Genomic DNA, 114,843 nt, shown 5'->3' on the forward strand with positions numbered 1-114,843 from the left:
CCCCCCCCCCCCCCCCCCCCCCCCCCCCCCCCCCCCCCCCCCCCCCCCCCCCCCCCCCCCCCCCCCCGCTCCCACAGTTTTTATCCGTTTGACGCTTACTCCATCGTGGTCTTGACCATCGCCAGTTCCGGGTGGCTGACCAGCTTGTCGATGTGCAAATCCGGGTCGTCAAACCAGACTTCGGTCAACACCCGGTAATGTTCCATATCACGGCAGCGCATGCGCAGGCTGTAGTCGAACGCACCGCTGATCAGACGACATTCCAGCACCTGCGGACAGGCGCGGACCTTGGCCTCGAAGGCCTTTTGCGCCGCGCGTCCGCTCTGGTTCGACAACGCCACCAGCACCAGCAACGACAAGCCCGGCGTCAGCTTCTTCTCATCGAGAATCGCACCATAACCGCGAATGACCCCGAGCTGTTCCAGCTTGCGCACCCGTTCCAGACACGGCCTGGGGGTCAGGTGTACGCGCTCGGACAGCTTTTGATAGGTGATGCGCCCTTCGTGGCGCAACACTTCAATGATTGCCTGATCGATACGATCAAGCACGATCGACAGATCGCGGATATCCGCCATGTACGCCTTGCCTCACTTCAAACGACCCGATAGAAATTGCTGCAAACGTTCGCTGGTTGGCCGGTCGAGTATCGTAGCATCACCCTGCTCTTCGACCCGCCCCTGATGCAGGAACAACACCTGGCTGGAGACCTGCCGGGCAAAGCCCATTTCGTGGGTCACCATCAACATGGTCCGGCCCTCTTCGGCCAGTGCCTGAATGACCTTCAGGACTTCACCCACCAGTTCCGGGTCGAGCGCCGAGGTTGGCTCGTCGAACAACAGGATTTCCGGTTCCACCGCCAGGGCACGGGCAATCGCCACCCGCTGTTGCTGCCCGCCGGAAAGAAACGCCGGGTACTGATCGGCCACCCGTTGCGGCAGGCCGACTTTGTCCAGATACGCCCGAGCGCTCTCTTCGGCGGCCTTGCGATTCATGCCCAGGACTCGACACGGCGCCAGCACGATGTTCTCCAGTACGGTCAGGTGGCTCCACAGATTGAAATGCTGGAACACCATCGCCAGTCGCGTGCGCAAACGCTGCAACTGCTTCGGATTGGCAACGCGCATGCCGCCAACGCCCTGACGGGTGAGGACTCGCTCGCCATCCAGAGCAATGGCGCCTTCGTCCGCCCGCTCCAGAAAGTTGATGCAGCGCAGCATGGTGCTTTTGCCCGAACCGCTGGCGCCGATCATGCTCACCACGTCCCCTGCCCTCGCGTTTAACGAGACGCCCTTGAGTACTTCGTTGTCACCAAATCGTTTATACAGATTTTCAACGGTGAGTTTGTACATGCGAATACTCCTGAAGCGGCACACTTATCGGCGCCGCTCTGGATAAAGAATGGAAGTCAGTGAGCCGGGCCCAGAAAGCTCAGCCAGCGTTTCTCAGCCAGGCGGAACGCACCGACCAGCCCGAACGACAGCACGAGGTACAGCAGGCCGGCGATACCGAAAGCCTGAAACGTCATGAAAGTCGCGGCGTTGGCGTCCCGGGCTATTTTCAGGATGTCCGGGATGGTTGCGGTGAACGCCACCGAAGTCGCGTGCAACATCAGGATCACTTCGTTGCTGTAGTACGGCAGCGCGCGGCGCAGCGCCGAAGGCAGGATCAATTGCAGATACAGGCGCCAGCCACTCAGGCCATAGGCATGGGCCGCTTCGATTTCACCGTAGGGAATGCTGCGGATCGCTCCGGCGAAAATTTCCACAGTGTAGGCGCAGGTGTTGAGCGTGAACGCCAGCAAGGTGCAATTCATGGCGTCGCGGAAAAACGCTTCGAGCAATGGCTGCGAACGAACCACCGCAATGCCGTAGATCCCGCTGTAGCAAATCAGCAACTGGATATACAACGGCGTGCCGCGAAAGATGTAGGTAAACAACTGAACCGGCCAACGCAAGACACCCCAGCGCGAGACGCGCAAGATCGCCAGGGGCAATGACAGGAAAAAGCCCATGGCAATACTCGCCACCAGCAGCCACAGGGTCATCGCCAGACCGGTGAGGGTCTCGCCATCGCTGAACAGAAAGGGTTTCCAGTATTCGGCAATCAACTCGATCATCGCGCCATCCCCCGTACACCCTGGTTGTAGCGCCGTTCCAGCACACGCAAAACGTAGTTCGAAGCGCTGGTGATCAGCAGGTAAAGCGCGGCGGCCAGCAGCAGGAAATCAAGCATATTGAACGTACTTTTACCGGCCTCCTGCGCGACTTTGACCAAGTCCGACAAACCGATGATCGATACCAGAGCCGTGGCCTTGAGCAGCACCAGCCAGTTGTTGCCAAGACTCGGCAAGGCAAAACGCATCATTTGCGGGAACACCACGAAACGAAAGCGCTGCCAACGGCTCAGGCCAAAGCACGCCGCGGCTTCCTGTTGGCCGCGTGGCACACTCAGAATCGCCCCGCGAAAGGTCTCGGTGAAATACGCCCCATAGATAAAACCAAGGGTGATGATGCCGGCCACGAATGGGTCGATTTCCATGTAGGGCCAGCCCATGGCCTCGGTCAAGGCGCTGAGCCAGCCTTGCAGGCTGTAGAAAATCAACAGCATCAACACCAGGTCGGGCACGCCACGGATCAGTGTTGTGTAAAAGGTCGCCGGGAGATTCAACAGCTTCAGCGGTGACAGTTTGGCCGCCGCGCCGAGCAGCCCCAGCGCCATGCTCACCAGAAGCGCGAGTGCCGACAATTTGAGGGTGACCCAGGTGCCGTGCAGCAACAAAGGGCCATAGCCTTGCAGGGCCGAAAGATCGAGCCCCAGAATATTCAGGAAGGAGTTCACGCCAGTCACCTGTCTTGATGCGCCCCAGTCGCTGCGATACAACGACCGGGGCACGAGGATCAGTTGTTGTAGAGGTCCAGATCACCGAAGTGTTTCTGCTGGATCTGCGCGTAGATGCCCTTGTCGTGCAGGGCCTTGATGGCGGCGTTGAGCATGCCTTTGAGTTCTTCGTTGTCCTTGCGCACACCAATGGCGATTTCCGACGGCACCAACGGGTCGCTGATGCCTTCGCTGTTTTGGAAGTCCGCCCCTTGTGGCGAGGTCAGGAAACTCATCTGCGCTTGCAGCTTGTCCTGGATCGACGCATCGAGACGGCCAAATACCAGGTCGGCATAGACCTGATCCTGATTCTGATAGGCCCGCAGCTTCACCCCACCCGGCCCCAGTTTGGCCTTGGCGTAGGTTTCCTGAATCGTGCCCTGCATGTAACCGATGGTTTTTCCGCGCAGCGATTCGGCGGTAGGCAGCAGTCCGGAGTCTTTGCGGGTGACGATGGCGGTCGGTCCTGCGTACAGGCGATCGGTAAAGTCGATCTGTTTTTTGCGCGCGTCGGTAACGGTCATCGAAGATTCGATGGCATCGAACTTACCGGCCTTGAGCCCCGGAATCAGCCCGTCGAAATCATTGCTGACCCACACGCAGGTCAGCTTCAGCTCGGCACATATCGCATTGCCCAGGTCCACGCCGAAGCCCTGAACCCCGCCATCGGCCGTGGTGGATTCAAAGGGTGGGTAGCTTGGGTTGACGCCAAATCGCAGCTCCTTCCATTCCTTGGCACTGGCGCCCGTGGTGCAGCAAAGCAACGCGAGTGCCGGCAAAGTCAGCCATTTGATGTTCATTTTCTAGAGTCCCGGATTATTTGGATTTATAGCGATCCGGCGCTTGCGTCGGACCACACTTTTTTGACAGGGGCAGAGGGTCGATGCGGTCTTCACCGCAGCCGTTTTTGTTGTTGTTTTCGACTGGAAGGTGCCAGTCGTCGGAGTTGCACTCCATCTCGGACAGCGATCAACAAGCGCTTGAAATGGACCGTCAGAATGCCAATTGCCGGGAGGGTGCTGGTGTCGTAACCCCACGTTCAAACAGCGTGCCTGTGCTGAACGAAGGGCTTTCACAGCCGATTCTGTCGTCCGCTGTCAGTCACTGTGTATCCACATAAAAGGGAGCGGCACAGGACATGTGCTTGTCTTTGAGGCCTTCTTTACCTGCATGACGATGCTTCGTGAAGCACATCGCGCTTGAGCCGTGCGAGCGAGATGCGAGTGGTCACTGTCACCCGGCCGATTCCGCTGTGCACTCTGTGTTTTTCGACTTCTCTCGCTGTGTCCAGGGTCAGTATTGGCCGAAATCTTCTCTCCATTGCCTCGACAATAGATCCGTTGCAAACACATGGACCGCCTCCTGAGTCTCAGCCGCCAAAGCGAAAGGCAGTCCAGACCGGCACACCATAAAACGCCCAAAGGAACCCAATATGACCCGTTACATTGACGTCAATGATCTGAGCCGTCTCGTCCAGGAAAAAGGCTTGCCTCGTTGCCTGATCGAAATGGCCGAGTACATCCGTCAAGACTACGTACGCTGGCCGGATTTCGAAAAGTGCGCGCGCCTGGCGAACCACTCACCCGAGGGCGTCATCGAGCTTATGCCGGTGTCTGATGCCTCGCTCTATGCCTTCAAGTATGTCAACGGGCATCCGAAGAACACGCACAATGGCATGCTGACGGTCATGGCGTTTGGTGCGCTGGGAGACGTCGATACCGGCAAGCCTGTCTTGCTGAGTGAAATGACGCTGACTACCGCCATTCGCACCGCTGCCACTTCTGCACTCGCCGCCCGTTACCTCGCCCGACCGGACAGTCGCCGAATGGCACTTATCGGCAACGGCTCACAGAGCGAATTCCAGGCCCTGGCATTTCATACATTGCTCGGCATTACTGAAATCAGTCTCTACGACATCGATCCTGCCGCGACGGCGAAGCTGGTAGCCAACCTGCGGGCCTACCCCGCCATACAGGTGACCGTTGCCAAAACCGTCGCGGAAGCCGTACGTGGGGCCGATATCGTGACCACGGTCACGGCCGACAAGGCCTACGCAACGATTCTAACCCCTGAGATGATCGAGCCCGGGATGCACCTCAACGCAGTGGGCGGCGACTGCCCCGGCAAGACCGAACTGCACCGAGACATCGTGGAGCGTGCGCGAGTCATGGTTGAGTACGAACCACAAAGCCGCATTGAAGGCGAAATTCAGCAGATGCCCGCCGACTCACCGGTGATCGAATTCTGGAAAGTCATCAATGGTCAGACCCAAGGTCGCCAGCATGCCGAGGAAGTCACCTTGTTCGACTCGGTCGGCTTCGCCATCGAAGACTACTCCGCCTTGCGCTATGTGCTGGATGTTGCAAGAACGCTCAACATTGGCAGCGACATCCAACTGGTGCCGGAGCTGCAAGATCCCAAGAACCTGTTCTCGTTGCTGCAGCCTTCAGCAGCTGACGATGTAAGGCTTCGGGCCTGACTCCACTCGACTCTCCAAAGCGTTTACCTGGCGGCCCCTTCGGCTGCCAGGCGGAACCCTATACAAGGTCTCGGTCTTTTAAGCTTTTTTTCAGCGCCATCCGCTGCGCGAGCCACCCGGTCCACTGCGGACTCGCTACCTGAGCGGTCGTCAACAAACCGTTATTTCTCCAAAACATCTCATAACCGCTAATCAGCTTTATCTGTTTTTTGACGCTTCCCCGATATGCGGTCACAACTTTTGCGCTCCGGTGGGTCATAACACGGTAGCTGCCGATGGAATATTGGCATCTGCCGAGGTTTTCGCCTGATACGGAGATAAACTCATGATTTTTAATGTACAAAATTTTGGCGCCAAGGGAGATGGCATCACTGACGATACGGCGGCGATACAAAATGCAATTGACGCGGCGGCCGCTGCAGGCGGGGGGCAGGTGTACATGCCGACCGGAACTTACATCGTTTCGGGAGGTGAGGAACCCTCCGACGGCTGCCTGATGCTCAAGAGCAACGTCTACCTGTACGGCGACGGCATGGGCGCAACCACCGTCAAGGTGGCTGACGGCTCCGACACCAAGATCACCGGAGTCATCCGCTCCGCCTATGGCGAGCAAACCCACGACTTTGGCGTCAGCAACCTCACCATCGACGGCAACCGTGACAACACCACGGGCAAGATCGACGGTTGGTTCAACGGCTACATTCCAGGCGAAGCGGGCTACGACTCCAACGTCACCCTCGACAGCGTCGAGATCAAGGATTGCTCCGGGTACGGTTTCGACCCCCACGAGCAGACCGTGAACATGGTCATCAGCAACAGCGTGTCCCACGGCAACGGCCTGGACGGTTTCGTTGCCGACTTCCTCAGCGACAGCACCTTCGAAAACAACGTCGCCTACGACAACGACCGGCACGGTTTCAACATCGTTACCAGCACCCACGACTTCACACTCACCAATAACGTTGCCTACAACAACGGCGGCACTGGCATCGTCGTACAGCGCGGCAGCGAGGATATCCCCTCCCCCAGCAACATCACCATCACCGGTGGCGAGGTGTACGGCAACGGCGCCGAAGGGGTGCTGATCAAACTGTCCAGCGAGGTGACCGTCAGTGGCGTCGACATCCACGACAACGCCAGCGCCGGGGTCCGCATCTACGGCAGCAACCACGTCGAGATCATCGACAACACGCTCAACAACAATTCCCTGGGCAGCCCCGTACCGGAGATCATCATCCAGTCCTACGACGACACCCTGGGCGTATCCGGCAAGTACTTCAACGGCAGCGATAACACCATCCAGGGCAACCTCATCACCGGCAGCGACCTGTCGACCTATGGCGTTGCAGAGCGCAATGAAGACGGCACTGATCGCAACGCCATCATCGGCAACACCATCAGCCACACCAGCAACGGTGCCACGCTGGTCTATGGCGACGGCAGCTACGTCAGCGCCACGGTGCCGATGACCACCGTGCAAGGTACGGCTGGCAATGACACCCTGCTGGGCAGCGCCGCCAGCGAGATTTTCTACGGTGTTGCCGGCAACGACACCCTCAATGGCGGGGCCGGTGGCGACATTCTGGTGGGTGGTGCAGGCATCGACAAACTCACCGGCGGTACCGGCGCCGATACGTTCCGTTTCGCCGCTCAGTCCGACAGTTACCGCAACGCGACCACAAGCTTTGATGACACCATCACCGACTTCGACGTCACCCAGGACAAGATCGACCTCGCCGGCCTCGGCTTCACAGGCCTGGGCAATGGCCGTGGTGGCACCCTGCAGGTCAGCTACAGCGCCAGCAGCGACCGCACCTACATCAAGGACTACGACGCCGACGCCAGTGGCAATCGTTTCGAGCTGATCCTCTCGGGTAACCTGACCAGCACCCTGACGGCCAATAACTTCATCTTTAATCGGGTGATCACCGGCACCAGCGGCAGCGACTCGCTGTTGGGCAGCGATTCGGCCGACACCCTGCTCGGTCTGGCGGGCAACGACAGCCTCAGTGGCGGCGCGGGCGACGACAAACTCGACGGCGGCGCCGGCATGGACACCCTCACCGGCGGTGCCGGGGCGGACACGTTCGTGTTTTCCAGTCGCCTGGACAGTTACCGTAACTACAACACCGGCGGTGCCAACCTTGGTGACCTGATCACCGATTTCGATGTCACCGCCGACAAGATCGACCTCTCGGCCATGGGTTTCACCGGCCTGGGGGATGGCAAGAACAACACCGTGTACGTGGTGCTCAACAGTGCCGGCACCAAGACTTACATCAAGTCCCTGACCGCCGACGCCAATGGCAACCGCTTCGAAGTGGCACTGGACGGCAACTACCTCAACAAGCTGACCAACGCCAATTTCATCTTCGCCACATCGTCACCGACCAACCAGGCGCCGGTGCTGACCACGCCGCTGCTGGATCAGAACGCCACCGAAAACACCGTGTTCAGCTACGTGGTGCCGGCCACCAGCTTCACCGATCCGGACAATGACAGCCTCAGCTACACCGCCACCCTGGCCGATGGCAGCGCCCTGCCCGCGTGGCTGAGCTTCAATGCCAGCAACCTGACCTTCACCGGCACGCCGACCAGCACCGCGTCCGGTAATTACAATGTGCTGGTCAGAGCCACGGACCCGGCCGGTGCATCGGTCAGCGATAGCTTCGCCCTGGCGGTGGCCGATGCGCCCGCCAACACCGTCACCGGCACCAACAATGCCGAAACCCTCAACGGCACGGCGGGTGCCGACCTGATCCTTGGCCTCGGTGGCAACGACACGATCAAGGCCGGCACTGGCGCCGACACCGTCGACGGCGGCGCCGGACGCGACTCACTGTACGGCGGCGACGGTGTCGACACCTTCCGCTACAGCAACGTGCTCGACAGCTACCGCGACTACGACACCGGCGGTGTCACGGCCACCGACACGATTTATGACTTCACCGCCGGCGTCGACAAGATCGATGTTTCGGGTCTGGGCTTTCTAGGCCTCGGCGATGGCAGCAATGCCACGTTGTACATCACCCTCAACGCGGCCGGCGACAAGACCTACATCAAGTCCGCCGAAACGGATGCCGATGGCAATCGTTTTGAAATCGCGCTCATCGGCAACTACCTCAACACCCTGACCGCCAGCGACTTCGTGTTCGGCGAGAGCACCCGGCAGGACATCCTCTATCTGCCCACCCTCGGCCAATCCAATGCGCGCCTGCTGCGCATGACGGAGGACGACGGTCAGTCCGGCACCTCGATGCTGGTCAACGACCTGGACCGCTACTCCCCCTATGACGTGCGTAGCCAGTTCACCGATGCCGATGGCAACGGTATCGACATCGCGGTGGGCGGCAGCACGGTCACCGGCCTGTCGACGCTGAGCGCCGGGGAACTCGAGTTGTGCTGGTGGCTGACCGACACCAACCAGCCCGGGGCCGCGTTGTTGCGCGCCGTGACGCTGCTGCGGGGTCAGCTCAGTGAACTGCAATCGATCAGTAACGTCACCATGGGCATCATTTGGGGCCAGGGCGAGGAAGCAGCCCAGGAGATCGCCCGAGCCACGGACAAAGCAGCGGCAGCAGCGGCGTACAAGGCCGCGACCCTGAAGGTGTTTGATTACCTGCATGCCCAGTTCGGCAACTTCAGCGTGTACATGATGGAAACCGGTCACTACGAACAGGACGCAGCGCGTGCCCGTGGTTATTCGGAGGAGAAAATTGCCTCCATCGTCGAGGGGGGTGGTTATGTACGCGCAGCCCAGGAAGCCATCGCCGCCGAGCGCGCCGACGTCAAGCTGGCGGTGGACTACACCGACCTCCCCTTGCGTCACGAAGTCGATCCGCTGGCGTATCCCGACGACGTCTGGCACCTGCACGAGGAGTCGGCGGAGATCGTCGGCCAGCGCCTGGCCGACTACATTGCCAATGACCTTGGCTTCCAGGGCAACCCCAACGACAACAACAGCGTGCAGGACATTTTCGACAACGCCCGGAACATGATTTCCGGTACCGACCAGGCGGATACCCTGGCGGGCAGCTCGGGCAACGACACGCTGGATGGCAAACTGGGCGCCGACACCATGACCGGTGGCAATGGCAACGACGTCTATGTGGTCGATAACGCGTTCGACCGCGTGATGGAAACCAACACCTCGACCTCGCAGATCGATACGGTGCAGACCTCGGTCAGTTGGACCCTGGGCGCCAATCTCGAGAACCTGGTGCTCACCGGCGTGTCGGACATCAACGGCACCGGCAATGAGCGGCACAATTTCATCACCGGCAATGCCGCCAATAACGTACTCGACGGTGCCGCAGGGGCCGACAGCATGAGCGGCGGCGATGGCAACGACACCTATCATGTCGACAACGCCGATGACACCGTGATCGAGACCAACAGCAGTGCGGCGCCTGGAGGAGTCGACAGTGTGCACAGCAGCCTGGCGGCCTTTACCCTCAGCAATAACGTTGAACATCTGTATGTCGATAGCACTGGCGCCGCCAATGGCACGGGCAACGCGCTGGACAACACGCTGTTCGCCGGAGCCGGCAACAACGTGCTGGACGGACGCGATGGCAATGACACGGTGTCTTTTGAGCGCGCCCTGTCCGGCGTTACCGTAAACCTCTCGACGTCAGCGCAACAAAACACCACGGGTTCCGGGCTCGATACCTTGAAATTCTGCGAAAACCTGACGGGAAGCGCCTACGCCGACAGTCTCTCGGGCAACAGCGCCGCGAACGTTCTGAACGGTGGTGCGGGCAACGATTCGCTGGTGGGTGGTTCGGGCGATGACCGGCTGATCGGCGGTACAGGCACCGACAACCTCATCGGTGGCACTGGCGCGGATACCTTCGCGTTCAGTGCGCTGTCGGACATGGGCGTCGGGGCTTTGCGCGATGTGATCAACGGTTTCAAGAGCACCGAGGGCGATCTTCTGGATTTCACCGGCCTGGACGCCAACCCGCTGACCACCGCTGTCGACACCTTCACCTTCATCGGCAGCAATGCCTTTGACCCTGCCAACGCCACCGGTCAACTGCGCTTTGCCAATGGCATTCTCCAGGGCAGTGTCAACGCCGACGCCACCCCCGAGTTCGAAATCCAACTGGTGGGCGTCCAGGAGCTGCACGCCAGCGATTTCACAGCCTTGGGTTAAGCCCACACCCTGCGGGAGCGGGTTCGCCCTGATGCCGGTCAGACGAGGGTGATACTGAACCTGCAGGCGTAAACGATCAGGTGCGCAAGTGCGCACTCATGCAGTCAATGAACACGCGCAACTTGGGCGAGGCATAACGGCTGGCTGGCCACAGCATCCAGAAGACGACCTGGCGGTCAATGTAATCGTCTGGCACGGTGACCAACTGGCCGCTTTCCAGAGTCGACATGGTATTTAGAGAGTCTTTAAATCTGTTGGCTATGTCGGCAAGGAACAACTGTTCTTTTGCGACAAGCGAAAACAACTAGCCTGATTCGATGGAGGAGTATTTTCAACTTTCATCAGGGCGTACCTATGAACACATCCACCATGGCAACGGATTATCTGGTCATCGGCGCGGGGGCAACAGCCATGGCCTTCGTCGATACATTGCTCGATCAGTCGGATGCGAGTGTGCTGATGGTGGATCGACACGCTCAACCTGGTGGACACTGGAACGATGCCTACTCGTTCGTCCGCTTGCACCAGCCGTCTGCCTTCTATGGCGTTAACTCCTGCGAGTTGGGCTCCGGCCAGAAGGACGAATCCGAATGGGGCGGTGGCTTGTATGAATTGGCCTCAGGCGCCGAGATTGTCAGTTACTTCGATCAGCTTATGCATCATCGATTCTTGCCGTCAGGTCGGGTGCGATATTTTCCGATGCACAACTACGAAGGTGATCGCACCGATAGTCATTGCATCACTTCCCTGCTCACCGGCGAACGTAATGCTGTCCAGGTCCGAAGGAAGCTGGTGGATGCGACTATTGCACAGGCAGCCGTTCCTTCGACCCATCCTCCGCATTACCGGATAGAGCCCGGTATACGGTGCGTACCGCTCAACGACTTGCCAAAGATCGGACAGCCTTACTTGCGTTACGTGGTGGTGGGGGGAGGAAAGACCGGCATCGATGCCTGTCTGTGGCTGCTGCAGAATGGCGTGGTACCAGGCAGGATTCAATGGATCGTTCCAAACGCCCCCTGGTTGTTGGATCGCGCCAACTTTCAACCCGGCCAGGAGAATGTTGTACGAACGATCGGTAGCCTCGCGAACCAGTTCGAAGCAATAGGTGCTGCAGATTCGATCCCGGACCTGTTCCTCAGGCTCGAAAGTGTCGGCGAACTGCTGCGCATCGATCAAGCCGTCGAACCCACCGCCTTCCGTGCTGCGACCATTTCACAGGCTGAGTTGCGTGCGCTACGGCGCATAACCAATGTAGTGCGCCTGGGGCGGGTGTGCGCGATAGAAGCCAGCCGTATCTCCCTCGAAAGGGGCAGCATCGCTGGAGATCCCGACGCCCTTTATATCGACTGCAGCGCAAGCGCTGTCCCGATTATTCCTGAGGGAAGCGTGAAAGCGTTTGATGGCAATCGCATCAACCTGGTGACAGTCAGCAGTTATCAGATTCTGTTCAGCGCCGCAGTCATCGCATACGTGGAAAGCCACCTCGACGATCAGATGCAGATGAATCAACTATGTGGGTTTGTCCCGCTGCCACGCTCACCGGTGGACTGGGTCAGGATGTGGGCCGCTTATCTGGGCAATCAGCGGCAATGGAAGAACCACGCGGGGTTGTCCAACTGGCTTGCGCAGTGCCATCTGCACCTTTTGCCGACAGTGCTGAGAAGCCTGCAGGAGGGGGATCCTGAAAAGCTTGCCGTGTTGAACCGATTTACTGAAGCCAGGAAAAAGGCCCTGGAAAATATGCCCAGGCTCCTGCAGGCCGTAGCAGGTTTGGCGCAAGAGTCCTGAGCGACTGGAGTCAACCAGAACACCTGCCGCCTTTTGCGTGAGCATGGGCGGATCAGTGGCCATCCTGGTCGTGCGCTGGCGCTGGCGCGCTTTCTCGACCTCAAAAGCCTTGCACAGCCAGACAAGCGCATGAACCGGACTTTTTCGTCTAACGTCATTGGATGCGTTTGCATGACCCACTTCCTCTGAAAATGGAGTTTGACGATGAAAACAATCTTTTCCTGGCTGACGATTTCGCTTTTTGGTCTGGTGCTTGGCGGCTGTGCCGCGGTGGGTGCCGGGAGCGGAGGCGCTGGCGAGATGGAGATTCGCTCGGGGAAAATCGAGCAGATCACACAGACCCAGATGCAGACCAATCACGATAGCGGCGTCGGTGCCATCTTGGGCGGTATTGGCGGTCTGGGCCTGGGTAGCCTGATCGGCCAGGGTACCGGCCGGGATGTGGCGATGGTCGCTGGAGCCCTCGCGGGGGCGGCAGGCGGCAACTACGTCGAAAAGAAAAAATATGATCAGCCCGTGGACGCACAGCAGATCATCGTTCGCACCCAGAGCGGCGTACTGGTTTCGGTAACGCAGCCGATCAACCCGACGCTGAGAAAAGGCATGAACGTGTACGTCGAGGGTGCCGGAAACGAAGCTCGGGTGGTACCACAAAGCTAGGATGGCTACCGGACGTTGCGCAGCGGACAAATGAGCCGTCATCACTTGCTGCGCAACATTCTCATGGCGAGCGAGTTCGGTTGACACTCAATGACTCATGCACGACCTCAGGCCAATTGCTGGCAACCCATGGATCTATACCTCTTGCGCACTTAAACTTCGAGCCTCTCGCCCTCCTCGCCGATTGTTGAACGGGTTTCATGACTGAGCAAGCCAAGTACCATCACGTGTCCGAAGTACCAGGCCTGGTGCTGGGGTCCGCACGTTTTGCGGATGTCGGCTTCGATCGCCATTACCACCTCGATTTCCACATTGGTTTTGTCACCGAAGGCATCCAGCGTCATCGAGCGAAAGGCGAGTCGTTTCTTTTGGGGCCGGGAAGTGTTGCCCTGATGCCGCCGGGTGAAATCCACGACGGTGTATCCGAAGACGGCGGCGCTTATACGCTCAAGACATTCCGTCTATCCCAGGCGCTGGTCGCGAGCCTGGCCGAGGAGATCAGCGGTCAACCGAAAGAGCTTGAATTGGCCGGTGTGTTGCTCGAAGACACGGGGCTTGCCGGCAACCTGCGCGGTTTGCACGAAGCGATGCAGCAGGCCGTTGGCCCCGGCAGCCTCGCGGTGCAGACGCAATGGTTCACCCTCCTTGAACAGCTGTTGAGCCAGTCACGGGCAATCAAGCCCGAAACGATTACCGGCTCGCTATCACCCCTGCAATGGTCTCGCGTCAGCGACTATTGTTTCAGCCACATCGATGAGCGAATCACCCTCGATGATCTCGCCGGACTATGTGGGCTGGGGCGTTTCCCGTTTCTCAAGCAGTTCAAGCGGACCATCGGCATGACGCCCCACGCATGGCTGCTTCGCCTGCGTCTCGAACGGGCGTGTGGCCTGCTGTCTGGCAGCGCGCAACCGATCATCGATGTCGCCCACGCCGTCGGCTTCTACGATCAAAGCCATTTCAACCGCGCCTTTCGACAGGCATTCGGCGTCGCGCCATCGCGCTACAGGACTTAGGCCGTCGACCATCGGCGAGCGTCAATTTTTTACAAGCGCAACAACCGTCCCCCTCCATAGGATGCGCCAATCCGGGCGAAACACCTTCGCCTGCGCAGCCGAGAACTGGATGATGAACGGTGAAACAAGCAGACCGCCCGCGCTGGGTTTTTCAAGTGACAACATCGCCGGTGCATCGCCGGAGGTGGCACAAGCCCTCGTCAAACACAGCTCGGGCCAGGCGGGTCCCTATGGCACCGACGAGTTGACGGCACAGGTCAAGCGCAAGTTCTGCGAGATCTTCGAGCGCGACGTGGAGGTCTTTCTCGTGCCCACCGGCACCGCCGCCAACGCCCTGTGCCTGAGTGCGATGACACCCCCCTGGGGCAACATCTACTGCCACCCGGCCAGCCATATCAACAACGATGAATGCGGCGCGCCCGAGTTCTTTTCCAACGGCGCGAAGCTGATGACCGTCGACGGCCCGGCGGCCAAGCTGGATATCGTCCGATTGCGCGAGCGCACTCGCGAAAAAGTCGGCGACGTACACACGACCCAGCCCGCCTGCGTCAGCATCACTCAGGCCACTGAAGTCGGCAGCATCTACACCCTGGATGAAATCGCAGCCATTGGTGACATCTGCAAGTCCTCTTCCCTGGGATTGCATATGGATGGATCGCGTTTTGCCAACGCCCTGGTGTCGCTTGGCTGCTCCCCGGCCGAGATGACGTGGAAGGCCGGCGTGGATGCCCTGTCGTTCGGTGCCACCAAGAACGGCGTGTTGGCGGCGGAAGCGATCGTCCTGTTCAACACCTCCCTTGCCACCGAGATGAGTTACCGCCGCAAACGTGCAGGCCATCTCTCTTCCAAGATGCGTTTTCTGTCGGCGCAGATCGATGCGTACCTGACCGACGATCTCTGGCTGCGCAATGCACGCAAGGCCAACGCTGCCGCCCAGCGCCTGGCGCAAGGGCTTGAGGGCCTGGGTGGCGTCGAGGTGCTCGGCGGCACCGAGGCGAACATCCTGTTCTGCCGGCTGGACTCGGCAATGATCGATGCGCTGCTGAAGGCCGGCTTCGGGTTCTACCATGATCGCTGGGGACCGAATGTCGTTCGCTTTGTCACCTCGTTCGCGACCACCGCCGAGGATGTCGATCACCTGTTGAACCAGGTAAGGCGAGCTGCTGACCAGCCACAAGAACGTTAGTTGATCGCAAGTGGCGGCTGTGCTCGCTCTGGTTTCAATGAGCAGCCGCCAAAGCGGAGTTTACGCCTTCGATGTCATTTACCGCCCGGGCCCGGCTTCGATGTGGTTGAATTGACTGCTTCGCTCAACAATGCTCAGCACAGGAGACATCCGCTTGAGCCTGGAAGCAGAATGCATCTCGAGCCGCCCGCGATGAAAATCGGCGTCATCTCCGACACCCACGGTTTGCTCCGCCCCGAAGCCATTGCCGCCCTGCAAGGCTGTGATCGCATCCTTCACGCGGGTGACATCGGTAGCGAGGCGATCCTCGACCAATTGGCCGCGATCGCGCCGGTGGATGCGGTGCGGGGCAACAATGACCTGGACGCATCCTGGGCGCGGGGGTTGCCCGATTGTCTGCACCTGGAGTTCAACGGCTGGACGGTGCTGCTCTTGCATGACATCGCCGACGTGGCGGCCGATCTTGATAGCCGCATCAAGCTGGTGATCACCGGTCATTCGCACAAACCGTGCATCGACTGGCGCGGTGAACGGCTATTCCTGAATCCCGGCAGTGCCGGGCGCCGACGCTTCAAGTTGCCTGTCACCCTGGCGTTGCTTGAAGTGGTTGACCAGTCAATCGAACCGCGACTGGTATCGCTGCTCGACTGAGTCGCCCTCAACCGTTCGATTCACGACTCGCCGGCAACCACCCTCACTCTGTGGCAGTCGGACGGTCCGAGTTTTTGGCCGCTCGAGGAGCGAACTTCAATCGACATCAGGGACTGGCCGTACTCATTGTCCAACAGCACTGAACGCGTCTCGTCCCCCGTGAACAGAAACCGTTCGCCCCACTGCCTCATACTGACCACCACAGGAAAGATCTCACGCCCTTTCTCCGTCAGGACGTATTCCTTGTAGGCACTTCCATCCGACGCCGGTTGAACGTCGAATACACCGACCTCAACCAACGTCTTCAGGCGCGATGCCAGAATGTTCCTGGCCACCCCCAGGCTTTTTTGAAATTCGCTGAATCGGCGAATGTCGTCAAACGCGTCGCGAATGATCATGAGTGACCACCGATCCCCGATAGCTTCCAGTGTTCGTGCTACCGGGCATTCGCTGCTTGGCGATGAAGGGTCTACGACCATCGTGTTTACCTTTTTGGATAACGACTGCCAAGTCCGTCGACCGGTCTTGAGCAATGTGGTTGCAATATGAAACCTGATTCGACAACAATGAATCCAGTTGCTAATTGAAACCAGTTTAGCGCCACGGAGGCTCACGTGAAAGCAGATACCGATTCAGCCACCCATCCTTTCCTCGCGCAGGCTTCGGGGCTGTCTGCGCAACTCACGTTTCTATTTTCTGTCACCTGCGCGCTTGCCGTCGCCAACGTCTACTTCGCACAACCTTTACTCGATTCAATGGCCCGCAGCCTTGATGTTGCCCCATCAATGGTCGGGTTTGTGGTGACGGCGACTCAAGTCGGTTACGCGCTGGGGTTGCTGTTCATCGTCCCTCTGGGCGACTTGTTAAACCGAAAAGGGCTGATTCTGACGCAAATGCTGCTGTCTGCGATTGCGCTGGCGGGAGTCGGCGCCGCACAGCAATGGCTGACCCTGTTGGGGGCCATGATCGCCGTGGGTTTGCTGGCCGTGATGGTTCAAGTGCTGGTGGCCTGCACCGCCGCGCTGACAACGCCGTCACAACGTGGCCAGGCCGTGGGAACCGTCACCAGTGGCATTGTCCTGGGCATTCTTCTGGCGCGCTTCACCTCCGGGCTGATCGCCGATCTGGCAGGCTGGCGCGCCGTGTATTTCGTTTCCTCGGGATTGATGCTGACCCTCGCAGCGGTGTTCTGGAAAGTGTTGCCTGCGGCAGTGACGCCACGCAGTCGATACACCTATCCGACACTCATCCGCTCGCTCTTCACGCTGTTCATGACCGAACCGGTGTTGCGCATCAGGGGCCTGCTGGCCTTGTTGATCTTCGCCGCTTTTTCCGTGCTTTGGACATCCATGGTGCTGCCGTTGAGCGCCCCACCACTGTCGCTTTCGCACACGGTCATCGGCCTGTTTGGCCTGGCGGGCGTCGCCGGCGCCCTTGCGGCCAGAAGATCCGGGCGCTGGGCCGACCAGGGTTTGGGGCAACGCGTCACCGGCATTTCGCTGGCGATCCTGACGCTGTCCTGGCTGCCCATCGCCTTTGCACAGTCGTCACTGATCGCGCTGGTTTGTGGAGTGGTCTTGCTCGACTTCGCTGTGCAGGCCGTACACGTCACCAACCAGAGCCTGATTTTCGCGGCACGGCCCGACGCCCATAGCCGCATGGTCGGCGCCTACATGTGCTTTTACTCGGTGGGCAGCGCGCTGGGTGCCGCCGCCGCGACGCAGGTTTATGCGCTATGGGGGTGGGTTGCCGTCAGCTTGCTGGGCGCTTCGATCAGTGTGACGGCCCTGGTGCTGTGGTTGTTCACCTTCCAACTGTCAACGGGTCCCAAAGCCGACCATGCGCCTGAGTCAAGCATTGACCTGCAACTCATGCAGAAGAAACCCCAGTGAATCCGGGGCTGCGCAATGACTTTTTGCCGAGCGTTGTTCATCCCACGACATAGCATCATCGGTGCAGAAATCTCCAACACACTCCATGCTCAACTCGCCATCGAGAAGTCCAAGCGGAATCCAGTAGTAAGGCGTTTCGCGAAGAACATTAGGCACGGTCGAGCCACATCGTGAGCAAAAGTCATTTCTGTACCCGCTGGGTTTGCGCCACCCCGTGATCGTCCCTTGCCCTTCCTCCCACCGGAAGTCGCGAGCGTTGACCAGCGTGGCAAGATTATGGCCAACCCCGGTTTGCTTGCGGCACAGGGTGCAATGGCAGCGATAGAAAAATCGGGGTTCAACCGCCAGGGAAAAACGTACCGCCCCGCAAAGACATTGCCCTGATGCCATGAGTATCTCCCTTGAAAAATGCTTCATCCGTATTTGCCGGTTAGTGGGTTGGTACTGGAAAAGGGGGCTGTCCTTTTATTGGCCCCTTATTGCCATGTCGGCTTGGCAATCGTCGTTGCCGACGCAGGCCATGCCGACAGTATCCGGGTTCCCTATGGGGTGCAGCAACCGGCCCAGACAAAGTAACGCCACTCTATCGAGTGGCGTTCTTGTATTGCTGTCTATGGATGGGCCCAGCCATCAGGCAATGTTGGCTTGAGGTGGCGCATCAACAAAAAACTGTCGATACCACTTTCTCAATTCGAACAGTTGTCCGTCCGCCTGACACAACAGCGGAGACTCGCGATAAACCTTGTTCTCCCAGATTTCGACGTCCTCGTAGAACGCCTTATGGGCAAACCCGGCGTATTCCTCGGCAATGGCGTCAATATCCTCAATCGCACGATCATGGCGCAGCTTCAATCCGTAGCAAAGGTCCAGACTCTCGTGATCGACCGGCGTATGGAAGTTAACCTGGCGGCTTTCGTGGGTACCCTGCATTTCAACGTGCATCACGCCGGGTCCAAAGTAGGTGGCCATCGTCTCCAGTTGACTGCCTAGTGTGGGGTGATGGCCAATCAAGGAGATCTGCCGCGCGATGTGCTTGTCGTACTCAACGGTGATCTTGTCGATGGGCGACTGGTGAACGATGGCGAAGTGCGGAGTATCTACCAGGTTTTCTATGATTTCCTTACCCTGGGTCTTGATCCTCCAGCGCTTGAAGTACCAACGTGTCCAGCCCTCCTCCCCGCTCATTTCGGCTGACCGTGGAACCTCCCACTCGGGCTCGCCACCTTCAGGATCGAACCAGATGTGAATCATCTGGTTGAGCTCGCGTACATGATGCCATTTCAGAGCGCCTTCCCTTGCCTTGGGTGGAATACGCTCCGAGTAGGGTATGGAAGTGCACTTTCCCTCCTGATCGAACTGCCACCCGTGGAAGGGACAGCGAATGGTATTTCCTACGCAACTGCCGCCTCCAAGGTGGGCTCCAAGGTGAGGGCAATGCGCATCGAGTATCGCTACTTCCTCGTTCTCACCCCGAAAAGCCACGTAATCTCGATTGAAGTACTTGAACGATTTTATTTCCCCTGCGGCAAGCTCACTTGAAAAGAGCACGCCAAACCATCCTTTGGGAAAACGTTCTGAAAAAAAGTCTTTTTTCACGGTTGTATCTCCAGGCTTTTATTGTTTTTCTTTGCGCATCACCCTATGCGTCAGAACCAGACAGCACCCCCTCCCTTTGGCTCACTGCCTGGCCATCGAGCCCGACACCATGAACATCCAAAAGCCATTGCGCCGTATCCTCTCTTTCGCGAGAAACAAACACTCTTTTCTCGACGGACTTGTGAGGTACTTGCTCGCGGTCCAGATAAAACTGGTCATACCATTCACGCAACTGATATACCGGCCCGTCACCGCCGCAGAGAATTGGATTGTCCACGCGTTTTTTGTTATCCCAGATACGTAGATCCTGAAAGAAAGTTTCCTGCCCGTTGGCAATGTATTCAGCAATGAGCTTTTGATTCTCCGAAAAAGACAAGCATTCCAGCGCCCTCACTTTCATCCCGAAGTGCATCATGAAGCGATCATGATTAATGGGGACGTTACCGATCATCATGATGCATTCGAGCTTATAACCCCACATCTCGGCTTCCATGTCCGCTATTACATAGGATGGCCCATAATAATAGGCAATACTACGGAGTGAGTCGCCCGTACCAATCAACTGATTTCCGCCCGTCAGCATCTGGCAGTATGTATGTCCTTGCGAAACATTAAGGTAGCTACTAACGGGTGAGCCGTGGACAGGTTCAAAGTGATACACGTCGGCAAGGTTGTCGATCAGTTCCCGGCAGTTGGTATTCGCGGGCTTGCTGATAACGGCCCAGTCCGACCAGCCATCTTCAATACAACATCTGTGTGCCGGAATTTTCTGTTCAACAATCGGTCCCTGACCTTCGTGATCGTGCCAGATAAACAGAAGCTCGTTTTCGACCATGCTTTCCCACTGCCGAATTCTCGCTTTAGGCGGGATTTTTTCGCAGTAAGGAATCTTTTCGCAGTAACCGCCATCACCCCACTGCCATGAGTGAAAGGGACATTCCAAGGTATTTCCCTTGACGGTTCCGTTTGCCAGATTCGCCCCCATATGCGGGCAGTAAGCATCGAAAACCCGAATCTGTCCGTCCTCACCACGGAACGCCACCAGTTCTGTCCCAAAGGCCTCAAGAGAAGTTATTTCGCCCCGCTTGATATTTCTTTCGAGCCCAAAACAATGCCAGCCACGTGCATACCGATCGGGCAACTTCGAGATTATCCGTGCAAAATCAACCATCTTCCTTCCCCTATTGAAGTTCACATCCAAGGCCAGCTGCTACACAGATGAATATGAAGAAAACTAGTAGTGCGAGAACTCGGTGTAAAGGATCAAATTTGCACGCAACAGTGCATTCTCGCACTCCGCAGCCAAGTTGCTTTAATACAGGTATACGCCGCGCGCGCCATGAGGCCACTTTGAGTTACGGGTTTTTCCAGATGGTTGATCGCTGCACTCATATGTGCTTTTATGCACAGCCTTGCCACCCCTTCAACTTGATATTGATCAGGTACAAGTAAAAACCGTATTTGAGGGGGGATGATCGGGTTGCACGATCCAACACTATTAGAACAAAAAGGAGCATCGAGAATGCTGGACTGGGACGATCTACGTTATTTCCTCGCCGCCGTTGAAGCTGGCTCCTATTTGGGAGGCGCAAAAGCTTTGGGGGTTAATCGAACAACCGTAGGTCGTCGTGTCGAAGCACTGGAAAAACGCATCGGCAGTCCACTCTTCAAACAATCGGCATCCGGTTATCATCCGACTGAAGTAGGCATTAAAGTCTTGAAGTGTGCTAAGCAACTCGAAAAACATGTCACGCAGTTGTCAACGACACTCGTCAAGCATCAAGGCGCACTGGAAGGGCATGTTCGTGTTGCCGTCGCAGCAGAACTAGGCAGCGACTTGCTCCCCGAAATCATGCGCTTTCAACAGACCCATGCCGAAGTCACCGTTGAAGTCTCGAGCGTGCGTGACCCGGGAATCGCTCTGACCCAACGTAAAGCTGACATTGCCCTGGGCGTTTTGAGGGCAAGGCCTGAGTATTTGACAGGGCTTTGCCTGGGTAGATTGTCACTCGCGGTTTATGGCGCCGCGAGCCCCCCTCGGCCCAGTGTGGACCCGGAGCACTCAACCTGGGTTGGGTGGTCTGAAGACATGAACGGCTGCATGCTGGCAAGCTGGATGACCCGTAATCTCAAGGAGGACGCCCGGACCGGTAGCTGGGTAGACTCCTGGGCTGCGCTCAAGGCGGCGACTCAAGCGGGTCAAAGTGTCGCGCTTATGTGGCAAGCATTTGCCGAATCTGACCCAGGGCTTGTTCAACTTCCGGGATTCATGACGGGGACAGGGCAAGGATCGGATCTCTGGCTTCTATCACTCGAAGCGATTCCGCTTGATGCCTGCAAGAAAGAGATGTTCGATTTTCTGTTCTCCAGCCTCAGGCACAAACTCTGCGGTGGGCCAGGATTCACAGCAGCTCCCCACTAGCCCCCCTGCATTTCAATGACGTTGAACCTATCAGTCGTCGTTGTCATCGCGATCACGGTAGCGACGGTGATCGCGATCATAGTCACTGCGATCATAGTCACGGTCATAACCTCGATCATCGTCCCCTCTCTGGTCGTAACCACGTCGATGGTCATGATCGTGATATCGCCCGTACCGCTCTCCGTCATCCCAGTGCGGGCCGCACCCTCCCAACAAGACGGCGCTGGAAATGGCCACGATCAAGATTACTGCGCGATTCATATGAACGTCCTAAACGTCGGAAGTATGGAAGGGTCATGGCTGCTCGAAACCTTCGTCCGGGCAGTGTTCAGACATAGCTATGACCATTCGGTAACCCAATGATTCCGCTGAAAAATACAAACAAGTGACAGTCACTCTCCCATCGAATGCCCGACGAGACAGCCCGGGCCTGTCATCAATAGCCAAGGGGCTGTCGTCGAATGAAAAGCGCCCCTGATAAGGCGGCTATCTAATGTCAGTACTGAAAAAGTCTCTGGTGATGAGTCGACGTAAGCGACTGCTGCGCCTGAGTCACGAGTTGCCTGGTACGCCAGGCAGGAGAATAACAATATGACATTCGTGAAAAGTCTTCTGGCTGCCGTACCCCTCATGGCGCTGGCCATCGATGCCCGCGCCTATGTATCGAGCCAGGAAGCCGCCCGGCTGGGCACCAGCCTGACGTGGGTGGGAGCCGAAAAGGCCGGTAATGCCGACGGTTCCATTCCGCCCTACAACGGTGGCCTGACCACTGCGCCGCCCGGTTTCAAGACCGGCGACAGCATGCGCCCGGACCCCTTCGCGGGCGAAAGACCGTTGCTGGTGATCAACGGCAAGAACGTCGAAGCTTACAAAGGCATGCTGACCGCCACCACTGTAGCGTTGGCCAAGCGCTACCCCGCCTTTCGCGTCGACGTCTATCCGACCCACCGTACGGCATCGCTCCCACAGGCGGTACTGGACAACAGCCTTAGAAATGCCACCAACGCCAGGTCCCTCAACGGCGGGATCGCCATCGACAATGTGATGCCCGGGGTGCCTTTCCCGATTCCGCAATCCGGCGCCGAAGCGATGTGGAATTTCCTGCTGCGCTACCAGGGCGTCAACATCCACTCCAAGTACGACTCCTGGAGCGTCGACACGGCGGGTGTACCGAGCCTGGCGGTCACCGGCGAGGCATTCGTCTCCTTCCCGATCTACGAGAACCTGTCGAAACCGTTCAACAGCTCCGACATCTACTATCAGTTGAAGCTGTCCTATACCGGACCTGCGCGCCGAGCCGGCGAATCGATCATGCTCAAGAACGCGACCAACCCGGCGGAGTTCCCTGGCCGCGCCTGGCAGTACATGCCTGCCCAGCGCCGCGTCAAACAGATCTCGATCCTGGCCTACGACACCCCCAACCCCGGTACTGCCCGTGCACTCGAGCTGTACGATTGGACGCTGGTGGGCAAGCAGGAAATGATCGTGCCCTACAACACTTACAAACTCACCTACGCTCGCGCTGCCAAGTCGCTGACCACGCCTGACTTCATTTCCCCGGACTTCGTACGTTGGGAAAAGCACCGGGTCTACGTCGTGGAGGGCAACCTCAAGCCGGGGGCGAAGCACATCTACCAGAAGCGCCGCTTCTACCTGGATGAAGACACCTGGGCCGCGGTGGCCTCCGATCAGTACGACACCAGTGGCCAGCTATACCGCGGCTCCTTCGCGTTCTTCAGCCAGAGCTACGACCAGCAGGTCCCGGACGCCACCCCTTTCATGACTTACGACCTGTCCAAAGGCACCTACAACATCAATGGCGTGGTGGGCCCCCATGGCGGCATCCGCTACATCGAGCCGCTATCGACGGCGCAGTGGGTGCCAGAATCCATGGCGGGTGCCGGTATCCGTTAGGACCGCGGCGAACTCCCGATCATGCATGACCGATGAATAACAAAGCCCCCAGGTTCAAAAGAACCAGGGGGCTTGAGACTTCGGGTGAATGTTTTCGTGCAGATATGGAGCGATTGCAACAGGCCAACCGTAGCGTTTGTCCTTGAAAAACGGGACTCTAATAACCCTTGAAACGATCAACCTCATTCAAGAATGGTCTGCCCTCTCGCTCTCTCTGAAGGTTCTCGACGATCACTGCCACACCCCCTTCAATCTGCACATCACTCGCGATGTGCGGGGTCAACAGTACTCGAGGGTGTTTCCAAAAAGGGTTGCCCGGGGACGCAGGTTCCTGTGTCAGGACGTCCAGCACTGCGCCTCCCACGCGGCCTTCATTGAGCGCTGCAAGCAGATCTTGCTCAACCAGGTGGGCACCACGCCCCACGTTGATCAGCCCCGCTCCCTGAGGCAGTCGAGCTAGCGTTGCAGCATTGAGTATGCCCTTTGTTTCGGGGGTCAGCGGCAACATGTTCACAACGATGTCGCACTGAGCTAAAAACTCATCCAGTTGCCCAGGTCCGACATAACAACGCCCTCCAGGAACATCCTTCAAGGAGCGATTCCAGCCACTGAGTTGAAATCCCAATGGTTGAAGACGACCAAGCGCAGCTCGCCCCAGATTACCAAGCCCCATGACGCCAACTCGCCGCTGCGAACCAAGCACGATTGGCCTGGGTTGCCAGCGTCCTTCGCGTTGATCCTGCTGATACGCGAGGATGTCTCGATGCAGGGCAAGGACGGCAAACAAAACATACTCGGCCATGATGCCGGCCATCGAATCATCAACCAGTCGGACGAGCGAGACCCCTGCCGCCAAACCGGCCAGATCGAACTGATCGACGCCAGCCCCCGCAGCGTAAAGGACTCGAAGATTGCAAAACTGATCAGCAAATTTGGGGAGAGGTTCCCAGGCCAGTAGGTAACGCACCTCTGCCGGGTTACCTGCATCAGGCCATGCGCGGAACTCCAGTTCAGGCGCCATCGATGACAGGCAATCACGCCACTTCTGCGCATCGGCCGGGTCTGCCATGTACAGGATGCACATTGAAAGCTCCTTGTCCGCAATCGGGAAACAACCACTGTTTTTTCAGAGTGGCCCCGTCAGATAGTTGATGAACCGCCGAAAAAGCTCGGCGTTCGTGGAAATATCGAGGCGCTGGTAAATATTGTGCTTGTGAACCTTCACGGTGCCTTCCGATATGTTCAGCACGGCGGCAATCGACGTATTGCTATGGCCTTGCAGGATCAGTTTCGCGATATAGCGCTGGGTCTCCGTAAGCTGTCCCTGGAGGATGTGAACGAACGCATCTTCGGATCTCGCCTCGGTACTTTCCGAGCCCATGTAAAAATCGCTGTGCTTGAGCCGGCAATGCAGTTCCAGCAACGAATTGATAACCGGTGCCAGTGTTTCCAGCGCATTCATTTCCCCGGTCAGGAAGGCTCCATTCCTGAGGTTCCTCATCATCGAATAAACGATGGCGACTCGTGCCTGGACGGGAATGATGAAGCCAATTTCTTCTATCAGCGTGCCATGCTCGGACGACACGCAGGGATGCAGATCCTTGGAGATTGAAAACCCCGAAGAAAAGAAACTGTCGGGTGCCAAATCCCTCATCCGCCAGAGGCCGGCTGGATGATTATTGATGCAAGCGACATAGAACGGGTCTAGCAGGTAGCCGCCTCGAATGTAGGCATTCAGCGTTTTCTCCGGCACCGACTTGTTGTACCCGTTGTGTATCAGGATGGGCGGGTGATTGAAGCGGAACAGATAGCCGCAGCTCATATCGAAGCCCAGGATACTTCTCAGCGCTGAATCAATGGACGCGCCCATCCGCTCCGAGCCCACGGCACTGATCAGGGTTGAGAGCATTTTCGCGTCACTGACTTTCATATTGACCACACTTGTTCTGCAAAAATGGAACTTCCCAATGGCGCAAATGTAAACGCACGACAGCATGCCAGGCCATCGTGCGTGACTTCGAGCTCAACCCGGGAACCGCAGGTCTCAGGTCAACTCAGGGGCAGCGCCGAGTCCACTCTCCTTGATGTCCTTCTCGCCCAGTTCCAGCGCCTTGGGCACCGCAAGCCAATAGGCAAGCATCATGCCGATCAGGCCGCCGCTGAGTTTGCCGATGATCAGGGGAAGAATGAGCGAAGGCTGGAAGTTGGCGGAGTAAGCCAGATGGTCGCCAAAGGTGAACGCTGCACAAACGGAAAAGGCAATCACCAGTACTTTGTCCTTGGGCGGCATGTCGGCCACCAAGCGGAACATCGCCAGTATGTTCGCCGAAGCCGCGAGCAGACCTGCCGCGCCCATAGGAGAAAGCCCCAATACAGCGGCCACTTTCTCTATGGGCTTTGAAAGGAAACGCTTGATCAGGTAGACCATCGGGAAGGCACCGCACAACATGATGCCGACATAACCTGCGATTTCGAGCGCCCGGAATTGATCTTCCTTGTCGGCAATGATGGGGGCGAAACCCCAAGTGCCGAATACCGAACTGAAGAACGAGGTGAAGTACTCGACGATCGAGGCCACCAATACCAGGGTCACGACACCGTATACGACCTGACCAAGCCTCAAGAACAACAGCACCATCAGGTTCGGGAAGTAGCGCAATGCGGCGGCCAGTGCACCGCAGAACAGAATCAACGGCATCAGGTTCTGAACCAGCATGCCAAGATTGAAATGCAATGCCTGAGTGGCCTCGCCCGCCGTGGCAATGTCCGGCCTTACACCCAGTCCAAGAAACTGCATGCCCATTGCAATAATGATGATGCTGATCGGAATGCTCAGCAGGCCCGCCATGATGCCCAGCGCCATGTACTTGTGATCGGCCTTGTTGAGCATCGCAAGGCCAACGGGGATGACGAAGATCACGGTCGAGCCGGACTGGAACCCGGTTATCAGCCCCAGGATCCAGCCTTCGGGGCTTTGTGACAGGGCATGAGCCAATTGATACCCACCCAGATCAGAGGCAATGAATATCGGCCCGGCGATACCCGCATCCGCGCCCATGGCGAGAAACATCGGAGCCAGGACCTGGCTTATGAAACTGGAGATGAAGGGGATGGCGGCCATGATCCCTGCCACAGGCAGGAAGATCGGTCCAATGCTGTGGATACCTGCGTTGAATTCCTTTCCGAGTTCGGACTCTGCATTGACGATGGAGGCTATGCCGCCAATAACGGCGCACACCATGATGATATAAATGACATACGTACCTATATGTTCCATTGCTGCCTCTGCTATTTAAGAGTTTTTGTTTGGCAGAATTCAGGTGCAAACGAATTTATTATTGGTGGTCAGTGTTCCGGCTCAGAGCGCGGTGTATCCGTTATCGACGAAAAGATGCGTGCCGTTGACGAAGCTTGAATCATCGCTGGCCAGGAACAGAGCCGCAGATGCCACCTCGCCGGGCTCACACAGACGCCCCTGCATCGCCCCGATTGCCTCGTCGCTAGCGTCCACGCCAAACCGGCGAAGCAGATCAAGCTCGCGCTGGCCATGGGCGGTACTGATAAACCCAGGGCAAATGGCATTGCTGCGAATGTTTCGATCGCGGTACTCGACCGAGATGGCCCGCGAGAACATATGGCAGGCCCCTTTGGTGGTGCAGTACAAGACTTCCATGGGCGTACCGACCACACCGGAGATAGAAGAGGTGCAGATGATGCTGCCACCGCCCGACTCGATCATCCCCGGCAGGACAGCCTTGGTGACGAGGAACATGCTCTTGACGTTGATGCTCATCAGGCGATCCCAGTCGGCCTCGCTGGTTTCCAGGAACGGCCCGGCGGAAATCGTCCCGGCATGGTTCATCAACACCGTAATGGCGCCAAAGCGCTCCTCGGCTTGCCTGACAGCGCGATTGACCTGATCGGCCACCGACACATCCGCAGGCAGGAAACAGGCTACGCCGCCAGCCGCGTTAATCCGCGCGGCGACCGCTTCGCCCTGGCTAGTTGGCAGATCCAGGATCGCGACCTTCGCGCCCTCCCTGGCAAACAATTCCGAAACGGCCAGGCCACAACCCCCTGCCCCACCACTGATCAACGCTACTTTGCCTACCAGTCGACCCATTTTTGGTTTTCCTTATTGAAATCGAAGTGAAGTTTGCGATTTCAAGCTAAGTGCCAGCGACAGGACACGTCCATATATCGACCGATATACAAGACTTCAACCTATTGTTTTTACTTGTTTTTTAGTACTGAAAGATATCGAGCAGCGACTGGCTTGCCGTCGCTGCTCGATCAGGGGGGGTCAATCTCTAATGAATTACGACTTTGCTCAAGCGGACGACCAGGCCGTCTTTTGGGCGTGACGACGAGTATTCATCAGCCCCAATGCGATGATCACGATCGTCAAGGCCCCGGTAGAAAGCACCTCGCTACGGTGCGCGGGCATCGCGACCATGACGCCCAAGGCGAAAACGATAAAACCGATGACCAGCCACGTCAGCCAAGGGAACAACCACATCTTGAATTCGATCCGGGCACTGGATTTTTCCAGCTTCGCTCGCATGCGCAATTGTGAGAACGCAATCACCAGATACACCAGCAGGGCAATGGCACCGGAACTGGCGAGCAGGAACGCGAACACCTGCGACGGTGCAAAGAAATTCAATGCTGTTGTGGCGATACCGATTACCGTACTGGCGATCACGGCACCCCGCGGTACGCCGGCCGATGACGTGCGCTGTAGAAAGCCAGGCGCTTCATTACGCTTGCTCAGCGAATAGACCATTCGGGAGGAGATGTAGATCGCGGAGTTCAAGCAACTGGCAACGGCAAACAACACCACAATATCAACGATGGTTTTCGCGAAGGGTACATTCATGATCTCCAACGCTCGCTGATACGACCCTTGCACTGGCAGCAACGGGTCATTCCATGGCACCACGGAAATGATCACAAAAATCGAGAGCAGGTAGAAAATGCAGATTCGCCAGATGACCGACTTGGTCGCCCGGGCGATATTTTTAGCCGGATCCTTCGATTCCGCCGCTGCGATAGTGACCGCTTCCGTGCCGACGAAACTGAACATGGTGGTCAGCAACGCGCCGATGATGGCTTCCCAACCGTTGGGCATGAAGCCGCCGAACTCAGTCACTAGACGACTGACACCGCTGACTTCCCGACCGGGTAAAACCCCAGCAATGGCACAGGCTCCAAGCGCAATGAAGGAGACGATGGCTATCACCTTGACCATGGCGAACCAGAACTCGAATTCGCCGTATTTGGCGACGCTGAAGAGGTTCGTCAGGGTGAGCAAAGCGGTTACGCCTACCGCGAACACCCATGTTTCGACCTGAGGGAACCAGCTGTTGAGCACAACGCCAGCGGCAATGGCTTCAAGCGGAATCACCAACACCCAGAACCACCAATACAACCAACCAATGGTAAAGCCGGCCCAGGGTCCGATGGCGCGGTCGGCATAGGTGGAAAACGAGCCCGTATCGGGACTGGCGACCGCCATCTCGCCGAGCATTCGCATCACCAGTACCACCAGCAGCCCCGCCAAGGCGTAGGCGACGATCGCTGATGGCCCGGCTGCCGCGATGGCGTGGCCCGAGCCGATAAAAAGCCCCGCGCCGATGATGCCGGCAATGGAAAGCATGGTGACATGCCGCTGTTTGAAGCCAGCGGCCAGATTGTCATCCGTTGTTAGTTTGCTGTTAGTTGACATTAGTGAGCCCTTGTTATTTTTTTGGAGGCGAGCTGCCGCAATTCAATGACTTACAAATATGTTTGCAAGTATCAACTCTGAACTTTGGGAACAGCGTATTTCTAATGCTGTGGAACGTGAGGGTCAGGCTGGAAAGAACGAGATTTAAAAATCTGGGGTTTTATAGTCATGCATAATGCACCTCTTGTAATTTTAAGAATCATCACAATGCAAATCCTTATGACGGCCACGATGCTACGGCTTGCCCTGAGTCGCCGAATCGACTGGGTACGTCATTCGCTTATCTGTTTGCGACACAACGCCTCGCCAGCGCATCAATAAAAAACTTCCTGCACTAAGGCACTAGTTTAGAAAGACGCCCTTTAAAAGTTCAGTTATTGTTATATGTAACGAAGTCGAAATTCGCATTGTCTTACTCATCAACGCGGTTCTACCGCCGGGTCACCTGAGAAGGGAATACAAGATGCTTTATCTTCAGGAAATGCTGGGTATTGCGGTGTTTTCCATCACAGGTGTGCTGGCCATCAAGAAAGCCGATGTCGATTTGTTTGGTGCTGTGGTGCTCGGAATCATCACGGCTATTGGCGGCGGTACCCTGCGCGATCTGTTACTGGATCTTCCGATCTTCTGGATTGCCGACTTCAATTACATTTGGGCCGCTTTGCTTGCAGCACTCCTGGCGTTTTTTCTGACCAAAAGACTACAACAGCGTTACCGTCTGTTGCTTTATCTCGATGGGTTAGCTGCAGCGCTGTTCGGATTGGCCGCTACCGAGAAAGTCCTGGCATTACATCTCGCAGCGCCATTGGCAGTGATGATGGGAGTGCTGACCAGTATTGGAGGCGGCATCGCGCGGGATGTCCTGGCCGGAAGAGTCTCACTGCTGATGTCACGTGACATTTATGCCACGCCAATTTTGCTGGGATGCACGCTCTATGTTCTGCTGCGCAACGTATTCCCCTCGATCTGGATCGCCGGCTGGATTGCGTTGATTTTCACCTTCGGCTTGAGGTTTCTCGCCATCTACAAGCATCTCCAGATGCCGGCGATCTTCTCCACCAAACAGGGCTAGCAAAGCAAAGACAAGACCGGCCCCTAATCCCCATAGAAGCGCTAGGGTGCCCTGATTGCCGAGACCGAATGAATGCGTTACAAGGATTAAACCCAATGTGACGAGAATCAGCAAAAACGATTCTGAAAAACGGATGCGATCGCGAAATATTGCAACATCCAATAAGGCAATGAATGCTGGAAAGCTGGAAAGCTGGAAAGCTGGAAAGCTGGAAAGCTGGAAAATCCAAGTGTCGCCATTATCAGTTTTTTTGCCATTGCTTGATGCAGCACTCATCCCGACATTCGTGGTATTCGGGATGAGTGTGCATACCGCTGTCATCCGTTCGGTAGATTACCGCTCAGAGACGTCGATCCAGATGGTCTTGATTTCGGTGTACTGATCGTGGGCCCAGATTGACTTGTCGCGCCCGCCAAACCCGGACTCCTTGTATCCACCAAACGGCGTGGAAGCATCACCCTCACCGAAGCAGTTGACCGTCACAATCCCCGCGCGAATTTCGCGCGAGAGCTTGATGGCGTTGCGCAGGTTGTCGGTGTACACCGATGCCGCCAGGCCATACACCGAGTCATTGGCCAGAGCGATGGCTTCGTCAACGGTGTTGAACGTGGTGACCGCCAATACAGGGCCGAAGATCTCTTCCTGGAACAGTCGGCTGTCGACACCTACGCCATCGACAACGGTAGGCTCGACAAAGATGTCACTCTCGGTGTTGCCGCCATAAACGACGTCGAGTTTTTCAACGGCCGCTTGCTCGAGGTAGGAACGAACCTTCTCGAAATGCGCTTTGCTGACCATGGCGCCAAGGCGATTGTCCGGATCCAGTGGATTGCCCATTTTCCATTCGCGCATCTGCACGCCGATGCGCTTCAACAACTCGTCCTTGATGTCTGCATGCACGATCAAGCGCGAGGAAGCCGAGCAGTTTTCGCCCATGTTCCAGAATGCGCCATTGACGACGTGGCTGGCGACCAGATCCAGGTCTTCAACGTCATTCATCACCACTGCAGGATTCTTGCCGCCACACTCCAGCACAATGCGCTTGAGGTTCGAATCCGCCGCGTAGTTAAGGAACCGGCGCCCGGTGGCTGTCGAGCCAGTGAAGCTGACCATGGACACGTCCATGTGGCGACCAAGCGGCTCGCCTACTTCACCGCCCCCGCCGGACAGCACGTTGAACACACCGGCGGGCACGCCTGCTTCATGAGCCAGTTCGGCGACACGCAGTGCCGTCAAGGTGGTTTCCTTGGCCGGCTTGACGATGATGGAGCAGCCCGCGGCCAGCGATGGGCCGATTTTCCACGCCAGCATCAGCAGCGGGAAGTTCCAGGGCAGCACCAGACCGACGACCCCGATGGCTTCACGCACCACCAGGCTCAACGCGCCGGGACCGACCGGTGCGGTGCTGTCGTAGATCTTGTCGATCAACTCCGCATGCCAGCGGATCATGTGAATGGTTTCCGGAACATCCGTGAGTTGGCACTCGCGAACGGGTTTTCCACTATCCAGACTTTCCAGGACAGAAAGCTCGTGGGAGTTCTGCTCCAGCAGATCGGCAAAGCGCAGCAACACCTTCTTGCGCTCGCCAGGGCTCAGTTTATGCCAGCGACCATCTTCGAAGGCTTCCTTGGCCTTGGCCACCGCGAAGTCAACGTCTTGAGCGTTGCAGGCCGTGATCTCGGCCAGCACGTCATTGGTCGCCGGGTTGGTTGTCGTAAAGGTGTTGCCCGACACCGATGTGTAGGACTCACCGTTGACGAACGACTGAGTCGGGAACTTCAGGTCCCGAGCGATGGCGGCATATTCTGCCGCGCTGAGAAGGCCAGTCATTTTGCGCTCCCGGTCACCTGGGCGACGTCACGTTTCAGAGTGGTGATGATGTCCTGCAAGGCCTGTTTCTCGTGTTCGTACAGAGGTTGCAGAGGCGAACGTACACCGCCAGTGCGAAGGCCGTTCAACTCGCAGCCAACCTTGATCGACTGCACGAATTTTCCGCTTTCCAGGAAGTCCATCAGCGGCATGAAGGCGCTCATGATCTTGCGGCCTTTATCGAAGTCTTTTTCCACGACACAGGCTTCGTAGAGCGCAACGTGCTCACGGGGAATGAAGTTCGATCCGGCGCAAACCCAGCTGCGTGCGCCCCAGGCGAAGAACTCCAGCGCCTGGTCATCCCAGCCGCAGGACAGGCTGATGTTCGGGTATTGCCGTGCCAGGCGATGGACTTGCGCCATGTCACCGGAGCTTTCCTTGATAGCCACGATGTTTTTGCTTTCGGCAACGGCCGCGAAATACTCCGGGCCCATGCTGACGCCCATGCGTGCCGGGTAGTTGTAGAGCATGATCGGCAAGCCGGCGGCACGATCCACGGTCAGCGCATGGATGGCGTTTTCTTTCTCGGTAGGCAATGCATAAGGCGGAGAGCCCACCAGAATCGCATCGGCCTTGATCTCGCGAGCGGCCTTGGCATATTCGACGGAGTCTTCAGTGCGGATTGCACCGGTACCAATCACCAGTGGCAGTCGTGCGCCGATCACATCTTTAGCTTGGGTCGCCAGTTCGATACGCTCTTGAGAGGTGTGGGCGTAGTACTCGCCGGTCGAACCACCAATGATAATGCCGTGCACTTTCGACTCGATCAGATACTCCAGCACGTCGGCGAAAGCGGCCTTGTCGATTTCACCGCTCGCGGTCAAAGGAGTAATTGCCGGGGTATAAATGCCTTCGAATTTCATGATTGCCTCTCCAGTACTAAGGGAATGTTATTCAACCTGGCGTCCACCGCCATTTATCAGGGACAACTCATCGCTTACGGCTCAGTTGCAGCTGCTCAACTGCTCAGCGCCGCTGCGTCGCGCAAGTTCAACGAACGTGTTTCAGGTGCCATGGCCCAAGCTGCCATCAGCCCGATAAAGGTGACCACGGCGGCCACATACATCGTGTTGCCGATACCCAGGGTCTGTAGCGAAACAGGTACCAGGTAAGTGCCAACCGCTGCTCCCACTCGGGAAAGGGAAGTTCCGATGCCTACGGCAAATGCGCGAACCTCTGTAGGGAACAACTCGTTCGGATAAACAAGCTGCAGAACTTGTGCTCCACCGATAAATACCGCGTAGGCACCGAACAGGAAGAGCACCAGTACTTCATTGCTGTGTGAAAAAGTCGCCAAGCCCAACAGCGCCAGGCCCGACCATAGAAAGCTGTGAATAAGCATGCAGCGTCGGCCAATCGTGTTGATCAGCCTTGTCGCGAGCACACAACCGACCACAAACAGCATCGTGATGATCATGGAACCGTATGAGGCCCACTCCCCTTTCAAATTCAACGCCAGGAGAACCTTGGGGGCGAACGCATAGACTGCAAAAACAGGAATGATCGAGCATGACCAAAAGACGGAAACAAAGAACAACCGTTTCCCATATCCGGAATGAAGCAAATCCAGGAATGACGTTTTCTTCTGGTCTGGCTCCTCAGGGAGATCGCGAAGCGAATAGTGCTGACCGTACACATGCTTGATCACGCGCTCTGCATCAGCCTCTCGCCCCTTGCTCAAGAGCCAGCGCGCGGACTCCGGGGTGCCGACACGCAGCAATAGCAGCAACAGCCCGATGACGGAGGCACTCGCCAGCGCATAACGCCAGGCGTCATCTCCGCCCACATTGAGGATTGATGTACCGACAACGTAGGCAAATGCCGCACCGGCAAACCACAGGATGGTCAGCGCCGCGAGCCTGGGACCGCGTTGTTTCTTCGGCAAGAACTCGACCAACAACGACGTGGCCACTGGATATTCAATGCCCACCGCCAGACCGATGATAAATCTGAGGGCGAACAATACCGGTGCTGACTCAACCCAGAACTGTGCCAACGAGCAAACGATGAACAGCGTAGGCCCAACGAAATAGACCTTTTTGCGACCCAGCCTGTCGGTCAACCAGCCACCGATGAAACCGCCAAAAAACACCCCCATGAGTGCCGATGCGGCAATCATTCCTTGCCAGAACTCCGACAAGTTCAGGGCGGATGTTATTTGCATCATCGCTATACCGATAATGCTCAGTACATAACCGTCTACAAATGACCCGCCCCCGGAGCGGGCGGTCAGTAAACGATGGAAATTATTGAGAGGAACATCCTCAATAGAGGTATTAGGACTTGTCATTATTGTCTCCTATTCCGCTTCGGTCATTCAGAGGGCTGAAGCGCAAGCCCAAAATCCGGGCGAATCAAAGCCGCCTCGATAAGAAACCATCAGCCTTAATGGACTAACCAATAAGCTAAAAACTTCTAACCAATTACTTAACGTTTAACTTGCCTGTCAGAGTGTTGCGAAATCAGCTTTCTTTCCCTGCCCGGCACTGTCCCCATAGCAAGTTCATATTCACGCCTGCTGAAAGTAAGGGTTCCGGTGGGTTTCTGTTAGGTCCTGGGGACGACAACAGAAAATCGATCAGTGGGTCCTTCTTGCCTGCCAGCCAGTCTGCCAGCAAGGTGCCTGTCACCGTGCCACGGGTCACGCCCAGTCCATTGCAGCACAGTGCACCATAGACATTGTTGGCCAGTTGCCCGAAGTGCGCCATGTGGTTGCGCGACAACGCTAGCGACCCGCCCCAGGTGTATTCGAAATTGACATCGGGGAGCATGGGGAATCTGCGATCAAACGAATCCTTGTGTCGCTGGATAAACCGCTCCAGATATTTTTGATGGCTGCGTCCGTCGGCATTGAAGCTGAAGCTGTTACGCACCAACAGGCGGTTATCCGTTGTCCGGCGCAATGTAGTGCCGAAAGGATCGGCTGGAATAACACCCCAATAAGGCCGACCTCCCAAGCGTGCCTGCTCATCTTCCGTGAGCTGCCGGGTCAGGCTTGCGTACGTAAAGATCGGCAGCATGCGCCCTTTCAAAAAACCGAAGCTCATGGCGAACGCGTTATTGGTCAGCAGCAACTTGTCCGCAACAATACGACCGTTCTTATGGGTGAGGATGGTTTTGTCGCCGTACTCCACGTCAGTAATCGGCGTATTTTCATAAAGCGTCACGTTGGCCGGCAGGCTGTCGGCCAAGCCCTTTACCAAGGCGGCCGGCTGGATGAGTGCCGTGCCCGGGGTGAACAGTGCCTTGCGATAGAAAGGCGTGCCGATGTGATCCGGCAAGTCCTTCTCTTCGATCATTTCGTATTCTTGACCGAGTTTGTCCAGCCCACGGCGATAAGCATCCAGAACAGAGATACCCCGGGCTTCAATGGCAGCCTGATACTTCCCGCACATGCGCAACTGACAGTCGATCCGGTGTTTTTCCACGAGGCTCTTCAGAATGTGTTGCCCTGTCAGGTTCAACGCCATACTGATTTTTGCCGTCTCGATATCGCCGATATAGTCATCGGCACCGATATCGTGTGGCAGGTCGATGGCGAAGCCGGCATTTCTGCCGGAGGCCCCGTAACCGACCTCCTGGGCCTCGATCAGGATAATCTCGTCATCCGGAAAATTCAGCGCCATTTGCCGAGCTGCCGCAAGCCCGGTAAACCCGGCACCCAGCACGACCCAACGGGCCGAGCGGATGCCCGAGTGGGGCGCACGGGCCACTCTCGGCTGGCTAAGGTGGAACCAGCCGCATGTAGAGTCATCTGCAGGTGTGTATCTGATTTTTGCCATTTTTCGCGACCTGGGCTCTTTTGTATTTGTAGTTACTAAAAGCGTCCCTTCTGCACGTTCTCGTCACACGGTTCATGCAAGTGGCATCGGTACTGCTTTTTAGTAGGTAAGTGCCACATCCAACCCTTCCGGCGCGGCGTACTCGGACATACGACGTCGCGACAATTCCAGATGCGCGCGCACGATATCTCCCGCCAGAACCTGATCATGGTTTTCAATGGCACTGATCATTTCGTCATGTTGTTGCGCCGCCACTTCCAGGTCTTCTTGCATGTCCACTGTCGTGGGATGGCGATAGAAGATCTTCCCCAGCCGCGCATGGTCGATCAGCAGGCGTTGCAGGCTTGGCATCAAGTAAGCGTTGTGAGCCATCTTGCCGATCTGCAGATGGAACTCGTCGTTGTAGAGCACTCGCTTCTCTACATCTTTCTCTTCGATGGCCGTGCGGAAGAACGCCTGGATGCGCTTGAGCTCTGCAATCTCCAATGGCGTTGCATGGGCGGCCGCCAATTGGGTGGTGGCGATGTAAATCAACGGGGCTGCCAGGAAAAAGCTTCTGAGCGACTGGTAGCTCATCGACGACACGCGGGCGGCACGGTTCGCTTCAAGATCGATGTATCCCTCGGCCGCCATCTGCCGCATGAGCTCGCGCACAGGTGGTCGGGATAGGCCGAACTCGTCGCACAAGGCCAGTTCGTCAACGACTGCGCCAGGTGCCAGCTCCATGCTCAGGATCCGGCGACGCAACGCCTCTCCCAGCACAGCTTTACGGTCAACGGGCAGATCCGCGGTGGCTTGCAGATCGAGTTCTTTGGTAGCCATTTATTAGAAACCTTTGTACGGGTGAGTGAACGCTGTCTACTACCTGTATTCTCACTATAAAACAACGTTATTCGTTGTGTCTACAATTAAAATACACATTCAAAACAGCCCTCATCCCAAATCGACGGGTGGTTTTTGGGAGGCGGATATAGGGTGGCGTCAGGGCGCCGGATTTTGGCAAAAACAGACATTGGCACGCCCAGGCATACCCTGAGCGCACTCGACTCATAAATGGCGGATGGAGAGCGCCGTGAGCATCAAATCAATGGGACTTCTTTACTTGACCAGACGAACTTCCTTCGACGGGCGATAGCCAAAGTAGGAGCTGTAGCACTTGCTGAAATGGCTGGGTGAAACAAAGCCACAGGCAACCAGCACATCGACCTGGGAGAGTTCCGTGTGCTGCAGGAGCCGACGCGCTTCGGTGATGCGCAACTCCAGGTAATAGCGTTGCGGTGTAGTGCCCAACTGCTCCCTGAACAGGCGTTCGAGTTGCCGGCGTGAGCGGCCGGCGTAGGCCGCCAGTTGCTCCAGTTCCAGGGGCTCTTCGAGGTTGGCATCCATCAGCTTGACCACCTCCCGTAGCGGCGCACTCAAACAGATGTTTTCTGTCGGCTTGATGCGCCGGTAGCGAGACTCTTCAAAAGCAAGAATGTCCTCGATGCCTTCAACCAGCGCTTTGTCGTGCAGCCCCTTGATCCAGTCCAGTGCCATGTGGAACGCCCCGGAGGGACTGGAGGCTGTAAGCCGGTCTCGATCAATCACATAGGGCTCACTGCTGACCTGTGTCGCCTTGCAGAACTCGGCCAGTGCGGGACGGTGCTCGGGGTGAATGGCGCACCGGTAGCCGGCGAGCAATCCGGCGCGCCCCAGGAACCATGCGCCATTCCACAATCCGGCGAGCGTGATGCCCAGGCCCGCAGCTGTCTTGAGTAACTGTATGAACTCATCGCTAGCCCTGAGCTCTGTCCGGTAACCGCCACAGATGACCAGCATGTCCAGGTCTTGAAGTACCGAACAATTGATACGGGCATCTGGCCGGATGACCAGGCCCAGGTCACTGATGACCTCCCCGTCGTTCAAGCCGAACGTCTGGGACGAGAACAGCTTGGGACGCAGTAGATTCGCGGTGACAATCGTATCCAGCGCCTGGGTGAACGCAGGTAAAGAGAAATGTTCGAGCAACAGAAATCCGGCTCGAACCATTTGCGTCGGCTGGTTGGGGTTGTCATTCACATAGCGAAGATTCTTCCCCTTCATGCCTCCGCTAAACTGGCGTCTTTCGATCAATCTTCAATCCACTCTATTACGTTCGAGAATGCGTCATTTGCAGCGCTGAGAAGCCCATCATCCTGACGCCACTCCTGCCGCGTCAAGCAAGCTGAAAGCCATGACGAAGGGGATCTTTGTCATCGACAAAAATGGTGTTGTGTCCGGTGATTTGCGCCCAGCCACCGATACTCGGCGTGATTGCGTCAAAGGTTCCCACTTTCACCGACGCTTCGACTTTTCCTTCGAAGATCGTACCGATCAGGCTTTCGTTGCGGTACGTGTCTCCGACCTTCAACCGTCCTTTGCCAAACAGTTGCGCCATTCGTGCCGAAGTACCTGTGCCACCGGGCGAGCGATCAATCGCCTTGTCACCGTAGAATACTGCACCGCGCCCATCTGCTGCCGTCGAGTGTTCCTCGTCACACCAAATGACATGGTGAACGCCACTGATTCTGCTGTTCTCTGGATGCACGGGGTCACTGACTTCAGCCAGAGCGGTGCGCAGCTTCTGACTCAGGCTGACGATGTCTGCCGTGGTCAATCCGTTCAAACCCGGCCAGTTTTCCTGCGGCTCGACCACCGCATAAAAATTACCGCCGTAGGCAATGTCTACGACAAGCTCGCCAACACCAGGCACATCCACCACCACATCGGCGCTGTGCAGATAACTGGCGACGTTGAACAGGCGGATGGAGTCAACATATTCACCGTTCATGGTGTAGTCGACATCCACGCGACCTGCCGGTGTCTCGATGGCCAGCCGACTAGGTTCGCGAGGCGTGACCAGACCTTCTTCGATGACGACGGTAGATAATCCGATGGTGCCCGCCCCGCACATGGGCAGGCACCCGCTAACCTCGATAAACAAGGCGCCGAAGTCGCAATCCTCACGGGAGGATGGATAGATGATCACGCCGGACATGATGTCGTGCCCTCGCGGCTCAAACATCAACGCCGTGCGCACCCAGTCATGATCGCGAACGAATATTTCGCGTCGCTCCGCCATCGAGACGGATGGCAGCAATGGCCCGCCACCCGTGACGACGCGAACCGGGTTCCCGCACGCATGGGAATCAACACAAAAAAAGCTACGTCTCATTCTGAAAATCTCTTACACGAGTTTGCGCGGGGAGTGACGCTGCAACGCGCCGCGAGACAGCCGATCCAGAAGGAGTGCGACAGCGACGATCGCCAGGCCGGCACGCAGGCCCAACCCCATTTCCATCCTTGTGAGGCCTCGGGTGACTTCAGCACCCAGTCCACCCGCCCCCACCAGGCCTGCCAACACCACCATTGCCAGCGACAGGAGGATGCATTGGTTCAGTCCCACCAACAGCGTCGGCGCGGCAGTCGGCAATTCGATCTTGAACAATATCGCCCTTGGCGAAGCACCGATGGCCTGGCCCAGTTCAAGGAACTCCTTGGGCAGTTGCTTGAAGGCAAGGGTCGTCAATCTGAGCATCGGTGGAATGCCGTAGACGATGGTCGCAATGATCGCGGGCACCCGTCCCAGGCTAAACAGCATCACGGCCGGGATCAGGTAAACCCAAGGCGGTACGGTTTGCATGATGTTGAGGATCGGCAAGAACGCCTCGTCGACCCGCTTCACCCGTGCTGCCAGAACGCCGAGCGGAAAGGCGATGGATACCGAAATCAGCACCGCAACCGAGACCAGGGCAATGGTCTGCATGGACGCGACCCACAGCCCGGAGAACAGGCAGAATGCCAACATCAACCCGGCAAACAGGGCCACTTTCTTGTTGGCAAAAAACAATGCCAACACCACTACCCCACCGATCAGGGCATAGGGATGCGGCGCAAGCAATGCACCCTCAACGCCACCCAGTACCGCCTCGATCACCTGGCTGATGACTTTGAACAGCCCATGCAAATTGGCGTTGAGCCAATCGACGGCGGGTGCGAGAAATGCGCCTGGTGAAAAATGGATTTCTGCTGAACTCATTTCGATTCTCCCATCCGGGAACGTGCGGCGCTCTGCGCCAATCGATCCAGAATCATGGTCAAAATCACGATGGCAATGGCGGCATTGATCGACTTGGCGATGTCCAGCGTGCGAACAGCGCCATAGATCGATTCACCCAGGCCGCCGGAACCGACGATGCCGGCGATGACCACCATGCCGAAGGCCATCATCAGACTTTGATTGACCCCGGCCATGATGCTTGGCATGGCAAACGGCAGGCGGATCTTGAAGAACATCTGCCATCCGGTGACGCCGCTGGCGTCCCCCAGTTCGATGAACTCTTTTGGCGTCATGCGAATTCCCAGGGAGGTCAGGCGCATGGCAGGTGGCACAGCAACAATGAAGGTCGCCAACAGTGCCGTGGCCGTGCCATAGCCCAGCAACGCAATGGCCGGCAGCAAGTAGATGTAGGGCGGCATGGTCTGGATCAGATCCAGGAACGGATCCACGACCCGATCAAATGAAGGCGCGAGCCCCGCCAGCACGCCCAGTGGAATCGCCACCACCAAGGCAAGCACGGTAGATGTCAGCACCAGGGCAAGCGTGCTGACTGTTTCTGACCATAAACCAATGACATCACAAAACAACAAGGCCAGCCCGGTAAGGATCGCGAAACGCAAACCGACAGCCCGCCAGCCGATCAGGGCAATGCCTATCGCAATGACGTAGTAAGGTGGGTAGGCGATGCACCACTGCACGCCTTCGTAAACGCCCTTCAAAAACGCATTGGTCGTGTCGAACACGGACTCTCCATTGTCCATTAGCCATTCAAGGCTCGAGTCGACGACCGAATCGAATTGGCTGGAAAAGTCAGGCGTGCTCATGTTGAGGCCTCCAGTGCAGTGGCGGCCTTCGATACCGCGAACTCGTTTGGAATACCTTGGACGCCACGCAGCAAATCACGCGGCGTAATGATCCCCACTACCACTCCGTTATCAACCACAGCGAGTGCGTCGCGCTCGGACTTCATCGTCAAGCCGATAAGCTCGTTGATATCCGCATCGACTGAGGTTTTGATGAGCCGGGCGATGTCGCAGCCGGGGTTTGCTACCTTGAATGACTCCACGGGCGTCATGACGGAATTTGCCCTGACCAGATGCAACCTGGAGATACCGGCGACAAATTCCGCGACGTAATCGTCTGCGGGGTTGAGGACGATCTCCTCGGCAGTTCCCACCTGAATGATCGCGCCGTCCTTCATGATCGCGATCCGGTCGCCGATACGAATCGCTTCGTCCAGATCGTGAGTGATGAATACTGCAGACTTGCCCAGTTCCTTGGTCAGTTGGCGGAACTCATCCTGCAACTGTCGGCGAATCAACGGGTCGAGCGCACTGAAAGGCTCATCCATCAGGATCACTTCCGGGTCTGCGGTGATTGCCCTGGCAAGCCCTACCCGCTGTTGCATGCCCCCGGACAATTCGCTGGGGTAGCGCGACATCCAGTCGCTCAACCCGACTTTGGCCAAGGCCTGCTCGGCAACCTTGTAGCGCTCGGCCTTGCCCACGCCTTGTACTTCCAGTCCAAACGCCGTGTTCTCCAGAACCGTACGGTTAGGCAGCAACGCAACGCTCTGAAAAACCATCCCGATATGACGTGCCCTCACCTCACGCAGTTGTGCGGCATTCAACGACGAGAGTTCTTTGCCCTTGACTACGATCTTGCCGGCGCTGGGTGTGATGAGTTTGTTCAACAGCCTTATCAGCGTAGATTTGCCACTGCCTGACAATCCCATGATGCAGAAGATCTCTCCCCGGCGAACCTGGAGACTGACATCCGAGACCCCGACCACGCAGCCGTAGTTTTGCAGGATCTGAGTCTTGGTGAGCCCCTGCTGAACGACGGCATTCATCGCAGCAGGTGCGGCTTTCCCGAAGATTTTCCAGACTGACTGGCAATCTATCAGCACTTCGTTGGTATCAATGTTGGGCGTTGTCATTTTTCGTACCCGTCGAACCAGTTTTTCTGGTTTTTCTAATGAATCAAAGGGCGGCAGTGGCGTTTAAAAAGATGCTCGTTATTTCTTTATGTTTTCCCAGCGCTTCAACAGGTCAGCGTGCCCATCAGTCCAGCCTTGAATGGCTTGCTCCATGGTCTTGCCGTCCTTTACTTCACCGTTTATTGCCGTGATATCTGAAATCGGCACGTATACGCTGGCCATTACTTCACGTGCACGTGGGTTTTCCTTTGAGAAATCCTTGTGGCCAATCCAGTAGTAACCTTGTGGCGGTGGGAACACACCCTTTGGATCCTTGAGGAACTTCAGGTCGAACTTCTGCGCCATCCATGAAGGCTCCCACACAGTGACGGCAACCCACTCTTTACGATCGACTGCCGATTTCAATGCGGCTGTCATGGCAGCGGTACTGCCTTCGAGCAGTTGCAACTTGATGCCGTAGTCCTTGACCGCCTTGCTCGCGTCATTCATCAAGCCCGAACCTGGTTCGATACCGATGATCTTGTTGCCGAATTTCTCGGCGTTGTCATTGAGTTGTTCGATTGAGTCGATGTCGACGTATTTAGGTACGGCGATCGCCTGGTAAAGGCCATAGGAAACCGGGGATAGTTTTTCCAGGCGGTTCTTGTTTTTGTTCCAGTAGTCATTCGCCGCGTAGTCGGTTTGTGAGGCAAGTACCTGGATATCACCTTTGGTCAGAGCGGCATAAGCAATACCCCACTCGGAAAACTCGATGACTTTTACGCTATAACCGGAATCCTCAAGCACCTTTTTGGTAATACCGGTAATGGGTGTCAAGTCTTCCCAGGTCAACGTGCCCATGGTGATTGTTTTTTCTTCCGCGTGAACAGGCAGCATTACCATGCCCATCATCGCGACCGCGCAGACTGCCTTCCAAATCTTCTTCATGGCGTTCCTCGATCTACGTTAATACTTTTTATATTAGTCTCTAAACAATAGAGGCCCGTGGTGCACAGCTATAAGCTCACCATCTGTTTCAGTTGTTGTTGCCTATCAATCCGTATCCGGATTGATATTCAATGCCGCCGTTTCTGCGACATCAACTCGTATCGATCCTCATGCCAATTAAGCGAGGACCGGTATTATTTAAATGGAGTTGGCAGGTCTGCCTTCATTCCATTGGGCGCGATAAACATTTCCATGTTCTCGCGGGAGAGCTCCCAATGCTCAAAGACCAGGTCAACTACAGCGCTCTCGTCACGACGCTCAATGGCTTCAATAAAAGAATCGTGGTGCTCTGCGGAAAGCTGTAGCCGTTGTTCCATGTCCTCATCGCGAGGGCGGAAAAATGTATGACCAATCCGTGCGTGATCAATCAGCAGTCTTTCGAGGCTGGGCTCAAGGTACTGATTGCCCGACATTTCACCCATGATTGCGTGGAATCGATTGTTTTCCACCACCATCATCAGGGCATCACGGGACACCGTCGCAGCACGGAAACGGCGTTGCGTTTCCTTCAGGTCAACCAGCTGCTGAGCCTTGAAATTCTGAACGGCCAGGCGACCTATCGCGGCGTACACCATGGGAGCCACCAGGAAAAAATTTCGCAGTGTCGAGTGGTTCATGGGAATCACCCGGGCACCGCGGTTCTCCCTGATATCGATGTACCCCTCACCGGCAAGACGTCGAAATACTTCCCGTACCGGGGTTCTCGAAAGCCCGTACCGTTCGCTGATGGCAACCTCATCCAGCGCCTCGTCAGGATCGAGCTCCATCGTGAGGATCTGACGCTTGAGGTCGTCATAAAGAGTGCTCTTGCCGTTTTTCACAATGACCTCCCGAGGCAGTCAAATCAGCGGTTACGGCTTGTTGTTGAATTCAGATTCGCATGGGTTTCGGGTGTCGTCAATGATTTGTATTTTTTATGTATACACAGAAAATACTGTAAGAACACACATAGGAAATGGATTATTTCCTTACAAATCAAATAGATAAAATCTCAAACCGAAATCATAGGGTCGTTAACAGAAATGTAACCTGTCGCAAATTGAACGGCCCTTCGGCCTCGGGATCGGCCACCTGGCTGGGTCGGATGTCCGACGGCGCCATTTTCAAGACCGCAAACGACATGCTGCCGACATGACAAACGGGGCAATGTTCGAGAAATGTAGCGAGGGGGATCTGGTCATTCAAAGCCGCGAAGCGGCTTCGACTTGAAGGAAGGGGTCGACCACGTCTACGCGGTCCGACCTGAATCAGCTCTCAGAGGCGATCGTTGACTCGCCAACGGTTTCTGCCGCCAGCTTCAATCGGTCCGCCTTACAAATGTATTTAGGCTTGCTCTTCGGTGCCAGTTTGGCACTGGCCTTTTTGGCCTTAGCCTTGAACAGTTGCTTTAGTTTCTTTTGACGGTTCATGTTGTTCTACTCAGCCTGTAATTCTTGAATGATATCAGCTTGAGACATTTAGCCGATTCAACTTTGCGGCTCCACGATCCTGAGCCACGGCCAGCGAGCCTGATAACTTCTCGCCTTCTGATCGAACAGCTCTGGCTTGAGATTCTTTGGGTTGATTCGAAGTAGCCCGTGCTCGGTGTCGGCCAGGCCGTTGGGCGCATAGACCTCACCCGTTTCGATATCCAGGCCAATGCAGGTGCCGGCAATCAGGTAGCGATCTATCCCGTCTTTAGCCGACTGAAGCCTTGGATAATCCCCACCAAAGCGCTGGCGGTACCACAGGTGGACGCGGGCCTGATTCTTGATCTCAATGTTCACGTCCAGGTCCTGGAACAGACGCTGACCTGATTCGATGACCTCATTCTCAGCTTCCCATGACAGGTCATCATCGAAGTAAAAGACGTCGTAATCCTTCACGCCCCACTCTGGCGGTCGCTGTGCCTGTTGATTCCAGACGGCCTGGAACAAACAACCGGCCGTGAGCATGCACTGGTTCAAACCGAGCTCCGGCAAACGAGCGGAAATTTCTGCGTTTACCGGATTGGTCATTGCGATCCTGACCAGGCTTTCGACAGTCAATGTCATCTTCATCCCTTCTGATTGATCTAATTCCAGCGACCGACGATACCCTCAACGCTGTTCAAATTTGCAAAAAAGTCGCCCTTTTCTCTCCCTCGGCCAATCTGGCGCGAATCATGCCTGATGCAATGGCCTGAAGTCGGTACTGACTATGTGGGTGACACTTTTGAAGTGAACCACCTCAGTGCCTGCCACGATAATCGATAGCTTACTGACGAACTGTCGAGGTCAAGCATGACGAACGCAACTACGGAACAAGTCAGCCCACAAACACTGAGAAGAGTGATTGTGGCTGCCGGCATCGGCAATTTCGTCGAGTGGTTCGACTTTGCGGTGTATGGCTTTTTGGCCACGACCATCGCCCAGCAATTCTTCCCCAGCGGCGATGCCAGTGCCGCGCTGCTCAAGACCTTTGCGGTATTCGCCGTGGCCTTTGCGTTTCGGCCCCTTGGAGGGATTTTCTTCGGCATGCTGGGCGACAGGATCGGCCGCAAGCGCACCCTCGCGATGACCATCCTGCTGATGGCAGGAGCAACGACCTTGATCGGTCTGCTGCCCACTTATGCGGCAATCGGGGTCATGGCGCCGATTCTTCTGTCCCTGATCCGTTGCGCCCAAGGCTTTTCCGCCGGCGGAGAATACGCAGGTGCCTGTGCCTACCTGATGGAACATGCGCCGAGTGACAAGCGCGCCTGGTACGGCAGCTTCATTCCGGTGTCGACATTTTCCGCCTTCGCCGCGGCCGCCGTGGTGGCCTACGCGCTCGAGGCATCATTGTCGGCCGAAGCAATGGGAAGCTGGGGTTGGCGCCTGCCGTTCCTGATTGCCGCACCCCTGGGCCTGGTGGGGCTTTACCTGCGCTGGAAGCTCGATGAGACACCGGCATTCCAGGCGGTGACTCAGGAACATGCTGTCGCACATTCTCCACTCAAGGAAACCTTGCGCAACCATGGTGCGGCGATCTGTTGCCTGGGCGCTTTTGTGTCACTCACGGCACTTTCGTTTTATATGTTCACCACCTACTTCGCGACCTACCTGCAAGTGGCCGGTGGCCTGAGTCGCGCAACAGCCTTGCTGGTGTCACTGATTGCATTGCTGTTCGCTGCGGCGATCTGCCCGCTGGCCGGGCTGTATTCGGACCGGGTCGGGCGTCGTGTCACGGTGATGACCGCATGCGCGCTGTTGATCGTGGTCGTGTATCCATCGTTCCTGATGGCCAGCTCCGGCTCGTTCGCAGCGTCCATCGTCGGCGTCATGCTCCTGGCGATTGGCGCGGTGTTGTGTGGCGTGGTAACCGCAGCCTTGCTCTCGGAAACCTTCCCTACCCGCACTCGGTACACCGCCTCGGCGATCACCTACAACATGGCGTACACCCTTTTCGGCGGCACCGCGCCGCTGGTGGCAACGTGGCTGATCAGCACCACCGGCAGCAACCTGTCGCCGGCGTTCTACCTGATTGCGATTGCATTGCTCGCATTGGCGGGCGGGCTGGCATTACCGGAGACTTCAAGGATTTCCCTGCATGACGTTGCGACGCAGGAGAAAGCCGAGGGCGTGGGCGCATCCGCCTGAAAACACGAAACGAGCCGGCCAGGCGTCACGTGAGCGAGGTTTCCCTAAGCGGCCGTTGACTGGCCGTCAAAACCCTGCACAATTGCCGGCTTTTTTCGCGACAGGACGTCACTCATGCAACGGATTGTAATTCTAGGCAATGCCGGTAGCGGCAAATCCACCCTCGCCCGCGCCCTTGGCAAGCGTCTGGGCCTGCCCGTGGTGCACCTCGATACCTTGTTCTGGGAGCCCGGCTGGATAGAACCCGACGCGGAGCAATTCCGCGCGCGGGTCAGCGCCGCGATCGCAGCGGATACCTGGATTTGTGAAGGCAACTATGCCCGGCGCACCTTTGACCTTCGCCTGCCCCGGGCCGACCTGATCATCTGGCTCGATACGCCGCGCCTGACCTGCTTCGCCCGAGTGATCATGCGCAGCATCAGCAAGCGCCCTCGCCCTGACCTTGCAGCCGGTTGCCCAGAGAAGCTCGACCGGGCGTTCCTGACCTTTCTGAACTTTGTGTGGAATTTCGATCAGGGTTATCGCCCCGGTATCGAGGCGGTGCGCCTGACCACAGGTCCGCGGATTCCTGTCGTGCATTTGTGCAATAGCCAGCAGATTGCCGCCTTTCTCCATGGCTTGCCCGCAATGCCAGGCACCTGCCCTGTATAGAGGGCGCATGATTTCACATTGATATCGCCGATTTGTCATGAAATGAAAAGAAATTGTCGTCGAATGAATGGTCGATAGCCTCCCCCGTCCATAAATTCCTCTTCGGGCCCGCGCGTTGAATCCCCCGATCTGACGCCTTGCCCGGCTGGCGCAATGCCTGGGCGCATTTCTGATTTATATGCTCAACATAATAATAATCCGAGGGGTCGCATTGTATGCGTGTGAATTTACCCGTAACCGAGCATGAAAGAGTTTTCCCCACCGAACAGCGATTGATCTCCACCACCGATCTGGATAGCCGAATCACTTACTGCAACGACGCCTTTGTTGCCATCAGCGGTTTCACCTACGACGAACTGGTGGGTCAGACCCATAACCTGGTTCGACACCCCGATATGCCACCCGGGGTATTCGTGCATATGTGGCACACCATCAAGCAAGGCAAACCCTGGATGGGCATTGTGAAAAACCGCTCGAAGAATGGTGATTTCTATTGGGTCAGTGCCTACGTCACGCCCATCTATGAAAACGGACGCATGAGTGGCTACGAGTCGGTCCGCTCGGTGCCCAGCCGCGACCAGGTCCGCCGGGCATCAGCGCTCTATTCCAGGATGCGGGCCGGCAAGCCGATCGTTGCGCGCAGCGCGCGGATTTTCCGGCCACTGCGACAGGGGTGGCCATTATTGATGGCTGGCGGGGTTTCACTGCTCGGTATTCAGTGGCTATCGACAACCGCGGCACAAGGAGTCCTGATCGCGAGCCTTGGCGTTGCCTGGTACCTGATCGAGTCCCGAAATCGCAAGGCCATCGAGCGTACCCTGGCCGAGCATCCGAAAGCCTTTTCCGATCCGTTGGTCGCCCTCACCTACAGCGATAACCACGGCCCCCAAGGGCAACTGGACATGGCCATGGTCAGTGAGGAAGCGCGCCTGCAGACAGCCCTGAGCCGGCTCGTCGATGCCGGGGTCAATGTCAAGGCCAAGGCGGCGCAATCATCCGAGCTCTCAGGTTCCCAGGCACAGTCGCTTGATCGTCAGCGCAGTGAAACCGATCAGTCTGCAGCGGCCATTTCACAGATGGCCGCCACCATTCAGGAAGTCACGCAGAACGTCATCAGCACCGCACATGCCGCGTCGGAGGCTGACCAGTTGACCCGTGACGGTAGTGAGTTGGCCCGGCAAAGCCTGAGCGCCATGAAAACCATGCATGAGGCGGTCAACGAGATTGGCCAGGCGGTCGATGCATTGGCGAGCGAAACGCAATCGATCGGCAGTGTCGTGGATGTCATCACCTCCATTGCCGAACAGACCAACCTGCTGGCGCTCAATGCGGCCATCGAGGCGGCCCGGGCAGGTGAGCAAGGTCGCGGTTTTGCCGTGGTTGCCGACGAGGTGCGCTCCCTTGCACAACGCACCCGCACCTCCACCGAACAGATCCACGGCATTATCGCTTCACTGTATGCCGGTGCCGATCGCGCCGTATCAACGGCCAATCGTGGCGAGCAGATTTCCCGCGAAAGCATGCAAAGTGTCGAGGCGGTGCAGTCGGCGTTGGTCGGCATCAGCCAGGCCGTCACCCGGATAACCGGCATGAGCCAGCAGATGGCCTCGGCGTCTGAAGAACAAAGTCACGTGGCTGAAGATATCAATCAGCAGATCACCCGGATTGCCCAACTGTGCGACCACAGTGCCGGGCAGGCCAAGCAAGGCGCGGCGATCAGCCAGGATCTGGAAGTCATGGCCGATTATCTGCACAGCCTGGCCGAACGTTTCAGCCGATAGCCATCAGTGCCTGTTGACCATCTTGCATCCGGACAACAGGCAGCCTCAGTGGAAAACAGCGACGCGTCCCTCAACGCCCCCAGTCCCAATGATAGAATCCTGTTTTGAAAAAGGAGTTTCATCTGTGGAGGCTGGAAAAATGAGTTGCCCTTATTGCGCGGAAGTCATCATGGCTGAAGCCATTCTATGCAAGCACTGCCAATCCGACCTCAGGCAGAAAATACAAATCCCGCCTGGGCGGCCACTACCGTCAGAAAAGAGAATGGGCCCTGTCAGCAAGGTCCTCATCGGAGCCATTATCGCCATCACCTTGTACCTGGCTTTGGGCTCTTCTGTCAGTAACAGGTCGCAAGACAAGGAAATGATACAGGCCCGAGATGCCGTCGAACTATGCCGCCAGGAAGTAAACAGCTACTCCGGCCCTGCAGTCGGGAAAAGCATCATCGTAGAAACTTGTCAGAAGCTTGAAGACGAATTCCGTAAGGGTTTTGGCGACGCACTATAGGAAAAACCGATTACGAAGCCCGCCATTGAGCGGGCTTTTTTGCCTTTGGCATCAGGCAACAATTCACTGATTCACCCAGCATGAAAATCCATCATGACATGTTATGACATCGTTCAAAAACGGACTTTGGTCAACAAATACGGGGTTAAAAGGACGAATGGTCGAAAGGCGTCAAGCGTGGGGAATTGCCGGGAGTTTACAGCCACTACAGGCTTTTCAGGCAGGCGCGTTCGTCGCGGCAAGGTGAACTTCACTTACTCAACGTGTCACATTAGGTCCCCGTCAAGCGAACTTCAGTGGAGGTATAGCCTTATGAGCATGGCCACAATTGTCAGTGCCGTGATTTCCAGTCTCGCACCCAGTGTCTTTGACCAGAACAACCTGCAAGAACCCGGCGCGCATGTTTCAGCCGTCGATTATCACTACGGTATGGACATCGATGTGAAACAGGTACTGCAGCGCACCGATACATCCGACAAGACCGGCGTAGTACCAGTGACTGTGGTCTACCTGGACAGCCAGGGTGAGCTTCACAAGATCCGTTTCCTCGAATGGGGTGCAAGCCCTGCCAACCCCACCAGCATTGCCTGATCCGCTCGTCGATCGGATTCCGGGCCTCACCGCCCCCCCCAGAAGCGGAAGTTAAACCTCCCAGGCACTCAGTGCGATTGAGGTTTTTTGTTACCTGAAAATGGACATGATCGAATGACTAAACGTTCATTCGAGAAACTCACTTTTATCTTGGTGGCTTAATGTCGCAAGATTAATTGATAACAATTGCTGGATCTAAATGGCAGTCAGCAACGGTAAATTCCAATCAAGCCGTGCATAGAGCCAAGTTGATTCACTATTGAAACCAAGAGGTCACCATGGAACTTAGTATGTTCTCTTCGTCCACCGTGGAATATGTGCGTTTAGGCGTTGTATATTTTCATCTTATCGCCTGCTGCGTAGCAATCGGGCTGGTATTGACCAGCGACATTGCAATGGTCAAGCAACTCCTGAAGGGAGATGCGTCAGGCCACCACGATGACGCGCACATGGAAAGCCTTCAAAAAACCGTAGTGCTTGCACTTGTAGCGCTTTGGATTACGGGCATTGGTATTGTCGGGATCGATTATGCCGGCAAGGGGATGGAATATTTCCTCAATCCAAAATTGCAAGCCAAAATCGGCATAGTTGTGCTGTTGACCTTTAACGGTTTCCTGTTGCATAGCGCGGTATTGCCGGCGCTGAAAAAAGCCGGTTCGTTACTCAAACTCTCCTTCAGCTTGCGCATGCTGGCGCTGTTCTCCGGCGCCCTCTCTGGCGTGTCGTGGTTCTATGCCGCCATGCTGGGTGTTGGTCGTCCGCTGGCCTGGAAGTATTCGCTGGTGGAGTTGCTGGCAGCCTATCCGGTACTCATCGTCGGTGGTTTCGGAGCGATGGTACTGCTCACCACCTGGGCAAAAAGCAGAGACACCGAAGCACGTAGGGACCAAGGCACCTGGTCACCAGGAAACGCCGCCCTGGCTGGATGGTGAGACAAGGAAGTTCAGCTTTAGCCAAAAAACCCATTTTTAGCAGTTCGTAAAATGTCACTTGAGGATACCCAAATGAAATCCATGAAAGCCCTTTTCGTAATCGCCGCTCTGACCGCTTCTTCTCTGGCGATGGCCACAGGTGGTGGTGACAAGACGTTCAATCGCATGGAGTCGGCCCGGAAAGTCTCGATGGAGGCCTTCCAGGTTGCACAGAAACAGAAGGCTGAAGCCGCTGTCGCTGAAAGCAAAGCCAAGGCTGCCAATCACACCAACAGCTGATCGATGTAGCCTGTCCTCCCGGCTGACAGAAATGTGCAGCCTCAAGCCTCGCTAGCAGTACCCAAGGTGTTGCTAGCGCCGGTTTAACCGAGATCCCTTGGACCCACGCCTATGCCAGTCTCGCAAACCCGCCCCTCACCCGCGCCGTTGCTCAAACCGGGAGAGACGGTTGTTTTGTTCGACGGTGTCTGCAAGCTATGCAATGGCTGGGTGAGATTCTTGATTCGCCATGACCGCCAGCGGCGCGTGCGGTTGGCGGCGGTTCAGTCACCCGAGGGGCAGGCTCTGCTCGCATGGGCAGGTTTGCCCCTGGATCAGTTCCACACCATGGCGGTGATCCGCGACCGACACTACTGGGAGCGTTCGCAAGCATATTTCGAAGTCATTGCCCAGTTGCCCGCACGCTGGCACCCCGTGCTTCTGTTGCGCATTTTTCCTCGCACGCTTCTGGATTGGGCATACGACCGCATTGCGCTTAATCGTTATCGGCTCTTCGGGAAATACGACACATGCCTGTTGCCGGACCCTGATCATGAACAGCGCTTTTTGAAAGCCCCCCTGTGAACGCCCTCATGCGCATTAACCGGATCGCCCTGAGGAACCGGCTATCGCTTCAGGAGACAATCCCCTCAAACAAACGCCCGACAATGCCGGGCGCCCGTTCTTCAGGTCTGTACTCAGAAGCGATAGTTGGTGCTCAGCTCCAGCGTCCGTGGGGCACCGGGTGTGATCAGATCCACTGAGCCATGCGCCGAAGCGTAATAGTCCTTGTCGAAAACGTTGCGCAGACGCAGGGCCATGTCCCATTTCGGCTCGTTGTACAGCAGCGCGGCGTCCACGGTTGTGTAAGCCGGCATGACCACATTGTTATCCAGCGCGGTATAGCGATCATCGACATAGTTGGCCCCCATGCCCACACGCCAGGTTTGCGTCAGTGAACGCACCAACCACAGGTTGGCGCTGTGGCGCGGCGTCAGGGTGGGCACCTGCCCTTCGTTGGCGACCCCGTTGGTAAAGCTGTTGGACTTGGTGATTTCGGCATCCAGAAAGGCGTAACCGGCATAGACCTGCCATTTGTCACTCAACTGCCCGCTGGCGGTCAGCTCAAGACCGTCGGTGCGCTGCTCACCCGCAAGCACCAGTTTGGTCGGGTTCGCCGGATCGCTGGTTTTCATATTGGTGCGTTCCAGACGGAACAGCGCCGCGGTCAACGCCAGGCGATTGTCGAGCAGGTCCCACTTGCCGCCGATCTCGAAGTTGGTGGTTTCCTCTGGTTCAAGATCCTGGTTCGTCGTGCTCAGGGCGAACATCTCGGCGGAGGGTTGGTAGGAGCGGCTCACCGAGACGTAATAGGACTGCACTTGATCAGGCTGGTAGACCAGACCGACTCGCGGACTCCAGGTCGTATCGGTGCGGGACAGCTCGCTGTGCGTCAGGTCATCGGCGTACTCCTGGTCGAACACGTCGTAACGCACACCCAGCAGTGCCTTCCACTGTGGCGCCAGTTCGATCAGGTCCTGTACGTAGAAGCCGGCGGTGTCCTGGGTGTTGGTACCCTTGGCGGTTTGCCGGTTGGCCTGGAACGGCACGTCGACCAAGGCATCGCGGTACACCGGCACCCGGGCCACATTGGATTGGCTGAATACGGACTGGTCCTTCACCTGGCGCCCCAACTCCACACCATAGAGCAGGTTATGGTTCATCCCGGCAAGCACGGCGCGCTGCTTGAGTTCGGTCTGGTTGAACCACCCGTCCTCCTTGCGCTGCACGTTGCCGCGGTTGAGTTTTACCAGCAGTTCACCATTGGGAGCAGTGACGAAACGTGTCGGGCTGGAGTCAGCGAGTGTGTTGTTGCGATCCAGGTCGTAGTGGTAGTAACGACTGGTATTGCTCAGGCTGAAATCGTCGTTGATCCGGTAGTCGACACCCGCCGTGAACGAGAACACTTCGCTACGGGTGTAGTCATCATCCGGGTCGGCGGCACCGAAGCGCTTGTCGCGGTCCACATCGACCGGGCGGTCGCCTCGTGCCGGGATGCCGAAGTCAATCAGGCGCTTGTCATACAGATAGGTAGCACCCAGGTCCAGTTCCAGATCATCCGAGAGCTTGAAGTAGGCCGAAGGCGCGATGGCCTTGCGGTCGATGTAGCCGTCATCCCGGTAGGTGTCACTGTTCTCCAGCGCGCCTGTCACACGAAAGGCTTTATTGCCTTGCTGCTGATCGGCCCAACCGGCATCGAACTGAGTGCGTTTTTCGCCCTCGCTGTCGACACTGACGCCGACCTCCTGCTTGGGTGCGAAGTTGGGTGTCTTGCTGATGCTGTTGATCAGCCCCCCCGAAGAGCCTCGGCCATAGAGCACCGCAGCCGGCCCCTTGATCACTTCCACCCGCTCGACGTTGGACAGATCCCGGAAGTACAGCGCATCGTCGCGAATGCCGTCGACATACATGTCGCCAATGGCACTGAAACCACGGATGGTAACCTGATCGCGCTGACCGTCACCATTGGACAGGCCGATACCAGGGACGTTCTTCAGCACGTCCTCCATCGACCGCGCCCCCTGATCCTTGATGACGCTTTGGGGAATCACATTGACGGTTTGCGGGATATCTCGTAGAGGGGCGTCGATCTTCAGCGCGCTCCTGCTCTCGGTCGACATGTAGCTCTGCTCGCTGTACTCACTGTTCACAGCGGTTGCCGGTAGGGTTAGAGCAGACTCCGTTTCTGCCTGTAATTCAGGTACAACCAGAACACCCAGCAACGACAGAGAGGCTGGGTAAATGCGCGATCGAGCCACCATGGACACCTTTGTTTGAATTATCGCGCGAATAATAACGATTATCTTTTGTAAGTAAATACATATCATTCCTATATGCAACTCAGAACGATCGTCTCAATTTCATGGGCGGTCGACAGAAGCGTTAGTGCAATGCCGTACTCGGCAGCCATATTATTGAGACGCTGACGCTGTGGTGGATGACTTATCCAGCCCCCCTCGATACCCTTTCGCCCCCGGGTGCCTGACGGCAATTCAGGTCAAACCACACTTCATCCAGACGAACCAAAAATGAAATCCTCCGCAGGTTTGCTGTTGTCAGGTATCGAGCTGGACCGTGCCAGTTCCATCCCCTTGTACCGCCAACTCTACTTGCAGATTCGCAAACAGATCCTCAGTGGCAGGATTCAGGGAGGCGTGCGCCTGCCCTCCACCCGGACCCTGAGCAAGGAACTGCAGTTGTCGCGAATCAGCATTCTCAATGCGTTCGATCAACTGATTGCCGAAGGTTTTCTGACGTCGAGGACCGGGGCCGGGACCTATGTCGGCCATGAATGGGAAAGCCGCGGTATTGAAGACGATGAACACAAGCGCCAGCCTCCGCGCCTGTCCGACCTTAGCCAGTCCATGCTGTCATTGCGCAGCGATCATTTTCGCGGCGTTTCCTATGCCGACTGGGCGACCGGGAGCCCGACCTCGTTCCTGCCCAGCCACAGCGCCTACGATGCATTCCCGCAATCGGTCTGGAAGCGGCTGTTGAACCGTCACCTGCACAAGCCGACCAAGGCCATGCTCGGTTATGGCGAACTGCAGGGATTGCTGGCCCTGCGCGAGGCGATTGCCGAGTACGTCTTCGATGCCCGTGGCATCGATTGCACTGCCGATCAGGTGGTCATCGTGTCCGGCGCCCAGCAAGCCTTCAACCTGCTGGGCATGCTGTTGCTCAATCCGCAGGACAGTTTCTGGATGGAAGATCCGGGGCATATCGCGGCGCGAATTGCGCTCCAGGCCCAAGGTGGTCAGGTCGTGCCGTTGCGTATCGACGAACAGGGGATCGATGTCCGGCAAGGCCTGGCTTTGTGTCCTGACGCCCGCCTGGTGTTTACCACACCTTCCCGTCAGCATCCCTTGGGCGTCACCATGAGTTATGGGCGACGCCAGGAACTCATCGACTGGGCCGCCCAGAATCAAAGCTGGATCATCGAGGACGACTGCGACAGTGAATTTCGCTACAACGGTCGCCCCCTGCCGGCACTCTATGCCATGGACCAATGGGCCCGGGTCATCTACGCCGGAACCTTCAGCAAAGTGCTCTTCCCCTCGCTGCGACTGGGTTACGTGATACTGCCGAACGCCTTGATCGAACCCTTCTGCACCCTGCGGGCGGTCATGGATCGCAGCCCGCCCACGCTGCTACAGGCCGCCACGGCGGACTTCATGCGCGAAGGCCACTTTCTCGGCCATATTCGTCGAATGCGCGCCCTGTACCAGGCTCGCCAGCAGGCACTGGTCGAACAACTGCAGAAACGACTGGGCTCTTTCTTCAGGATCACGCCGGTGGAAGCCGGCATGCACCTGATCGCCTGGTTACCCGCGCATCTCGATGACGACGCCCTGGCCAGGGAACTCGGCCAGCATGACATTCATACCTATCCCCTGAGTGACTACTGCGTCGAACATGTCTTGCCACCGGCGCTGTTGATCGGTTTTGCCAGCACCCCCGAGGACCAGGCCCAGGCGCGCGTCGAAGCACTGGCCCAGGCCCTGGACAAAATGGGCTACCTGCAACCGGCCACTTGACCCAAGGCAAGTGGTCTTATGATTTAACTGATAATGGATCTATCGAGAGTTCCTGACTGGCGCGATAAAGGCTGCGCCGGTAGACCCGGTGTCTGAACCAGGAACGACTCGAATGAACAATAATATCCAGGAACGATTCAACGCCTTGCTCAGCCATAAGGCTGTCGAGGCCGGAACTCCCCCCGTACTGACTGAGGCACTGGCCCGCCGGTTGCTCGACCGACTGGCACAGTTGCGCCTGTTTGCCCATGCGTACCCCTTGCTGACCAACCTGACCCACGGCCGTGTCACCCCTGGCGACCTGCTGGACTTCGCCTATCGCCACGAACTGCAGGGCCTGAGCCTGCACCTGCTCGACGGTGAGGAAAACAGCCTCAGTCAAATGACAACCGCGCAGCTTCTGGCGTTCGCTGCCAAGGCCAATGCGCTGGGGCTGGATGTGCATCTGGAAATCAGCAGCACGCTGAAAAAAGATGTCGATCAAGTGATCGCCATTGCCAAGACGCTGGGCACCCGCAACATCCGTGTCTACTCACGCTACGAAGGGGCGTTGTCCCGGGTCATGGACGTGATCGAGTCAGACCTGCACTACCTCGCGCAACAGGCAGACGAGCACGACCTGTTCTTCGACTTCGAACAGCATGAAGAACTCAAAAGCGCCGAAATCGCGCAACTGCTGAACCGGCTGAACCACCCTCGCCTGCACGCGCTGTTCGACTTCGGCAACATGATCAATGCCTGCGAGCAGCCCCTGGCGGCACTGCGCACCCTGGCGCCGCACATACGCCAGACCCACCTCAAGGGTGTGCGCATCGTGCCTGAACAAAACGGCTTCGGGCATTACGGTGTGCTGCAAGGCTGTGACGAAGACGACCTGCCCAACGCACGCATGTTGTTCGAATTGCTGATGCTCGGCGAATCATCCCCGCAAGTGATCGCCTTCATCCTGGAGCAGGAAAACCACTACGTCGCCCCGGCGTTCCGCCAGCTCGACGAAGCCGCCGACCCGTTCATTGCGTACCGGGAAATGAGTGAAACAGCGCTGCCGGAAGGCTTCTCGCTGGAGCGAATGCTGGTCGATGAGCACCGTTGGGCAAACAACCAGGTCGCCTACGTACGAGGTCTGCTGGCCGAGTTCCGCACCCTGGCCGAGTTGACCCTGGCCCATTGCGCTAACGCCTGAACCTGACGTGCCGACCGGCACTGCCTACCCAATAACGCCTGGAGAACAATAATGACATCCCAAGACAAGGCCAAATGGCTCAGATTCCTGATTCTCATCCTCGGTGGTGGCACCATCTACAAGCTGGCGAATCTCAAAGACGCCTTCTACATCCCCATGCAAGAATTCATGGGGCTGTCCCACACTGAAATCGGCGTGCTGCTGAGCGCCAACGCCATCATCGCCACTGCGCTGTTCGTGGTGGGCGGCATGCTTGCCGACCGGTACGACACGCGCAAGCTGATCCCCCTTGGCTTGATCGGTACCGGCGGCCTCGGGCTGTACCTGGCGACCTTCCCGCCCTTCAGCAATCTGCTGGTGGTGTTCTGCCTGCTGGCCGTGTGTGCCGACTGCCTCTTTTGGCCTTCGCTGCTCAAAGCCATCCGCAACCTGGGCGACGATAAGGAACAGGGTCGCCTGTTCGGCCTGCTCGAAGGCGGGCGTGGCGTCATCGATACCCTGGTCGCCTTCTCTGCGCTGGGCGTCTTCGTCGCCATGGGCTCCGGTGAAAACGGTCTGAAATCGGCGATCCTGTTCTACTCGGTCATCGACATTCTTGCCGGTACCCTGACCTGGCTGCTGCTCAAGAGCGGCAAAACCCAGTCGACCGTCAAGCCGAAGAACGGGTTGTCGAACCTGTTCGAGGCCATCAAGGTGCCGGGCATCTGGCTGGTCAGCCTCAACGTGTTCATGGTCTACATCGTGTACTGCGGCCTGACCTATTTCATTCCCTACCTCAAGGAAATGTACGAGCTGCCCGTGGCCCTGGTGGGCGCCTACGGCATCATCAACCAGTACTTCCTCAAGATCCTGGGCGGCCCTGCCGGTGGCTTCATTGCCGACAAACAGTTCAAGAGTTCCAGCCGCTATCTGAAGTGGGCATTCCTGGCGTTGTTGCCGCTGATGGGTGTCATCATGCTCATCCCGAAAAGCCCGGACTTCATCTACGCAGGCATGGCGGCCACCCTCTCCTTCGCGCTGATTGTCTTTTCCATGCGCGGCGTGTTCTGGGCACCCATGGGTGAAGTCGGCATTCCCCAGCACATCACCGGTTCAGCCTTCGGGATCGGTTGCCTGATCGGCTATGCGCCCGGCATGTTCGCCTACGTCATCTATGGCGCCATCCTTGATCACTTCCCGGGTCAGCAGGGCTACAACTACGTGTTCTCGTTGATGAGCGTATTGGCCATTGTCGGGTTCATGGTGTCCAGCCTGCTGTATCAAGCGGTCCGCAAGAATGCCACGATCACTGGCAAGGTCAGCGCCGCGCAAGCCTGAACATAGACGGTGCATGCAGTGCGGCGGTAACCGGGGTCTCTCGGTTACCGCCGCACTGTGCTGCCATCAAAAGGCGAAATCGGCCTCGTCCATGGCCATCAGGCAATGGGCTCCGCCCCGCAGGCTTTCGCGGTGGCCACTGGCACGGGGCAGCACCCGGCGCCAGTAGAAATCCGCCGCTTGCAGCTTGGCCCGATAGAACCCGGGTTCGTCGGTACCAGCATCCAGTGCCGCTTGGGCACGCACAGCCGCCTGTAACCACAGCCCGCCCACCAGCACGTAAGCGCTGTACGCCAGGAAGTCCACCGACATGGCGCCGATTTCCTGCACATCACGCCGACACGCCTCGACCACCTCGGTACCCAGTTCACGCCACTCGGCGAGACGCTGCTGCATTGCCTCGACCATTTGCCTCAGCGCTGCTTGCGAGCCGGCCGCGTCGACATGCACGGCCAGCTCATCGATCAAGGCGCCCAGTTCCGTTGCGCCGTCGCCCAGCACCTTGCGCCGCAGCAGATCCAGCGCCTGGATACCGTTGGTACCTTCGTATAGCTGAGTGATGCGGCTGTCACGCATCAACTGCTCCATACCCCACTCGCGGATGTAACCGTGGCCGCCGTACAACTGAACGCCCAGGCTGGCGACTTCCTGGCCGACGTCGGTAAAGAAGGCCTTGACGATCGGAATCAGCAGCGCTGCCCGACAACTCGCCTTCTGGCGAGCCTCGGGTTGCGGGTCGCCGTGTTCCAGATCCAGTTGCAGGGCGGTGTAGGCCGCGAGCAAGCGGCAACCTTCGCTCAAGGTTTTTTGCGTCAGCAGCATGCGCCGAACATCGGGGTGCACGATGATCGGGTCGGCGCTCTTGTCCGGCGCCACCGGGCCGCTGATGGCCCGCGATTGCAGGCGCTCACGGGCATAAGCGAGGCCACCCTGGAAGGCGGCCTCGGCGATGCCCAGTCCCTGCAAGCCAACCTGGAAGCGTGCATCGTTCATCATGGTGAACATACAGGCCAGCCCCTGATTCGCTTCACCGATCAACCAGCCTTGTGCGCCGTCGAAGTTCATCACGCAGGTGGACGCGCCCTTGATGCCCATCTTGTGTTCCAGTGCGCCACAGCTCAGCGAATTGCGCGGCCCCGGAGTTCCATCGGCAGCGGCCATGAACTTGGGAACCAGGAACAGGCTGATGCCCTTCACCCCGGCCGGTGCATCCGGCAAACGGGCAAGGACCAGATGAACGATGTTGGCGGTCAGGTCCTGCTCGCCACCACTGATGAAAATCTTGCTGCCGCTGACCTGATAGCTGCCGTCGGCTTGAGGTTGGGCACGGGTTCGCAGTAGGGCAAGGTCGGTACCGGCCTGGGGCTCGGTGAGGCACATGGTACCGGACCATTCACCGCTGACCATTTTCTCCAGGTAAGCCTGTTTGAGCGCCTCGCTGCCATGGCGATGCAGAGCCAGCACCGCGCCTTCGGTGAGGCCGGAATAAATGCGAAACGACAACGAGGCGGCCATCAGCATTTCGTGGAAGCTGGCCGAAATCAGCTGCGGGAAACCCTGGCCGGCGAACTCCAGCGGTCCGGTCATGCTCGCCCAGCCGTTATCAACGTACTGCCGGTAGGCGTCGCGAAATCCCTGGGGCGTTGTGACGTGGCCGTCGATCAACTGACAGCCCTGCTCGTCACTGTTGCGGTTCAGCGGCGCGACCACTTCGGCGGCGAAGCGGGCGGCTTCTTCGAGGACGCCGTCGATGGTTTCCCGGTCCAGCCCATTGTTCAACCGCGCGCAATGGCCGCTGACATCGAACAGTTCGTGCAGCACAAAACGCATGTCGCGCAGGGGAGCTTGATAATTCATGTCGGCCTCATGGGTTGGCGCAGTGGAAAAGATTGCCGTCACCCTAAGCAGGCGCCTACTATTTTTGAAATTTCATTTTCATATGCCTGGTATTTGTAATTTGAATTTAAAAAGCTTCGATCTGAATTTGCTCCGCGTCCTCGATATGCTGCTGCGCGAACAGAACGTGTCGCGAGCGGCCGAGCGCCTGGCCCTCAGCCAGCCCACCGTCAGCAACGCCCTCGCCCGCCTGCGTTCACTGTTCGACGACCCCTTGCTGGTGCGGGTTGGCCGCCACATGCAACCCACCTCCCGGGCGCTGGCGCTTGAGGGGCCGATTCGCGCGGCCTTGCAACAGATCGAACAGACACTCAATGCCGGGGAAACCTTCGACCCACGCCTGAGCCAGCAACAGGTGCGCATCGCCCTGACCGACTTTGTCGAACAGCTGTGCATGCCGCCCTTGCTGGCACGCCTGGGAGAGCTGGCGCCAAACCTGCGTATCGACGTTGCTCACCTGGCCCCCAGCCTTCCTGCCGAACTGCTGGATAGGGGTGAACTGGACATGGTTCTGGGACGCTTCGAAGAAGTGCCGGCGCGTTTCACCCGCCGGGCCTGGCACAGCGAAACCCTGCGGCTGGCCGTGCGCAAGCAACATCCGCTGGCACACAACACACTCACACTGGATGACTTTCTGGGGCTGCGCCATCTCTGGGTGAGTGGCGGCCAGTCGCGCGGCATGGTCGACCAATGGCTGGGCAAGCAAGGCCTGTCGCGTAAAATCGTCTACACCACGCCCAACTACCTGCAGGCGGCGCACCTGGTCGCCCATTCGGACTTGAGCGTCGTCCTGCCGACTCAATTGGCCAATCAATTCGCGCAGTTGCTACCGCTACAGGTGTTCGAACTGCCCTTCGACGTCGGCTCGTTCCACCTCGAACTGGTGTATCTGGCGCAACGCCAACATGAGCCGGCGCTGGCGTGGCTGATCGAGCAAATCCTGGCGGTGCGGCCGGCCTGAACGGACGCCCGGCATAACGCCTTGCCTGAGCCAACGCCAGGATTTTGCCGAAGTGTTTTTTCGGTTGCGCCAGACAACACCAGGAACAACTTCAAGAGCGACGAATTTCTAACGTAGCGCGTAACCCTCCAGGGCTGCGGTTCTCCAGTTTGATCTGCCCGCCAAAGCGATCGGCAATGGCCTTGACGATAGTCAGCCCCAACCCTGCACCCTGATGATTTCCGCTGCTGTAGAAACGCTCGAAAAGCCGTTCACGATCCTGCTCATTGATGCCCGGCCCCTCATCTTCGACAGTCAGTTCGTAGCTATTTTCCTTTTCTACGAGCCTGACGGTGATCACTCCGTGCCGGGGAGAGAAATTCGCCGCATTGGTCACCAGGTTGTTCAAGGCAATATCGATCGCAGCGGGGTCGACTCTGGCAAGACTGATGTCGTCCCTGACATCAAAAACCAGCTCGAGCCCCTTGCTCAGTAGCCAGGGCGTCAACTGAACCAGGCTATCGCGAACGGTGCTGGCCAGATCAATAGGCACAGGCGCTTTAGTCCCTGCTGTAGGCTCTATACGAGCCATCGTCAGTAATTGGTTAACCAGTCGGCTGGTACGGTCCACGCCGGCAATCAAGAATTCGAGCGATGCGCGACGATCCGCTTCACTCCCCGCCGCCATCAGGTTTTCAGCGTGGATCCTGAGCACGGCCAGTGGTGTACGCATTTCGTGGGCGGCGTCGGCGATAAAGCGTCGCTCGCGCCCCATGACGTCCTGAATTTGCGCGAGCATACGATTGAGGGCGGCCTGCATGGGCTCAAGCTCAGTGGGTAGCGGCGTCAATTGCAAGGGTTCGAGTGAACCGGGATGCCGGGCCCGCAGCGTTGCAGCCATATTGACCAGTGGTTTGAGTCCCCAGCCGATGGCCAGCCAGATCATGGCGGCCAGCAACAAGCTCCCCAGGATATTGGGCCACAGTGTGTGGCGTACGATGCGGTCCACCAAGTCCATTCGCACGTCGTCCCGTTCGCCCACCCAGATGCGCAGGTTGTTCTGCTTGTCTACAAGCAGGAAGGCACGCCAATGCCGGTTGTTCAGGTCGACTACATCGCTGAAACCTGGTGTGACCGCGGGTGTGCTGAAGGACGGAGAACTGGCCGTATGTACCAGCACTTCGTTCCTGGCGTTCCAGACCTGAAACGCAATTTTCGTTTCATACGGATGTCCCTCGCCCCCGGGCGTCGCCTCGTTCAGGGCCTGATTGAAAGCCTTGTACAGATCCGCATGTTCCTTGCTCACCATGGGCATACGCATGACGCCTTGTAGCAGGCGAGCGTTCTGGGCCAGATGGGCATCATAGACTTCGGCGATTTCGTGGTTGCTGTCGTGCAGATTCAACACACTGATCACGGCCAGGCCAGCGAGCATCAGGCCGATGATCAGGACCAGGGTCCGACGCCGGATAGAGCTCATCGACGCTCCTCCACCAAGTAGCCGATACCACGGACGGTGCGGATCAGATCGGTGGAGAACTTCTTGCGCAGGTGATGGATGTGCACTTCCAGGGTGTTGCTTTCGGCCTCCTCGTTCCAGCCGTACAGCAACTGCATCAGATGATCGCGAGTCATTACCCGACCCGGTGGCGAGAGCAGTTCGTGGAGCAACTGGTATTCCTTAGGTGTCAGGGCTACTGGCTCGCCTTTGTAGCTGACTTGCTGGGTGCCGGGGTTCAGGCTGATACCTGCGTGCTCGATCAGCGATTGTCCACGCCCGGCACTGCGACGAAGCAACGCACGTATGCGCGCCTTCAATTCTGCCAGGTCGAAAGGCTTGATCAGGTAGTCATCGGCGCCGGCATCCAGACCGGCGATACGGTCTTCGGTGGCATCGCGCGCGGTCAGGATCAACACCGGCAGATTGGAACCGCTGTCACGCAAGCGCCTGAGCACTTCGAGACCGTCCATGCGTGGCAGGCCAAGGTCGAGCACCGCCAGATCGAAGATTTCACTGCGCAGCGAGTGCAAGGCGCTGCTGCCGTCCTGCAACCAGTCGACCGTATAACCTTCCCGGCTGAGGGCCTGATGAATACCCTCGCCGAGCGCCACGTCATCCTCTATGAGTAATAAGCGCACAGGGTCTCCTGTCAGCCGAGTTTCTTGTTCACATCCACCAACAGCGCCTCGATCTCCTTGCGGCGCCCGACGTCAGCGCTCTCGCGGCCAGGTCGAGGCGCAGCCTGCAAGGCTTTTTGCAGCGCTGCCCTGGCTTCAACATAACGCTTCTGACGGTAGAGGTGATCGCCCCAGAAGTACAGGCTGTCGATGCCGTTGGGGTTCATTTGCAATGCCAGCTTGAGCAACTGTTCGGCCTTGTCCGAATCGCCGAAACCGATGGGCCAGCCCGGTACGCGGTCATAGAGGGCCCCCAGACTGGTATAGGCTGAGCCTTGCAGGGCCTTGGGGTCCAGGGTCAAGGCTGTTTCCAGATCGGCTTTCGCATCCTTGACCTTGCTCAGCGCACCCAGCCCACCCTGTGCGCCCGCCCAGCTACTGGTGACGATGCCAGACCAGATCCAGGCCTCAGCCACCGTTTGGCGCTCCTGCTTGAAACTCGAAGCCTGAGCGGCCAGCTTTTCAAAAGCCGCGGTCCGTTGCCCCTCGGGCAACTCGTATTGAATGTGCGCCCAGCTTTGCTGGATACCGTTGAGGCGCTGCTGGTCGGCGGGGTCCAGCGCCCAGACGCTCTGGCTCATTGCGCCAAGCAGTAGGCAAGCGATGATCTTTCTCATGGTTTGACATTCTCCTGGTCGGGTTTGTGGCTCAGGCGGCGGATCAGGGGCAATTGTTTGCGCAACCCACGGTCCACCAGATGGGGCAAAAAGCTGTTCAGGCGTACAAAAAAACGTTCGGGCCAGCCCAGGTACAAGTCGCGACGGTCACCGGCAATGGCGTGAATCACTGCGGCCGCCACGGCTTGCGGATCGTCGACATTGGTCTTGAGCGCATCATTCAGCGCCTGGGCCGCCGGGCTGTTCATGCTGGTACGGGTCGCTCGCGGGGCGACGTAAAGCACACTGACCCGAGTGTCGGCCAGCTCCCGGCGCAGGGCCTCAGAGAACCCGCGCAGGGCAAACTTGGTGGCGCAGTAACTGGCGTAGCCGGGGTAGCCGATGGAGCCATAGGTCGAACCGACGTTTACCACCATGGCACTGGCGGCTTGCTTTAGCTGCGGCAACAAAAGTTTTGTCAGGCACATAGGCGCACTGATGTTCACCGCGAGCATCGAATTGATCTCGCTGTCGTCCAGCTGTTCGAGCATGGCGAAATGATTGACCCCGGCGGCATTGATCAGCAGGTTGATGCCACCGATGCCCTGGGCCTGCGCCAACACCTGACGGCGGTCGGAGAGCAACGTCAGGTCTGCACGGACCCAACTCAGGTTACCGGGATAACGCTCAAGCAGCGGCACCAACGGTTCCCGATGCCGAGCCACGGCCAACACCTGGGCACCACTGGCGCACAGTGCGGTGGCAATGGCCAGGCCGATGCCGCCGCTGGCACCGGTCAACACGACGCGAGTTTCAGACAGGCGCATGCAGGTTCTCCCCGTTACGCGGCAAGCCACGAAACATATCGGTGTAGAGCCGGTACACCACTTTGGAGGCGTGAATGACGGCGGCCTGGTCGCCCGGGTCATCCAGACGGTTCATCAGTCGACGGTAGGTCTGCATATGTTCGATATCCAGTGAGCCGTGGGAACTGAGGTAGCTGAAGGCGCTTTCCGGCAAGTCCAGGTGCTGGCGAATACTGCCGGCGGCGTGGGTCGCCAAAGCGATGCTCGTGCCTTCAAGTACGTTGACCATGCCGAACAGACCCACCGGATTGTCCCTGGCAATCAGGTCGTAGAGGAAGCTGACCATCAATTCGATCGGCAATGACGGGCGTCCGTCCCGTACAGCGGCTCTGTCACCGCCGCAGGCTTCAATATCATTGAGTACCCATTGTTCGTGGCCGTATTCGTCCTCGATGTATTCACATACCGCTTCGCGCAGCCATTCCAGACGTGATGCCAACCGCGCACCACAGGCCATCATCAACGGCACGGTATGGCGCACGTGGTAATAGGCCTGAGCCAGAAAGGCCCGGTAACTTTCCAGGCTGACGTCGCCCTCCAGCGCATCACGGATGATCGGCAGGTTGAACAACTCAATGCGTTCTTGCTCAGTGGCTTTTTGCAACGTGTCAAAAAAACTCATGGTGCGGATTCCTCGGAAAATGCAGATTCGCTCAATTGCCCCCGGTAGCGTTCGACGATGGCGTCACGGCGGGGCCGGCCATTGGCGGTGAGCAAGCCGTTGGTGGCAGTGAAGGGTTGGTCGAGCCGGCTCCAGTGGTGGATCTGGGCGTACTCGGGCAAAGCCTCGTTGGCCTGGGCCACGGCGGCGGCCAGTTGTTCGTCGGTGCAGTCCGGGCGATGGGGCCAGAGCAGCGCATGGTTGTGAGGCATGGCCTCGCCATAGACGAAGGCCTGGGCGACAGGCCCGCGCTGGGTCAATTCGGCTTCCACCCACTCGGGGTTCACGTTGCGCCCGAAACTGGTGACGAACTGATGTTTCTTGCGTCCCTTGAGGTAGAGAAAACCCTCGGCGTCGAACTCGCCGAGATCACCGCTGGGCCACCACTGGGCGGTGTGCGGCGCCTCTCCCAGATAGCCCAGCAAGGTTGAACCCTTGATCAGCACTTCGCCGTCCTCCGCCAGGCGAATCTCCACATGGGGCAATGGCCGTCCGACACTGCCGGGGCGCCGTGCTTGCGGGCGATTGAGGCACACGACCGACGCGCACTCCGACAGCCCGTAACCTTCATGGACGGGTATGCGCACGCGTTGGGCGCGATGCAGTAGATCCTCGCTGACCCGGGCACCGCCCACGGCGGCAAAACGCAGGTGCTGTGGGTCGAAAGCCTTTTGCTCGGCAGCGTTGACCAGCATCAGCAACAACTGCGGTACCAGAACCAGACTCTGGGGCGATCGGCTGGCCAGGCAACTCAACAATGTCGACACATCCACACCGCTGGCGCCTTCAATTCCCAGGGTTTTCGGGCCGGGCAGGCTCAAGGTGGCGCCGGCATACAGTGCAGCGTAACAACCGATGTTCTCCAGCAAAATGGCCAGCGGCAGCAGCGCCATGTGGTGTTGCGGATCGGTGGGTTTGCTGGCCAGGTGCAACTCGTGAGCGACCCGCAGAATGCTGTCGGCACTCAAGCACACGCCCTTGGGTGTGCCTGTGGTGCCCGAGGTGAAGGTCAACTTGGCAGTGCCTTCAAGCATCCGGTTCGGGCCATTGAACGTGCGGTGCCAGAACTCGCCGCACTTCTGATACCCGGTCGCCAGCAGTTCGTCGTGCAATTGCGGCTCGGCAATGACGAGCTCGGCCTGGCTTTGCTCCAGGCAATGCCTGCGTTGCGCCGGACTGAAAAAAGGCGGCAAGGCTACACAGGTCAAACCCTCGAACAACGCGGCCAGGTCCCAGAGCAGAGCTTCGACGCCATTGTCCAGCGCCAGGGCGACCACCCTGACCCGTTCATCGCGCAGGCGCTGCTGGCGAAAAATGACCTCGGCATACAGCGTGGCGTAGTCCAGCTTCAGATGATCGCCCCACAACGCAATGGCGTTGGTTTTTTGCTCAGCATGATTACGCAGGGTCTGTTTGAAGCGCTCCATTTCAGGCGACATGGCAGGCCCCTTCAATAGAGGTCGGCAAGCCCAGGCGACTGAACAGGCCAATGTTGCGCAAATGAATGAAACCGGAGCGAACATTGCCGAAATGAACCCACGGTTTGCTTTCGTAGTAACTGCCCCATGCGTGGCGGTCCTCGCCCAGACGCGCCGGGTCGGCAGCACACAGGGTCACGGGCTTCAAGCCAAGGCGGTGAAAGCTATTGACCAGCCCCAGGTTCCCGGTGAAGGCAACCCATTCCAGCCCCCCCATGGCCAGCAGGTAGGTCATCGCGATGATGCTCATCCGTGCGCTGCCGGTGTCGCTGGCAGCCAGATTGCCTACCTCTACGATGGCTGAGCGACTTACGGTCTGGTCGGCCGCGGCACTGATCAGCGGATCGATCGCATCGTCCAGGTAACCTTCCAGGAACAGCGGTCCGCTGCGCGCCAGACGCACGCCAATCACCGCGCAAAGCGCGCCGGACGCCTCGCTCATGCCAAACAGCTCCGGCATGAAGTGGCGAATATCGGCACCGTGGGCCTTACGAAAGCGTTGCTGGATAAAGGCTTCGAAGGCGCTTCGTTGCGGGGCGTCCGGCAAGGCCCTGACGAGATACATCTGCTGCGCTTCGGTCAGGCCAAAGTGCAGCGGCAACTGAACGTTCCAGTTGAAATCGGACATTGAAAACATCTCCCCCGGATCAATTGGGGAGAAGTATCAAAGGCATTTCTTAACGAAGTCTGAAGGTGAAAAAACGATTGTCGCCTTGGGTGACAGTCCGTAATGACATGCCATGGCCTGCTTCAGGAACGGACTTAGGCCAACAAATACGGGGGTTTAACCGGAGCCCCCGACTGTCTCGCCACAGTTACTCATGGCACGGACGCTTATGCGCCTTCCAGTTGATCGCGCAAAAACTCGATGAAGCGCTGGGTTTTCGCCGGCAACAGGCGCGTCTCGGTCAGCGCATACACTGAAACCGAAGTGGCGTGCCATTGAGGCAAGACCCTAAGCAGCTTTCCATTGATCAGGTCTTGCTCAGCGATGCCCTCGGGCAGCAAAACGATACCCAGGTCCAGTGGTCAGTATCCCTGCCCTCACGCACTAGTCACTTCTGCCAACAGCGGGCACCGATGAAGTCGGGACGAATGAAAGCAGCCGGTCATCGATACATTCAGAAAACAGCCACTTCTCCTGACCCAGACACCCCGCACAATTACACCTTTATTGGGGAATATTCCCCGTCATCGGGGTATTCATCCTGGCTGCCCATACGCCAGCTTGAAGCCCGCGGACAAGGGGGGGGGCGTGGCGTAGAGCCATTAGTCACCTCCTGTCACTTTCGGCGGGAAATTTGCATCGTTCCCATCCCGGCTCGAAATCAAACATTTCGCCAGCCGGGCCAGGAGCCGTGGCTCGTTGCTCATCTATTGCCACGCTCCGAGGAACCCGTCAGAGGTGTTTGCGATGAAACTGGATACCGGAAGGTTGAATCCTAGTCTTTTGTCCAAAACCAGGCTGGCGCTGAGTATCTCTGCTGCCGCGATCATGTTGGGGCTGGGCTTGTCCCAGACCCAGGCAGTCCCCCTCGACAACACCGATCCCCCGCCTCCTACCGACCCATCGGCGTTCACCAATCCGCCCGCCGACCCCAATGCCGCATTGAGGGACTTGCTCAAGCAGCCTCCCGCAAACGTCGGCGCCTTCGACTTACCCAATGGTGTGGCCGGTAACCGCCAGACCCCCTTGGTCGACAATGTGCTGCCACCCGATCTGCAACCCAGCTTCAACATCCCCACTAACGGTAATGCCAGCCCGGTGTTCGGGGTTCAACCGTTCACACAGAAGCTCGAGCTTTTCGAGGAGTTCGGCTCGAACAAACTGGATGCGGCCGACCCTCCATCACCTGTTCCGTTTCCGGTTCCGACGCTGGGCCCCGCACCGGCGCAGGATCCCTTGAAGGTGGCGCGTAGCGGCCCGTCGCCGGCTGCGCTGGATGCCTTTCTCAGGCAGCCAGCTTTGACGCCCTTCCCGACAGAGTTCTCCAACGTACTGGACCGCAACCCGTGGAAGGCGCAGATCGAGGATTTCCTCAATCGCCGAGTCGATTCGCCCGCAGAAGGCCGGCCACCGGGAAAAGGTTGGTCGCACCAGCGTTTCAATGAGTTTTTCCCGCGCAACGCCTTCAAGACTGTGCAAGCAGGCGCGCACGTCAACAGCGGCTTACGAGATCGTATGCAACGGCATAACTACGCCGTGGGGGAATTTGCGCCAGGCGGGCTCTATCACAACACCAGCGGCAACCCGGCCAACGAGGGCACAACCAAGGGCATACAAGTGCAATTTCACGACAACTTCCCTGTCCAGGACCATAATGCGCTGTGGACATTCGACGGCACCTTTCCGCCCAAACTGCTGCAAGTACGCTATGGCCAGGCGATGCTGATGCGTCATTACGATGCCTTGCCCATTGACCCATCGGCCAACCGGGGCTTTGGCCTGCACACCATCTCCACCCACGAGCATAACGGCCACTCGCCCGCGGAAAGCGATGGCTTTGCCAACGCGTTCTTCTTCCCGGGCCAGTACTACGACTACCGCTGGCCGATCCAGTTGGCCGGTTACGACAGCATCAATACCAGCGCTCAGGATCCGCGTGCGGCGTTCCCGTGCGACCCCGGTGAAAAGCTTTTCGTCAACGACGCCAACCCCGGCTTCAAGACCTGCGACCGCGGCACCATCAAGATCCGTGGCGACTGGCGCGAAACCATGAGCACCCACTGGTTCCACGACCACATGCTCGATTTCACCGCGCAGAATGTCTACAAGGGCAATGCCACGATGATGAACTACTACAGCGCCGTGGATCGTGGCAACGAGTCGGTCGATGACGGGGTCAACCTGCGCCTGCCCAGCGGTTCGGGGCTGGGGTGGGGTAACCGCGACTATGACGTCAACCTGACGATCGCCGACAAGGCCTGGGACAAGGCCGGCCAGTTGTGGTTCAACCCCTTCAATACCGACGGTTTTCTCGGTGATCAGGTCCTGACCAACTGGGAGTACAAGCCCTACTTGGACGTGCGTGCCCGCCGCTACCGTTTGCGCATTCTCAACGGATCGGTCTCTCGCTACTTCAAGCTGGCGTTGGTGCGTCAGGTCAATGGTAATGGTGGCGAGTTTCCTGGCCCGAAAAGCTCCGGGGTTTCATACAACCGGGTGCCGTTCCACATGATTGCCAACGACGGCAATATCATGGAGCACGCGGTGCCGTTCGATGGCAGCCTGGACCTCGATGGCGACGGCGACACACAGGACCACAATGCCATTTTGCCGATACAGGGCATTGCCGAACGCTATGACATCGTCGTCGACTTCGCGAAAAACGGCATCAAGCCGGGCGACAGGATTTTCTTCGTCAACATCGAGGAGCATGAAAACGGCAAGCGTCCCGAACGTGACATTCCATTGGCGGATGTACTCTCCGGGAAGTACCTGCCCGTTGTCAGGCAAACCAGCCACGGGCCACAGTGGGTCAACGGTGACCCGGGCGTGGGCGTGTTCATGCAACTGAACGTCCAGCCTTACACCGGCCAGGATGTCAGCATGAATCCGGTCGACTTCGAGCCCGCCAAGCCTGGCAAGCCCGAGGGCAAGTTCATGATCCCCCTGCCCTTGCACCGTGATGACCCTGCCGATATCGCCCGGCTTGCCCAGGCGCGGCACCGCACCTTTATCTTTGGCCGCTCCAACGGCACGGATTTCAAGCCCTGGACGATCAAGACCGATGGCGGCGAAGGCTTCAACATGGACCCGCGTCGGATTTCAGCCGCGCCACAACTGGCCACTGGCCCGACACCGGCAGGGTTCAAGGGTGAAGGCACGCTGGAAATCTGGAAGATCGAAAACGGCGGCAACGGCTGGAGTCACCCGGTGCATGTGCACTTCGAGGAAGGGATCATTCTCACTCGAGGTGGCAAGACACCACCCGAATGGGAAAAAGGGGCGCGCAAAGATATCTACAATATAGGTCGTCATCCTGAGAGCCTCGACAATGTCGAAATGGCCATCCGCATCCGTGAGTTTGCCGGTACCTACATGGAGCACTGCCACAACACACAGCATGAGGACACGTCGATGCTGCTGCGCTGGGACTCTGAGCACCCGGGCCAGTTCCAATTGATGCCCACTCCATTGCCAAGCTGGGACGGCGTGAGATTCGTGGCCTCGGTTGCGTTACCGACATTCCGTACGGGAGATGGTGTGGGGCCACAGGTCGAGGTCGACAATAACCAGGAAGATAGCAGTGGCAGTGGTAGCGGTAGCGGTAGTAGCGGTAGTAGCGGCAGCGGTGTTAGCGGAGGCAAAGGCTAGCGGCGTCTCTGCTCAACTATCTGAGCAATGCGGTGAAGTTGACCGCGCGTGGGCACATCCTGGTTGAGGTGTGCCTGCGCCAGGTCGGCTTGAAAGTCGACGGTGCGGACATGGTTGGCAGACTTCGACGGGTACTGGGCCGGCACAGTCTGCATATTGATTTGCTGCGCAGTTACCAGCCCCACAAGACCCATTTGCTATAGCGCGAGTTACTGGATGCAGTGGCTGTCCGAGACGCGTTACCTGTTCGACGATGGTAATGACATGTTCATTCTTTGTAGTAAGCGCTAGCGTCGTCGAGTTTCAACTTCGCGGGTACCACTCGCTTCGCCGTATCGGATCCGGTCGACAGGGGTACGCTCTGCGTGACATTGGCCATCCGGGTGATTTCCACCTGCAGCTTATCCTTGCCAAGCAGATAGTCGGCCAGCTTCTGGGAAAACGGCCAGTAGTTCAGATCAGCTGTCAGGGTCAGCGGTCCGACGGCGTCGGCCGGCACCAGGAAGGAGAACTCCCCGATATTGTAGCCCTTGGGCAGAATGCGATTGTCCGAGAGTATCTGCGTGGCATTCCAGACCTCGACGTCCAACGGATTGCCGTTCTTGTCGCCTATGTGCACTTTGAAATTTCGCGTGTTGACTTCGGTCTTGCCGTCCTTGATCGAACCCAGGCGATAGAGCTCGCGACCACTGGCATCCTGCACCCGAAAATCGATCCACATCTCCCGCCCCTCCGGAAAACCGGTTGGCAGCTTGTGCCCGGCGCCGACGTTGGTCACTTTGACGGCTACCGAGGCGTATTGTCCGGGAATGATGGCGGCCGGCAGTTGCTGGAACGTTATTTGCGCCGCGCGCGCGAGCATGTCGCGTGCGCGTTGCGCGCCCTCCTCCTGACCAAGATGCTTGAGCATCGTCGCGTTGGCTCCGCTGAACCAATGCGAGGCCACCTCCTTACGGTCTGGCCCCATGATCGCGGCCTTGCCCGCAAAGCCCGGCATGTGGCAACTCTGGCAGGTCACATTGTTAAGGCTGTAGGTGCTCTCCTGCCATTCGTCATAAGTGCGCTCCACCGCCACGCTGCTGAACGGGTGCGTGACGTTGTGGCAGGTGCCGCAAAAGTCCGAGCGCGTGTGCAGAGCGGAATACACGGTGTCGTGATAAGGCGAAACGGCATCCTTGCGCGGGCCGAACTTGGTCGGTTTGCCGTGCGCTCGCGGGCTCAGAACATAGGCGCCGTTATCGAGGCCCGTGCGGGCACTGATGTTGTGGCAGGTGTCGCAATCGACCCCGGGCATCGGATGATTCTTCGCACTGTCTTCAATCGAGGAGCGGTTGACTTGCGAAGTGATCTGCCCGGTGGTGAGACCGATCGGGGTATGGCAGCCGGTGCAGAAGTTATCGACCTTGCCCTCGGTGGCCGCGCTCGCACGCTTGAGCAAGGCCCGATAGATGGGCTCATCCCAGGCCTGGGACATCATCGACGAGCGCCACTGCCTGTAGATCTCCGTATGGCAAGCGCCACAGACCTGGGCATTGTCGAAGTCCTTCACATTCAAGACCAGGTTGCCGGTGGTATTGGCCCGATGCGGAAAGAACGGCATCGCGCCAATCACATGCATGAGCCTGGAGCGTGCCGGCTCCAGCCACTTCTCATTGTTTTGATTGTCATTGCCCTGAGGTTCGTCAGCCACCACCAGCGTTACCGTCAGCAGACAGGTTAGAAAGCACAACCGGTGCAGCGCTACCTGTGCACACGTATTTCTGGAGTGGCTCATAAGCATTTCCCCTGGACGGTTGCAGAGGATGACCGCAGTACTTCTATTGAGTAGGCCCGGTATTGAGAAGCCAGGGCTACTTCGTGATGCAAACCGATGGCTACAGACAATCACTCAATGGAGTACTGACAGCTCCACAGCATCCCGGCCCTGCACCTTGCATGAACGGGACAAGCTCACTCAGCAATTACTCTGCCAGCGTTGTATAAAATAGGCGTGGTGACCTGAAAGATCCGCAAACATTGGCCAGCGATTGAAGTAACCGGTTAATGAACATGCGAATACCGCTGAGCAATAGCCCCCATTAGTGGGGGGCTCACTCCGAATCGGGGGGGTGTCAGACGGGAGGACCAGGGTTTCTCTGCGGGGTGCACCTCGCAAATCCGGGGCCACTCACTTTACTCGATACGACTTACTCTCTGTCCTTGGTCGACCGAATGAGATTGCCCCGTAACTTCACAATGGCCTTCTGCATCTGCACGAAGTCGTCGGGATCAAGACCGGTTTGCGGGAAGCCGTCTTCGGTGAGACCTTCGCGCAGTTTTCGCCCCTCTTTGGTCAGACTGATCCGCACCTGGCGTTCGTCTTCCGGGTCGCGCTGGCGCATTAAATAACCCATCGCTTCCAACTTTTTCAGGATCGGCGTGAGGGTATTGGATTCGAGAAACAGCTTTTCGCCGAGGCTGCCAACGGTCTGGTTGTCCTCCTCCCAAAGCGCAACAAGGGTGATGTATTGCGTATAGGTCAGGCCGAGCCGTTCGAGCATCCGCTTATAGGCCTTGCCGAAGGCCAGGTTGGTGGAATAGACCGCAAAACACAGGAAGTCGGTGAGTTTGAGATCCAGGGCGGATGTCTTGTCGGTGTTTTTCATGGGCGTTCTCCTGGCTCAATCTTGCGAGACCGAAACTATACATCGTACGCGATGGTATCGGAAGTGCGTATAAACGCCGACGGCCAGCTCACCGGGGAAATCCCCGGTGAGCTGGCCGTGTAGTGGGTTATGCCGTCAGGACGTTGATGTCGACATCAATATTGCCGCGTGTGGCCTTGGAGTAAGGGCAGATTGCATCGGCGTTGTGGGCCAACTCGGTCGCCACCCCCTGGTCCAGCCCCGGCACCCGCAAGGTCAGTCGGGCCTGGAGGAAGTAAGCTGCGCCGGTCTGGCCCAGGTCCACTTCAATGTCGACGGCGGTGTCGGTCGGCAGTGTCACCTTCATCTGTTGGGCGGCCAGCCCCACCGCTGCGATGTAGCAGGCCGACCAGGCTCCGGCGAACAGTTGCTCGGCTTTCGGGTGCGGCTGGACGGCGGTGAGCACGTGTGCCGGTGTATCGCTGCCGGGGGACGACAGCACGATATCGAGGTTGCCGTTATGACCGCGCGAGGTGTTGCCCGCGCTGTTATGAGTGGTGTGGGTTTTGCCGCTGGCCAGTACTTTTTCGATCTTGCTCATGATGATTCCCTCAGGATTACAGTGAGTTATGTTCGTGCACGCTTTTATCGCATGCAATATTAGTGACGCATCCAGGCATCACGCCGTAATAACGTTCAGGGCAACGTCGATATTGCCGCGTGTGGCTTTGGAGTAAGGGCAGATGGAATCGGCAATGTGCGCCAGTTCGGTCGCGACATTCTGTGCCAGCCCTGGCACTCGCAGGGTCAGTCGGGCCTGAAGGAAATAGGCCAGACCAGTCTGGCCCAGGTCCACTTCGATGTCGACGGCCATATCCGCCGGCAACACGATATTGCGCTCCTGGGCCACCAGCCCCACTGCCGCGGTGTAGCAGGCAGACCAGGCACCGGCAAACAGTTGCTCGGCTTTCGGGTGCGGCTGTGTAGCGGTAAAGACGTGGGCCGGCTGGGCGGAACCCGGTGACGACAGTTCGATATCGAGGTTGCCGTTGTGACCGCCGACACCGCTGTGGGTGGTGTGGGTTTTGCCGGTTGCCAGTACTTTTTCGATCTTGCTCATGGGGACTTCCTCAGGATTTGATTTTTCGTGCGATTATATCGTATGCGATATTTATGACATTTAAAAAGACAACGTTCATCAAATGGCGTGTGCAATGATCCAGTTGTTGCCGTTTTGGCCATGGGAAGCGTGAGCGGTTGAGATAAACATTGTGCGGCGGCTTCCGGTGTTCATGGCTGAGTCTCCAAACGGCAGGGGTTGTCATTACTTTTAATCGCCACCGATTAGATCGTATGCGATGTATGAATATTCAACCAAAGCACCAATGATGTCAAAGTTTATTTTGTGCCTTGCCGATGAGCGGTAGACGCGAGATCAACCTCGCTACCCTCTCCCTTGCGGAAAGGATGATGGGCTTCTCACCGTCCGGCCCTCCGGAGCCCCTGGTTACGCGCATCGGATCGCTTTCACCCATGACGATCAACGCTTTGGCGCTGAAGTGAAATGGACGTTTTTCACTCGAAAAAAAACCGGCCATTCGAGCCGGTTCTTTGATTTCCTGAGCCCCACACGCAAAAAACCCCCTCACAAGGAGGGGGTCTGATGTTTGAAAGGTTCAGACAGGTTCACCCGTCTTTTCCTGGAGTCTCGTCAGTTCAGCGCAGCGCAGGAATACCCGCAAACAACCACGAAGTTTCTTGAACCGGAGTTGCTTCGTTGCGCTTACGCGCCCACTGGGTCAGCGCCACCATCATCGCAAAGCCGAGCACGATCAACACCGGATAGGCCATCAGCAACTCGGTGAGCGAATACTTCCAGGCCAGCGGTCGACCGACACCGAGCATGGCGGCATACAACCAGGACACGCCCGACAGTGCGCCAGAGAACAGGGCAAACATTCGCACATTGATCTGTAGATCAAGCAGCGAACCGGCCTTCAGCATTGCCGGCAATACATAGCGGTGCAACAACATGCCGTTGAACGTCAGCAACAATACAATAATAACTTTTGCTTGAAGTTTCGGATTGGCAAAATAGGTCATGCCTTTTTCAAGGTAATCAATACCTATAATCGCAGCTCCGGTGACCCACAAGAAGATCAACGCATTGGAAACAGACTTCTGAAGACTGGCCATATGTTCATTATCGTGCCCCGACGACACGCGACCTTTCAATAAGTCCTTTACCATTGCCGCGTCGCTGGCAAACACCAGGCCAATAGCTACGCAGCAAGCCAACAGGTGAACGTACACAACGCCTAAACGCAAAAACTCCATGGATTCTTTCTGGCCGATCAGGCCGATAATTGTACTAATATCCAAGATTACATCTCCACTTATTGCGGCAGTGCAAATTGACCATGCCCCAGGCATGCGAATTAATTAATTAATTGCGCCTGCACGATCAAGTTCGCATTGATTGAATCAACTAAATAATTTGGTATTACAAGAGAGAGCGACTCGCCCAGCAAGTCAGTGATGACGACATACTATCACTCCAGGTCTCAGGTAAAAAAAATCCCCATGCGCATTCCATTCAATGCAGATGAGGTATACGTCCATTTTATTAGTGAGTGCAGCGCGAACTGTCAAAGGATCCGCCTGCCGGTAAATCAGAGCGAAGCATATCAAAATCGTTCACTTTTTGAGCAGCACGCTCGACAAACGGTACTAAATTCAACACCTGGAGGTACCTGTTTTCCTGGCTGAAACCTGCATAGCTACGGTGCTGAATCGCTTCACCATGCATACCGAAAAAAAACCCGCTATTGCGCTGAACTTTCGTCGCCAGCCCCGACCAATGGCGAAAATTGCCTACTGGTCACCGGCAAATTCGAGTCGCCTGAAGGGGCCGTCGACGCGTCTCGTTCGACTCAGCCACACCCACGCTGAATCGAGGTTCTTTTTGAGCGGTGCCCCAGGCTTGCTCAAGCCAGCAATTGGGTGATCCACCGGGCCTGCCGAGCGATGTCCTGCACCGTTTCCTCGGGCACGGCCTGCTGCGCCTGGGCAAAGTGGCTCAGGGTCTTCTGTTTCTGGCGCAACTTGCGCTGCCACTTGACCAGGAACGCCGGGCTGCGGGTCTGCATCTGCAACGGGCCGAAGTACAGCTCCTGGGCGGTGTAGATCACCGGCCCTGCGCGTTCGGCGACGATGATTTCGTAGTCGAAACGATTTTCCCGCAGCACTTCCTCGCAGAGGATGCGATAGCCATTGTCCATCAGCCATTGGCGCAGTGGCTGCTCGCCGCCGTTGGGCTGCAGGATCAGGCGCTCCTGACCGCTCAGGTACGCCTTGCCACTGTCGAGGATGTCACGGATGGTTTCGCCGCCCATGCCGCAGATGCTGACCGCTGTAATCCCGTCTCCCGGCTCGATCGCCGCCAGGCCGTTGGCCAGGCGCACGGTGACTTGCGAGTCCAGGCCGTTCTCGCGCACGGTGCGGTTGGCCGCGTGGAACGGCGTCAACGCCACCTCGCCGGCCACCGCCGCCGCAATGGCGCCACGGCGCATCAAGGCCACCGGCAGGTAGCCGTGATCCGAGCCGATATCGGCCAGGCGTGCACCGGCTGGCACATAGGCGGCAACGCGCTCCAGGCGCATGGACAATGTCTGCTCGTTCAACTGCGGCCCCTTTTCACCACTAACGTCCGGCGACTTGGGCCGGATCGGGGCGTGATTCTGTCGAGCAATGCCGTGCATTTCAAATTTATGTGACCAGGGTCATGGCCCTTTTCACGCAATAACTTGCGCATACACCGATCTGTCGACGTTGCCACCGGAGAGAATCACCCCCACCCTTCTTCCCGACATGGCTTCACGCTCCGAGATGAGCGCTGCCAACGCCGACGCACCGGCCCCTTCGGCAAGGTTATGGGTATCGGTGTAATACACGCGCATGGCTTCGGCGATCTGGTCATCGCTGACCGATACGATCCGCGCAGCACCTGCCGCATAGACAGCAAAGGCTTCAGGAATCGGCTTGCGCACGGCAAGGCCGTCGGCAAAGGTGTTGGCCGAGGCGGTTTCGCGAATTGCGCCAGCGTCAAACGATAACTGTGCAGCCGCCGCCTCCGTGGAAACCACGCCAACCACTTCTGTTTCCAGACCCAGCGCATCGCGGGCGGCGATCACCCCGCAAATCCCCGATCCACAGCCAATCGGTACATAAACGGTATCCAGGTCCGGCGCTGCGTTGAACAGCTCCAGCGCATAAGTGGCGACGCCTTTGACCAGCTCGGTGTGAAACGGCGGAACCAGGAACAGGCCATGCGCGTGCGCCAGACGGGCCGCCTCTTCACGGGCATCATCGAAATCGCGGCCATATTCGACCACTTCAGCGCCAAAGCCGCGCATGGCGTTGTTCTTTTCTACCGAGTTACCTTCCGGCACGACGATCAACGCCTGCAAACCCAGTGTGCGAGCCGCCAGTGCCAGGCTCTGGCCATGGTTGCCGCGGGTAGCGCTGACAATGCCCTTCGCGCCTGGGTGCTCGCGCTTGAGCCAGTGCATGAACGTGATACCGCCGCGCACTTTGAAGGCACCGGTAGGCGTGTGATTTTCGTGCTTGACCCACACCGTGCAACCCAACCGCTGAGCCAGCAAGGGCCAAGGGTACTGGGCTGTGGCGGGCATGACCTGGTAAACGTGGCGAGCGGCTTGTTCGATATCGTCGCGAGTCAGTGTGTGCATGAGAGGTCCCCCTGAGGTTTTGCCCAGTCTGAACAACGGCGCAGTACTCCGGCTTTCAAAAAACTGACCTGACTTTTGTCCCCCCTCTTCACTACTATGGTGTCCATGAGTCATCGAAATCGCCCGCCGCCACCACGCTTGTCCGAACCGGTCCGTCGTATCGAGGCCGGCCCTTGGGCAATCGAATTGCTCCCCGGCTGCGCCTACGCGACCCGCTATGTCGCGACCCAGGCGGGAATCGGCTTCGCCTTCGACAGCCAGCGAGGCCTGCACGCCATCGGCAGCGACCGAATACGCCCCTTCGATGCCGTGCCCAACGGCTTGGCGTTCGTCCCCGCCGGGTGTGACGTGTTGTCCGAATCCCCCCAGGGCGGCGAATACTTGCGGGTGATTCGCACCGATGGCATGGCGTTGATGGGGGATCGTGCCTTCAACAATCGCATCGACCGGCAGGCCACGGCTCTCGCGTGGCGTATGCGTGCCGCGCTGTTGCTGTCCTCTGTGGAGGACGATTGGGAGGCCTGGGCACTGGCATTGTCCGAACGGGCGACGGGTAGCGAAGCGGTGTCGACAACACCCCATGGCTCGATAACCGGCAGCCGGATGCGCTTGCTCGATGAGTTCATTGATGCAGGCCTCGAAGACCCGTTGAGCGTACCGGCGATGGCGGGCCTGCTTGGATTGTCCGAAGGGTATTTCATGCGGGCCTTCAAAAACGCCACCGGCAAAAGCCCGCACAGCTACCTGATCGACCGACGCCTCGCCAAGGCCCGTGCCCTGATGCGTGATTCGACCGCCACCCTGACGGAAATCGCCTACGCCTGCGGTTTCAATTCCCAGGCGCACATGGCGACCACCTTCAAGCAACGCCTTGGAGTGAGTCCGGCGCAGTTGCGTCAGTCTTTGGGGTTAGAGCAGATTGAAAGCGAAGCCCACGCCAAAGCTGACCTGCTCGGCGTGGCCAAAAGAAACTGAGGAACCTAGGGAATCGAACGGTGTCGCAGCGGTCCAACACGCGGCAGCACAATGGGCGCGAGACGCCCAACGTATTGCCTGCCGACCGCCTTTGCCCATGGGAGGACCCATTGCCAGCTATTTTTTTGCGTCAAGTTTTCCGGTTAGCGATCGTGCTCTTTTGTGCTGGCACCTCGTCCTCGGTTTTCGCCTGCCCGGCCGGGCAGTATCAGGTCTGCATGGTCGCTTGTTTTTGTGCTCCAGGTTCCGAAGAGGAAGCTGGAACGATCTTCGACGACATGAACCAGATGGCGGCCTCTGGATTGCAGAACTGGATTGTGCAATCGCGCAACACCGCGGCAACCGGCGATATCCAGCCAATCCCGCTGAATATCCGGGCCCAGCTCGAACCCTACTATGACATTCAAGTGCTCGATTCGGTTCGCTACAAGGTAGGCGATGATGTGGAGCTGAACGCCGCACACACCATGCTGCAGAATCCCGATGTACGTGCGGTCACCCTTATCGACATCATCGTCTTTCGAAATCCCGAAGATGCACTTAACGATGTCGCGCTGTGGGCGCATGAGTTGAAGCACGTGCAGCAGTACCAGCAATGGGGCGATCGCGAGTTCGCCACTCGTTATACCCGTGATTACGAAGCCGTCGAGGCGCCGGCCTACGAGATTCAAGCCCAGGTAGCCAGAACGCTACGAGCCAGCCAGGCTCGGGCAGAATCGCCTCGGCTTCCTTGAGTTCAAAAGGTCAATCCTGGTCAGGTCAACATGGAAAGGTGGCACCGCCCCTTCTCATGCGGATTGTCTGCGCCAGGTGCCGGGGGATGTGCCGAATTGGCGTTTGAATGCGCGACTGAACGCCGCTTCGGAGTCGTAGCCAACGGCAAAGCCGATTTGCGCCACATTGCCGCGACCTTCGCGCAACTGTTGAGCCGCCACGTGCATGCGCCACAGCGTCAGGTATTGCATCGGTGGCTGTCCGACCAATGCCGTGAAGCGCTCGGCGAACACCGAGCGCGACATGCCCACCTCAAGCGCTAGGGCTTCTGCCGTCCAGCCTTCGGTTGGACGCGCATGCAATAGCGCCAGTGCGCGCCCGATATGCGGATCCCGCAACCCCGCCAGCCACCCGCGCCGCTCAGCGGGAAGGCTGGCGACATACTGGCCGACGGCTTCGACGAATAGCAGCTCCGATAGCTTGGCGATGACCGTTGTCGAACCGACGCGGCCCGCCGCGATTTCACTGACCGCAAAACGAAAGGAGCTTTCGATCCAGGTGCCCGAAGCCGTCGCGCGCAAATCCAGCTTCAGTAAGGAAGGCAACGACGAAAGCAACGGACTGAAGGGTGTTTCTGAACCGAGGAACCCGCACAGCAACTGCGTGGCCTCACCGCCCCCGCCGTACTTGATCCGTGATATGCCGCCGACTTCTGGCGGCTGGATGACTTCTCTGGCCGGCATGGGCGCAATGCTCAGGTCGCTGCCAAAAGAATGTGCGTCGTTGCGAGGAAGCAAAACGAGCTCGCCTGCCCCTACCTCGATGGCGGCACCACCGTCGATTTGAATTTGCATGCGCCCCGCGGCGACAAAGTGCGACGCAATGATGTGTCGAGGTGCCGCCAGGAACGGCTTGCAATCATCCGCCGAGATTCTGCCGTTGATGCACCAGGGCGCAGTGAGCTCCGCCTCGAGGAAGACCCCTCCAGACAGCCGAATCACACGCAACACATCAGAAAGCGCATCCAACACTTGACCGCCCTCCTTTCCGGAGTCCGGAGCAGGTTTTCAGGCGCACCGGTCATTCACCGCCTGAACTGCGACGCCTAGATTAGCACCAACGCGGAATCAGCGATCGAAACTGTCCCCAGAGGCTTCACCCAGGGTCATTGGCTCCGACGTCAACCGAAATTGCCCCATTCCAACGCCACCAGGGCAGCAGGAGATCCATATGAACAGCGTCGTTACCCTACCCGGCTCAGCGTCAGGCAACACCGCCCGTTATGCGCAAATGGTCAGGTCATCGAAAAAGTCCGAATGGCAGATCGATCGCGATCTGCTCCAGGAACGCAGTTTCGACTTCTCGCGCAAATTCCTCCCCGACGGACTGTCGCAGGTCGACCGCCTGACCTTTCTCGATGCGGCCCAGGCGCGCCTGCTCAGTCAGATCCAGGGCCGGACCTATGCATACATCTTTGGCCTGGTCGAGCGCTTTATCAGTGCCAAGATGCTCGATCAGGGTCGGGCCCATGTATTTGACAATCAACTGGCCCTTGAAGCGCTGGTGCGTTTTTCCAACGACGAGATCAAGCACCAGGAGTTGTTTCGGCGCATGGAGACGATGATGAGTTCGAAATTGCCAGCGGGATATCGTCAGGTTGCCGATCCAAACGAGGTGGCGCGCGCGGTACTGGCGGCCAGTACCTGGTCGGTGCTGGCGCTGACCTGTCACATCGAGCTGTTTGTTCAGGCGCACTACGTGCAAAGCATCGCCCCGCGCGAGGAACTGTGCCCGTTGTTCAAGGATGTCTTCAAATTCCACTGGAAGGATGAAAGCCGGCACGTCGTACTCGATGAGCTGGAATGGCAGGACGAGCACGCGAAACTCTCGTCGGCCGAGCACGACCAGGCAGTGAATGACCTGATTAAGCTGGTAGCGGCCGTCGACGCAATCCTGCAGGCACAATCGGCAGCCGATGCCGACTACTTCATCAGTCATGCTTCACGATCGTTCAGTGTCGATGAGACTGCGCAAATCAAGGCCTGCGTGCTGAGCGCCTACCGCTGGCAATACATTATCTCGGGCGTACGGCATCCACACTTCGGTCGACTGCTGACGCAGATGACAACGCCAGCACAGATGTCCAGGATTCAGACCGCTCTGGCCCCCATCATGAGCAATTGACCGACAGCGCGCGACTGACTGCTCGTCGGTCGCGCTGCGGGACGACGTGCTGATAATGAACCATCGAGGATGGCGGCCATGACGATACCGATGTGGATGCTGCTTGGGTTTGCGACCTGGACCTTGCTGCTATTGATGGCAACCGTCGGGGTTTATCGCTGGGTCGCAATCCTGTTCTCGAGTGTTCCGATCGCCTCTTTCCGAAGCGATCGGCTCGAAGGCGAAGATTGGTATCGCCGCGGGACAAGGGCCCATGCCAACTGTGTGGAAAACCTGCCTGTGTTTGGCGTCATCGTGTTTGTGATTACAGCCCTTGATGTCAGCGGCGCCGCAGTGAACTACTTGTCCACACTCGTCCTGATCGCTCGCGTGTGCCAGTCATTGGTTCACGTCTCCCATGAGCAAACCAATGCGTTCGTGGCAGTTCGGTTTGCCTTCTTTAGCGTTCAGTTGGTGTGTTTTCTCGCGCTCATTGTCATAGCCGCTTGTTATGGCATATGAACAGGTGCCCGCTAATCCTCAAATCGCCCCGTGCCGTCTCGATCGCGCTCGTAGTGTCGGGTGAGTGCAAACGCCGGCAACCAGGCCTCGCGCCGCACAGTCCAGCTCTCGTAGGTTGGCGTCAACTGGTCAGGGGCATCCAGAGATCCAAGGTTCACCTCGACTTCGTCTGCGCTGCGTGAGAACACCGACGAACCGCACTGCGGACAGAAGTGCCGCCCGGCGTAGTCACGTGTTTCGCCCTCGATTGTCACGGCATCCTGATGAAATATCGCGGACGCGTGGAACAGCGCCCCATGGTGCTTGCGGCAGTCGAGACAGTGACAAACACCAACCCGGAACGGGCGCCCCGACGCGACAAGACGCACTTTGCCGCACAAACAACCGCCGGTGAATCGGTCCATGCGGTGCCTCCTTCAGGCCGTCCGAAACGGCGTATCAGCGTGGGAACAGGAACGTCACGGCGGCGCCAAAACCGGCGCTGCAAAGGGTTAGCGTAGGCAACTGTGATCGATGTGCAATTTGTCCTGAGCGTGTGTTTAACAGTTTTTGAGAGTTATTGATTCGGATTATCCCGCCGCTACGGGCAGCATTCGGCCCGCATTGACCGGCGTGCAAGCACCTGCTTTGCGTAACCGACCGGCAAATACCAGTGCCTGAAAACAAGGCGCCCGGACCAATGCCCGGGGCCAGGTCGGAACCCGAATGACAACTTTCATCACTTGAGAACCAAACATATGGGCATGTCGAATAAATGGATTGCGGGTATTGCTTTGAGCTGTGTATTTCAGGTCGGCTGTGTCTCGCAAGTCGCGCAGCAAGAGCAATACTCGGGCTTCCTGGGCAATTACCAGGGCCTGGAGGAGCAAACTACGCCGAGTGAGCAGAAAGTATTGCGCTGGGTATCGCCAGGGTTCGATCCACGCGCGTATTCCACTGTGGTGTTCAGGCAGATGGAACTGTATCCATCGCCGCAGCCGACCGCGCGCGTCAGCCTGAAAACCCTGCAAGACCTGCAATTGATGGCCAGCAACAGCGTCAAGACCGCCTTTGCCCGCCGCTACGCGATCGTCCCTTATCCACAATTGGCGCCGACCAATTCACGGTCGCTGATCCTGCAGGCGGCGATCACTCACGTCAGCGCCAACAACGAAGGCATGCACTGGTATGAGGTCGTACCAATCGGGGCCATTGTCGGGGCGACACAAGCAGCCACCGGGCACCGGGACCAGACCGCCGAGATGTACATCGAAGCCAACCTGATCGACGCCAAAACCGGTTTGCCGGTAGCGAAGATCGTGCGCAAGGTGTTCGGCGAGACCATCAAGAATGCCAAGCAGCCGATTGTTGCCAATGACTTCAAGGTTGCACTCAAAGGCATGTCAGACGATATGCAGGCCCTGCTCCTCAAGCATTGACGTTCAAGCAAACCCCATCGCAAGCGTGAAAGTGCCTGCCGTCCACCGGCATTGGATGGCATTGCAAGCAAACCGGCATGGGGTTTCAACGTGGCGCCACGCCGCGTTTTCCCTCTGACAAACCGTTAGCCGTGCCGACGCCTGACGCGAGACTCGATGATGAAAATTCTGGCCCATACCCTGGCGATCCTGATGCTGTTGATGAGCACCAGCGCCCTGGCGGCAACCGTGATTCCCCTCAAAGGTCAGACCTCCCAGACCATCCAGCAGGACACCAGTGCCTGCCAATCCCAAGCCAACGCGCAGCATCCGGTACAAAGCACCGTGCCCTCCGGTGGTCGGGCCAAGGGCGCCGCAACCGCTGCGGTAGCCGGTGCGACGGCGGCGGAAGTTCGGGGCCGCCAACATGAAAACGTCTATGACCAGATCGACGACGATACCCGCCAAGACTATCACCAGAACCACGCACGCAGTGCCGCGGCTGCCGGCGTCGTCGTGGGGGGCGCCAGGCAACGCCAGGCGCGCCGGGAGAATCTGAGTGAGAGCGAACAAAGCATCACCGCCAACAACTCCGTCTATAGCAGCTGCCTGCAACAACGTGGCTACGATGTTTTGCCTTGATCGATGACGACAACGGCGTGAAGAACCAAAAAAAGCCCCGGGCCCTTCATGAAAGGACTCGGGGCAAAGTCGTAGAACGAGAGGTGAGGATCGTTGACGCCGCGACAAACAAACCGTGAACACGCAACGTTCCTCGAGATCCATTTAAATCGGTAACGTCCCTGGTTAAAAGCTAATAAGAATCAAAAATAATCTTTCACAAGCCAAGTGCACAAGAACACGATCATTGATTTGTATCCTGATAGTTCAGGCTGATACAGAAACCTGGCGCAACAGCGAGGTTAGTTCATTGAGGTGTAGCCGCGCGCCCCCCCCTCCTGCCCGAGCTTGCAGTTTTCGGATAGCGCAGTTAATCCATTCCAAGCATTATTCATGGTGTCCAAATCGAAAACCATGGGTCATCCAGCAATGCTTTTCCTTTGTATGATTGAACGGATACCTCTGACAGACAGGGCTGTTTGCCGAACTGCACGCCTCTGAAACGAGCCAATCCAGCATCGTAAATGCAACACACAGTGCACCTTCCGCTGGGCCCTCATCTTCGTTCACTTCCCAGACCAGAATGTACCGAGCCAAATCCGGCCCCTATACTCAGGCCAGCACCGCCTGAACGGAAGATTTCTATGAGTTACACCTTCAAGTTGAAAAATGGCGCCGTCGCGGTATTCGACCCGGACAGCGCCATGCTTTCCATTACAACACCCCATGGAGATGTACAGAATTCCACGCTAGGTAGAGCTGAGTCGCGCCTGTTGGACCTGCTGCTCATGGAGCCAGGTGTCACTAAAAGCCGCGATGAAATCATCGACTACACCTGGAATGACCGCGTGGTTGCCTCCGGCAGTTTGAATCAAACGGTTTTCTCACTACGCAATATTCTCAATGACAGCCGGGATCACGAGATCTTGATGACTGTTCCTCGACGAGGATATTGCTTCAACCGGCAATGTGTCGTCGATGCACAAGCAGATGTACCGGCACCCCGGGAGGAAACAACGCAGCCCCCCGCCCCCATCGCTGAGCAACTACCGCCGGCTGGTAGTGACGGGCTGCTTGCACCCTCAGGTAAAACCAATGAATCCGTGCGCATTACAAAAACCCAGCTGATCGCTTATATCGTTACGCTGGCAGTCGTTGCCTTTACTGTTTTTCAATTCGACTTCGACGCGCCAAAAATTGAAATTTCCAGTGCCGACAAGAATGGACTGGTCATACACGCCGTGGGCAGTGATCTTGCCGAGGCGCAAGCGCTGATGGAGTTGTCGGCCAAACAAACCGAACAGCTGCCACCAAACCTGAAGGGCCAGGTCTGGATCAACCTGTATAAAGCCAATTATTCCGTTTCGTGCATCCGCCAGGATCTAAGCACTGCAAATCTACAATTGAACAGCAGCGAAAGGGACCTCGCCTTGATGATTCGTCAATGTCTGGAAGTCACTTTATGAAATTTGAAATTTCGCAAGCGGTTCACTGGCCTCTTATAGGCTTGATCAATGCACTGTGCATTTTCTCTTTCGTTTACTCACCTTCGCACTACATGGAAAACATCAGTTACCAGACAAAATCCCGACAATGGCTGGAAGATCTCAACCAGCTCAACACCGAAGAGTACCTCACTATCGGGCATGGCAGGCTCACGGGGACCACGCTGGAAAGCCTGAATGGGAAAATCCGCAACGCGACCATCTCAGCGAACATAATCGGAGAAAGCAATAAACACGTCGAGATCAAAGTCAGCAACATCAAGCTCAGCCAGGACAATGAACTTTTTGCCATTGAAAAGACCCCTGACTTGTTCTTTAGACGTCAATACGTCTTGCAAGAAGGCGCCATTCTGAACTACGAGTTGATCCCGACCCAGGATAAAAACGCGGTGTGTTTTTACATCCATGAACTTGGCCGTTTGCGCTGCATGAACCATTAATCGGCCTCCCGAACGGGCTCGACACCCGTCTGGCAAAGGTTCACATCAAAGAATTTTCAAACAAAAATAATACTTATTGATTTGAATCAAACGTCTCCCCCGCCAAAAATCCCTCCTCGATAATCCTTGGAATCGAGCCCGCTTGATTCTCGTCCGGGACAATGCCCTACAGAGGGAATCAAGTGAACGCCATGCATTTCCTGCGAGCCCATAAATCGACGACTTTCAGATTCCTGGGGGTCTTGTTTCTGTCTGCCATTCCACTTTATTCGTTGGCGCACGACGAGCACTCCGTCGAAAGCACGACCATTGAATATTATGAAGTTGAAACAAGCCCGGATGACAGCCAGAAACTATCGCATCTGAAGATTCACAGTGAGAATGAGTATCATACAGACGAGCAGAGCAGTGATTCTACTCTCCCCGCCCCACCACAAAGTGACACAGGCATGAGCTACGCCAGTTCGCTCATACTTCTATGAGGGGCGGGCAACGCTGACTGGCCTCTTCTGACGACCTGACAAATATGAGTTATTGACTTTGGCAGGCACCATCGAAGTGAGATTATTTGCAGCCCAAGTCGTGGCAGAGATGCAGCTGACATTCTGCGCTGCCTGAATAAACTGTTAATAAGGAATCGCCTCGATGCTACTGAAAAACTTCGTCACCGTGTCGTTTGGTTTATTGCTTTCTCTCAAGGCCATGGCCGACGACAAGGGTGTCTACAGTGCCAAATTGACGAGTGTCGAAACCAACAAAAAGGCCCCAACTACTGTGAAAACTGGCTATCAGGTAAAAAACGGTTATCGTATTGACGACTTTTACGCCTTTACAGCAGCAGCCATTGACCCGATGAAACCCCAATCGCAGATCTTCAGTTCGAAAATCGATCCACGCAACGTTCAACACATGGACGACTCACCGTTGGACAGCAAGTACGCATTTTCGGCGGAACTGGAACTGATCCGGGGACTCTGAAAACCCGTTCAAAGCCAATGACAATGGGGTCGATTTCACCGACAGCGAGAACGCCCAATCGCGCATCTTCTCCATGACTGCCCGTCAGGCTTGACCCTTATCATTTAACAGATGAGCCTTCAATTTCATGAGTATCGCACCGCCCGACGAGATCTTTCATTTGTCCTCTGCCTTGCCGAGCCAACTGAATAGAACAATAGGCAAATGGGAAATGAGCCTTATTCCGACCGAGCATGAAGCGCGCATTCGGCAACACAAACTCTTTCACAGTCCGCAACTGCAGTGCAGTCGCCTTGAGTTCGACTCATCCGTGACGCTGGTCAGTTCTGTCCCTGCCGGATTCGTGACATTCGCCATCTCCCAGGCACCGATTGGCCGACCCGTCGTAAACAATCAAAAACTACGGCCTGACGAAGTCATCGTACTGCACAGTGATGAATCGGTGCATTACACCTGCGAACCGAATGAAACACTTTTCACCATCACCACGACACTGGAAAACTATGAGCGGTGCCGCCAACATCACTCTGTCATAGATGTCCTTGCAAACAGAACACAACACAGTTTCCAGGCTGAAAACTTTCAATTCATACAATCGGCCATTCAAGCCATCAGCGCGTGCTGTGTCGACATCAACGACGCTGCTTCAGCACAGCGCAGCGAAACAGAAGGTTCGACGATTGAAAGTGCGGTACTCGCTTCTCTGTTGCAATCGTTGACGCCCGCTGGCCGCTTCATCCGCAAAGTCCCGACAAGAAGAAAGGTGGCGATACAAGCCATACAGTACATTCATGAAAACACAAAAAAAACGCTCACTATAAAATCGCTGGTAAGGCAACTGGAAACCACCACTCGCACTTTGCATTTTGGCTTTATTGAAACGTTCGGGATATCGCCAATCGCTTATATCAGAAACTTGAGGCTCGCAAGCGCCCGTCGCGACCTGATCAATAAAACGTGGCCTACCGTCACAGAAACCGCGATGTTTTGGAATTTTCACCATCTGGGCCGGTTTTCCAAGGCCTATCAACTGGCTTACGGAGAGACGCCGTCGGAAACGGCCAAGCGCAACTCGGCCAGGCCAAGGAACACGACAACATCTGTTTACAACCAGGTCGTCGGGGATAGAAATTATCGTTAACAGGCGTTTATCAAAGCCCCGAAAATGATGATTAATGATTTCCCTTGATTAACCACAAGTTTCCACAATTGCTTATTTGCCTACTCAAGGAGATAAGCATGCAACATCGAATAAACACACTGCCACTCAAGCAGAAAATCGCACTGTGTATTACCGTCTATGCCAGCGGCATCTTGTTGGCTTGGGTAATTGACTGGTACTGAAGTCGCTTAACCCGTGACTACAGAAAGCACAGCGAATTAATGATACCTCGGAGTTTTTCGATGGTTGCCGCATATAAAGCGTTACTTGGAAGGCACGCAGTCACTGTATGTCTGATTGCTGCAACAGGTTGGGCCGCATGGTTCTGTGCTGGAGGGTTGGCGGATCAATTCGTTGCACGGAAGTTGAATAATGTTTATGCCGATCTGCGTGCTGCTCAAGTGGAGCCCAATGCGCAGATCGACAAAGTACTGGAAACCCTCGGCGATCTCGATCGCTCGGGTCAGGAATGCTCCATAGAGCAATATTCACAACTGGCTGACCTGGTCAAGAACCTGCGATTTGTTGATCAAGCGGCAATCCAGTTGCCCAATGGCAAGATCTGTTCCTCCTACGGACAAGCACCTCCCTCGATACTGGCCGATAGCGACAAGCGCAAGTTTTCCGTTGGAAAGCGAACCTACTGGGTGGATGCTGGCCACACGGTTTCTGCGGACTCCGATTTTATCATTGTGTCGGAACAGTCAACCTACGTCTGGGCAAACAAGAAGCTCCTGCTCGACAACTTGAAGTTTCCCAGGGACCTGCAACTGGACCTCATCGGCCCCGGCGGCGCAGTGCCCATTGCCTCTACGGGCCACAAACCGCTGGCGATGCAGAAACCGTTCCACCTGGAAGAACTGGTTACCTCGGCAGACAAGGTCCTCATCGCCTTTGCGGGCAACCGAAATGAACTGATCTCGGTCATTTCTCTTCCGTTGAGCTACCTGACGAGTCTCAAATTCAAATTATTCATTGGCCTTGTCTGCGTGTTCGCAGCGCTGTTTTTGCTCGCATGGTGTGTCAAACGGCATTACACCTCTACCGCCGTACGGCTTCGCAATGCCCTGAAAGCCAACAGGCTGGATGTTCACTACCAGCCTATCGTCAACCTGACGACGGGCTATCTGGTGGGCGCTGAATCACTTTCTCGCTGGAACGACAACGGCACCCAAGTGCCTGCGGATGTTTTCATTGCGGTGGCGGAAAAATCCGACTTGATCCGCGTACTTACACGTTCGGTGATTCGACAGGTGGCGGAGGATTACAGCACCTACCTTTGGGCCTGCAAGGACTTCTACATTACGGTCAATCTTTGCGCCCAGGATATCCAGGACCCAAGTTTTCCAGACTATGTGGCCAGCGTGCTGGCAACCTACAACATGCCAGTGTCCGCCATGGCTTTTGAAATCACCGAAAGGACCCTGATCGATCAGAAGCCAGCCGCCCTGCAATTGCGACGGCTTCGTGCGTGCGGACATCGTATTGCCGTGGACGACTTCGGTATCGGCTATTCCAACCTTTCGCTCCTCGACTCAGTGCCTTTCGACATTCTGAAACTAGATCGCTCATTCATCGCCGACGACAAGATCGCGGCCAAGGATGCCTTGTGGCGCCACATTGCCCAGTTGGCCAGGTCGCTGAGACTCAAGGTCGTGGCCGAAGGTGTCGAGACTCAGGAGCAACTGCCGCATCTGGTCTCGGAGGGGGTTCTATTGGCACAAGGCTGGTTGTTCTCCAAAGCGCTGCCAATTCAAGCATTGGCAAGACGCTACTTTCAATGTCCGGAAAACATCCCGCCTTACGACTCAAAAATATCAATCAATGATTTTTATTAACCCTTCATGGCCCCTCAAATGCTCGCCGAACCCTAACACCAGACAAACCTGAACAAGGACTCCACCACCCATGCTACTTCGAAACCTTGGCTTCGCTTCACTGCTATCGCTGCTGTCTTTTCAGGCGCTCGCTGATGACAAAGGTTTATATCTTGGAGCTGGCGTAAGCAGCATACAGACCGACGAATCCAGATTGGACGACGACGACACCAGCTACAAGGTTTATGCCGGGTATCGCGTCAATAGCTACCTGGCGTTCGAGGGGGCCTACGTCGACCTGGGTCAATTCAAGGACAAGAATGTCGATTTCGATGGTAAATCGGCTCAGGCTGCCGCCCATGTCGGCTTTCCACTGGGCGATCGGTTGCGGGTATTCGGCAGTGTCGGTGCTCACGCCTGGGACGCCGACGGTAATGCCACCGACGACGATACCGGGGTTGACCTGACCTACGGTGTCGGCGTCGAGTTCGATGTCTTTCGCAACATCGGCGTGCGCGCTGAATACGAAGTTCTGGAGGTCGGAGAGATCGACCTGAATCAGACGACTGCATCCGCCTATATGCTTTTCTGACACCGCTACAACTGAGCGGCCTCCCCCGGGCCGCTCATCGCACTCTGCACAATGCTCGTCCTCGCCCTACCTACCCCACCCTGCCATTACTTCAACGTCTCCTTCGATTCCTGCGCAGGTGCCATGTACCACTTGTCCCTGGGCACCCATTTCTCTTGTTGCGGATCGCCCAGATAGTGCGGCGACATGATCTGCACACCGTACTCGTTGAACACGTCCTGGATGTTGGCGTGCAGCATGCTTAACAGCACGGCGCGCGGTCGAGGCTGGCTGGGTATGGCCTGGGCCACCAGCCGGTATTCCGGGTAGAAGTCCGACAATGCCGTCTGGAACACCTGCGGCGGTGGGGTTTCGAGGACGCCGGGCGTGCGTCTGGCGGCTTCCAGCAACATCCCTTCGACCTGCCGCCAGGGGGTGTCATAGCCAATGGTGACTACGGTGTCGACCACATAACCGGGGCCTTGTACGACCCGTGAGTAGTTCTTGGTGACCGTGCCGGTGATCATCGAGTTGGGCAGGGTCAGCACTTCGCCCAGGCCGGTACGAATGCTCGTGGTGAACATGCCCAGTTCAGTGACCGTCCCTTCGTGCTCGCCGATGCGCACGAACTCACCGGGACGCAGGGTTCGGGTGTACGTCAGGATCAATCCGGCCGCCGCCTGCCCGACGACGCTGGAAGCACCCAGGGAGATCATCAGGCCGACCAGCACCGACAAGCCTTTGAACGCATCGGTACCCGCACCCGGCAAGTAGGGATAAGCCATGGCCAGGGCAAACAACCAGATCGCCAGCGAAGTCAGGCGCTGAGTCGGTTTCAGGGTTTCGTGGTTCAGCCAGTTGAAGGTGCCGGGCGTGGCCATGCGCCGCAGTATCCGGCGAGAGAACGCTGTCGCGCCACGCGCAATGAAAAAGATCGCCAGCGCCACGCCGAGCCCGGGGATGGCCCCTAGAATCCCTTGCAGCAAATAGTCGGCGACTTCCAGCAGATAGTTGTTAAGGCTTTCACCCCAAGGCCGGGTATAGGGAAACCGCGACAGGACAAACCCCAACCACTCGTAAGAGAGCAGCAGCACGATGACCCAGCGCAGCAACTCCAGCACGCGGCTGACCAATGGATACAGGAAGTTGGCGTCGATCAGCGGAACCTTTCCGACTTTCAGCGCCTGGGTGTGCCGATGCATCAGTTCAGGCAGTTTCTGCAGCACTCTGCGCCGCAGGTATGACATGCCGAACAGCAGCGCGATGTAAATGCCGGTGGCCAGCAACGCGGCGACGACGGAACGCAGGATCAACTGCAGGCTACGGGCTTCCCGGGTTTCAGCCACGACCTGGCGCAGCCTGTCGGCCGCGGCTTCGGCGGCCAGTTGCACCGAGTCGAATTCGGTCTCGTCGACATCCTTGGGCGAAACGATAAAAGCACGGCGAGACCCCAGCAGCACCATGTAGCTTTTCATGATCGGGTCGAGGGTGACATTGAGGTCGTCGGCGTCATCCAGCGCCTCACCGATCACCGCTTTCGCCCGTTTGACCCGCGAGGCCGGGGCTTCACCGAGGATGGTCGCGCGAAACACCATGATGCTGCGGTTGGCCACTTTCAATTCAACGGGAGTATCGACCACTTTCGGGGCGTCTTCAGCCCACAGTTGCACCGACCAAAACATCCCGAAAACAGTAAACAATACAGTGAGCAGCCTGCTCCGCATGTGTCAGATCCTTACGTCACGAAATTCAAATCCAGAGTACGTATCGCAGCGTAGTTCACCGATGAACGGTTGTCAGATTAGAGCTACAGGCCGTTTCCTTATCCGTCTGTTTTCTTGAAACAGCGAGCTCAAGCCCCGGAATTTGTGCTCTCGACCGAATTCTCGAAACACTGAAGATCCCTGTGGGAGCGAGCCTGCTCGCGAAAGCGGTGGGTCAGACACCGGGATGTCGAATGTGCCGCCGCCATCGCGAGCAAGCTCGCTCCCACAGTGTGTTCCATACCTGATTCAAGGATTGACCTGATAACCCTTGCCTTGCAAACAGCTGGTGTAAGCCGTCGTGGTGTTCGCCTGGGTGGTTTTCGATTGCTCCCGGCGTTCCTGGCGCTGACGTGAAGCACCGACCACGGCGCCGGCCGCCGCCGTCTCCTTGGCGCGGTTCTGGCGATAGTCCTGTTTCCTGTCATCGTCGACACGATCATAAGCTTCGTCATGCTGATTGCCGCGCACCTGGGCCCCGACCGCGCCGGCGGCGGCCCCGGCAGCAGCACCCTTGATCCTCCCGCCGGAAGGCGTGGAAGCCGTCGAGGCACTCTGGCTGGCGGCGATACTGTTGCATTCGTTGATGTCGGCCTGGGTTTGTTGCGAACTTTGCCCTTTCATCGGCACCACCGATTGCGCCCAACCCGGGGCACTCAAAATCGACAATGCGATACATAGGCTGACCGGTGAAAATCGTTTCATGATGACCTCCGACAGGCTTGCCACAACGGGCAAGCCTTTGGGTCGACTGGCGGGCGGCAAGCGGCGCCATGCGTCGCCTGCCGATCGGGTGGAGCACCTGAAAAGTGTAGTTCAACGGCCCCGCACAGAAGGACTTCCGTACAAGCGGTGGACGTTGTGTAGGAGCGAGCCTGCTCGCGATGGCGGTGTATCAGGCACATAAATGTCGAATGTGCGGCCGATATCGCGGCAGGTTCGCTCCTGCAGGTCTATTGGTGAACTGCGGATGTGCGGTTACTCAGCCGGATCGAGCCGATCCAGCGCCCGATTCACTGCCAATACCAAACGAGGGGTGGTGGCCATACGCAGGTTGGTAGACCGGCCCAGGAACCCGGCGCATCCGAAGACGCCCTACGCAGGCTGCAGAATACCTGGCACACACCAAAAACCTGTGGGAGCGAGCTTGCTCGCGATGGCGGTGGCTCAGTCAACATAGATGTTGAAGCTGATGTCCTCATCGCGAGTAAGCTCGCTCCCACAGGGGGTATGTGGTGTTGGTCAGGCATTGGTTGTCAGCGGATAGAGCTTGTCATCAAACTCCGCCAACTTCGGAAACACCAGCGGCTGATCATCGCTCAGATGCTGCAGTCGCTGCCCGTAATCCACCAGAAACTGCTGGCGCGCCTCGTCACTGATGTACGGCACATGCCAGGCCACGAACGGCTCCAGCACATCAAAACCAACATAAGCCAGGGTGCCACGCAGGATCGGCCGCAGCATGTCCTCCAGCGGACCGTGAATCGCACCTTCGCCGAACATGTGTTCACGCCCGCCCAGGGTCACGGTCACCAGCGCTTTCTTGCCGGCCAGGCCGCCCTGATCGTAGAAACGCTTGCCGCCATAGCAGATGCCCGACACCAGCACCCGGTCGATCCAGCCCTTGAGCATGGCCGGGGTGGAGAACCAGAAGATCGGGAAGTTGAGGATCAGCAGGTCGGCCCACAGCAGTTTGTCCAGCTCAGCCTGGATATCCGCCGCCAGCGACTGGCTCTTCACGCCCAGGCGTTGTTCCAGGGCGTAGACCAGGTATTCGGGGTTTTCCCGATTCGAGAAGTCCGCGTCGCTGGCCACCGGGTTCCAGTTCATTTTGTACAGGTCACTGACCTGCACTTCGTGGCCCTGGGCTTCAAGCGTGGCGACAGCCTGGTCCCGCAGGGCGGCGGTGAAGGATTGCGGCTCCGGGTGAGCGTGGACGATCAGTACTTTCATGGTGGTTCCTTAGACTTGTTCCAGCGTATCGGTTGAAGGTGTGGAAGCGCGCGTGGCCAGCAACCGGTCGAGCCAGTCGGGGTCCATTTGCGGTTCGGAAGAAAACAGCAGCCCGGTGTAGTCCTGATGCGGCGGGGTGAAGATCTGGCTGCGCGAGCCGTGGTCCACCACCCTGCCCCGTTGCATCACCAATACCTCATCGGCGATCGCCCGCACAGTAGCAACATCATGGGTGATGAACAGATAGCCGACACCCAGTTGCTGCTGGATGCGGTTGAGCAATTTCAGTACGCCTTCAGCCACCAGTTGGTCGAGGGCCGAGGTCACTTCATCGCAGATGATCAGTTGCGGCTCGGCCGCCAGGGCCCTGGCGATGCAGATGCGTTGCTTCTGCCCGCCGGACAGCTCCCGGGGCTGACGATCCATGAAGGTCGCGGGGTCGAGTTCGATCATCTCCAGCAGTTCGGCAACCCGGGCGCGCATGGCTTTACCCTTGAGACCCAGATAAAACGTCAGCGGCCGGCCGATAATGTCGACGATGCGCTGGCGCGGATTCAGCGCGGTGTCGGGGATCTGGTAGATCATCTGGATGCGCCGCAGTTGCTCCTTGCTGCGCTGGCGAAAGTCCGCCGGCAAGGGTTCGCCGTCGTACAGCACCTGGCCGTAGGTCGGTGGCAGCAAACCGGTGATCAACCGCGCGGTGGAGCTTTTGCCACTGCCAGACTCGCCGATCACCGCCAGGGTCTGACCACGGTAGAGTTTGAGGGAAACGTCGTGCAGCACCGGTTGCTGGCCATAACTGGCGCAACTGTTGCGCAGTTCCAACAGCGGTTGTTCCTGCTGCGGACAGGCCTTGGGTTCGGTGCGGAAACTGCGCACCGCCCACAACGACTTGGTGTAATCCTCCTGCGGGTCACCGAGCATCTGCCGGGTTTCGGCCTCTTCCACCAGCTTGCCGTGACGCAGCACCATGATGCGGTCGGCCATCTGCGCCACCACCGCCAGGTCGTGGCTGATGTAGATCGCCGCGCTGCCATAGGTCGCGACTGCGTCACGAATGGCTGCCAGCACCTCGATCTGGGTGGTGACGTCCAGCGCGGTGGTCGGTTCGTCGAAGATGATCAGGTCCGGATGGCAGGCCATCGCCATGGCGGTCATGACCCGCTGCAACTGGCCGCCGGAGACCTGATGCGGATAGCGCTGGCCGATAGTTTCGGGATTGGGCAAGCGCAGCACCCGGTACAACTCCACCGCCTCGCGCATGGCCTGCTCGCGGCTCATGCCGCCGTTTTTCACAGCGGTTTCGACGTGCTGGTCGATCAGGCGATGGGCCGGGTTGAACGAGGCTGCCGCACTCTGTGCCACATAGGCAATACGCAGCCCCCGCAGTTTACGCAGGGCTTCAGGCTTGGCGTTGAGCAAGTCGATGCCGTCGAAGTGCACCGAGCCACCGGTGATCCGGCAGCCGTCGCGGGTGTAGCCCATGGCCGACAGGCCGAGGGTCGACTTGCCCGCGCCGGACTCGCCGATCAGCCCCAGCACCTCGCCCCGTTGCAGGGTCAGGTCGATGCCCTTGATCAGCGGATGCCAGGCATCTTCGTAATGGCCTTCGATGTGCAGGTTGCGGATTTCCAGCAAAGGTTTTGAGGTCGTCATGTTCAGCATTCCTTGAGGCCGCTGGATTTGTGCAGCATCCAGTCGACGACGAAATTGACGCTGACTGTGATCAAGGCCACGGCCAGGGCGGGCAGCAACGGGCTGATGTCGCCAAAGGTGATCAGCACCGCGTTGTCGCGCACCATGCTGCCCCAGTCGGCGGTGGGCGGCTGGATGCCCAGGCCGAGGAACGACAGCGCACTGATGAACAGGAACACGAAGCAGAAACGCAGGCCGAACTCGGCAATCAGCGGTGCCGCCGCGTTCGGCAACACCTCGCGGGTCACCAGCCACCACAGGCCTTCACCGCGCAGGCGTGCGGCTTCGACGAAATCCTGCACCACCACGTTCATCGCCACAGCACGAGACAGCCGAAACACCCGGGTCGCATCCAGTAGCGCAATCACCAGCACCAGCGACGTCGCCGTGGTGCCGACCACGCTGAGAATCAGCAAGGCAAAGATCAGTTGCGGAATGGCCATCAGGATGTCCACCACCCGGGACAATCCCTGATCGACCCAACCGCCCTTGATCGCTGCGATCAGGCCGCTCAAGCCACCGAGCAAGAACGCCAGGACGGTGGTGAGGAAGGCAATGCCCAGGGTGTTGCGCGCGCCATAGACCAGGCGGCTGAACATGTCACGCCCCAGGTTATCGGTGCCCAACAGGAACTGCCCGCCCCAGGGGGCGAAGCCCTCGCCCACCACCTGGGTTTCGCCGAACGGTGCCAATACCGGCGCGAACACCGCCACCAGCACGTACAGCAGGATCATCAACAAACCGAACTTGGCGCTCAGGGGCGCCTGCCACACTTGTTTTAACAGGCTCATGGTCTACCCCTTCGGATGCATCAGGCGTGGGTTGCTGGCAATCGACAGCACATCGGCACTGGTGTTGAGCAGGATGTAGGTCGCGGCGAAGATCAGGCTGCAGGCCTGCACCACCGGAATGTCACGCTTGGCCACCGAGTCCACCAGCAACTGGCCGAGCCCCGGATAGACAAACACCACCTCGACCACCACCACGCCGACCACCAGGTACGCGAGGTTCAGCGCCACTACGTTGACGATGGGGGCCAGGGCATTGGGCAAGGCGTGACGGAAGATGATCCGCGACTGACTGATGCCCTTGAGCCGGGCCATTTCGATGTAGGGGCTGGCCAGCAGGTTGATCAAGGATGCGCGGGTCATGCGCATCATCTGCGCGATGACCACCAGGCTCAGAGTCGCCACCGGCAACACCGAACGCTCCAGTACCGTGCCCAATGAGGCGTCCGGCGCGAGGTTGGAAATGCTCGGGAACCAGTTGAGCTTCACCGCGAACACCAGGATCAGGATGTAGGCGACGAAAAACTCGGGGAACGACACCGCGCTCAGCGCCGAGGTGTTGAGCAAACGGTCGAACCAGCTGTTGCGGTACAACGCCGCGAGCATCCCCAGCAGCAAAGCCAGCGGCACCGACACCAGCGCTGCCAGCAATGCGAGGCTGAAGGTGTTGCCCAAACGCGTACCCACCAGTTCGGCGATCGGCCGCTGGTTGGCCAGCGACACACCGAGATCACCGTGCAGCAACTGCCAGATCCAGTGGCCAAAGCGGGACAATGGCGGCAGGTCCAGCCCCAGTTGCGCGCGGTAGGCGGCCACGGTTTCCGGGGTGGCCGACTGGCCCAGCATGGCCTGGGCGATATCGCCCGGGAGCATGCCGACGGCCAGGAAAATGATCACTGAGACGGCGAACAGCGAGAGCAGGCCTAGCGCCAGACGCTGCCCCAACAGCTTGAAAATACTTCTCATCGTGCAGTTCCTTGAATTTGGCACGTCTTTGAAGGCAGCGATTTCCCCTGTGGGAGCGGGCTTGCTCGCGAAGAGGTTCTGTCAGCTGACATATGTGGCGACTGACACACCGCTTTCGCGAGCAAGCCCGCTCCCACAGTTGATCGTCATTGTTTGATCGATCCCGGCATCACGCCTGCCACCACCGCTCGATCACCCGCAGGCCATCCAGCTCGCCATAGGGCGCGGTCTGCCCGCCGTGAACCACGCGTTTGGAACGCGCCGCCACGGAACTGGCGAACAACGGCACGATCGCCCCGCCCTCGTCCCGGCACAGCGCCTGCATTTCGTTGTACATCTCGCGGCGCAGCGGGTCGTTCATTTCGCCGCGAGCGGCGTTGAGCAGTTGATTGAAGCGCGGGTTGTCCCAGTGGGTTTCGTTCCACGCCGCGCCCTTGGCGTAACCGATGCTGAACATGCGGTCGGCGGTCAGGCTGCTGTACCAGAACGAAGTGGTGAACGGTTGCTTCATCCATACGTTGGAGAAGAAGCCGTCCGCCGGTTCGCGCACCACGTCGATGTCGATCCCTGCGGCGCGAGCCTGTTCCTTGAACAGCACCGAAGCATCCACGGCGCCGGTATAGGCAGCGTCAGAGGCTTGCAGGCGAACCTTGAGCGAATCCAGACCGGCCTTTTTCAGGTAGAAGCGCGACTTGTCGGGGTCGTAGGTGCGTTGCTCCAGCGCAGTGTTGATGAAGCGGCTGCCAGGCTGGATCGGATGGTCGTTGCCCACCAGGCCATAGCCATGCAGCACCGAAGCCAGCAGGGTTTCGCGGTTGATCGCGTGCTTCATCGCCAGGCGCACGTCGTTGTTCTGGAACACCTGGCTGTCGGTGAGCATCGGGAAGGTGTAGTGCTGGGCGCCTTTGGTTTCTTCGATGACCAGGTTCGGGTTGCGCTTGAGCAGCGCGACGGTTTTCAGGTCGACCTTGTTGATCACATCCACTTGCCCGGTGACCAGCGCGTTGACCCGCGCCGCGCCGTCGGCGATGGCAATCAACTCGGCACTGGCGAAGTGTGCCCGGCCCGGTTTCCAGTAATCGGGGCTGCGTTCCAGGGTCATGCGCACGCCCGGCTCGAAGTCCTTGAGGCGATAGCCACCGGTGCCGGCGCCGGCCTGCCAGTCCGCCGCGCCATCCTTGCTCGGCATGATCGCCAGGTGGTAATCGGCGACCACATACGAGAAATCGGCGTTGCCCGAGTGCAGTTCGAACACCACGCTGTCGCTGCCGTTGGCGCTGACCTTGGCCACGTCACCCAGCACGGTCTTGGCCGCCGAGGTGGATTTCTCGCCGAGGTGGTGCTGGATCGAAGCGACCACGTCATCGGCGGTCAGGGTCTTGCCGTTGTGGAAGGTCACGCCCTGACGGATTTTGAAGGTCCAGATGCGCGCGTCCGGGGTCGAGGTCCAGCTTTCTGCCAGCTCGGGGATGGCCGTGCCGTCGACGGCAATTTCGGTCAGGGTGTTATAGACCGCCGAGAAGCCGACGAAGGTGAAGGTGTCCGCCCAGGAGCCCGGATCCTTGGAGTCCGTGGTGCTGCCACCGGCCAGGCCCAGACGCAGAACACCGCCGGGTTTTGGCGTGGCCTCCCCGGCAAAGGCGCCAAACGGCAGGCCCATGGAGAACGCCCCGGCCACCGCTGCGGCAGCGGCGCTGTACTTGAGGAAGTCTCTACGCGGAAAACTGAATTCATGGTTCGCTTGAGTAATCTTGTTTTTGTTATCGCTCATTGCATTGCCCCTGATCAAAAAGCTAATGAATTACCGGTTCAAAACCACGCAAAACACCGGGCCATGGCCCGGTGCATACAACGTTTGAATCGCCAACCGTCACACCTGGATCGCCTTCACTTCGACGAACTCGTTCAGCCCCTCCTCACCCCATTCGCGACCGTTACCCGACTGTTTGTAGCCACCGAACGGCGCCTGATAATTGAATGCGGCACCGTTGAGGAAGCACTGACCGGCGCGTAGCTGACGCCCCAGTTGCAAGGCGCGCTCGGCACTGCCGGCCCAGACGCCGCTGGACAGGCCGAACGGCGAGGCGTTGGCGATCTGGATCGCTTGCGCCTCATCGGCGTAGGGAATCAGGCACAGCACCGGGCCGAAGATTTCTTCCTGGGCAATGCGCATGCGGTTGTCGACATCGGCGAACAGTGTCGGGCTGACATAGAAGCCGCGCTCGAACGTCGATGGCGTGTCACCGCCGCACAGCAGTCGTGCGCCTTCCTGTTGGCCGACCTTGATGTAATCGAGCACGGTGCGTTTTTGCCCGGCCGAACACATCGGGCCGAGGAAGCTTTGCGGGTCGAGGGGATCGCCCATGCGCAGACTCAACGTTTCCGCCAGCGCCAGTTCGACGGCCTCCGCGTAGCGGCTTGCCGGCAGCAGCATGCGGGTCAGCGCGGTGCAGGTCTGGCCGGAGTTGATCATCACGTCCTGCACGCCGTAGCGCACCGCCGCTGCCAGGTCGGCATCCTCGGCGATCAACAACGGCGACTTGCCGCCCAGTTCCAGGCACACGCGCTTGACTGAAGGTGCAGCCGCTTGCGCAACCCGCACCCCGGCACCGGTGGAGCCGGTAAACGACACCATGTCCACGTCCGGGTGTTTGGCCAGCGCTTCGCCGACTTTCGAGCCCGGACCGCTGACCAGGTTGAACACCCCGGCAGGCAGGCCGATGTCCTCGATCATCTGCGCCAGCAGGAAGGCATGCAGCGGGGTTTCCTGACTCGGCTTGACCACTACCGTGCAACCGGCGGCCAGTGCCGGGGCGAGTTTGCCGATCAACTGGTGCAGCGGGTAATTCCACGGATTGATGAACGCGCAGACACCCACGGCCTCGCGGATCACCAGCGAGTTGCCGACTTCGCGCACCTCGTCCATGAGATGCGCCAGTTCGACGTACTGCTCAAGGCCAGTGATCGGCCCGTCGACCTGCACCGAGCGGCACCATTGCACCGGCATGCCCAGTTCCGTTGTGATGACCGCGGCCATCTCATCGGCACGATTGCGCAGTTGATCGGCCAGTGCACGGATATAACCGGCACGCACGCTGGACGGCGTGCGCGACCATGAAGCGAAGGCCCGGCGAGCCGACGCCACGGCGTTTTCAACATCGAGTTCATCACCCAGCGGAACGCTGCCGCAGACTTCCTCGGTGGCCGGGTTGATCACCTCGGCGATGCCCCGCCCCGACGGGGTTTGCCAGCGGCCATCAATGAACAGTGTCTTGTGATTAAGCATGAGCCTGGGCCTCCATCAATTCCTGGGCACAACGGGCAATGCGCTGGCAGGCATCGCGCAGCGGTTCGGCACCGACCACCAGACCGAGGCGAATGTGCCCCGCCGCGCTCGGACCAAAGGCCTCGCCCGCCAGGACCGACACGCCGTGGCGATCCAGCAGACGGTCGGCAAACGCCTGGGCGCTGAGCCCGGTCTGGCGGATATCGAGCATCACGAACATCCCGCCATCGGGTTTCAACGCCCGCACGCCGGGGCAATCGGCCAGGCTGTCGCACACCAGATCGCGACGCTGGCGATAGGCTTCGCGCATGGCTTCGAGTTCCGGCAGGTTGCTTTCCAGGGCCACCACGGCGGCGTCCTGAATGAAATCCGGCGAGCCGTAGAGCATGCACAACGCGAGGTTTTCCAGGTGCGCGGCCAAAGATGGCGGCGCCACCACCCAGCCGACGCGCCAACCGGTCATGGCGTGGGATTTCGACAGGCTGTTGAGGGTCGCGGTGCGCTCGGCCATGCCCGGCAGACTCGCCGGGCTGACGTGTTCGCCTTCGAACAGCAGTTCGCTGTAGACCTCATCGGAAATCAGCCACAGGTCGTGGGCGATGCACAATTCAGCCAAAGCCGTCCATGTACTGCGCGGCAAACTGGCGCCGGACGGGTTGTGCGGGCTGTTCAGTGCCAGTGCCCGGGTGCGTGGCGTGATGCGCGCGGCGACATCTTCGGGCAACACGCGAAAGCCGTTTTCCGAGCGTACGGGCACCGGCACCACCACGGCACCGCAAGCACCGAATACCGCTTCGTAGGTAACGTACATGGGCTCGGCGACGATCACTTCGTCACCCGGATTGAGTACGCATTGGGCCACGCTGAACAGCGCACATTGCGCCCCGGCCAGTACGGTGACCTGATCGGCCGAAACGCTTTGGCCGCTGCGTTGTTGATGACGCCTGGCAATGGCCTCGCGCAGGGCACGCTTGCCGCGCACTTCGGCATAGTGCGTGTTGCCGTTTAGCAGGCTGTCGATCGCACCCTGCACGATGGGCTGTGGCGTGTCGAAATCCGGGTCGCCCACGGACAACAGCAGAATGTCTTCACCTTGCTCGCGCAGTGCCAGGGCGCGGTAGTGAATGTCCCACGCGGCGGCGCCGTCACCGGCGATACGTTGAGTCAGATCGGAAAAGCGCATGGCTTCATCCCCTTAAAATGCAGATCAATGCGCACAGGCATGCTTGAGTTCGATCAGGGTCACGCCGTTGCGCTTGAAGCCATGGCGCAAGTCGGTCTGCAACTCGGCGAGGCTTTGCGGCTGGGTCACGGTGCAGCCGAAGGCACGCGCAAGGGCGGCGAAATCCGGGTTGCGCGGCAAGACGCCGATGGGCTCGATGTCCAGGCCGAGCATGTCGTCGCGGATCTGCCCCAGCGCATCGTTGTTCCACAGCAGCACCACCAGCGGGCTGTCCAGTTCTTCCACGGCGGTGGCCAGTTCCTGGGCGGTGTAGAGGAAACCACCGTCGCCCACCAGCACCAGCCCAGGCCGCTGCGGCGCACCGAATTTGGCGCCGATCCCGGCCGGCAGGCCATATCCCAAGGTGCCGTAGCCGGTCGGGTGCAACCAACTGCGAATGGCGAGGCTGTCGAAGGCATAGTTGCCGGTGTAGGCCAGTTGGGTCATGTCGGTGCTGATGAAAGCGTTTTCCGGCAGCTCCGCCGCAATGCGATCCAGAATCGACTGATGAATCGATTGCAACGGGCCATGGCTGGCCTTGACCGCTTCACGCAGTGCGGCGACCGAGGCAATCGCAGCGCTGGCCTCGCGCACGTCGGTTGGCAGGCGCCCAAGCAAGCCACTGAGGGTTTGTTGCGCATCGCCATGCAACGCCACCGCGCAGGGGTAGAAGTCGTTGAATTTGCGTGGGTCGATGTCGACGCGCAGCAGTTCGCCATTGAGTGGCAGGCGTTCGCGCCAGAAGTCGGTGTCGGCCATTTCGGTGCCGACCGCCAGCACCACGTCGGCCTCGGCGATCAGGTTCCAGCCCGGCTCCACACACAGGGATGAGCCGGCGTTGAGCGGCGCGTCCGGCGGCAGCAGGCCTTTACCGGCGACGCTGGTGAACAGTGGCGCGGCCAGCCGGGTGCTGATTTCTTGCAGTTCAGAGGTGGCATTGAGGGCGCCACCACCGGCGATGATCATCGGCCGCTTGGCAGCCTTGAGTTTGGCCACGGCTTGATCAATTGCGGTGGTCGACGCCGGGCCACGACCCGGACGACGCACCACCTCATTGCTCCAGTCACGGGCAATCGGCGCCGACAACACGTCCAGCGGCACCGAGATGTGCACCGGGCGCGGGCGCTCGCTGCCGAACACCGCGTAGGCACGGGCGATCAGTTCCGGCAGGTCTTCGGCAGTCAGTGCCACGGCCGAGAACGCAGTGATCGGCGCGGTCATTGCGCGCTGGTCCTGGCACTCGTGCAGGCTGCCCCAGCCCTTGCCCAGGCTGGCGCTGTGGTTGACGCTGGAAATCACCAGCATCGGAATCGAGTCGGCGTAGGCCTGGCCGATGCCGGTGGCGGCGTTGGTCACGCCGGGGCCGGTGATGACGAAGCACACGCCGGGTTTGCCGCTGACCCGGGCGTAGCCGTCGGCCATGAAACTGGCGCCCTGCTCATGACGAGTCAGCACATGGCGGATGCCACTTCCGGGCAAGCCGCGATACAGCTCCAGGGTGTGTACGCCGGGAATGCCGAACACGGTATCGACGCCGTAGTTGGCCAACAGGCGCACCAGGGCCTGGCCACCGGTCAATGTTTTGCTTTGCATGTTCATGTCCTCACTCCTGGCCGAAGCGAATCAACGCATCGACCGCAGTCGTGCCTTGGGCACTGACCAACAATGGGTTCACATCGAGTTCCAGCAACTGCGCGGCGTTTTCGCAGGCGTAATCAGCCACGGCGCGAATCGCGGCCACCAGGGCGTCGAGATCTGCGGACTCACGACCACGGAAACCTTGCAGTAGCGGTGCGCTGCGCAGACTGAGCAAGGCATTGCGGATCGCGCCGTCGGTGGTCGGCAGCAACAGACTGCGACTATCCTTGAGCAACTCCACCAGAATGCCGCCGGCACCGATCACCAGGGCGAGGCCGAAATCGTTTTCGCGCTTGATGCCGACAATCAGCTCAGCCAGTGGCGGCTTGGCCATGGGTTCGAGCAACAGCTGATCGAACACGACGCCCGGGGCGTAAGCGGCAATGCTGGTGCGCATCTTCTCCAGTGCTGCGCTCAATGCCGCGCCATCCTTGAGGTTCAGCGCCACGGCACCGGCCTCGGTCTTGTGTGGCAGTTGAGCGCTGACCGCTTTGAGTACCAGCGGATAGCCCAGGGTTTCTGCGTCCTTCAGGGCCTTGTCCGGCGTGCTCAATACGCCGTTGGGCGTCGGCAGGCCAAAGGCTTTTAACGCCTGTTTGGAATCCCATTCATTGAGCAAGCGTCCCTCGCCTTCCAGCGCCTGCGGGCACAACGGCACCAGCGCCGATTCCCCCAGCGCCAGCAAGGCATGGCGATTGCGCTGATAACCGGCGATGCGGCCCCACGCGGCCAACCCGTCTTCAACGCCCTGCAAGGCTGCGACGCCTTGGGCGTGCAGACGTTCACGGGCATGGGCCGGCAGCAATTCAGGGAAGGCCGAGGTGACAAAGCCGGTCTTGCCGTGACGTTGCAGTGCCGCGCTGTACAACTCCAGCAGCAGGTCGCATTCCTTGCGCTCGCCGGTGAACTCCGACGGATAGTCGAGCACCAGCATCGCCGCGTCGGCTTCGGTGCGCAGCGCGCTGTCGAGCATGCGGTTCAAGGCTTCGCCGTCGCCCCAGATCGCCGTGGTGAAATCCAGCGGGTTGACCAGGTTGGCGTAGGTCGGCAGCACTTGCGCGAGGTCGCCGACCTGCCCTTGATCGAGTTTCGGCAGGCCCAGGCCGTTGCGTTCGGCGTAGTCGGCAATCAGCCCGGCGTCGCCACCGGAACAGGCCAGCGCAATCAGGCTGTTGCCCGCCGGCAGATTGCCGCAGGCCGCGGCTTTAAGGGTTTCGACAAAACTCACCGGGCCGCTGACGCGAATCACCCCGAGACGGTCGAACAGCGCGTCATACAGCGCATCGGAGCCGGACAGTGAACTGGTGTGACTCAAGGCCAGTTCGGCACCGATCTGCGACACGCCGGTTTTCAGGGCGATGATCGGAATGCCCTTCTCCAGTGCCTTGTGCGCAGCGCGGGCAAAACCCGGCACATTCTTCAGGCCTTCCAGATGCAGGCCGATGGCGGTGACCCGAGGTTCGTCGAGCAACACGTCCATCAGTTCAGCCACGCCCAGTTGCGCCTGATTGCCCACCGAGGCCATGTAGGCCACCGGCAGCGAGCGGTCGCTCATGGACAGGTTGTAGGCAAAGTTGCCGCTCTGGGTCAGCACCGCCACGCCCTTCTCGACTACCTTGCCGCCGTGGGCCACCGGCCACAGAGCGGAGCTGTGCAGGTAGTCGAGCAGGCCGTAGCAGTTGGGGCCGAGCAAGGCCATGTCGCCAGCGGCCTTGAGCAGTTGCTGTTGCAGGGCCTGGCCTTCGGCACCGGTCTCGGCGAAGCCGGAGGCGTAGCAGATCGCGCCGCCTGCGCCGATGGCGGCCAGTTCGGCCACGCAAGTCAGGGTCAACTCACGGTTGGTGGCGATGAATACCGCGTCCGGGCCGCAAGGCAGCTCGGCAACGCTGCGCACGCAAGGAACGCCTTCGAGGCTGTCGTGTTGCGGGTTGACCAGCCACATTTGCCCTTGGTAGCCGCCTTCGGCACAGCGCTTGAGGGCGCGCGCCATGCTGCGGCCGCCGACGAACGCCACGTGTTGCGGCGCGAGCATGCGTTTGAGGTTGTCACGAATGGTTTGGGACATGGGAGTTCTCCGGGCCGATCAGCGCAGCAGCGGCCGCAGCAGCTCGCGGGAAATGATGTGGCGCTGGATTTCCGAAGTGCCTTCCCAGATCCGTTCGATCCGCGCGTTACGCCAGATGCGCTCCACCGGACCTTCGTCCATCAGGCCCATGCCGCCGAAGATCTGCACCGCTTCGTCGGCGGTACGGCCGAGCACTTCACTGGCGAACAGCTTGGCCATGCCGGCCTCGCCATCGGTCATGGTGCCCTGGTCCATTTTCCAGGCGGTGTGCAGGGTCAGCAGTTCCGCGGCGCGGATTTGCGTGGCCATGTCCGCCAGCTTGAAAGACACGCCTTGATAGGTGCCGATCGGCTGGCCGAATTGCTTGCGGTCCGCCGCCCATTGCAAGGACACGTCCAGTGCGCGCTGGGCCTGACCGACACAGTTGGCCGCGACCATCACGCGCCCGGCGGTCAGCCAGGCGTTGGCCACGTCCCAACCCTTGCCGACTTCGCCCAGCACTTTGCTGGCCGGCACGCGGCAGTCGTCGAAGAACATTTCGAAGGTGTGATAGCCACGGTTGCTCACGCACTTCGGCCCACGACGGATGGTCATTCCCGGAGTGTTGCGGTCGACCAGGAACGAGGTCACGGCGTTGCGTTTCTTGCCGTTGTGTTCGTAGGTGTCGGTGACGGCGAAGACGATGGCGAAATCGGCGTGGCCGGCGTGGCTGATGAAGTGCTTGCTGCCGTTGAGAATGAAGTCGTCGCCTTCACGCACGGCGCGGGTCTTGATCGCATTGGCATCGGAGCCGGCACCCGGTTCGGTCAAGGCGAAGCAGTCGATTTTTTCGCCCTGGATACACGGCAACAGGTAGTCGTTGATCTGTTCGCCCTTGCAAGCCATGAGGATTTTCGACGGCCGTGCGACAAACACGTGCAGCGCCCAGGACACCTTGGACAGCTCGCGCTCGATCAGCGCCTGGGACAGGTAGTCCAGGCCACCGCCACCCACTTCTTCGGGCATGTTGAAGGCGTAGAAACCTGCCGCGATGGCCTTGCCGCGAATCTGCGCTGCCAGTTCCGGGGAAACCTCGTCGGCGCGGTCGACTTGCTCTTCATAGGGCAGCAGTTCCTTCTCGACGAAGCTGCGTACCGAGTCCACCAACATTTCTTGTTCTTGGGTCAGTTGGAAATTCATGGTGCTACCTGTTGTTCGTGTTCTGGGAGATGGAGAGGAATCAACGACCGATGAAGCGTGCCGGGCGTTTTTCCATGGCGGCACGCAGGGCTTCGTTGCCGTCTTCGCTGCGACCGCAGAGCAGGCCGGCGGCGAGTTCGGCTTGCAGTTGTTCGGCCAGGCTGCGTTCGGCGCCTTCACGCATGAGTTTCTTCGTCTGGGCGAAGGCAAAGGTCGGGCCAGCGGCCAGGCGTGCGGCCAGTTCGCTGGTGACCGTCAGCAGTTGATCGTCGGCACAGACATCGCCGACCAGACCGGCGTCGAGGGCACGGTCGGCGCCCCACAATTCGTCCAGGAACAGCAGACGCTTGGCCTGTTCGCTGCCGATCAGGCGCGGCAAGTGCCAACTGGCGCCGGCGTCCGGCGAGTACGCCATGCTGGTGTAGCCGGCCTTGAAGCGTGCCGATTGCCCGGCGATGCGCAGGTCGCAGCACAGGGTCAGGTCCATCCCGGCGCCGACGGCGGTGCCGTTGATGGCGGCGATGGTCGGTTTTTCCAGGCTGTGCAGGCGAGTCATCAGGGCGTGGGCGGTTTCGGTCCAGCCGTAGGTTTCCAACGCACCCCGGGCTTCGGCATCGGCCCATTCATCAAGGTCCGCGCCGGCGCAGAAACTACGGCCGCTACCGGTGAGCACCACCACGCGCACCGCTGGATCGGCGTTGTAAGCGTCGAGCAGGCCGTGCAGGTTTTTCAGCGTCGGAATGTCCAGCGCATTGCGCTGGGCAGTGCGATTGAGGGTGATCCAGGCAACGCCTGCTTCGACCTGACTGAGCAGCGACGATTGAGTGGTCATGGGAATCCTCGAATTATTGTGTTTGGTCTGAGGTGATGCGACTTGAGGCCATACTAAACGAGTGTTCAGTAAGGCGGCAATCGGCGGGGAAATGGGCTGTAACAAGCTCAATAGATACTTAACCTATTGTTTTTTTTGAATTATTTTTTGATTGGCGAGCGTGAACCGTTGGTGCTGTTACAACTTCGAACAACTGGCGACAGGACGTCAGTCGCAGATCTTTTGCCCACCACAAACCAATGTGGGAGCGAGTTTGCTCGCGATGACGGCGTCAAATTCAACATCACAGTTGACTGACTTACCGCAATCGCGAGCAAGCTCGCTCCCACAGGAGATGTAACCGGGTTTGAGGGTGATGTTGTCGGAACTGACTATGGAATTGTTTTAACCGACCGATTTATCCGAAAGATCCACTGTGTACTTCACGTTGTTGAGGTAGATCGGTCCCAACGCTGTTGGTTGAGATACAGGCGCAAGTGCAATAGACAATTGCACTTCAGTGACACTAGATCGCATATCGCCGATGTATTCAAATACTGTGCTGGTTCCGGATAACGTGAAGGGTATGAGCAATATGATTGGCATCGGTTGGGAAGGCTCGAATCCGGAGAGCGTGCAATACAACTTGGTGGTAGCGTCTTCATCACCGGGTTCAGGCACGGAAACTTCAAGGGACAGCTTGAACTGTGGCCGCCTGATTGAGAAGCGCGCTGTTTCGAGCAATACCGGCTTTCCTTTACCCAGAGTGACTCTGGCTCTGTAGCCACTTCCATCCCTCACGACTTTCGCTGTCCCGTCATTTTCGCTCACCGTCCAATGCTCGAAGTTTCCGGTGGTAAAGTCACCGTTCCTGATCCGATTGCTGTCCATTGGGTGCTCCTTCCTGGTTGATTTTAATCTCGCACGGCAGACCGACGAATTCCACATCATTAGGCTGTGGAGTTCCGATGCAATCTACTGTCAGATCTGACAGTCGCGACCAGCGGCTAATCGCTTGAAACAACTGTGGGAGCGAGCTTGCTCGCGATAGCGGTAGACCAGTCAACAGTGATGTTGGACCTGATGCCGCCATCGCGAGCAAGCTCGCTCCCACAGGGGGGGAAGTGGTTATCTGGAGGTGTTATGCAGCCGGCAAGCTCGGCGCCAGCACCGCCCCGCGCTTGCGATGAATCAGGAAGTACGCGCCATAGCACAGCGCAATGAATCCAAAGCCCCAATACAGCGACGGACGCTGGGTTTCATCCAGGGCCAGGAACACGAACAGCGAGCAGCACAATGTGATGCACATCAGCGGAAGCACCGGGAACCACGGCGCGCGGTATTTCAGGTCGCTGAGTTTGCCGCCGTCACGCAAATACGCCTTGCGGAACTTGTACTGCGCCAGCGCGATGACAATCCAGGTCACGGTGCCGGACATGCCGCTCACCGCCATCAGCACCATGAACAAGGTGTCGGCGGCGACGAAGCTGGTCATCAGCGACACCAGCGCGAAGCACAGGGTGATGCTCAAGGCGCGCAGCGGCACGCCACGCTTGCTCAAGGGCGACAGGCTTTTGGGCGCCATGCCGGTTTTCGACATCGCCCACAGGATGCGCGTCGAGGCATACAGGCCGGAGTTGCCCACCGACAGGATCGCGGTAAGGATCACGAAGTTCATCAGGTCGGCCGCATAGGGAATGCCGACCATGTCGAACACCTGCACGAACGGGCTTTCCATCAGGCCCGCCTGCTGCCACGGCACGATGGCCGACAGCACGATGATCGCCAGCACGTAAAAGATCAGCACGCGGAACACCACGTTGCGCACGGCGCGAGGAATGCTTTTCTCCGGCTGGTCGGTTTCACCGGCGGCCACGCCCATGATCTCGCAACCCTGGAACGCGTAGACCACGGTCATCATCACCGCGAACACGGCTGACAGGCCGTTGGGGAACAACGAATCGCCGATCAGGTTGGTCGCCATCGGCGCCGGTGCGCCGCTGCTCAGGGGCATCACGCCGAAGATCACCAGCACACCGACCACGATGAAACCGAGAATCGCCGCCACCTTGATCCCCGAAAACCAGTATTCGGCTTCACCAAAGGCGCGGGTCGCCATGGCATTGATACCGAACAGCACCACCACGAACAGCGCCGACCAGTACCAGATTGGCACCTCCGGGAACCAACGGGTCATCAGCATGCCGGCGGCGGTGAACTCCAGACCCACGGTGGTGGCCCAGCTCATCCAGTACACCCAGCCGATCATGAACCCGGTGGCCGGGCCGATGTATTTTGTGGCGTGGGTCTGGAACGAACCGGACACCGGCATCTGCACCGACAGTTCACCCAGGCAGACCATCACCAGATACATCAGGAAACCCGCGACCAGGTAAGCCAGGATCGCCCCCACCGGGCCGCCCTGGTTGATGGTCACTCCGGAGCCCATGAACAACCCGGTGCCGATGACGCCGCCCAGGGACAGCATGAAGATGTGCCGGCTCTTGAGGGCCCGGGTCAGCTGGATGCCTTTACGATCAGTGCTGTGATCAGTGTTTTCGTTCATGTCGGCACCTCAGCAGTCAGAGAGGTGCGCAGCGCGCGACAGGACGTCACGGCGCAGGGAGGGATCAGCTTTACGGCAATTCATTATTATTATCTCCAATAAGCTTCGAAGACCGCGCTGCGGCGGTTGCGTCGATTATTGGAAAGCCATGTAAGTTCGCGTTGACCGTAAAGATCGAAGTTGTACAAAGTCGTAACAAACTTGTACGTCAGCTCTGCAACAGGCCTTTGAGGGTATCGAGCGAGTGCTGCAATTGCTCATCGAGGGTGAGGCTCATGCGGCGGATCGCCGATTCATCGTTTGCCAGCGCCAAGGTCTCCAGCGCCCTTAACGTGCTGGCCAAGCCCCGAAAACCCAGGGAGTCGCAGCTACCGGCCAGGCGGTGAGCCAGTTGCGCGACCTCTGTGCAGTCATCGGCGGCCATGGCTTCATTCAGCGCCTCGCGGTGCTGCAGGATCGAGTCACGCAGAACCGCCAGCAGACCCTGGACCTTTTGCGCACCGAGCAGGCTGCGATGGGTCTGTAACAGCGGCCAGTCCACTGCGTCATCGCTGAGCAGCGATTCGACCACAGGCACATGCCCTTCCAGCACCTGGCGCAGGTTTTCCAGTTTCAAGGGCTTGGCCAGGACACCGTCCATGCCGGCCTCCAGATAACCGCGCACCAGTGCCGGTTGCACGCTGGCGGTCAGGGCGAAAATGCGGGTATGGCGGTTCGGCCCGTCGCTGAGGCGGATCTGGCGGCATAGCTCGACACCACTAATGCCCGGCAGATGCACGTCCAGCAGGATCAGGTCGAACACCTGCGCCGCGCAGTGTTGCAGCGCCTGATCCGCTTCTTCGGCGAGCCACACCCGGTGGCCGTCCCGTTGCAGCAAGCCCTGGACCACTTCGCGGTTGAGCGCCACGTCTTCGACCACCAGGATGTTCAGTGCCGGCCCCGCCGCCCGAACCGGCGGGGCCTCAGCCACGCCGCTGGCCGGCTGCAAGGACAACTCGAACCAGAAGCAACTGCCGCGCCCCTCTTCACTGTCCACGCCGATGCAGCCCCCCATCTGCTCCACCAGGTGTTTGCAGATCGCCAACCCCAACCCCGTGCCCCCAAAACGTTGCGCGACTTCTTCGCTGGCCTGGGTGAAGCGCTCAAAAATCTTCGCCTGCATCGCCGGGGCAATGCCGATGCCGTCGTCCGTGACACAGACCCGCAGCCGCTGTCCCAACTGTTCGCCGGTTTCGCTGAGCAGCGCCACCTCGACGCTGACTTCGCCGCCTTCGGTGAACTTGATCGCGTTGGCCAGCAGGTTGCTCAGCACTTGGCGCAGGAACTGCTCGGCGCCGTGGTGATGCTCGGCAATCCGCTGATCGACGCGGCAACTGAGGATTGTGTCGTTGTTCAGCGCTCGCGGTTCCAACAGAGTCAGTACCTCGTCGAGCAACTGGCGCAGCGAGAAATCCACCGGTTCGGGATGGCTGACGCCCTCCTCCAGCTTGGCGAAATACAGCACTTCGTTGAGGATTGTCAGCAAGCCTTCGCCGGCCTTGTGCAAGGCATCCAGGCGTTTGCCGTCCTGGGCATCCAGCCGAGCACCGCGCAGCAATTCGGCCATGCCGAGAATGCCATTGAGGGGTGTGCGCAGTTCGTGGCTCATGGTCGCCAGGAACCGCGACTTGGCAAGGTTGGCCGCTTCCGCTTCGTCCTTGGCGCGCATCAGGCTGGCGGTACGGCGCTCGACCATTTTCAGCAGTTCGTCACGGTTGTCCTGCAAGGCCAGCCGATCGGTTTCCCGGCGCTCGATGTCCCGCAGGATCGCCCGGCGCATGTCGTCCAGCGCATGGGCCACGGTGTCGATTTCGTCACTGCCGCGGCGTTTGTCCAGGTGCAAGGGTTCCTGCCATTCACCGGCGGCGATACGCCGGGCAAACTCGGCCATGACTTTCAGGTGCCGGGTCACCAGTCGATAAAACAAGCCCGACAAGGCAACGGCCAGACCGCAGAGAAACACCGCCATCCACAACAGGCTGGTCAAACCGGTGGCGTAGAGACGCTGGTACACCGCTCCCAGATCGGTGCTGACTTCCAGTTCACCCAAGTTGCGCAAAGGGCCGGACGGCGGCTGATAGTCCAGGGCAAAGCGCTCGATGCGCAGCGGTCCCGCAGGGGCCGGATTGCCCTGTACCAGGTCGAAATCGGCGCTGGTCAAGTGCACCCGCGCGACGTCGGAGAAGTCCACCAGCCCGCGCAACTGCACATTCAACTGCTCCTGGTTCAAGTCCCAGAGGCTGCGTTCCAGGCTGGCCAGGTACCCGGCGCGGATCAGTTCCATGCGCGAATCGATGTCGCGCATTTCCCGTCGATACTCGATGTACAGTTGCACGCTGCTGGCCAGCACGGTGAAGCACAGGCTGAACAACAGAATGAACAGCAACAGGCGTCGCAACAGTCCACCGGGACGGGCGCGAATCATTGCGCATCCGCCGGCAGGTTGATCATGTCACGGTAGGTCACTTCGCTTTCGTTGAGCCAGCGCTCGATGTCACCGGCATCGACCATGCGCTGCAATTGCGCATTGATCTCGGGCATGCGAGTGGCCAAGGGCGAGCGCCGCGACACGGCAACCCGCAGGTAGTCCACGTTCAACGCCTTGGGCAAGGCGACGATGTCCTGGCCGCCGGGCAGGTTTTCCACGTACAGCTGGCCGGTGCGCCGCTCCTGAGTGATGAAGTCGATGCGCCCGCGAATCAGCTTGCCGAAGTTCTGGTGGCTGTCGGAAACCCATTCGATATTGTTGTTGCGCGCGACCATACGATCGAACTCCACGCCGTAGCTCTCACCGAACAACAGGCCACCGCGGTAACGGGCCAGGTCGTCCAGTTGTTCGAATTTCACCGGATGCTGGCGGTTGACGAACAACGCCACTTCTTCACGCAATACCGGCACCGTCGAGAACAGCATGCTCTGCTCCCGTTGCGCGGTGCTGTAGGCCAGTACCACATCGACCCGGCCTTCGGCGGCGTCCAGCAGGCAGCGTTTCCAGTTGCCCAGCACGACCATCTCGACTTCATACCCCAGTTGACCGAACAGGTGCTTCACCACGCTGGGCGCCAGGCCACGCACCTGCTTGCCATCACTCCAGGAGATCGGCGGGTACACCGGGTAATCGCAATAGCGAACCTTGTCCGCCGCGACGGCATGGCCGGCCACCAGTATCGCCAGCAGGCAAAGCCAT

The 114,843-nt window shown here is 58.3% G+C and carries 102 protein-coding genes and 3 pseudogenes (1 of these 105 only partly in view); 38 read left to right on the forward strand and 67 right to left on the reverse strand.

All coding sequences use genetic code 11. The annotated features are described in order from the left end of the window. Window positions 1-95 precede the first annotated feature (95 nt). From AC1RP7_RS00005 to AC1RP7_RS00025, 5 genes are read right to left on the reverse strand one after another with little or no spacing between them, the layout of a single operon-like run. The gene (locus AC1RP7_RS00005) at window positions 96-575 is read right to left on the reverse strand and encodes an Lrp/AsnC family transcriptional regulator (protein WP_007974731.1); all 480 of its coding nucleotides are present in this window, start codon (window positions 573-575) and stop codon (window positions 96-98) included. Window positions 576-587: 12 nt separating this feature from the next. Then, on the reverse strand, window positions 588-1,349 hold the full coding sequence (locus AC1RP7_RS00010; RefSeq protein WP_218495840.1) for an ABC transporter ATP-binding protein: 762 nt from the start codon (window positions 1,347-1,349) through the stop codon (window positions 588-590). Between the two features lie 56 nt (window positions 1,350-1,405). After that, window positions 1,406-2,116 (reverse strand): ABC transporter permease, encoded by a 711-nt coding sequence (locus AC1RP7_RS00015; RefSeq protein ID WP_102700408.1) that lies wholly within the window; start codon window positions 2,114-2,116, stop codon window positions 1,406-1,408. Next, complete coding sequence (locus tag AC1RP7_RS00020) at window positions 2,113-2,838, reverse strand: ABC transporter permease (protein ID WP_102669631.1); 726 nt, start codon at window positions 2,836-2,838, stop codon at window positions 2,113-2,115. The genes AC1RP7_RS00015 and AC1RP7_RS00020 overlap by 4 nt, the downstream gene beginning before the upstream one ends. 59 nt (window positions 2,839-2,897) lie before the next feature. Continuing rightward, window positions 2,898-3,677 carry a transporter substrate-binding domain-containing protein gene (locus AC1RP7_RS00025; RefSeq protein WP_090455199.1) on the reverse strand — a complete coding sequence of 260 codons (780 nt, stop codon included), beginning with the start codon at window positions 3,675-3,677 and terminating at the stop codon, window positions 2,898-2,900. 632 nt (window positions 3,678-4,309) lie between these two features. Between AC1RP7_RS00025 and ocd the strand changes: the two genes are divergently transcribed. Both ocd and AC1RP7_RS00035 read left to right on the forward strand, forming a co-directional pair. Next, entirely contained in the window at window positions 4,310-5,356 is a 1,047-nt protein-coding gene (gene ocd / locus AC1RP7_RS00030; protein ID WP_218495846.1) for an ornithine cyclodeaminase, read from the forward strand. Between the two features lie 325 nt (window positions 5,357-5,681). Next, a complete protein-coding gene (locus AC1RP7_RS00035) occupies window positions 5,682-10,514 on the forward strand; it encodes a M10 family metallopeptidase C-terminal domain-containing protein (protein WP_493180910.1) in 4,833 nt (1,610 codons plus the stop codon). Window positions 10,515-10,590: 76 nt separating this feature from the next. Here AC1RP7_RS00035 and AC1RP7_RS00040 read toward each other — a convergent pair whose 3' ends face one another. Further along, window positions 10,591-10,743: a type 2 periplasmic-binding domain-containing protein gene (locus AC1RP7_RS00040; RefSeq protein ID WP_429520950.1), complete on the reverse strand. Its 153-nt coding sequence runs from the start codon at window positions 10,741-10,743 to the stop codon at window positions 10,591-10,593. 125 nt (window positions 10,744-10,868) lie between these two features. Here AC1RP7_RS00040 and AC1RP7_RS00045 point away from each other — a divergent pair, with 125 nt between their 5' ends. The 5 genes from AC1RP7_RS00045 to AC1RP7_RS00065 all read left to right on the forward strand — a co-directional run bounded on the left by AC1RP7_RS00045 (window position 10,869) and on the right by AC1RP7_RS00065 (window position 15,818). Beyond that, the gene (locus AC1RP7_RS00045) at window positions 10,869-12,305 is read left to right on the forward strand and encodes an NAD(P)-binding protein (protein ID WP_493180909.1); all 1,437 of its coding nucleotides are present in this window, start codon (window positions 10,869-10,871) and stop codon (window positions 12,303-12,305) included. A 204-nt stretch (window positions 12,306-12,509) separates the two neighbouring features. Then, on the forward strand, window positions 12,510-12,965 hold the full coding sequence (locus AC1RP7_RS00050) for a glycine zipper 2TM domain-containing protein (protein ID WP_090455191.1): 456 nt from the start codon (window positions 12,510-12,512) through the stop codon (window positions 12,963-12,965). Between the two features lie 200 nt (window positions 12,966-13,165). After that, on the forward strand, window positions 13,166-13,981 hold the full coding sequence (locus AC1RP7_RS00055) for an AraC family transcriptional regulator (protein ID WP_493180908.1): 816 nt from the start codon (window positions 13,166-13,168) through the stop codon (window positions 13,979-13,981). Between the two features lie 109 nt (window positions 13,982-14,090). Then, a complete protein-coding gene (locus tag AC1RP7_RS00060; RefSeq protein WP_493180907.1) occupies window positions 14,091-15,167 on the forward strand; it encodes a threonine aldolase family protein in 1,077 nt (358 codons plus the stop codon). A gap of 192 nt (window positions 15,168-15,359) precedes the next feature. Beyond that, on the forward strand, window positions 15,360-15,818 hold the full coding sequence (locus AC1RP7_RS00065) for a metallophosphoesterase family protein (RefSeq protein ID WP_493181016.1): 459 nt from the start codon (window positions 15,360-15,362) through the stop codon (window positions 15,816-15,818). Window positions 15,819-15,838: 20 nt separating this feature from the next. Here AC1RP7_RS00065 and AC1RP7_RS00070 read toward each other — a convergent pair whose 3' ends face one another. Continuing rightward, window positions 15,839-16,297, reverse strand: a complete 459-nt coding sequence (locus tag AC1RP7_RS00070) for a winged helix-turn-helix transcriptional regulator (RefSeq protein WP_493180906.1) — start codon at window positions 16,295-16,297, stop codon at window positions 15,839-15,841. 135 nt (window positions 16,298-16,432) lie between these two features. On the opposite strand from AC1RP7_RS00070, the gene AC1RP7_RS00075 reads away from it, so the two are divergent. Next, window positions 16,433-17,710 carry an MFS transporter gene (locus AC1RP7_RS00075; RefSeq protein WP_493180905.1) on the forward strand — a complete coding sequence of 426 codons (1,278 nt, stop codon included), beginning with the start codon at window positions 16,433-16,435 and terminating at the stop codon, window positions 17,708-17,710. Here the strand turns inward: AC1RP7_RS00075 and AC1RP7_RS00080 are convergent. The 3 genes from AC1RP7_RS00080 to AC1RP7_RS00090 all read right to left on the reverse strand — a co-directional run bounded on the left by AC1RP7_RS00080 (window position 17,669) and on the right by AC1RP7_RS00090 (window position 20,477). Then, window positions 17,669-18,100: a GFA family protein gene (locus AC1RP7_RS00080; protein ID WP_218495859.1), complete on the reverse strand. Its 432-nt coding sequence runs from the start codon at window positions 18,098-18,100 to the stop codon at window positions 17,669-17,671. The genes AC1RP7_RS00075 and AC1RP7_RS00080 overlap by 42 nt on opposite strands. 240 nt (window positions 18,101-18,340) lie before the next feature. After that, a complete protein-coding gene (locus tag AC1RP7_RS00085) occupies window positions 18,341-19,306 on the reverse strand; it encodes a 3-ketosteroid-9-alpha-monooxygenase, oxygenase component (protein ID WP_493180904.1) in 966 nt (321 codons plus the stop codon). A 43-nt stretch (window positions 19,307-19,349) separates the two neighbouring features. Continuing rightward, window positions 19,350-20,477: a 3-ketosteroid-9-alpha-monooxygenase, oxygenase component gene (locus AC1RP7_RS00090; protein WP_218495867.1), complete on the reverse strand. Its 1,128-nt coding sequence runs from the start codon at window positions 20,475-20,477 to the stop codon at window positions 19,350-19,352. 351 nt (window positions 20,478-20,828) lie between these two features. Between AC1RP7_RS00090 and AC1RP7_RS00095 the strand changes: the two genes are divergently transcribed. After that, a complete protein-coding gene (locus tag AC1RP7_RS00095) occupies window positions 20,829-21,728 on the forward strand; it encodes a LysR family transcriptional regulator (RefSeq protein ID WP_493180903.1) in 900 nt (299 codons plus the stop codon). Between the two features lie 30 nt (window positions 21,729-21,758). Here AC1RP7_RS00095 and AC1RP7_RS00100 read toward each other — a convergent pair whose 3' ends face one another. Beyond that, complete coding sequence (locus AC1RP7_RS00100) at window positions 21,759-21,989, reverse strand: hypothetical protein (RefSeq protein WP_493180902.1); 231 nt, start codon at window positions 21,987-21,989, stop codon at window positions 21,759-21,761. A gap of 330 nt (window positions 21,990-22,319) precedes the next feature. Between AC1RP7_RS00100 and AC1RP7_RS00105 the strand changes: the two genes are divergently transcribed. Further along, complete coding sequence (locus AC1RP7_RS00105) at window positions 22,320-23,642, forward strand: DUF1329 domain-containing protein (RefSeq protein ID WP_429520946.1); 1,323 nt, start codon at window positions 22,320-22,322, stop codon at window positions 23,640-23,642. A 157-nt stretch (window positions 23,643-23,799) separates the two neighbouring features. Here the strand turns inward: AC1RP7_RS00105 and AC1RP7_RS00110 are convergent, their stop codons facing one another. The 5 genes from AC1RP7_RS00110 to gabP form a co-directional block, all read right to left on the reverse strand. Beyond that, on the reverse strand, window positions 23,800-24,726 hold the full coding sequence (locus tag AC1RP7_RS00110) for a 2-hydroxyacid dehydrogenase (protein WP_493180901.1): 927 nt from the start codon (window positions 24,724-24,726) through the stop codon (window positions 23,800-23,802). 42 nt (window positions 24,727-24,768) lie between these two features. Continuing rightward, the gene (locus AC1RP7_RS00115; RefSeq protein WP_493180900.1) at window positions 24,769-25,572 is read right to left on the reverse strand and encodes a response regulator transcription factor; all 804 of its coding nucleotides are present in this window, start codon (window positions 25,570-25,572) and stop codon (window positions 24,769-24,771) included. Window positions 25,573-25,686: 114 nt separating this feature from the next. Next, window positions 25,687-26,919 (reverse strand): ethanolamine utilization protein EutH, encoded by a 1,233-nt coding sequence (gene eutH, locus AC1RP7_RS00120; RefSeq protein WP_218495873.1) that lies wholly within the window; start codon window positions 26,917-26,919, stop codon window positions 25,687-25,689. Between the two features lie 81 nt (window positions 26,920-27,000). Next, window positions 27,001-27,765, reverse strand: a complete 765-nt coding sequence (locus AC1RP7_RS00125) for an SDR family NAD(P)-dependent oxidoreductase (protein WP_090455167.1) — start codon at window positions 27,763-27,765, stop codon at window positions 27,001-27,003. Between the two features lie 207 nt (window positions 27,766-27,972). Next, window positions 27,973-29,370, reverse strand: a complete 1,398-nt coding sequence (gene gabP / locus AC1RP7_RS00130; RefSeq protein ID WP_090455165.1) for a GABA permease — start codon at window positions 29,368-29,370, stop codon at window positions 27,973-27,975. Window positions 29,371-29,833: 463 nt separating this feature from the next. Between gabP and AC1RP7_RS00135 the strand changes: the two genes are divergently transcribed. Further along, complete coding sequence (locus AC1RP7_RS00135) at window positions 29,834-30,442, forward strand: trimeric intracellular cation channel family protein (RefSeq protein ID WP_218495875.1); 609 nt, start codon at window positions 29,834-29,836, stop codon at window positions 30,440-30,442. 333 nt (window positions 30,443-30,775) lie between these two features. On the opposite strand, the gene AC1RP7_RS00140 is transcribed toward AC1RP7_RS00135, so the two are convergent. The 14 genes from AC1RP7_RS00140 to AC1RP7_RS00205 form a co-directional block, all read right to left on the reverse strand. Further along, complete coding sequence (locus AC1RP7_RS00140; RefSeq protein ID WP_493180899.1) at window positions 30,776-32,272, reverse strand: aldehyde dehydrogenase; 1,497 nt, start codon at window positions 32,270-32,272, stop codon at window positions 30,776-30,778. Further along, window positions 32,269-33,174 (reverse strand): dihydrodipicolinate synthase family protein, encoded by a 906-nt coding sequence (locus AC1RP7_RS00145; protein ID WP_090455159.1) that lies wholly within the window; start codon window positions 33,172-33,174, stop codon window positions 32,269-32,271. The genes AC1RP7_RS00140 and AC1RP7_RS00145 overlap by 4 nt, the downstream gene beginning before the upstream one ends. 95 nt (window positions 33,175-33,269) lie before the next feature. Next, complete coding sequence (locus tag AC1RP7_RS00150; protein WP_218495877.1) at window positions 33,270-34,601, reverse strand: MFS transporter; 1,332 nt, start codon at window positions 34,599-34,601, stop codon at window positions 33,270-33,272. 172 nt (window positions 34,602-34,773) lie between these two features. Further along, window positions 34,774-36,093 (reverse strand): NAD(P)/FAD-dependent oxidoreductase, encoded by a 1,320-nt coding sequence (locus tag AC1RP7_RS00155; RefSeq protein ID WP_493180898.1) that lies wholly within the window; start codon window positions 36,091-36,093, stop codon window positions 34,774-34,776. Between the two features lie 99 nt (window positions 36,094-36,192). Then, window positions 36,193-36,915 (reverse strand): GntR family transcriptional regulator, encoded by a 723-nt coding sequence (locus AC1RP7_RS00160; protein WP_493180897.1) that lies wholly within the window; start codon window positions 36,913-36,915, stop codon window positions 36,193-36,195. Between the two features lie 276 nt (window positions 36,916-37,191). Next, window positions 37,192-38,175 carry a GlxA family transcriptional regulator gene (locus AC1RP7_RS00165; protein ID WP_218496080.1) on the reverse strand — a complete coding sequence of 328 codons (984 nt, stop codon included), beginning with the start codon at window positions 38,173-38,175 and terminating at the stop codon, window positions 37,192-37,194. Window positions 38,176-38,287: 112 nt separating this feature from the next. Continuing rightward, a complete protein-coding gene (locus AC1RP7_RS00170; RefSeq protein WP_493180896.1) occupies window positions 38,288-39,286 on the reverse strand; it encodes a 4-hydroxyproline epimerase in 999 nt (332 codons plus the stop codon). 12 nt (window positions 39,287-39,298) lie between these two features. Beyond that, window positions 39,299-40,150 (reverse strand): ABC transporter permease, encoded by an 852-nt coding sequence (locus tag AC1RP7_RS00175; RefSeq protein WP_057714865.1) that lies wholly within the window; start codon window positions 40,148-40,150, stop codon window positions 39,299-39,301. Further along, the gene (locus AC1RP7_RS00180; RefSeq protein WP_493180895.1) at window positions 40,147-40,995 is read right to left on the reverse strand and encodes an ABC transporter permease; all 849 of its coding nucleotides are present in this window, start codon (window positions 40,993-40,995) and stop codon (window positions 40,147-40,149) included. Before AC1RP7_RS00180 ends, AC1RP7_RS00175 begins: the two co-directional genes overlap by 4 nt. Further along, window positions 40,992-42,110: a quaternary amine ABC transporter ATP-binding protein gene (locus AC1RP7_RS00185; protein ID WP_057714867.1), complete on the reverse strand. Its 1,119-nt coding sequence runs from the start codon at window positions 42,108-42,110 to the stop codon at window positions 40,992-40,994. The genes AC1RP7_RS00180 and AC1RP7_RS00185 overlap by 4 nt, the downstream gene beginning before the upstream one ends. A 78-nt stretch (window positions 42,111-42,188) precedes the next feature. Next, complete coding sequence (locus tag AC1RP7_RS00190; RefSeq protein ID WP_154909029.1) at window positions 42,189-43,037, reverse strand: glycine betaine ABC transporter substrate-binding protein; 849 nt, start codon at window positions 43,035-43,037, stop codon at window positions 42,189-42,191. Window positions 43,038-43,231: 194 nt separating this feature from the next. Beyond that, complete coding sequence (locus AC1RP7_RS00195; RefSeq protein WP_057714869.1) at window positions 43,232-43,918, reverse strand: GntR family transcriptional regulator; 687 nt, start codon at window positions 43,916-43,918, stop codon at window positions 43,232-43,234. A gap of 426 nt (window positions 43,919-44,344) precedes the next feature. Continuing rightward, complete coding sequence (locus AC1RP7_RS00200) at window positions 44,345-44,506, reverse strand: DUF2986 domain-containing protein (RefSeq protein WP_079246754.1); 162 nt, start codon at window positions 44,504-44,506, stop codon at window positions 44,345-44,347. Window positions 44,507-44,563: 57 nt separating this feature from the next. Further along, complete coding sequence (locus AC1RP7_RS00205) at window positions 44,564-45,094, reverse strand: nucleotidyltransferase family protein (protein ID WP_493162477.1); 531 nt, start codon at window positions 45,092-45,094, stop codon at window positions 44,564-44,566. Window positions 45,095-45,358: 264 nt separating this feature from the next. Here AC1RP7_RS00205 and AC1RP7_RS00210 point away from each other — a divergent pair, with 264 nt between their 5' ends. The 9 genes and pseudogenes from AC1RP7_RS00210 (at window position 45,359) to AC1RP7_RS00250 (ending at window position 51,999) form a co-directional block, all read left to right on the forward strand. After that, window positions 45,359-46,696 (forward strand): MFS transporter, encoded by a 1,338-nt coding sequence (locus tag AC1RP7_RS00210; protein ID WP_493180894.1) that lies wholly within the window; start codon window positions 45,359-45,361, stop codon window positions 46,694-46,696. Window positions 46,697-46,810: 114 nt separating this feature from the next. After that, window positions 46,811-47,347, forward strand: a complete 537-nt coding sequence (locus tag AC1RP7_RS00215; RefSeq protein ID WP_407515457.1) for a P-loop NTPase family protein — start codon at window positions 46,811-46,813, stop codon at window positions 47,345-47,347. A gap of 215 nt (window positions 47,348-47,562) precedes the next feature. Beyond that, a pseudogene (locus tag AC1RP7_RS00220) lies at window positions 47,563-47,871 on the forward strand (PAS domain-containing protein); the annotation flags it as partial. A 282-nt stretch (window positions 47,872-48,153) separates the two neighbouring features. Then, a pseudogene (locus tag AC1RP7_RS00225) lies at window positions 48,154-49,128 on the forward strand (methyl-accepting chemotaxis protein); the annotation flags it as partial. A 169-nt stretch (window positions 49,129-49,297) separates the two neighbouring features. After that, window positions 49,298-49,633: a hypothetical protein gene (locus AC1RP7_RS00230; RefSeq protein WP_493180893.1), complete on the forward strand. Its 336-nt coding sequence runs from the start codon at window positions 49,298-49,300 to the stop codon at window positions 49,631-49,633. Between the two features lie 312 nt (window positions 49,634-49,945). Continuing rightward, a complete protein-coding gene (locus AC1RP7_RS00235; protein ID WP_057714874.1) occupies window positions 49,946-50,224 on the forward strand; it encodes a DUF2790 domain-containing protein in 279 nt (92 codons plus the stop codon). 278 nt (window positions 50,225-50,502) lie between these two features. After that, a complete protein-coding gene (locus AC1RP7_RS00240; protein WP_057714875.1) occupies window positions 50,503-51,156 on the forward strand; it encodes a hypothetical protein in 654 nt (217 codons plus the stop codon). 72 nt (window positions 51,157-51,228) lie between these two features. Then, window positions 51,229-51,435, forward strand: a complete 207-nt coding sequence (locus AC1RP7_RS00245; protein ID WP_057714876.1) for a co-regulatory protein PtrA N-terminal domain-containing protein — start codon at window positions 51,229-51,231, stop codon at window positions 51,433-51,435. A 111-nt stretch (window positions 51,436-51,546) separates the two neighbouring features. Then, window positions 51,547-51,999, forward strand: coding sequence for a thiol-disulfide oxidoreductase DCC family protein (locus AC1RP7_RS00250; RefSeq protein ID WP_057714877.1), 453 nt, complete (start codon window positions 51,547-51,549; stop codon window positions 51,997-51,999). A gap of 113 nt (window positions 52,000-52,112) precedes the next feature. On the opposite strand, the gene AC1RP7_RS00255 is transcribed toward AC1RP7_RS00250, so the two are convergent. Continuing rightward, complete coding sequence (locus tag AC1RP7_RS00255; RefSeq protein ID WP_057714878.1) at window positions 52,113-54,236, reverse strand: TonB-dependent receptor; 2,124 nt, start codon at window positions 54,234-54,236, stop codon at window positions 52,113-52,115. A gap of 267 nt (window positions 54,237-54,503) precedes the next feature. On the opposite strand from AC1RP7_RS00255, the gene pdxR reads away from it, so the two are divergent. The 3 genes from pdxR to AC1RP7_RS00270 all read left to right on the forward strand — a co-directional run bounded on the left by pdxR (window position 54,504) and on the right by AC1RP7_RS00270 (window position 58,512). Beyond that, window positions 54,504-56,012: a MocR-like pyridoxine biosynthesis transcription factor PdxR gene (pdxR, locus tag AC1RP7_RS00260; protein ID WP_057714879.1), complete on the forward strand. Its 1,509-nt coding sequence runs from the start codon at window positions 54,504-54,506 to the stop codon at window positions 56,010-56,012. Between the two features lie 112 nt (window positions 56,013-56,124). Next, window positions 56,125-57,195 (forward strand): sugar phosphate isomerase/epimerase family protein, encoded by a 1,071-nt coding sequence (locus AC1RP7_RS00265; protein ID WP_493180892.1) that lies wholly within the window; start codon window positions 56,125-56,127, stop codon window positions 57,193-57,195. Between the two features lie 51 nt (window positions 57,196-57,246). Continuing rightward, window positions 57,247-58,512, forward strand: coding sequence for an MFS transporter (locus tag AC1RP7_RS00270; RefSeq protein WP_057714881.1), 1,266 nt, complete (start codon window positions 57,247-57,249; stop codon window positions 58,510-58,512). Between the two features lie 66 nt (window positions 58,513-58,578). Here AC1RP7_RS00270 and AC1RP7_RS00275 read toward each other — a convergent pair whose 3' ends face one another. Next, window positions 58,579-60,369 carry an acyl-CoA dehydrogenase C-terminal domain-containing protein gene (locus AC1RP7_RS00275; RefSeq protein ID WP_493180891.1) on the reverse strand — a complete coding sequence of 597 codons (1,791 nt, stop codon included), beginning with the start codon at window positions 60,367-60,369 and terminating at the stop codon, window positions 58,579-58,581. 82 nt (window positions 60,370-60,451) lie between these two features. On the opposite strand from AC1RP7_RS00275, the gene AC1RP7_RS00280 reads away from it, so the two are divergent. Beyond that, window positions 60,452-61,369, forward strand: coding sequence for a LysR family transcriptional regulator (locus AC1RP7_RS00280; RefSeq protein ID WP_057714883.1), 918 nt, complete (start codon window positions 60,452-60,454; stop codon window positions 61,367-61,369). Window positions 61,370-61,460: 91 nt separating this feature from the next. Here AC1RP7_RS00280 and AC1RP7_RS00285 read toward each other — a convergent pair whose 3' ends face one another. The 8 genes and pseudogenes from AC1RP7_RS00285 to AC1RP7_RS00320 all read right to left on the reverse strand — a co-directional run. Beyond that, entirely contained in the window at window positions 61,461-62,828 is a 1,368-nt protein-coding gene (locus AC1RP7_RS00285; RefSeq protein ID WP_493180890.1) for an ATP-binding protein, read from the reverse strand. Further along, window positions 62,825-63,487 (reverse strand): response regulator, encoded by a 663-nt coding sequence (locus tag AC1RP7_RS00290; protein WP_493180889.1) that lies wholly within the window; start codon window positions 63,485-63,487, stop codon window positions 62,825-62,827. Before AC1RP7_RS00290 ends, AC1RP7_RS00285 begins: the two co-directional genes overlap by 4 nt. A gap of 11 nt (window positions 63,488-63,498) precedes the next feature. Continuing rightward, window positions 63,499-64,143: a tetratricopeptide repeat protein gene (locus tag AC1RP7_RS00295; RefSeq protein ID WP_493180888.1), complete on the reverse strand. Its 645-nt coding sequence runs from the start codon at window positions 64,141-64,143 to the stop codon at window positions 63,499-63,501. Beyond that, window positions 64,140-64,949 carry an SDR family oxidoreductase gene (locus AC1RP7_RS00300; protein WP_493180887.1) on the reverse strand — a complete coding sequence of 270 codons (810 nt, stop codon included), beginning with the start codon at window positions 64,947-64,949 and terminating at the stop codon, window positions 64,140-64,142. Before AC1RP7_RS00300 ends, AC1RP7_RS00295 begins: the two co-directional genes overlap by 4 nt. Then, complete coding sequence (locus AC1RP7_RS00305; protein ID WP_489340579.1) at window positions 64,936-65,610, reverse strand: iron-containing redox enzyme family protein; 675 nt, start codon at window positions 65,608-65,610, stop codon at window positions 64,936-64,938. The genes AC1RP7_RS00300 and AC1RP7_RS00305 overlap by 14 nt, the downstream gene beginning before the upstream one ends. After that, the gene (locus AC1RP7_RS00310; RefSeq protein ID WP_493180886.1) at window positions 65,607-67,088 is read right to left on the reverse strand and encodes an AMP-binding protein; all 1,482 of its coding nucleotides are present in this window, start codon (window positions 67,086-67,088) and stop codon (window positions 65,607-65,609) included. Before AC1RP7_RS00310 ends, AC1RP7_RS00305 begins: the two co-directional genes overlap by 4 nt. Continuing rightward, window positions 67,078-67,755 carry a thermostable hemolysin gene (locus tag AC1RP7_RS00315; protein ID WP_150813190.1) on the reverse strand — a complete coding sequence of 226 codons (678 nt, stop codon included), beginning with the start codon at window positions 67,753-67,755 and terminating at the stop codon, window positions 67,078-67,080. The genes AC1RP7_RS00310 and AC1RP7_RS00315 overlap by 11 nt, the downstream gene beginning before the upstream one ends. 206 nt (window positions 67,756-67,961) lie before the next feature. Then, window positions 67,962-68,153: pseudogene (locus tag AC1RP7_RS00320) on the reverse strand (LysR substrate-binding domain-containing protein); the annotation flags it as partial. A 388-nt stretch (window positions 68,154-68,541) separates the two neighbouring features. Between AC1RP7_RS00320 and AC1RP7_RS00325 the strand changes: the two are divergent. Together AC1RP7_RS00325 and AC1RP7_RS00330 are read left to right on the forward strand one after the other, a co-directional pair. Further along, window positions 68,542-71,445: a multicopper oxidase domain-containing protein gene (locus AC1RP7_RS00325; RefSeq protein WP_493180885.1), complete on the forward strand. Its 2,904-nt coding sequence runs from the start codon at window positions 68,542-68,544 to the stop codon at window positions 71,443-71,445. A 32-nt stretch (window positions 71,446-71,477) separates the two neighbouring features. Beyond that, window positions 71,478-71,648, forward strand: a complete 171-nt coding sequence (locus AC1RP7_RS00330; RefSeq protein ID WP_493180884.1) for a hypothetical protein — start codon at window positions 71,478-71,480, stop codon at window positions 71,646-71,648. Between the two features lie 65 nt (window positions 71,649-71,713). On the opposite strand, the gene AC1RP7_RS00335 is transcribed toward AC1RP7_RS00330, so the two are convergent. The 8 genes from AC1RP7_RS00335 to AC1RP7_RS00370 all read right to left on the reverse strand — a co-directional run bounded on the left by AC1RP7_RS00335 (window position 71,714) and on the right by AC1RP7_RS00370 (window position 78,820). After that, the gene (locus AC1RP7_RS00335; RefSeq protein ID WP_493180883.1) at window positions 71,714-73,219 is read right to left on the reverse strand and encodes a multiheme c-type cytochrome; all 1,506 of its coding nucleotides are present in this window, start codon (window positions 73,217-73,219) and stop codon (window positions 71,714-71,716) included. A 412-nt stretch (window positions 73,220-73,631) separates the two neighbouring features. Beyond that, entirely contained in the window at window positions 73,632-74,090 is a 459-nt protein-coding gene (locus AC1RP7_RS00340; RefSeq protein ID WP_493180882.1) for a MarR family winged helix-turn-helix transcriptional regulator, read from the reverse strand. A 127-nt stretch (window positions 74,091-74,217) separates the two neighbouring features. Continuing rightward, window positions 74,218-74,670 carry an Ohr family peroxiredoxin gene (locus tag AC1RP7_RS00345; protein WP_057714894.1) on the reverse strand — a complete coding sequence of 151 codons (453 nt, stop codon included), beginning with the start codon at window positions 74,668-74,670 and terminating at the stop codon, window positions 74,218-74,220. Between the two features lie 78 nt (window positions 74,671-74,748). Next, the gene (locus tag AC1RP7_RS00350; RefSeq protein ID WP_090455118.1) at window positions 74,749-75,189 is read right to left on the reverse strand and encodes an Ohr family peroxiredoxin; all 441 of its coding nucleotides are present in this window, start codon (window positions 75,187-75,189) and stop codon (window positions 74,749-74,751) included. A gap of 271 nt (window positions 75,190-75,460) precedes the next feature. Then, window positions 75,461-75,667 carry a hypothetical protein gene (locus tag AC1RP7_RS00355; RefSeq protein WP_489340574.1) on the reverse strand — a complete coding sequence of 69 codons (207 nt, stop codon included), beginning with the start codon at window positions 75,665-75,667 and terminating at the stop codon, window positions 75,461-75,463. A 118-nt stretch (window positions 75,668-75,785) separates the two neighbouring features. Continuing rightward, a complete protein-coding gene (locus tag AC1RP7_RS00360) occupies window positions 75,786-76,406 on the reverse strand; it encodes a hypothetical protein (protein ID WP_057716608.1) in 621 nt (206 codons plus the stop codon). 650 nt (window positions 76,407-77,056) lie between these two features. Continuing rightward, window positions 77,057-77,752: a tRNA (adenine(22)-N(1))-methyltransferase gene (locus tag AC1RP7_RS00365; protein WP_305729777.1), complete on the reverse strand. Its 696-nt coding sequence runs from the start codon at window positions 77,750-77,752 to the stop codon at window positions 77,057-77,059. Between the two features lie 111 nt (window positions 77,753-77,863). Continuing rightward, window positions 77,864-78,820, reverse strand: a complete 957-nt coding sequence (locus tag AC1RP7_RS00370) for a threonine dehydratase (protein WP_493180881.1) — start codon at window positions 78,818-78,820, stop codon at window positions 77,864-77,866. A gap of 96 nt (window positions 78,821-78,916) precedes the next feature. Between AC1RP7_RS00370 and AC1RP7_RS00375 the strand changes: the two genes are divergently transcribed. Beyond that, window positions 78,917-79,795, forward strand: a complete 879-nt coding sequence (locus tag AC1RP7_RS00375) for a helix-turn-helix transcriptional regulator (RefSeq protein WP_493181015.1) — start codon at window positions 78,917-78,919, stop codon at window positions 79,793-79,795. A gap of 110 nt (window positions 79,796-79,905) precedes the next feature. Continuing rightward, the gene (locus tag AC1RP7_RS00380; RefSeq protein WP_492624478.1) at window positions 79,906-80,529 is read left to right on the forward strand and encodes an eCIS core domain-containing protein; all 624 of its coding nucleotides are present in this window, start codon (window positions 79,906-79,908) and stop codon (window positions 80,527-80,529) included. Window positions 80,530-80,583: 54 nt separating this feature from the next. Here the strand turns inward: AC1RP7_RS00380 and AC1RP7_RS00385 are convergent, their stop codons facing one another. Further along, window positions 80,584-81,540, reverse strand: coding sequence for an AraC family transcriptional regulator (locus AC1RP7_RS00385; RefSeq protein WP_090455113.1), 957 nt, complete (start codon window positions 81,538-81,540; stop codon window positions 80,584-80,586). Window positions 81,541-81,739: 199 nt separating this feature from the next. Between AC1RP7_RS00385 and AC1RP7_RS00390 the strand changes: the two genes are divergently transcribed. Beyond that, window positions 81,740-82,693 (forward strand): hypothetical protein, encoded by a 954-nt coding sequence (locus AC1RP7_RS00390; RefSeq protein ID WP_493180880.1) that lies wholly within the window; start codon window positions 81,740-81,742, stop codon window positions 82,691-82,693. A 78-nt stretch (window positions 82,694-82,771) separates the two neighbouring features. Beyond that, window positions 82,772-83,194 carry an MAPEG family protein gene (locus AC1RP7_RS00395; protein WP_493180879.1) on the forward strand — a complete coding sequence of 141 codons (423 nt, stop codon included), beginning with the start codon at window positions 82,772-82,774 and terminating at the stop codon, window positions 83,192-83,194. Between the two features lie 11 nt (window positions 83,195-83,205). Here the strand turns inward: AC1RP7_RS00395 and AC1RP7_RS00400 are convergent, their stop codons facing one another. Beyond that, the gene (locus tag AC1RP7_RS00400) at window positions 83,206-83,598 is read right to left on the reverse strand and encodes a GFA family protein (RefSeq protein ID WP_057714901.1); all 393 of its coding nucleotides are present in this window, start codon (window positions 83,596-83,598) and stop codon (window positions 83,206-83,208) included. A 333-nt stretch (window positions 83,599-83,931) separates the two neighbouring features. Between AC1RP7_RS00400 and AC1RP7_RS00405 the strand changes: the two genes are divergently transcribed. The 8 genes from AC1RP7_RS00405 to AC1RP7_RS00440 all read left to right on the forward strand — a co-directional run bounded on the left by AC1RP7_RS00405 (window position 83,932) and on the right by AC1RP7_RS00440 (window position 91,706). Further along, on the forward strand, window positions 83,932-84,612 hold the full coding sequence (locus AC1RP7_RS00405; RefSeq protein ID WP_057714902.1) for a DUF3313 domain-containing protein: 681 nt from the start codon (window positions 83,932-83,934) through the stop codon (window positions 84,610-84,612). A 159-nt stretch (window positions 84,613-84,771) separates the two neighbouring features. Beyond that, window positions 84,772-85,233, forward strand: a complete 462-nt coding sequence (locus tag AC1RP7_RS00410; protein ID WP_493181014.1) for a hypothetical protein — start codon at window positions 84,772-84,774, stop codon at window positions 85,231-85,233. Between the two features lie 623 nt (window positions 85,234-85,856). Beyond that, window positions 85,857-86,678, forward strand: coding sequence for a winged helix-turn-helix domain-containing protein (locus tag AC1RP7_RS00415; protein ID WP_493180878.1), 822 nt, complete (start codon window positions 85,857-85,859; stop codon window positions 86,676-86,678). Then, the gene (locus tag AC1RP7_RS00420) at window positions 86,675-87,157 is read left to right on the forward strand and encodes a hypothetical protein (RefSeq protein WP_090455109.1); all 483 of its coding nucleotides are present in this window, start codon (window positions 86,675-86,677) and stop codon (window positions 87,155-87,157) included. The genes AC1RP7_RS00415 and AC1RP7_RS00420 overlap by 4 nt, the downstream gene beginning before the upstream one ends. A gap of 645 nt (window positions 87,158-87,802) precedes the next feature. Next, window positions 87,803-88,135, forward strand: a complete 333-nt coding sequence (locus AC1RP7_RS00425) for a hypothetical protein (protein ID WP_057714906.1) — start codon at window positions 87,803-87,805, stop codon at window positions 88,133-88,135. 127 nt (window positions 88,136-88,262) lie between these two features. After that, window positions 88,263-89,276 (forward strand): helix-turn-helix domain-containing protein, encoded by a 1,014-nt coding sequence (locus AC1RP7_RS00430; protein ID WP_493180877.1) that lies wholly within the window; start codon window positions 88,263-88,265, stop codon window positions 89,274-89,276. 263 nt (window positions 89,277-89,539) lie between these two features. Next, the gene (locus AC1RP7_RS00435) at window positions 89,540-91,135 is read left to right on the forward strand and encodes an EAL domain-containing protein (protein ID WP_493180876.1); all 1,596 of its coding nucleotides are present in this window, start codon (window positions 89,540-89,542) and stop codon (window positions 91,133-91,135) included. Between the two features lie 70 nt (window positions 91,136-91,205). Then, window positions 91,206-91,706, forward strand: coding sequence for an outer membrane beta-barrel protein (locus AC1RP7_RS00440; RefSeq protein ID WP_154909005.1), 501 nt, complete (start codon window positions 91,206-91,208; stop codon window positions 91,704-91,706). 86 nt (window positions 91,707-91,792) lie between these two features. On the opposite strand, the gene AC1RP7_RS00445 is transcribed toward AC1RP7_RS00440, so the two are convergent. The 17 genes from AC1RP7_RS00445 to AC1RP7_RS00525 form a co-directional block, all read right to left on the reverse strand. After that, window positions 91,793-93,409, reverse strand: coding sequence for a mechanosensitive ion channel family protein (locus tag AC1RP7_RS00445; RefSeq protein WP_493180875.1), 1,617 nt, complete (start codon window positions 93,407-93,409; stop codon window positions 91,793-91,795). 288 nt (window positions 93,410-93,697) lie between these two features. Further along, window positions 93,698-94,153 (reverse strand): YMGG-like glycine zipper-containing protein, encoded by a 456-nt coding sequence (locus tag AC1RP7_RS00450; RefSeq protein WP_057714911.1) that lies wholly within the window; start codon window positions 94,151-94,153, stop codon window positions 93,698-93,700. Between the two features lie 537 nt (window positions 94,154-94,690). Then, on the reverse strand, window positions 94,691-95,401 hold the full coding sequence (locus AC1RP7_RS00455) for an NAD(P)H-dependent oxidoreductase (protein WP_057714912.1): 711 nt from the start codon (window positions 95,399-95,401) through the stop codon (window positions 94,691-94,693). A gap of 9 nt (window positions 95,402-95,410) precedes the next feature. Then, window positions 95,411-97,057 (reverse strand): ABC transporter ATP-binding protein, encoded by a 1,647-nt coding sequence (locus AC1RP7_RS00460; protein WP_102669585.1) that lies wholly within the window; start codon window positions 97,055-97,057, stop codon window positions 95,411-95,413. A 2-nt stretch (window positions 97,058-97,059) separates the two neighbouring features. Continuing rightward, window positions 97,060-97,887: an ABC transporter permease gene (locus tag AC1RP7_RS00465; protein WP_057714914.1), complete on the reverse strand. Its 828-nt coding sequence runs from the start codon at window positions 97,885-97,887 to the stop codon at window positions 97,060-97,062. 3 nt (window positions 97,888-97,890) lie between these two features. Next, window positions 97,891-98,850: an ABC transporter permease gene (locus tag AC1RP7_RS00470; RefSeq protein WP_057714915.1), complete on the reverse strand. Its 960-nt coding sequence runs from the start codon at window positions 98,848-98,850 to the stop codon at window positions 97,891-97,893. Between the two features lie 169 nt (window positions 98,851-99,019). Beyond that, window positions 99,020-100,621, reverse strand: coding sequence for an ABC transporter substrate-binding protein (locus AC1RP7_RS00475; RefSeq protein WP_493180874.1), 1,602 nt, complete (start codon window positions 100,619-100,621; stop codon window positions 99,020-99,022). Window positions 100,622-100,720: 99 nt separating this feature from the next. Continuing rightward, window positions 100,721-102,136 (reverse strand): aldehyde dehydrogenase family protein, encoded by a 1,416-nt coding sequence (locus tag AC1RP7_RS00480; RefSeq protein ID WP_218495931.1) that lies wholly within the window; start codon window positions 102,134-102,136, stop codon window positions 100,721-100,723. Beyond that, the gene (locus tag AC1RP7_RS00485; protein ID WP_493180873.1) at window positions 102,129-103,319 is read right to left on the reverse strand and encodes a pyridoxal phosphate-dependent aminotransferase; all 1,191 of its coding nucleotides are present in this window, start codon (window positions 103,317-103,319) and stop codon (window positions 102,129-102,131) included. Before AC1RP7_RS00485 ends, AC1RP7_RS00480 begins: the two co-directional genes overlap by 8 nt. A gap of 24 nt (window positions 103,320-103,343) precedes the next feature. Continuing rightward, entirely contained in the window at window positions 103,344-104,951 is a 1,608-nt protein-coding gene (locus tag AC1RP7_RS00490) for a 5-guanidino-2-oxopentanoate decarboxylase (RefSeq protein ID WP_493181013.1), read from the reverse strand. Window positions 104,952-104,961: 10 nt separating this feature from the next. Continuing rightward, on the reverse strand, window positions 104,962-107,061 hold the full coding sequence (locus AC1RP7_RS00495) for an acetate--CoA ligase family protein (protein WP_493180872.1): 2,100 nt from the start codon (window positions 107,059-107,061) through the stop codon (window positions 104,962-104,964). An 18-nt stretch (window positions 107,062-107,079) separates the two neighbouring features. After that, the gene (locus tag AC1RP7_RS00500; protein WP_008021395.1) at window positions 107,080-108,240 is read right to left on the reverse strand and encodes an acyl-CoA dehydrogenase family protein; all 1,161 of its coding nucleotides are present in this window, start codon (window positions 108,238-108,240) and stop codon (window positions 107,080-107,082) included. A 40-nt stretch (window positions 108,241-108,280) separates the two neighbouring features. Beyond that, window positions 108,281-109,072, reverse strand: a complete 792-nt coding sequence (locus AC1RP7_RS00505; RefSeq protein WP_057714921.1) for an enoyl-CoA hydratase/isomerase family protein — start codon at window positions 109,070-109,072, stop codon at window positions 108,281-108,283. 384 nt (window positions 109,073-109,456) lie between these two features. Continuing rightward, window positions 109,457-109,942 (reverse strand): hypothetical protein, encoded by a 486-nt coding sequence (locus AC1RP7_RS00510; RefSeq protein ID WP_057714922.1) that lies wholly within the window; start codon window positions 109,940-109,942, stop codon window positions 109,457-109,459. A gap of 250 nt (window positions 109,943-110,192) precedes the next feature. Next, window positions 110,193-111,617 (reverse strand): amino acid permease, encoded by a 1,425-nt coding sequence (locus AC1RP7_RS00515; RefSeq protein WP_218495937.1) that lies wholly within the window; start codon window positions 111,615-111,617, stop codon window positions 110,193-110,195. A gap of 208 nt (window positions 111,618-111,825) precedes the next feature. Further along, window positions 111,826-114,081 (reverse strand): ATP-binding protein, encoded by a 2,256-nt coding sequence (locus AC1RP7_RS00520; RefSeq protein WP_493180871.1) that lies wholly within the window; start codon window positions 114,079-114,081, stop codon window positions 111,826-111,828. Beyond that, window positions 114,078-114,843, reverse strand: the 3' portion of a protein-coding gene (locus tag AC1RP7_RS00525) for a substrate-binding periplasmic protein (protein WP_090455092.1). The gene runs 8 nt beyond the window's last position; only the last 766 of its 774 coding nucleotides appear in the window; its start codon lies off the right edge, out of view; it ends in the stop codon at window positions 114,078-114,080. Before AC1RP7_RS00525 ends, AC1RP7_RS00520 begins: the two co-directional genes overlap by 4 nt.

It is taken from the genome of Pseudomonas sp. GW822-FHT01E03 (assembly GCF_058802985.1).

What these genes read in the sequence shown, in the direction of transcription:
- AC1RP7_RS00005 (WP_007974731.1), bottom strand. Translation starts at nt 575, where the DNA reads ATGGCGGATATCCGCGATCTGTCGATCGTGCTTGATCGTATCGATCAG.
- AC1RP7_RS00010 (WP_218495840.1), bottom strand. Translation starts at nt 1,349, where the DNA reads ATGTACAAACTCACCGTTGAAAATCTGTATAAACGATTTGGTGACAAC.
- AC1RP7_RS00015 (WP_102700408.1), bottom strand. Translation starts at nt 2,116, where the DNA reads ATGATCGAGTTGATTGCCGAATACTGGAAACCCTTTCTGTTCAGCGAT.
- AC1RP7_RS00025 (WP_090455199.1), bottom strand. Translation starts at nt 3,677, where the DNA reads ATGAACATCAAATGGCTGACTTTGCCGGCACTCGCGTTGCTTTGCTGC.
- ocd (WP_218495846.1), top strand. Translation starts at nt 4,310, where the DNA reads ATGACCCGTTACATTGACGTCAATGATCTGAGCCGTCTCGTCCAGGAA.
- AC1RP7_RS00035 (WP_493180910.1), top strand. Translation starts at nt 5,682, where the DNA reads ATGATTTTTAATGTACAAAATTTTGGCGCCAAGGGAGATGGCATCACT.
- AC1RP7_RS00040 (WP_429520950.1), bottom strand. Translation starts at nt 10,743, where the DNA reads ATGTCGACTCTGGAAAGCGGCCAGTTGGTCACCGTGCCAGACGATTAC.
- AC1RP7_RS00045 (WP_493180909.1), top strand. Translation starts at nt 10,869, where the DNA reads ATGAACACATCCACCATGGCAACGGATTATCTGGTCATCGGCGCGGGG.
- AC1RP7_RS00050 (WP_090455191.1), top strand. Translation starts at nt 12,510, where the DNA reads ATGAAAACAATCTTTTCCTGGCTGACGATTTCGCTTTTTGGTCTGGTG.
- AC1RP7_RS00055 (WP_493180908.1), top strand. Translation starts at nt 13,166, where the DNA reads ATGACTGAGCAAGCCAAGTACCATCACGTGTCCGAAGTACCAGGCCTG.
- AC1RP7_RS00060 (WP_493180907.1), top strand. Translation starts at nt 14,091, where the DNA reads ATGATGAACGGTGAAACAAGCAGACCGCCCGCGCTGGGTTTTTCAAGT.
- AC1RP7_RS00065 (WP_493181016.1), top strand. Translation starts at nt 15,360, where the DNA reads ATGAAAATCGGCGTCATCTCCGACACCCACGGTTTGCTCCGCCCCGAA.
- AC1RP7_RS00070 (WP_493180906.1), bottom strand. Translation starts at nt 16,297, where the DNA reads ATGGTCGTAGACCCTTCATCGCCAAGCAGCGAATGCCCGGTAGCACGA.
- AC1RP7_RS00080 (WP_218495859.1), bottom strand. Translation starts at nt 18,100, where the DNA reads ATGGCATCAGGGCAATGTCTTTGCGGGGCGGTACGTTTTTCCCTGGCG.
- AC1RP7_RS00090 (WP_218495867.1), bottom strand. Translation starts at nt 20,477, where the DNA reads ATGGTTGATTTTGCACGGATAATCTCGAAGTTGCCCGATCGGTATGCA.
- AC1RP7_RS00095 (WP_493180903.1), top strand. Translation starts at nt 20,829, where the DNA reads ATGCTGGACTGGGACGATCTACGTTATTTCCTCGCCGCCGTTGAAGCT.
- AC1RP7_RS00100 (WP_493180902.1), bottom strand. Translation starts at nt 21,989, where the DNA reads ATGAATCGCGCAGTAATCTTGATCGTGGCCATTTCCAGCGCCGTCTTG.
- AC1RP7_RS00105 (WP_429520946.1), top strand. Translation starts at nt 22,320, where the DNA reads ATGACATTCGTGAAAAGTCTTCTGGCTGCCGTACCCCTCATGGCGCTG.
- AC1RP7_RS00110 (WP_493180901.1), bottom strand. Translation starts at nt 24,726, where the DNA reads ATGTGCATCCTGTACATGGCAGACCCGGCCGATGCGCAGAAGTGGCGT.
- AC1RP7_RS00115 (WP_493180900.1), bottom strand. Translation starts at nt 25,572, where the DNA reads ATGAAAGTCAGTGACGCGAAAATGCTCTCAACCCTGATCAGTGCCGTG.
- eutH (WP_218495873.1), bottom strand. Translation starts at nt 26,919, where the DNA reads ATGGAACATATAGGTACGTATGTCATTTATATCATCATGGTGTGCGCC.
- AC1RP7_RS00125 (WP_090455167.1), bottom strand. Translation starts at nt 27,765, where the DNA reads ATGGGTCGACTGGTAGGCAAAGTAGCGTTGATCAGTGGTGGGGCAGGG.
- gabP (WP_090455165.1), bottom strand. Translation starts at nt 29,370, where the DNA reads ATGTCAACTAACAGCAAACTAACAACGGATGACAATCTGGCCGCTGGC.
- AC1RP7_RS00135 (WP_218495875.1), top strand. Translation starts at nt 29,834, where the DNA reads ATGCTTTATCTTCAGGAAATGCTGGGTATTGCGGTGTTTTCCATCACA.
- AC1RP7_RS00140 (WP_493180899.1), bottom strand. Translation starts at nt 32,272, where the DNA reads ATGACTGGCCTTCTCAGCGCGGCAGAATATGCCGCCATCGCTCGGGAC.
- AC1RP7_RS00145 (WP_090455159.1), bottom strand. Translation starts at nt 33,174, where the DNA reads ATGAAATTCGAAGGCATTTATACCCCGGCAATTACTCCTTTGACCGCG.
- AC1RP7_RS00150 (WP_218495877.1), bottom strand. Translation starts at nt 34,601, where the DNA reads ATGACAAGTCCTAATACCTCTATTGAGGATGTTCCTCTCAATAATTTC.
- AC1RP7_RS00155 (WP_493180898.1), bottom strand. Translation starts at nt 36,093, where the DNA reads ATGGCAAAAATCAGATACACACCTGCAGATGACTCTACATGCGGCTGG.
- AC1RP7_RS00160 (WP_493180897.1), bottom strand. Translation starts at nt 36,915, where the DNA reads ATGGCTACCAAAGAACTCGATCTGCAAGCCACCGCGGATCTGCCCGTT.
- AC1RP7_RS00165 (WP_218496080.1), bottom strand. Translation starts at nt 38,175, where the DNA reads ATGAAGGGGAAGAATCTTCGCTATGTGAATGACAACCCCAACCAGCCG.
- AC1RP7_RS00170 (WP_493180896.1), bottom strand. Translation starts at nt 39,286, where the DNA reads ATGAGACGTAGCTTTTTTTGTGTTGATTCCCATGCGTGCGGGAACCCG.
- AC1RP7_RS00175 (WP_057714865.1), bottom strand. Translation starts at nt 40,150, where the DNA reads ATGAGTTCAGCAGAAATCCATTTTTCACCAGGCGCATTTCTCGCACCC.
- AC1RP7_RS00180 (WP_493180895.1), bottom strand. Translation starts at nt 40,995, where the DNA reads ATGAGCACGCCTGACTTTTCCAGCCAATTCGATTCGGTCGTCGACTCG.
- AC1RP7_RS00185 (WP_057714867.1), bottom strand. Translation starts at nt 42,110, where the DNA reads ATGACAACGCCCAACATTGATACCAACGAAGTGCTGATAGATTGCCAG.
- AC1RP7_RS00190 (WP_154909029.1), bottom strand. Translation starts at nt 43,037, where the DNA reads ATGAAGAAGATTTGGAAGGCAGTCTGCGCGGTCGCGATGATGGGCATG.
- AC1RP7_RS00200 (WP_079246754.1), bottom strand. Translation starts at nt 44,506, where the DNA reads ATGAACCGTCAAAAGAAACTAAAGCAACTGTTCAAGGCTAAGGCCAAA.
- AC1RP7_RS00205 (WP_493162477.1), bottom strand. Translation starts at nt 45,094, where the DNA reads ATGACCAATCCGGTAAACGCAGAAATTTCCGCTCGTTTGCCGGAGCTC.
- AC1RP7_RS00210 (WP_493180894.1), top strand. Translation starts at nt 45,359, where the DNA reads ATGACGAACGCAACTACGGAACAAGTCAGCCCACAAACACTGAGAAGA.
- AC1RP7_RS00215 (WP_407515457.1), top strand. Translation starts at nt 46,811, where the DNA reads ATGCAACGGATTGTAATTCTAGGCAATGCCGGTAGCGGCAAATCCACC.
- AC1RP7_RS00230 (WP_493180893.1), top strand. Translation starts at nt 49,298, where the DNA reads ATGGCTGAAGCCATTCTATGCAAGCACTGCCAATCCGACCTCAGGCAG.
- AC1RP7_RS00235 (WP_057714874.1), top strand. Translation starts at nt 49,946, where the DNA reads ATGAGCATGGCCACAATTGTCAGTGCCGTGATTTCCAGTCTCGCACCC.
- AC1RP7_RS00240 (WP_057714875.1), top strand. Translation starts at nt 50,503, where the DNA reads ATGGAACTTAGTATGTTCTCTTCGTCCACCGTGGAATATGTGCGTTTA.
- AC1RP7_RS00245 (WP_057714876.1), top strand. Translation starts at nt 51,229, where the DNA reads ATGAAATCCATGAAAGCCCTTTTCGTAATCGCCGCTCTGACCGCTTCT.
- AC1RP7_RS00250 (WP_057714877.1), top strand. Translation starts at nt 51,547, where the DNA reads ATGCCAGTCTCGCAAACCCGCCCCTCACCCGCGCCGTTGCTCAAACCG.
- AC1RP7_RS00255 (WP_057714878.1), bottom strand. Translation starts at nt 54,236, where the DNA reads ATGGTGGCTCGATCGCGCATTTACCCAGCCTCTCTGTCGTTGCTGGGT.
- pdxR (WP_057714879.1), top strand. Translation starts at nt 54,504, where the DNA reads ATGAAATCCTCCGCAGGTTTGCTGTTGTCAGGTATCGAGCTGGACCGT.
- AC1RP7_RS00265 (WP_493180892.1), top strand. Translation starts at nt 56,125, where the DNA reads ATGAACAATAATATCCAGGAACGATTCAACGCCTTGCTCAGCCATAAG.
- AC1RP7_RS00270 (WP_057714881.1), top strand. Translation starts at nt 57,247, where the DNA reads ATGACATCCCAAGACAAGGCCAAATGGCTCAGATTCCTGATTCTCATC.
- AC1RP7_RS00275 (WP_493180891.1), bottom strand. Translation starts at nt 60,369, where the DNA reads ATGAATTATCAAGCTCCCCTGCGCGACATGCGTTTTGTGCTGCACGAA.
- AC1RP7_RS00280 (WP_057714883.1), top strand. Translation starts at nt 60,452, where the DNA reads ATGCCTGGTATTTGTAATTTGAATTTAAAAAGCTTCGATCTGAATTTG.
- AC1RP7_RS00285 (WP_493180890.1), bottom strand. Translation starts at nt 62,828, where the DNA reads ATGAGCTCTATCCGGCGTCGGACCCTGGTCCTGATCATCGGCCTGATG.
- AC1RP7_RS00295 (WP_493180888.1), bottom strand. Translation starts at nt 64,143, where the DNA reads ATGAGAAAGATCATCGCTTGCCTACTGCTTGGCGCAATGAGCCAGAGC.
- AC1RP7_RS00300 (WP_493180887.1), bottom strand. Translation starts at nt 64,949, where the DNA reads ATGCGCCTGTCTGAAACTCGCGTCGTGTTGACCGGTGCCAGCGGCGGC.
- AC1RP7_RS00305 (WP_489340579.1), bottom strand. Translation starts at nt 65,610, where the DNA reads ATGAGTTTTTTTGACACGTTGCAAAAAGCCACTGAGCAAGAACGCATT.
- AC1RP7_RS00310 (WP_493180886.1), bottom strand. Translation starts at nt 67,088, where the DNA reads ATGTCGCCTGAAATGGAGCGCTTCAAACAGACCCTGCGTAATCATGCT.
- AC1RP7_RS00315 (WP_150813190.1), bottom strand. Translation starts at nt 67,755, where the DNA reads ATGTCCGATTTCAACTGGAACGTTCAGTTGCCGCTGCACTTTGGCCTG.
- AC1RP7_RS00325 (WP_493180885.1), top strand. Translation starts at nt 68,542, where the DNA reads ATGAAACTGGATACCGGAAGGTTGAATCCTAGTCTTTTGTCCAAAACC.
- AC1RP7_RS00335 (WP_493180883.1), bottom strand. Translation starts at nt 73,219, where the DNA reads ATGAGCCACTCCAGAAATACGTGTGCACAGGTAGCGCTGCACCGGTTG.
- AC1RP7_RS00340 (WP_493180882.1), bottom strand. Translation starts at nt 74,090, where the DNA reads ATGAAAAACACCGACAAGACATCCGCCCTGGATCTCAAACTCACCGAC.
- AC1RP7_RS00345 (WP_057714894.1), bottom strand. Translation starts at nt 74,670, where the DNA reads ATGAGCAAGATCGAAAAAGTACTGGCCAGCGGCAAAACCCACACCACT.
- AC1RP7_RS00350 (WP_090455118.1), bottom strand. Translation starts at nt 75,189, where the DNA reads ATGAGCAAGATCGAAAAAGTACTGGCAACCGGCAAAACCCACACCACC.
- AC1RP7_RS00355 (WP_489340574.1), bottom strand. Translation starts at nt 75,667, where the DNA reads ATGGCCGGTTTTTTTTCGAGTGAAAAACGTCCATTTCACTTCAGCGCC.
- AC1RP7_RS00360 (WP_057716608.1), bottom strand. Translation starts at nt 76,406, where the DNA reads ATGGAGTTTTTGCGTTTAGGCGTTGTGTACGTTCACCTGTTGGCTTGC.
- AC1RP7_RS00370 (WP_493180881.1), bottom strand. Translation starts at nt 78,820, where the DNA reads ATGCACACACTGACTCGCGACGATATCGAACAAGCCGCTCGCCACGTT.
- AC1RP7_RS00375 (WP_493181015.1), top strand. Translation starts at nt 78,917, where the DNA reads ATGGTGTCCATGAGTCATCGAAATCGCCCGCCGCCACCACGCTTGTCC.
- AC1RP7_RS00390 (WP_493180880.1), top strand. Translation starts at nt 81,740, where the DNA reads ATGAACAGCGTCGTTACCCTACCCGGCTCAGCGTCAGGCAACACCGCC.
- AC1RP7_RS00395 (WP_493180879.1), top strand. Translation starts at nt 82,772, where the DNA reads ATGACGATACCGATGTGGATGCTGCTTGGGTTTGCGACCTGGACCTTG.
- AC1RP7_RS00400 (WP_057714901.1), bottom strand. Translation starts at nt 83,598, where the DNA reads ATGGACCGATTCACCGGCGGTTGTTTGTGCGGCAAAGTGCGTCTTGTC.
- AC1RP7_RS00405 (WP_057714902.1), top strand. Translation starts at nt 83,932, where the DNA reads ATGGGCATGTCGAATAAATGGATTGCGGGTATTGCTTTGAGCTGTGTA.
- AC1RP7_RS00410 (WP_493181014.1), top strand. Translation starts at nt 84,772, where the DNA reads ATGAAAATTCTGGCCCATACCCTGGCGATCCTGATGCTGTTGATGAGC.
- AC1RP7_RS00415 (WP_493180878.1), top strand. Translation starts at nt 85,857, where the DNA reads ATGAGTTACACCTTCAAGTTGAAAAATGGCGCCGTCGCGGTATTCGAC.
- AC1RP7_RS00420 (WP_090455109.1), top strand. Translation starts at nt 86,675, where the DNA reads ATGAAATTTGAAATTTCGCAAGCGGTTCACTGGCCTCTTATAGGCTTG.
- AC1RP7_RS00425 (WP_057714906.1), top strand. Translation starts at nt 87,803, where the DNA reads ATGCTACTGAAAAACTTCGTCACCGTGTCGTTTGGTTTATTGCTTTCT.
- AC1RP7_RS00430 (WP_493180877.1), top strand. Translation starts at nt 88,263, where the DNA reads ATGAGTATCGCACCGCCCGACGAGATCTTTCATTTGTCCTCTGCCTTG.
- AC1RP7_RS00435 (WP_493180876.1), top strand. Translation starts at nt 89,540, where the DNA reads ATGGTTGCCGCATATAAAGCGTTACTTGGAAGGCACGCAGTCACTGTA.
- AC1RP7_RS00440 (WP_154909005.1), top strand. Translation starts at nt 91,206, where the DNA reads ATGCTACTTCGAAACCTTGGCTTCGCTTCACTGCTATCGCTGCTGTCT.
- AC1RP7_RS00445 (WP_493180875.1), bottom strand. Translation starts at nt 93,409, where the DNA reads ATGCGGAGCAGGCTGCTCACTGTATTGTTTACTGTTTTCGGGATGTTT.
- AC1RP7_RS00450 (WP_057714911.1), bottom strand. Translation starts at nt 94,153, where the DNA reads ATGAAACGATTTTCACCGGTCAGCCTATGTATCGCATTGTCGATTTTG.
- AC1RP7_RS00455 (WP_057714912.1), bottom strand. Translation starts at nt 95,401, where the DNA reads ATGAAAGTACTGATCGTCCACGCTCACCCGGAGCCGCAATCCTTCACC.
- AC1RP7_RS00460 (WP_102669585.1), bottom strand. Translation starts at nt 97,057, where the DNA reads ATGACGACCTCAAAACCTTTGCTGGAAATCCGCAACCTGCACATCGAA.
- AC1RP7_RS00465 (WP_057714914.1), bottom strand. Translation starts at nt 97,887, where the DNA reads ATGAGCCTGTTAAAACAAGTGTGGCAGGCGCCCCTGAGCGCCAAGTTC.
- AC1RP7_RS00470 (WP_057714915.1), bottom strand. Translation starts at nt 98,850, where the DNA reads ATGAGAAGTATTTTCAAGCTGTTGGGGCAGCGTCTGGCGCTAGGCCTG.
- AC1RP7_RS00475 (WP_493180874.1), bottom strand. Translation starts at nt 100,621, where the DNA reads ATGAGCGATAACAAAAACAAGATTACTCAAGCGAACCATGAATTCAGT.
- AC1RP7_RS00480 (WP_218495931.1), bottom strand. Translation starts at nt 102,136, where the DNA reads ATGCTTAATCACAAGACACTGTTCATTGATGGCCGCTGGCAAACCCCG.
- AC1RP7_RS00485 (WP_493180873.1), bottom strand. Translation starts at nt 103,319, where the DNA reads ATGCGCTTTTCCGATCTGACTCAACGTATCGCCGGTGACGGCGCCGCC.
- AC1RP7_RS00490 (WP_493181013.1), bottom strand. Translation starts at nt 104,951, where the DNA reads ATGCAAAGCAAAACATTGACCGGTGGCCAGGCCCTGGTGCGCCTGTTG.
- AC1RP7_RS00495 (WP_493180872.1), bottom strand. Translation starts at nt 107,061, where the DNA reads ATGTCCCAAACCATTCGTGACAACCTCAAACGCATGCTCGCGCCGCAA.
- AC1RP7_RS00500 (WP_008021395.1), bottom strand. Translation starts at nt 108,240, where the DNA reads ATGAATTTCCAACTGACCCAAGAACAAGAAATGTTGGTGGACTCGGTA.
- AC1RP7_RS00505 (WP_057714921.1), bottom strand. Translation starts at nt 109,072, where the DNA reads ATGACCACTCAATCGTCGCTGCTCAGTCAGGTCGAAGCAGGCGTTGCC.
- AC1RP7_RS00510 (WP_057714922.1), bottom strand. Translation starts at nt 109,942, where the DNA reads ATGGACAGCAATCGGATCAGGAACGGTGACTTTACCACCGGAAACTTC.
- AC1RP7_RS00515 (WP_218495937.1), bottom strand. Translation starts at nt 111,617, where the DNA reads ATGAACGAAAACACTGATCACAGCACTGATCGTAAAGGCATCCAGCTG.
- AC1RP7_RS00520 (WP_493180871.1), bottom strand. Translation starts at nt 114,081, where the DNA reads ATGATTCGCGCCCGTCCCGGTGGACTGTTGCGACGCCTGTTGCTGTTC.